101 protein-coding genes and 1 tRNA gene (1 of these 102 cut by a window edge) are annotated in these 115343 nt (G+C 39.2%); 54 read left to right on the forward strand and 48 right to left on the reverse strand.

What is annotated here, in order from left to right; genetic code table 11:
• Positions 1 to 92 precede the first annotated feature (92 nt).
• Positions 93 to 1268, forward strand: coding sequence for a S1C family serine protease (locus tag I2F31_RS04020; protein ID WP_323127557.1), 1176 nt, complete (start codon positions 93 to 95; stop codon positions 1266 to 1268).
• 38 nt (positions 1269 to 1306) lie between these two features.
• Here the strand turns inward: I2F31_RS04020 and I2F31_RS04025 are convergent, their stop codons facing one another.
• Positions 1307 to 2308, reverse strand: a complete 1002-nt coding sequence (locus I2F31_RS04025; RefSeq protein WP_195768247.1) for a Tim44 domain-containing protein — start codon at positions 2306 to 2308, stop codon at positions 1307 to 1309.
• 103 nt (positions 2309 to 2411) lie between these two features.
• Positions 2412 to 3791: a DNA repair protein RadA gene (radA, locus tag I2F31_RS04030; protein WP_195768248.1), complete on the reverse strand. Its 1380-nt coding sequence runs from the start codon at positions 3789 to 3791 to the stop codon at positions 2412 to 2414.
• 139 nt (positions 3792 to 3930) lie between these two features.
• On the opposite strand from radA, the gene I2F31_RS04035 reads away from it, so the two are divergent.
• The 5 genes from I2F31_RS04035 to I2F31_RS04055 all read left to right on the forward strand — a co-directional run bounded on the left by I2F31_RS04035 (position 3931) and on the right by I2F31_RS04055 (position 8951).
• Positions 3931 to 5349 (forward strand): amino acid permease, encoded by a 1419-nt coding sequence (locus tag I2F31_RS04035; protein ID WP_195768249.1) that lies wholly within the window; start codon positions 3931 to 3933, stop codon positions 5347 to 5349.
• 291 nt (positions 5350 to 5640) lie between these two features.
• On the forward strand, positions 5641 to 5826 hold the full coding sequence (gene lptM / locus I2F31_RS04040; protein WP_195768250.1) for an LPS translocon maturation chaperone LptM: 186 nt from the start codon (positions 5641 to 5643) through the stop codon (positions 5824 to 5826).
• Between the two features lie 53 nt (positions 5827 to 5879).
• On the forward strand, positions 5880 to 7130 hold the full coding sequence (gene lysA / locus I2F31_RS04045; RefSeq protein WP_195768251.1) for a diaminopimelate decarboxylase: 1251 nt from the start codon (positions 5880 to 5882) through the stop codon (positions 7128 to 7130).
• A gap of 2 nt (positions 7131 to 7132) precedes the next feature.
• Complete coding sequence (gene dapF / locus I2F31_RS04050; RefSeq protein WP_195768252.1) at positions 7133 to 7978, forward strand: diaminopimelate epimerase; 846 nt, start codon at positions 7133 to 7135, stop codon at positions 7976 to 7978.
• A 58-nt stretch (positions 7979 to 8036) separates the two neighbouring features.
• The gene (locus I2F31_RS04055; RefSeq protein ID WP_195768253.1) at positions 8037 to 8951 is read left to right on the forward strand and encodes a tyrosine recombinase XerC; all 915 of its coding nucleotides are present in this window, start codon (positions 8037 to 8039) and stop codon (positions 8949 to 8951) included.
• On the opposite strand, the gene I2F31_RS04060 is transcribed toward I2F31_RS04055, so the two are convergent.
• From I2F31_RS04060 to I2F31_RS04070, 3 genes are read right to left on the reverse strand one after another with little or no spacing between them, the layout of a single operon-like run.
• The gene (locus tag I2F31_RS04060; RefSeq protein ID WP_195768254.1) at positions 8948 to 9577 is read right to left on the reverse strand and encodes an FMN-binding negative transcriptional regulator; all 630 of its coding nucleotides are present in this window, start codon (positions 9575 to 9577) and stop codon (positions 8948 to 8950) included. The two genes, I2F31_RS04055 and I2F31_RS04060, sit on opposite strands and share 4 nt — an antisense overlap.
• A gap of 54 nt (positions 9578 to 9631) precedes the next feature.
• The gene (locus tag I2F31_RS04065) at positions 9632 to 10225 is read right to left on the reverse strand and encodes a GNAT family N-acetyltransferase (RefSeq protein WP_195768255.1); all 594 of its coding nucleotides are present in this window, start codon (positions 10223 to 10225) and stop codon (positions 9632 to 9634) included.
• 11 nt (positions 10226 to 10236) lie between these two features.
• Positions 10237 to 10722 (reverse strand): Lrp/AsnC family transcriptional regulator, encoded by a 486-nt coding sequence (locus I2F31_RS04070; protein WP_195768256.1) that lies wholly within the window; start codon positions 10720 to 10722, stop codon positions 10237 to 10239.
• Between the two features lie 114 nt (positions 10723 to 10836).
• On the opposite strand from I2F31_RS04070, the gene I2F31_RS04075 reads away from it, so the two are divergent.
• The 4 genes from I2F31_RS04075 to gyrA all read left to right on the forward strand — a co-directional run bounded on the left by I2F31_RS04075 (position 10837) and on the right by gyrA (position 16496).
• On the forward strand, positions 10837 to 11448 hold the full coding sequence (locus I2F31_RS04075) for a LysE family translocator (protein WP_195773493.1): 612 nt from the start codon (positions 10837 to 10839) through the stop codon (positions 11446 to 11448).
• A 354-nt stretch (positions 11449 to 11802) separates the two neighbouring features.
• Positions 11803 to 12552: an electron transfer flavoprotein subunit beta/FixA family protein gene (locus I2F31_RS04080; RefSeq protein WP_195768258.1), complete on the forward strand. Its 750-nt coding sequence runs from the start codon at positions 11803 to 11805 to the stop codon at positions 12550 to 12552.
• 17 nt (positions 12553 to 12569) lie between these two features.
• Positions 12570 to 13502 (forward strand): electron transfer flavoprotein subunit alpha/FixB family protein, encoded by a 933-nt coding sequence (locus I2F31_RS04085; protein ID WP_195768259.1) that lies wholly within the window; start codon positions 12570 to 12572, stop codon positions 13500 to 13502.
• A 303-nt stretch (positions 13503 to 13805) separates the two neighbouring features.
• Complete coding sequence (gyrA, locus tag I2F31_RS04090; protein WP_195773494.1) at positions 13806 to 16496, forward strand: DNA gyrase subunit A; 2691 nt, start codon at positions 13806 to 13808, stop codon at positions 16494 to 16496.
• Positions 16497 to 16543: 47 nt separating this feature from the next.
• Here the strand turns inward: gyrA and oxyR are convergent, their stop codons facing one another.
• The 3 genes from oxyR to I2F31_RS04105 form a co-directional block, all read right to left on the reverse strand.
• Complete coding sequence (gene oxyR / locus I2F31_RS04095) at positions 16544 to 17449, reverse strand: LysR family transcriptional regulator OxyR (protein WP_195768261.1); 906 nt, start codon at positions 17447 to 17449, stop codon at positions 16544 to 16546.
• 15 nt (positions 17450 to 17464) lie between these two features.
• Positions 17465 to 18406 carry an alpha/beta fold hydrolase gene (locus tag I2F31_RS04100; RefSeq protein ID WP_195768262.1) on the reverse strand — a complete coding sequence of 314 codons (942 nt, stop codon included), beginning with the start codon at positions 18404 to 18406 and terminating at the stop codon, positions 17465 to 17467.
• Between the two features lie 130 nt (positions 18407 to 18536).
• Positions 18537 to 18701 carry a rubredoxin gene (locus I2F31_RS04105; protein WP_195768263.1) on the reverse strand — a complete coding sequence of 55 codons (165 nt, stop codon included), beginning with the start codon at positions 18699 to 18701 and terminating at the stop codon, positions 18537 to 18539.
• A 291-nt stretch (positions 18702 to 18992) separates the two neighbouring features.
• On the opposite strand from I2F31_RS04105, the gene I2F31_RS04110 reads away from it, so the two are divergent.
• Positions 18993 to 19586: a nitroreductase family protein gene (locus I2F31_RS04110; RefSeq protein WP_195768264.1), complete on the forward strand. Its 594-nt coding sequence runs from the start codon at positions 18993 to 18995 to the stop codon at positions 19584 to 19586.
• 55 nt (positions 19587 to 19641) lie between these two features.
• Here I2F31_RS04110 and map read toward each other — a convergent pair whose 3' ends face one another.
• Positions 19642 to 20469, reverse strand: coding sequence for a type I methionyl aminopeptidase (gene map / locus I2F31_RS04115; protein WP_195768265.1), 828 nt, complete (start codon positions 20467 to 20469; stop codon positions 19642 to 19644).
• Between the two features lie 218 nt (positions 20470 to 20687).
• On the opposite strand from map, the gene rpsB reads away from it, so the two are divergent.
• Together rpsB and tsf are read left to right on the forward strand one after the other, a co-directional pair.
• Positions 20688 to 21443 carry a 30S ribosomal protein S2 gene (rpsB, locus tag I2F31_RS04120; RefSeq protein WP_195768266.1) on the forward strand — a complete coding sequence of 252 codons (756 nt, stop codon included), beginning with the start codon at positions 20688 to 20690 and terminating at the stop codon, positions 21441 to 21443.
• Positions 21444 to 21582: 139 nt separating this feature from the next.
• Complete coding sequence (gene tsf, locus I2F31_RS04125; protein ID WP_195768267.1) at positions 21583 to 22458, forward strand: translation elongation factor Ts; 876 nt, start codon at positions 21583 to 21585, stop codon at positions 22456 to 22458.
• A 136-nt stretch (positions 22459 to 22594) separates the two neighbouring features.
• Here the strand turns inward: tsf and I2F31_RS04130 are convergent, their stop codons facing one another.
• From I2F31_RS04130 to I2F31_RS04170, 9 genes are all read right to left on the reverse strand, one after another.
• The gene (locus tag I2F31_RS04130; RefSeq protein WP_195768268.1) at positions 22595 to 23206 is read right to left on the reverse strand and encodes a septal ring lytic transglycosylase RlpA family protein; all 612 of its coding nucleotides are present in this window, start codon (positions 23204 to 23206) and stop codon (positions 22595 to 22597) included.
• 228 nt (positions 23207 to 23434) lie between these two features.
• Positions 23435 to 24436 (reverse strand): lytic murein transglycosylase B, encoded by a 1002-nt coding sequence (mltB, locus tag I2F31_RS04135; protein ID WP_195768269.1) that lies wholly within the window; start codon positions 24434 to 24436, stop codon positions 23435 to 23437.
• Positions 24437 to 24450: 14 nt separating this feature from the next.
• Positions 24451 to 25602, reverse strand: coding sequence for a rod shape-determining protein RodA (gene rodA, locus I2F31_RS04140; RefSeq protein WP_195773495.1), 1152 nt, complete (start codon positions 25600 to 25602; stop codon positions 24451 to 24453).
• 102 nt (positions 25603 to 25704) lie between these two features.
• The gene (locus I2F31_RS04145; RefSeq protein WP_195768271.1) at positions 25705 to 26355 is read right to left on the reverse strand and encodes a hypothetical protein; all 651 of its coding nucleotides are present in this window, start codon (positions 26353 to 26355) and stop codon (positions 25705 to 25707) included.
• Between the two features lie 111 nt (positions 26356 to 26466).
• On the reverse strand, positions 26467 to 27285 hold the full coding sequence (gene queF, locus I2F31_RS04150; RefSeq protein ID WP_195768272.1) for an NADPH-dependent 7-cyano-7-deazaguanine reductase QueF: 819 nt from the start codon (positions 27283 to 27285) through the stop codon (positions 26467 to 26469).
• Positions 27282 to 28055, reverse strand: a complete 774-nt coding sequence (locus I2F31_RS04155) for an ABC transporter permease (protein WP_195768273.1) — start codon at positions 28053 to 28055, stop codon at positions 27282 to 27284. Before I2F31_RS04155 ends, queF begins: the two co-directional genes overlap by 4 nt.
• Positions 28052 to 28987, reverse strand: a complete 936-nt coding sequence (locus I2F31_RS04160; protein WP_195768274.1) for an ABC transporter ATP-binding protein — start codon at positions 28985 to 28987, stop codon at positions 28052 to 28054. The genes I2F31_RS04155 and I2F31_RS04160 overlap by 4 nt, the downstream gene beginning before the upstream one ends.
• Before the next feature lie 180 nt (positions 28988 to 29167).
• Positions 29168 to 29243, reverse strand: a tRNA-Arg gene (locus tag I2F31_RS04165).
• A 485-nt stretch (positions 29244 to 29728) separates the two neighbouring features.
• Positions 29729 to 30418, reverse strand: a complete 690-nt coding sequence (locus I2F31_RS04170) for a putative quorum-sensing-regulated virulence factor (protein ID WP_195768275.1) — start codon at positions 30416 to 30418, stop codon at positions 29729 to 29731.
• Positions 30419 to 30636: 218 nt separating this feature from the next.
• On the opposite strand from I2F31_RS04170, the gene glyA reads away from it, so the two are divergent.
• From glyA to I2F31_RS04195, 5 genes are all read left to right on the forward strand, one after another.
• Positions 30637 to 31887 carry a serine hydroxymethyltransferase gene (glyA, locus tag I2F31_RS04175; protein WP_195768276.1) on the forward strand — a complete coding sequence of 417 codons (1251 nt, stop codon included), beginning with the start codon at positions 30637 to 30639 and terminating at the stop codon, positions 31885 to 31887.
• Positions 31888 to 32125: 238 nt separating this feature from the next.
• A complete protein-coding gene (gene prfA / locus I2F31_RS04180; RefSeq protein WP_195768277.1) occupies positions 32126 to 33214 on the forward strand; it encodes a peptide chain release factor 1 in 1089 nt (362 codons plus the stop codon).
• 4 nt (positions 33215 to 33218) lie between these two features.
• Complete coding sequence (gene prmC / locus I2F31_RS04185) at positions 33219 to 34049, forward strand: peptide chain release factor N(5)-glutamine methyltransferase (RefSeq protein ID WP_195773496.1); 831 nt, start codon at positions 33219 to 33221, stop codon at positions 34047 to 34049.
• Positions 34050 to 34398: 349 nt separating this feature from the next.
• Positions 34399 to 35721, forward strand: a complete 1323-nt coding sequence (locus I2F31_RS04190) for an NCS2 family permease (protein ID WP_195768279.1) — start codon at positions 34399 to 34401, stop codon at positions 35719 to 35721.
• 65 nt (positions 35722 to 35786) lie between these two features.
• Positions 35787 to 36791 carry an adenosine deaminase gene (locus I2F31_RS04195; RefSeq protein ID WP_195768280.1) on the forward strand — a complete coding sequence of 335 codons (1005 nt, stop codon included), beginning with the start codon at positions 35787 to 35789 and terminating at the stop codon, positions 36789 to 36791.
• A gap of 68 nt (positions 36792 to 36859) precedes the next feature.
• On the opposite strand, the gene I2F31_RS04200 is transcribed toward I2F31_RS04195, so the two are convergent.
• Positions 36860 to 37408, reverse strand: a complete 549-nt coding sequence (locus I2F31_RS04200) for a cytochrome b (protein WP_195773497.1) — start codon at positions 37406 to 37408, stop codon at positions 36860 to 36862.
• A gap of 206 nt (positions 37409 to 37614) precedes the next feature.
• Here I2F31_RS04200 and I2F31_RS04205 point away from each other — a divergent pair, with 206 nt between their 5' ends.
• Together I2F31_RS04205 and rnhB are read left to right on the forward strand one after the other, a co-directional pair.
• Positions 37615 to 38004 carry a hypothetical protein gene (locus tag I2F31_RS04205; protein ID WP_195773558.1) on the forward strand — a complete coding sequence of 130 codons (390 nt, stop codon included), beginning with the start codon at positions 37615 to 37617 and terminating at the stop codon, positions 38002 to 38004.
• Positions 38001 to 38570, forward strand: a complete 570-nt coding sequence (rnhB, locus tag I2F31_RS04210; protein ID WP_195768540.1) for a ribonuclease HII — start codon at positions 38001 to 38003, stop codon at positions 38568 to 38570. The genes I2F31_RS04205 and rnhB overlap by 4 nt, the downstream gene beginning before the upstream one ends.
• A 70-nt stretch (positions 38571 to 38640) precedes the next feature.
• Here the strand turns inward: rnhB and csrA are convergent, their stop codons facing one another.
• The 3 genes from csrA to alaS form a co-directional block, all read right to left on the reverse strand.
• Complete coding sequence (gene csrA / locus I2F31_RS04215) at positions 38641 to 38883, reverse strand: carbon storage regulator CsrA (RefSeq protein ID WP_195768282.1); 243 nt, start codon at positions 38881 to 38883, stop codon at positions 38641 to 38643.
• Positions 38884 to 39119: 236 nt separating this feature from the next.
• Positions 39120 to 40400, reverse strand: a complete 1281-nt coding sequence (locus I2F31_RS04220) for an aspartate kinase (RefSeq protein WP_195768283.1) — start codon at positions 40398 to 40400, stop codon at positions 39120 to 39122.
• A gap of 67 nt (positions 40401 to 40467) precedes the next feature.
• On the reverse strand, positions 40468 to 43113 hold the full coding sequence (alaS, locus tag I2F31_RS04225) for an alanine--tRNA ligase (protein ID WP_195768284.1): 2646 nt from the start codon (positions 43111 to 43113) through the stop codon (positions 40468 to 40470).
• A gap of 245 nt (positions 43114 to 43358) precedes the next feature.
• Between alaS and I2F31_RS04230 the strand changes: the two genes are divergently transcribed.
• Positions 43359 to 44396 carry a type I glyceraldehyde-3-phosphate dehydrogenase gene (locus I2F31_RS04230; RefSeq protein WP_195773498.1) on the forward strand — a complete coding sequence of 346 codons (1038 nt, stop codon included), beginning with the start codon at positions 43359 to 43361 and terminating at the stop codon, positions 44394 to 44396.
• A 12-nt stretch (positions 44397 to 44408) separates the two neighbouring features.
• Here the strand turns inward: I2F31_RS04230 and I2F31_RS04235 are convergent, their stop codons facing one another.
• Both I2F31_RS04235 and I2F31_RS04240 read right to left on the reverse strand, forming a co-directional pair.
• Positions 44409 to 44714 (reverse strand): AzlD family protein, encoded by a 306-nt coding sequence (locus I2F31_RS04235; protein WP_195773499.1) that lies wholly within the window; start codon positions 44712 to 44714, stop codon positions 44409 to 44411.
• A 13-nt stretch (positions 44715 to 44727) separates the two neighbouring features.
• On the reverse strand, positions 44728 to 45465 hold the full coding sequence (locus I2F31_RS04240) for an AzlC family ABC transporter permease (RefSeq protein ID WP_195773559.1): 738 nt from the start codon (positions 45463 to 45465) through the stop codon (positions 44728 to 44730).
• Positions 45466 to 45614: 149 nt separating this feature from the next.
• On the opposite strand from I2F31_RS04240, the gene I2F31_RS04245 reads away from it, so the two are divergent.
• From I2F31_RS04245 to I2F31_RS04255, 3 genes are all read left to right on the forward strand, one after another.
• Positions 45615 to 46067 carry an Lrp/AsnC family transcriptional regulator gene (locus I2F31_RS04245; RefSeq protein ID WP_195768287.1) on the forward strand — a complete coding sequence of 151 codons (453 nt, stop codon included), beginning with the start codon at positions 45615 to 45617 and terminating at the stop codon, positions 46065 to 46067.
• A gap of 148 nt (positions 46068 to 46215) precedes the next feature.
• Positions 46216 to 47391, forward strand: a complete 1176-nt coding sequence (locus tag I2F31_RS04250; RefSeq protein WP_195773500.1) for an ATP phosphoribosyltransferase regulatory subunit — start codon at positions 46216 to 46218, stop codon at positions 47389 to 47391.
• A gap of 51 nt (positions 47392 to 47442) precedes the next feature.
• The gene (locus I2F31_RS04255) at positions 47443 to 48765 is read left to right on the forward strand and encodes an adenylosuccinate synthase (RefSeq protein ID WP_195768289.1); all 1323 of its coding nucleotides are present in this window, start codon (positions 47443 to 47445) and stop codon (positions 48763 to 48765) included.
• Positions 48766 to 48815: 50 nt separating this feature from the next.
• Here the strand turns inward: I2F31_RS04255 and I2F31_RS04260 are convergent, their stop codons facing one another.
• The 3 genes from I2F31_RS04260 to I2F31_RS04270 form a co-directional block, all read right to left on the reverse strand.
• A complete protein-coding gene (locus tag I2F31_RS04260) occupies positions 48816 to 49529 on the reverse strand; it encodes an MgtC/SapB family protein (protein ID WP_195768290.1) in 714 nt (237 codons plus the stop codon).
• Complete coding sequence (gene mgtA / locus I2F31_RS04265; RefSeq protein ID WP_195773501.1) at positions 49529 to 52279, reverse strand: magnesium-translocating P-type ATPase; 2751 nt, start codon at positions 52277 to 52279, stop codon at positions 49529 to 49531. The genes I2F31_RS04260 and mgtA overlap by 1 nt, the downstream gene beginning before the upstream one ends.
• A gap of 112 nt (positions 52280 to 52391) precedes the next feature.
• On the reverse strand, positions 52392 to 52991 hold the full coding sequence (locus I2F31_RS04270; RefSeq protein WP_195773502.1) for a hypothetical protein: 600 nt from the start codon (positions 52989 to 52991) through the stop codon (positions 52392 to 52394).
• Between the two features lie 790 nt (positions 52992 to 53781).
• On the opposite strand from I2F31_RS04270, the gene mqo reads away from it, so the two are divergent.
• From mqo to I2F31_RS04285, 3 genes are all read left to right on the forward strand, one after another.
• Positions 53782 to 55422 (forward strand): malate dehydrogenase (quinone), encoded by a 1641-nt coding sequence (gene mqo / locus I2F31_RS04275; protein ID WP_195773503.1) that lies wholly within the window; start codon positions 53782 to 53784, stop codon positions 55420 to 55422.
• A gap of 70 nt (positions 55423 to 55492) precedes the next feature.
• Positions 55493 to 55915 carry a hypothetical protein gene (locus I2F31_RS04280; protein ID WP_195768294.1) on the forward strand — a complete coding sequence of 141 codons (423 nt, stop codon included), beginning with the start codon at positions 55493 to 55495 and terminating at the stop codon, positions 55913 to 55915.
• A 192-nt stretch (positions 55916 to 56107) separates the two neighbouring features.
• Positions 56108 to 56887: a M48 family metallopeptidase gene (locus tag I2F31_RS04285; protein WP_195768295.1), complete on the forward strand. Its 780-nt coding sequence runs from the start codon at positions 56108 to 56110 to the stop codon at positions 56885 to 56887.
• A gap of 50 nt (positions 56888 to 56937) precedes the next feature.
• Here I2F31_RS04285 and crp read toward each other — a convergent pair whose 3' ends face one another.
• Positions 56938 to 57621: a cAMP-activated global transcriptional regulator CRP gene (crp, locus tag I2F31_RS04290; protein WP_195768296.1), complete on the reverse strand. Its 684-nt coding sequence runs from the start codon at positions 57619 to 57621 to the stop codon at positions 56938 to 56940.
• A 169-nt stretch (positions 57622 to 57790) separates the two neighbouring features.
• Here crp and I2F31_RS04295 point away from each other — a divergent pair, with 169 nt between their 5' ends.
• Positions 57791 to 58216, forward strand: a complete 426-nt coding sequence (locus I2F31_RS04295) for an OsmC family protein (RefSeq protein ID WP_195768297.1) — start codon at positions 57791 to 57793, stop codon at positions 58214 to 58216.
• Between the two features lie 34 nt (positions 58217 to 58250).
• Here I2F31_RS04295 and I2F31_RS04300 read toward each other — a convergent pair whose 3' ends face one another.
• Positions 58251 to 59054, reverse strand: a complete 804-nt coding sequence (locus I2F31_RS04300; protein WP_195768298.1) for a M23 family metallopeptidase — start codon at positions 59052 to 59054, stop codon at positions 58251 to 58253.
• 119 nt (positions 59055 to 59173) lie between these two features.
• Positions 59174 to 61351 (reverse strand): TonB-dependent receptor, encoded by a 2178-nt coding sequence (locus I2F31_RS04305; RefSeq protein ID WP_228285895.1) that lies wholly within the window; start codon positions 61349 to 61351, stop codon positions 59174 to 59176.
• 290 nt (positions 61352 to 61641) lie between these two features.
• On the opposite strand from I2F31_RS04305, the gene clpB reads away from it, so the two are divergent.
• Entirely contained in the window at positions 61642 to 64221 is a 2580-nt protein-coding gene (gene clpB / locus I2F31_RS04310) for an ATP-dependent chaperone ClpB (RefSeq protein WP_195768300.1), read from the forward strand.
• A 201-nt stretch (positions 64222 to 64422) separates the two neighbouring features.
• On the opposite strand, the gene rlmKL is transcribed toward clpB, so the two are convergent.
• On the reverse strand, positions 64423 to 66627 hold the full coding sequence (rlmKL, locus tag I2F31_RS04315) for a bifunctional 23S rRNA (guanine(2069)-N(7))-methyltransferase RlmK/23S rRNA (guanine(2445)-N(2))-methyltransferase RlmL (protein ID WP_195773505.1): 2205 nt from the start codon (positions 66625 to 66627) through the stop codon (positions 64423 to 64425).
• A 159-nt stretch (positions 66628 to 66786) separates the two neighbouring features.
• Between rlmKL and I2F31_RS04320 the strand changes: the two genes are divergently transcribed.
• The 4 genes from I2F31_RS04320 to I2F31_RS04335 all read left to right on the forward strand — a co-directional run bounded on the left by I2F31_RS04320 (position 66787) and on the right by I2F31_RS04335 (position 70683).
• Positions 66787 to 67806, forward strand: coding sequence for an aspartate carbamoyltransferase catalytic subunit (locus tag I2F31_RS04320; protein ID WP_195768302.1), 1020 nt, complete (start codon positions 66787 to 66789; stop codon positions 67804 to 67806).
• A gap of 11 nt (positions 67807 to 67817) precedes the next feature.
• On the forward strand, positions 67818 to 69056 hold the full coding sequence (locus tag I2F31_RS04325; protein ID WP_195773506.1) for a dihydroorotase: 1239 nt from the start codon (positions 67818 to 67820) through the stop codon (positions 69054 to 69056).
• A 234-nt stretch (positions 69057 to 69290) separates the two neighbouring features.
• Positions 69291 to 70154: a DnaJ domain-containing protein gene (locus I2F31_RS04330; protein ID WP_195768304.1), complete on the forward strand. Its 864-nt coding sequence runs from the start codon at positions 69291 to 69293 to the stop codon at positions 70152 to 70154.
• A gap of 127 nt (positions 70155 to 70281) precedes the next feature.
• Positions 70282 to 70683, forward strand: a complete 402-nt coding sequence (locus tag I2F31_RS04335) for a rhodanese-like domain-containing protein (RefSeq protein WP_195768305.1) — start codon at positions 70282 to 70284, stop codon at positions 70681 to 70683.
• 97 nt (positions 70684 to 70780) lie between these two features.
• Here I2F31_RS04335 and I2F31_RS04340 read toward each other — a convergent pair whose 3' ends face one another.
• Positions 70781 to 71389: a LysE family translocator gene (locus I2F31_RS04340; protein WP_195773507.1), complete on the reverse strand. Its 609-nt coding sequence runs from the start codon at positions 71387 to 71389 to the stop codon at positions 70781 to 70783.
• 63 nt (positions 71390 to 71452) lie between these two features.
• Entirely contained in the window at positions 71453 to 74032 is a 2580-nt protein-coding gene (locus tag I2F31_RS04345; RefSeq protein WP_195768307.1) for a Lon protease family protein, read from the reverse strand.
• A gap of 199 nt (positions 74033 to 74231) precedes the next feature.
• On the opposite strand from I2F31_RS04345, the gene I2F31_RS04350 reads away from it, so the two are divergent.
• The 3 genes from I2F31_RS04350 to rpmE all read left to right on the forward strand — a co-directional run bounded on the left by I2F31_RS04350 (position 74232) and on the right by rpmE (position 77208).
• Positions 74232 to 76349, forward strand: a complete 2118-nt coding sequence (locus tag I2F31_RS04350) for an AmpG family muropeptide MFS transporter (RefSeq protein ID WP_195768308.1) — start codon at positions 74232 to 74234, stop codon at positions 76347 to 76349.
• A 22-nt stretch (positions 76350 to 76371) separates the two neighbouring features.
• Complete coding sequence (gene gloA, locus I2F31_RS04355) at positions 76372 to 76776, forward strand: lactoylglutathione lyase (RefSeq protein WP_195768309.1); 405 nt, start codon at positions 76372 to 76374, stop codon at positions 76774 to 76776.
• A 207-nt stretch (positions 76777 to 76983) separates the two neighbouring features.
• A complete protein-coding gene (gene rpmE / locus I2F31_RS04360) occupies positions 76984 to 77208 on the forward strand; it encodes a 50S ribosomal protein L31 (RefSeq protein WP_195768310.1) in 225 nt (74 codons plus the stop codon).
• A 45-nt stretch (positions 77209 to 77253) separates the two neighbouring features.
• Here the strand turns inward: rpmE and I2F31_RS04365 are convergent, their stop codons facing one another.
• From I2F31_RS04365 to epmB, 3 genes are read right to left on the reverse strand one after another with little or no spacing between them, the layout of a single operon-like run.
• Positions 77254 to 79368, reverse strand: a complete 2115-nt coding sequence (locus tag I2F31_RS04365) for an EAL domain-containing protein (RefSeq protein WP_195768311.1) — start codon at positions 79366 to 79368, stop codon at positions 77254 to 77256.
• A 10-nt stretch (positions 79369 to 79378) separates the two neighbouring features.
• Positions 79379 to 81121 carry a hypothetical protein gene (locus I2F31_RS04370; protein ID WP_195768312.1) on the reverse strand — a complete coding sequence of 581 codons (1743 nt, stop codon included), beginning with the start codon at positions 81119 to 81121 and terminating at the stop codon, positions 79379 to 79381.
• A 5-nt stretch (positions 81122 to 81126) separates the two neighbouring features.
• Entirely contained in the window at positions 81127 to 82149 is a 1023-nt protein-coding gene (gene epmB / locus I2F31_RS04375; RefSeq protein ID WP_195768313.1) for an EF-P beta-lysylation protein EpmB, read from the reverse strand.
• A gap of 70 nt (positions 82150 to 82219) precedes the next feature.
• Between epmB and efp the strand changes: the two genes are divergently transcribed.
• From efp to purL, 4 genes are all read left to right on the forward strand, one after another.
• Positions 82220 to 82789: an elongation factor P gene (gene efp, locus I2F31_RS04380; protein WP_195768314.1), complete on the forward strand. Its 570-nt coding sequence runs from the start codon at positions 82220 to 82222 to the stop codon at positions 82787 to 82789.
• Positions 82790 to 82969: 180 nt separating this feature from the next.
• Positions 82970 to 83671 (forward strand): VIT1/CCC1 transporter family protein, encoded by a 702-nt coding sequence (locus I2F31_RS04385; RefSeq protein ID WP_195768315.1) that lies wholly within the window; start codon positions 82970 to 82972, stop codon positions 83669 to 83671.
• Between the two features lie 271 nt (positions 83672 to 83942).
• Entirely contained in the window at positions 83943 to 85415 is a 1473-nt protein-coding gene (gene proP, locus I2F31_RS04390; RefSeq protein WP_195768316.1) for a glycine betaine/L-proline transporter ProP, read from the forward strand.
• Positions 85416 to 85643: 228 nt separating this feature from the next.
• Positions 85644 to 89477, forward strand: coding sequence for a phosphoribosylformylglycinamidine synthase (purL, locus tag I2F31_RS04395; protein WP_195768317.1), 3834 nt, complete (start codon positions 85644 to 85646; stop codon positions 89475 to 89477).
• 61 nt (positions 89478 to 89538) lie between these two features.
• Here the strand turns inward: purL and I2F31_RS04400 are convergent, their stop codons facing one another.
• Positions 89539 to 90159 carry a rhomboid family intramembrane serine protease gene (locus tag I2F31_RS04400; protein WP_195768318.1) on the reverse strand — a complete coding sequence of 207 codons (621 nt, stop codon included), beginning with the start codon at positions 90157 to 90159 and terminating at the stop codon, positions 89539 to 89541.
• 149 nt (positions 90160 to 90308) lie between these two features.
• Between I2F31_RS04400 and nfuA the strand changes: the two genes are divergently transcribed.
• Entirely contained in the window at positions 90309 to 90953 is a 645-nt protein-coding gene (gene nfuA, locus I2F31_RS04405) for a Fe-S biogenesis protein NfuA (RefSeq protein WP_195768319.1), read from the forward strand.
• A gap of 42 nt (positions 90954 to 90995) precedes the next feature.
• On the opposite strand, the gene I2F31_RS04410 is transcribed toward nfuA, so the two are convergent.
• Positions 90996 to 92009 carry a hypothetical protein gene (locus tag I2F31_RS04410; RefSeq protein ID WP_195773508.1) on the reverse strand — a complete coding sequence of 338 codons (1014 nt, stop codon included), beginning with the start codon at positions 92007 to 92009 and terminating at the stop codon, positions 90996 to 90998.
• Positions 92010 to 92205: 196 nt separating this feature from the next.
• Between I2F31_RS04410 and I2F31_RS04415 the strand changes: the two genes are divergently transcribed.
• Entirely contained in the window at positions 92206 to 92820 is a 615-nt protein-coding gene (locus I2F31_RS04415; protein WP_195768321.1) for a carbonic anhydrase, read from the forward strand.
• 29 nt (positions 92821 to 92849) lie between these two features.
• On the opposite strand, the gene I2F31_RS04420 is transcribed toward I2F31_RS04415, so the two are convergent.
• Complete coding sequence (locus I2F31_RS04420) at positions 92850 to 93482, reverse strand: arylesterase (RefSeq protein WP_407647862.1); 633 nt, start codon at positions 93480 to 93482, stop codon at positions 92850 to 92852.
• Between the two features lie 40 nt (positions 93483 to 93522).
• Between I2F31_RS04420 and I2F31_RS04425 the strand changes: the two genes are divergently transcribed.
• Together I2F31_RS04425 and I2F31_RS04430 are read left to right on the forward strand one after the other, a co-directional pair.
• Positions 93523 to 94224 carry an ABC transporter ATP-binding protein gene (locus I2F31_RS04425; RefSeq protein ID WP_195768323.1) on the forward strand — a complete coding sequence of 234 codons (702 nt, stop codon included), beginning with the start codon at positions 93523 to 93525 and terminating at the stop codon, positions 94222 to 94224.
• Positions 94221 to 96686: an ABC transporter permease gene (locus tag I2F31_RS04430; RefSeq protein WP_195773509.1), complete on the forward strand. Its 2466-nt coding sequence runs from the start codon at positions 94221 to 94223 to the stop codon at positions 96684 to 96686. The genes I2F31_RS04425 and I2F31_RS04430 overlap by 4 nt, the downstream gene beginning before the upstream one ends.
• Positions 96687 to 96793: 107 nt before the next feature.
• On the opposite strand, the gene I2F31_RS04435 is transcribed toward I2F31_RS04430, so the two are convergent.
• Positions 96794 to 97597, reverse strand: coding sequence for a rhomboid family intramembrane serine protease (locus tag I2F31_RS04435; RefSeq protein ID WP_195768325.1), 804 nt, complete (start codon positions 97595 to 97597; stop codon positions 96794 to 96796).
• Between the two features lie 77 nt (positions 97598 to 97674).
• Between I2F31_RS04435 and mtgA the strand changes: the two genes are divergently transcribed.
• The 3 genes from mtgA to serC all read left to right on the forward strand — a co-directional run bounded on the left by mtgA (position 97675) and on the right by serC (position 101800).
• Entirely contained in the window at positions 97675 to 98349 is a 675-nt protein-coding gene (gene mtgA / locus I2F31_RS04440) for a monofunctional biosynthetic peptidoglycan transglycosylase (RefSeq protein WP_195768543.1), read from the forward strand.
• A 106-nt stretch (positions 98350 to 98455) separates the two neighbouring features.
• Positions 98456 to 100558, forward strand: a complete 2103-nt coding sequence (gene ppk1 / locus I2F31_RS04445) for a polyphosphate kinase 1 (protein ID WP_195768326.1) — start codon at positions 98456 to 98458, stop codon at positions 100556 to 100558.
• A 162-nt stretch (positions 100559 to 100720) separates the two neighbouring features.
• Positions 100721 to 101800, forward strand: coding sequence for a 3-phosphoserine/phosphohydroxythreonine transaminase (gene serC / locus I2F31_RS04450; RefSeq protein ID WP_195768327.1), 1080 nt, complete (start codon positions 100721 to 100723; stop codon positions 101798 to 101800).
• Between the two features lie 26 nt (positions 101801 to 101826).
• On the opposite strand, the gene I2F31_RS04455 is transcribed toward serC, so the two are convergent.
• Both I2F31_RS04455 and I2F31_RS04460 read right to left on the reverse strand, forming a co-directional pair.
• Positions 101827 to 101970, reverse strand: coding sequence for a hypothetical protein (locus tag I2F31_RS04455; RefSeq protein ID WP_195768328.1), 144 nt, complete (start codon positions 101968 to 101970; stop codon positions 101827 to 101829).
• Between the two features lie 45 nt (positions 101971 to 102015).
• Positions 102016 to 102942, reverse strand: coding sequence for a hypothetical protein (locus I2F31_RS04460; protein WP_195768329.1), 927 nt, complete (start codon positions 102940 to 102942; stop codon positions 102016 to 102018).
• 166 nt (positions 102943 to 103108) lie between these two features.
• Between I2F31_RS04460 and I2F31_RS04465 the strand changes: the two genes are divergently transcribed.
• From I2F31_RS04465 to I2F31_RS04480, 4 genes are all read left to right on the forward strand, one after another.
• Positions 103109 to 103639, forward strand: a complete 531-nt coding sequence (locus tag I2F31_RS04465) for a YaiI/YqxD family protein (protein ID WP_195768330.1) — start codon at positions 103109 to 103111, stop codon at positions 103637 to 103639.
• A 134-nt stretch (positions 103640 to 103773) separates the two neighbouring features.
• The gene (locus I2F31_RS04470; RefSeq protein WP_195768331.1) at positions 103774 to 105009 is read left to right on the forward strand and encodes a lipoprotein-releasing ABC transporter permease subunit; all 1236 of its coding nucleotides are present in this window, start codon (positions 103774 to 103776) and stop codon (positions 105007 to 105009) included.
• Positions 105002 to 105688 carry a lipoprotein-releasing ABC transporter ATP-binding protein LolD gene (lolD, locus tag I2F31_RS04475; RefSeq protein WP_195773510.1) on the forward strand — a complete coding sequence of 229 codons (687 nt, stop codon included), beginning with the start codon at positions 105002 to 105004 and terminating at the stop codon, positions 105686 to 105688. The genes I2F31_RS04470 and lolD overlap by 8 nt, the downstream gene beginning before the upstream one ends.
• Before the next feature lie 78 nt (positions 105689 to 105766).
• The gene (locus I2F31_RS04480; RefSeq protein ID WP_195773511.1) at positions 105767 to 108184 is read left to right on the forward strand and encodes a DNA internalization-related competence protein ComEC/Rec2; all 2418 of its coding nucleotides are present in this window, start codon (positions 105767 to 105769) and stop codon (positions 108182 to 108184) included.
• Here the strand turns inward: I2F31_RS04480 and I2F31_RS04485 are convergent.
• On the reverse strand, positions 108173 to 109096 hold the full coding sequence (locus tag I2F31_RS04485) for a lysophospholipid acyltransferase family protein (protein ID WP_195773561.1): 924 nt from the start codon (positions 109094 to 109096) through the stop codon (positions 108173 to 108175). The genes I2F31_RS04480 and I2F31_RS04485 overlap by 12 nt on opposite strands.
• A 161-nt stretch (positions 109097 to 109257) precedes the next feature.
• Here I2F31_RS04485 and sppA point away from each other — a divergent pair, with 161 nt between their 5' ends.
• Positions 109258 to 110277: a signal peptide peptidase SppA gene (gene sppA / locus I2F31_RS04490; RefSeq protein ID WP_195773512.1), complete on the forward strand. Its 1020-nt coding sequence runs from the start codon at positions 109258 to 109260 to the stop codon at positions 110275 to 110277.
• 44 nt (positions 110278 to 110321) lie between these two features.
• Here sppA and purN read toward each other — a convergent pair whose 3' ends face one another.
• The gene (purN, locus tag I2F31_RS04495; protein ID WP_195773513.1) at positions 110322 to 110951 is read right to left on the reverse strand and encodes a phosphoribosylglycinamide formyltransferase; all 630 of its coding nucleotides are present in this window, start codon (positions 110949 to 110951) and stop codon (positions 110322 to 110324) included.
• Positions 110951 to 112021 (reverse strand): phosphoribosylformylglycinamidine cyclo-ligase, encoded by a 1071-nt coding sequence (purM, locus tag I2F31_RS04500; protein ID WP_195768337.1) that lies wholly within the window; start codon positions 112019 to 112021, stop codon positions 110951 to 110953. The genes purN and purM overlap by 1 nt, the downstream gene beginning before the upstream one ends.
• A 132-nt stretch (positions 112022 to 112153) precedes the next feature.
• On the opposite strand from purM, the gene cxpE reads away from it, so the two are divergent.
• Entirely contained in the window at positions 112154 to 113344 is a 1191-nt protein-coding gene (gene cxpE / locus I2F31_RS04505) for a chloramphenicol efflux transporter CxpE (protein WP_195773514.1), read from the forward strand.
• A 2-nt stretch (positions 113345 to 113346) separates the two neighbouring features.
• Positions 113347 to 114057 carry a DnaA regulatory inactivator Hda gene (gene hda / locus I2F31_RS04510; protein WP_195768339.1) on the forward strand — a complete coding sequence of 237 codons (711 nt, stop codon included), beginning with the start codon at positions 113347 to 113349 and terminating at the stop codon, positions 114055 to 114057.
• 7 nt (positions 114058 to 114064) lie between these two features.
• On the opposite strand, the gene I2F31_RS04515 is transcribed toward hda, so the two are convergent.
• The 3 genes in view from I2F31_RS04515 to I2F31_RS04525 are tightly spaced (each overlapping or abutting the next) and all read right to left on the reverse strand, a layout consistent with a single transcriptional unit that may run on beyond the window.
• Entirely contained in the window at positions 114065 to 114466 is a 402-nt protein-coding gene (locus I2F31_RS04515) for a DUF3106 domain-containing protein (protein ID WP_195773515.1), read from the reverse strand.
• Positions 114456 to 114788, reverse strand: coding sequence for a hypothetical protein (locus tag I2F31_RS04520; protein WP_195773516.1), 333 nt, complete (start codon positions 114786 to 114788; stop codon positions 114456 to 114458). Before I2F31_RS04520 ends, I2F31_RS04515 begins: the two co-directional genes overlap by 11 nt.
• Positions 114781 to 115343 carry the 3' portion of an RNA polymerase sigma factor gene (locus I2F31_RS04525; protein ID WP_228285896.1) on the reverse strand. Its footprint extends 61 nt past the window's final position, so 563 of the gene's 624 nt are visible here — the last part of the coding sequence; its start codon lies off the right edge, out of view; it ends in the stop codon at positions 114781 to 114783. The genes I2F31_RS04520 and I2F31_RS04525 overlap by 8 nt, the downstream gene beginning before the upstream one ends.

A 115343-nucleotide genomic window follows, 5' to 3' on the forward strand; every position in this document is an offset into this window, starting at 1 on the left:
ATTAGATATTTGGTCTCGTAAAATATAGATTCAAAATAAATGATAAAATAATAGGTATCAATACCTTAAAATCGTTCAATGAGGGTGTTTTTGTGAGTAGAGCATTGAAATGGTTGCCGTGGGCAATATTGGTGATTGTGATTTGCTTCTTTTGGGAGTGGCAAAAGTTGCACACACTGCAGTTGATGAGTCAACCTGTGGCATCTTCTGATCCCGTGGGTAGTGATAATAAGCTAGTATCTAAGCAAGATGAGTCTGCTGGTGTATCGTATCGCTATGCTGTGAAAGTAGCGGCTCCTGCAGTGGTAAATATATTTACCACCCAGAAAGTTAAAAATCAGGGGCGAGTATTATCCAGTGAAAATGGTATTCGAGAGTTTTTGGGAAACCAACTCCCTGATTTAAAAAATAAAAATGAAAATAACTTAGGGTCTGGGGTTGTTGTTAGAGCAGATGGATATATTTTGACGAACAACCATGTGATTACTCAAGCCGATAAGATTATTGTTGCATTAAAAGATGGTCGCCGTGCGGTTGCTCATGTTGTGGGGACAGATCCAGACACCGATTTAGCTGTAATAAAAGTCGATTTAGCGAATTTACCTGTCATGTCTTTTAAGCTACATGGTAATGAGGTTGGTGATGTTGTCCTTGCCATAGGTAACCCATTTGGTGTGGGACAAACAGTAACCCAAGGGATTATTTCAGCATTAGGACGTTCAGATTTAGGTATTAATACATACGAAGATTTTATTCAAACAGATGCGGCTATTAATCCAGGTAACTCAGGTGGTGCTTTGGTTGATGTGAATGGTCAGCTGATTGGTTTAAATACAGCAATATTTTCTCAGTCAGGTGGATCACTTGGTATAGGCTTTGCGATTCCCGCAAAAGTTTGTCAGCATGTATTTGAGTCTATTCTAAAAGACGGTAAGGTAACGCGAGGTTGGTTGGGTTTAAGTTTAGTTCCAACGCAGTATAGTGATGATGTGACGCAAATGAACGATAGTGTGGAAGTGGCAAGCGTGCTGTCATCTGGCCCAAGTGCACAGGCAGGTGTGCGTGCGAAAGATCGTATTTTGCGTGTAAATGGCTTAGGGGTATCTTCGGCATCACATTTGATTAATTATGTTGCTTTACAGCCACCGGGAAGTACGGTGAAATTAGAAATACTCAGAGATATGCAACCGTTAACACTGATGGTTGTCGTTGGCGAAAGGAAAAATAAACGTAGTCAATCTGAATATATACCGTTACCAAACAGATAAAAAAAATAGCCTCATGTGAGGCTATTTTTTATTGGTGATTAACTTTCAACTTGAATACCAGCGACTAACCAATCTTGTTGCGTATTGATTGGCTTAACAAAGTGCCAAACTTCTGTGAATGGTTGTGGTTGACTGTTTAAGTCTTCTGATACCAAACCAGTAAAACGAACACTTGCAATATATTGACCATTTTCAGTCGCTGTATCTGCAAGTTCAGCATTTAGGTTTTGGAACTCAGCAACATCTTGGTCACGGTTTGCCATAATGTCTTGGTACATTGAGTTATAAAGGTCGCTTGTTAAATAGCGACGAATCTCTTCAATGTTACTTGCTGTATTCATAGATTGAATGTGGTTAAAACGCTGACGTGCAATACGTAGGAAAGCACTTTGCTCTGTACCATCTGGCAACGCACCAGTGTTGTTTGTTGCAAATGGTGCAGTATTTGAATTTACAGAACCACCACCAACACTTTGCCCATAAATATTGCTATTTGTGTTTTGTGTGTTGTTTTGTCCAAACGGTGATGTTGCTGTACCACCACTATTTGGAGCATATGGATTACTGTTCTCTAATTTTTTTTTTGCACCCATTTTACGAAAAATGAAAAATGCAGCACCTGCAATTAAAATCAGCCAAATCCAAGAAGGAATGCCAGATTTTTTTTCTTCAGGTTGTTGAGCAGATTCTTTTTTCACTTCAGCAGGTTGAGATGCACTTGCTGTTGCGGTATTTGAATGCGTTGCTGTTTTGTCATCTGCTAGTGCATTGGCTGCAATTGCACCCACTGCAGCACCTGCAACACCTGCCGCAATCATTTTACCTGTGTTAGAACCTGTTTTTTGCTGTGCAGCAATAGGTGCTTGTTGCGGTACACGTTGTTGTTGCAAAGGTGCTTGCTGTCTTGATTGGCTTGGAGCCACAGAACGCTGCATACCTTGGCTTTTACCACTACCAGCACGTTTTGCTTCTACTAACGGTGAAACCACCAAAGTTGCCATTAAAATAGCAGCAACTAAGCCACGTTGGCGTAATTTCATTAATTTTTCCTATGAAAATTAAACAAAGTTAAGACTACATTTATGCAGTTAATATGCAAAAATTCAATAGCTAGGGGTAAAAAATAACAAAATGTAGCGATATTTACTGTTCTAATTGTAGTGCTTCAGCCAAAGCTTCGTGTAAACGAGCAACAGCAATCACTTTAATGCCTTTAATTGGTTTTTGAGGTGCATTGGCTCTTGGTAAAATAATATATTCAAAGCCATGCTTCACAGCCTCTTTAAGTCGCTCTTGCCCGTTAGGTACAGGGCGAATTTCGCCAGAGAGTCCAACTTCTCCAAATACAGCGAGTTGTTGAGGGAAGGCCTTGCCTCTTAAACTAGATGCACATGCCAATAGTACGGCCAAATCAGACCCTGTTTCGGTAATTTTCAAGCCACCGACTATATTTACATAGACATCTTGGCCTGTGGTTTGAATGCCGCCATGCCGATGCATCACTGCCAATAACATATTGAGTCTATTTTGATCTAAGCCAAGAGACACTCTTCGAGCTTGTCCATGTGCATCATCGACCAAGGCTTGTACTTCAACCAAGAGTGGGCGAGTACCTTCACGGCTGACCATGACCACAGAGCCAGCAATCGGTTCATCATAACGACTTAGAAAAATGGCAGATGGGTTTGAAACTTCTTTTAACCCTCTGTCCGTCATGCCAAATACACCAAGTTCATTAACCGCACCAAAGCGGTTTTTGACAGCACGAATCATACGGTATCTAGAGTCAGATTGACCTTCAAAGTACAAAACGCAGTCCACCATATGCTCAAGTACACGAGGGCCTGCTAAAGCCCCTTCTTTAGTGACATGACCTACAATAAATAAAGCTGTACCACTATGTTTTGCAAAACGGGTGAGTAAAGCCGCTGACTCTCGTATTTGAGAAACACCGCCTGGGGCAGATTGAATGGTTTCTGTATATAGTGTTTGTATAGAGTCTAAAATGGCAACTGCAGGGCGTTCTTGTGCTAAGGCCTCACAAATACGTTCTACACATGTTTCGGCCATGACTTTAAGGTGTGAGGCATCGAGTTCTAAACGTTGCGCACGCAAAGCCACTTGAGATAATGACTCTTCTCCTGTGACGTAAAGTGCAGCACGTTGAGGGGTGGCCATATAAGTTGCTGTTTGTAGCAAAATCGTAGATTTACCAATCCCAGGGTCACCGCCAATCAGTACAACTGAACCTGTGACAAGTCCGCCTCCTAACACGCGGTCAAACTCACTAATGCCTGTATTTAGTCTAGACTCATGTGAAATAGAAACTTGGTTTAAAGTGGTGATCTGTGACACTTGACCTGCATAACCACTGACTTTTGGCTTTGCTCGGTGGGTTGTTGAATTATCCAAACGCACTTCAAGCAGTGAGTTCCATTCACCACAGTCTGTACATTGGCCCGCCCATTTTGAATGATCTGCACCACATTGTTCACAGCGATATACGGTTTTGACTTTGCTCATAATTTAAGTATTAACTGGATTGTAAGTGATTATCTCATGCTTTTTATTGAACGAGTAGAAAAAACGCAGTGGCTTCTCTGTTAAATTGGAATAGTTTTTGCTTATAATAATGTATAAATATATTGTGGGAAGACACTGAATGACTGTACAACATGAGCATTCTTCAGATTTACAACGTAATTTAACAAACCGTCACTTACAGTTGATTGCCATTGGTGGTGCAATTGGTACGGGTTTGTTTATGGGGTCGGGGAAAACAATTTCGTTGGCTGGGCCATCGATTTTACTTATTTACATGATCATCGGCACCATGATTTTTTTTCTCATGCGTGCACTTGGTGAATTATTACTTTCAAATTTAAATTATAAATCATTTGTAGATATGGCGTATGATCTACTTGGCCCAGGTGTTGGCTTTTATGTAGGTTGGACGTATTGGATTGGTTGGGTTTTAGTGGGCATGGCAGACTTAACCGCCGTGGTCAGTTATTTATCCTTTTGGTTGCCTGCAGGAGCAACTTTCTCACCTGTAGACCAAGCCATGATTAGTGCAGGTTGTGTGTTGTTCTTGTTTGTACTGAATTTAATGACTGTAAAGCTATTTGGTGAAGTTGAATTTTGGTTTGCAATTATTAAAATTGTTGCCATTATTGCATTAGTACTGATCGGTATTTACATGGTGGCGACAGGCTTCCAGTCACCAAATGGTACAACAGCATCATTAAGTAATATTTGGAACCATGGTGGTATTTTCCCACATGGTATGAGTGGTTTCTTGGCAGGCTTCCAAATCGCAATCTTTGCTTTTATGGGGGTTGAGCTTGTTGGTACAACAGCTGCTGAAACCAAAGATCCAGAGAAAAACTTACCAAAAGCAATTAACTCTATTCCTGTTCGTGTGATTTTGTTCTATGTGCTGTCATTAGTGGTGGTTATGTCTGTAACGCCATGGACAGAAGTTAAAGCAGACCGTAGCCCATTCGTTGAACTATTCTTAATGGCAGGCATTCCAACAGCAGCAATCATCATGAACTTAGTGGTATTGTCTTCTGTCATGTCATCAATGAACAGTGGTGTATTCTCTACAAGCCGTATGATGTTTGGTTTGGCTAAAGATGGTCAAGCACCAAAACTTATGAGTTTCTTAACTAAAAATGGTGTGCCAGCAAATGGTTTGATCTTCTCTTGTGCATGTATTATGGGGGGATCACTCCTACAATACTTCGTACCAAATACCATTGAAGCGTTCACGCTTGCAGGTACATTGTGTACGATTTTATTCATGTCTGTTTGGATTATTATTTTAGTTTGCTACATTCGCTATCGTAAATTACGTCCAGAATTGCATGCAAAATCAAAATTCAAAATGCCTGGTGGCGTAGCAATGTGTTATGCAGTCATTGTGTTCTTCTTATTTACGATTGGTATTTTAAGCCTAGAAGACGACACGCGTAAATCACTGATGGTTAGCCCAATTTGGTTAATTGTATTGGCGATAGGTTATTATGGTTTCTACAAGCCAAAAACTAAAGCTGAGTCAGATAAAAAGCAATTCTAATTAAGAAATTGCGCTTAGATCTTTCAGATATTTAATCTAAGTATGCACTATGTTGGTTCTTTGAGGTTATTCATTGAGCTAATATGGTGCTTTTTTGTGTAAGTATGGTGCAGTTTTGGGATGGTGTTTGATGTAGGTCTCGGTACTATAAAATCTTTTATGAATACAATTTGAACGACTAGAGCAAAGGCTACAGCTTTATTTTAGTACAACATCTTTGATTATTTCATTTCAAAGCCATAGACATCACGCTATACTTCATTTTAACTCACACATTAAGCAGGGCGGGATATGCACAAAGTACACTACATCATTGGGTTGCTTTTACTGAGTGTTTTATCTGGTTGTGGACAATCTGGTGCATTACAACTGACCAATGATCCTGACCTAGACACTCGACCTAAGTATTTGCTTTGGCACCCATCAGACAGTGCAGTGAATAATCAAAAAGATTCAAACGCACCTTCAAAACAGTAAACTTAGACATATTTTATATACAAAAATTGTGTATTGATAAGTAGGAATTATTTATGAGCTTTACCCGTATAGATGGGATTTTACATGCTGAGCAGTGTAATTTAGAACAATTAGCACAACAGTTTGGCACACCTTTATATGTATACTCTAAAGCCACATTTGAAAAACACTACCTTGAATTAGATCAGGCATTTTCTTATATACCGCATCAAGTGTGTTATGCGGTGAAGTCAAATTCGAATTTGGCTGTACTTCGTGTGTTATCTAAAATGGGTGCAGGGTTCGATATTGTCACAGGTGGAGAGCTTGCGCGTGTGTTAGCGGCAGGTGGTAATGCAGAAAAAATTGTGTTTTCAGGTTTAGGTAAGTCAGAAGCTGACATTGAAAAAGCATTACAGGTGGGTATTGCATGCTTTAATGTAGAGTCGTATGCAGAGTTGGACCGTATTGAAAAAGTGGCTGCAAAACTGAATGTAAAAGCGCCGATTTCTTTACGTGTAAACCCAGATGTAGATGCAAATACGCATCCATATATTTCAACAGGGCTAAAAGAAAATAAATTTGGTATTCAAAGTGATGCGGTATTAGAAACCTATCGTTATGCGCATAGTTTGCCACACTTAAATATCATTGGTATTGATTGTCATATTGGTTCACAGCTCACAGAAACACAGCCCTTTGAAGATGCTTTAGCTCGTTTAGAAGTCATGATTTCCCAGTTGAAAGAGATTGGTATTGAGCTAGAGCATATTGATATCGGTGGTGGTTTGGGTGTGGTTTATAAAGATGAAATACCACCAACTGTAGATGAATTTGCACAAGCACTCCGCCCAGCACTTGAGCGTTTAGGGTTGAAAGTGTATATGGAGCCAGGCCGAAGCATTAGTGCCAATGCAGGTATTTTGTTGACTAAAGTAGATTTACTTAAACCAACAAGCCACCGTAATTTTGCCATTGTTGATGCAGCCATGAATGATTTAATCCGCCCATCTTTATATCAAGCGTGGATGGATATTCAGTCTGTAACACCAAGAGCTGAGGGTGAAAGCAAAGTATGGGATATTGTTGGGGCAATCTGTGAAACAGGTGACTTTCTCGCAAAAGACCGTGAGTTGAACTTAAAAGACAATGACACGCTGGCTGTTTTGGGTGCAGGTGCTTACGGTTTTGTAATGAGCTCAAACTACAATACCCGTGCCCGTGCGGCAGAGGTGATGGTGAATGGAAATCAAGCTCACTTAATTCGTGAGCGTGAAACCATTGAGTCACTGTGGGAAAAAGAACAATTTTTACCTGAGGAATAATCATGTTACTTGAATTTAGTAAAATGCATGGCTTGGGTAACGACTTTATGGTGGTTGACCTGATTAGCCAACAAGCCCATTTTGACCCATTGACCATTCAGCGTTTAGCTGACCGTCATTTTGGTATTGGTTTTGATCAACTATTGATTGTTGAGCCACCTGAGTTACCAAATGTTGATTTTAAGTACCGTATTTTTAACGCAGATGGTTCTGAAGTTGAGCAGTGCGGTAATGGTGTACGCTGTTTTGCTCGCTTTGTGCATGATCGTAAGTTGACTCGTAAAACGAAGATTAAAGTACAAACTAAATCTGGTGTGGTAGAGCCTGAGCTTGGTGTAAACGGCTGGGTGCGAGTGAATATGGGGCAACCTAAGTTTTTACCCCATGAAATTCCTTTTACAGCAGATGTAAGTGATGGGTTGTATGACCTAGAGTTAGCAGATCAGTTAACCATTAAAATAGACGTGGTTAATATGGGCAACCCACATGCTGTGACGGTTGTACCTGATATATTACAAGTTGATGTTGCACGTCTAGGTCCACAAATTGAAAAGCACCTTCGTTTTCCAAATCGGGTTAATGCAGGGTTTTTACAAATTCTGAATGAAAAACAAGCCCGTTTGCGTGTGTTTGAGCGTGGTGTTGGTGAAACGTTGGCCTGTGGTACTGGAGCATGTGCAGCTGCGGTGAGTGCGATGCGTCGTGGGTTGTTGTCTGACGATGTGGAAATTGAACTTGCAGGTGGTCGTTTACATATTTCTTGGCAAGAAGGTGGTGTGGTGTATATGACAGGCCCAACGGCAACAGTATACGAAGGCCGTTTGGATTTAAGTTATTTTCAACACTAATGAGCCTATGCCAAGCTTGCTCTGATGTGAGCTTGGCAAAATTTGAGTAATAATCATCATGGATACATGGTATTGGTTAGATAGTTGGTTAAATGTTCGGAAAAGACAAAACCAATCTGAGCATACGCTCGATGCATATCGGCGGGACTTAACCGACTTTATTCATTTTTGTGATAAAAAACACTTAGCATTACAAGATATAGAAGCATCTGATTTAAGAGAGTATTTGACCTTGCGTGTTGAGCATGGTCATTTGAGTTCAAGTAGTTTGCAACGTCAACTCAGTGCCATTCGGCAGTTTATGAAATGGGTGACTGAAAACCATTTAATTGTGCAAAATTTTTCCGCAGACTTTCAGCTTAAACGTCAGGCACGTGCCTTGCCCGGTTTAGTCGATACCGAAACAATTATACAAATATTAGATCAAAAATCCCCTGAGGGTGTAATAGACCAACAATTGTGGTTAAGAGATAAAGCCATTTTAGAGTTACTATATACCAGTGGTATGCGATTGTCTGAAATACAAGGATTATGTTTTAACGATATAGATTTTAATCGAAGGTTACTTCGTGTTGTAGGTAAGGGAAACAAAGAGCGTGTGATTCCATTTGGGGAAAAAGCCAAACAAGCATTGGTTGCATGGCTTGTGGTATACCGTATTTGGAAGGGCAAGTTTGAAGCCATAGATGCAGTCTTTGTTTCTCAAAAAGGCAATGCTTTAAGCAATAGACAAATTGAAAATCGTGTTAAGTTTCAAGCACAACGTGCAGGAGTAAATATTAATCTACACCCGCATTTATTAAGACACTGTTTTGCCAGTCATATGCTATCTGCAAGTGGTGACTTAAGAGCTGTACAAGAAATGTTAGGTCACAGTAATTTATCAACCACGCAAATTTATACCCATTTAGATTTTGAACGATTGGCAGAGGTGTACGATAAAAGTCACCCTCGAGCGATACAAAAACACTAATCTGTGTGTTGTTTAATATGTGCTGACATTTCAGGAGCAGTTGTCTTTAATGCTTCTGCAACCTTTACTTTATCGGTATTTGGGCGGTCTTGACTGGTTTTAAATTGCCCTACAATGCTATCAATTTCAATATAAATAATTGCAATGTCTTTGAGTAATGCATTGATGTAGTCTGCAGGGGCATCTTTCATTTTCCAAGGCGTGTTTTGGCTCGCTTCATGCTGTCGTGTTAAACGTCCAAGCAGTGCAAGTAGCGACTTTTCATCATCAATACAGCGTAAGCGACCTCTTACATGTACCACCATATAATTCCATGTGGGTACAGCACGGTGGTGATCTTGTTTACTTGGATACCAATTGGGACTGATGTACTGCTGATCACCCTGAAAGCTGAGTAGCACAGACTGGTTTTGTTGAATGTTTTTATATAATGGATTGGCTTTTGCAATATGTGCACTGAGTGTGCCGTATGTGCCTTGTTTTGTGTCTAAAAGAAAAGGCAGGTGATCTGCCTCAATTTGCTCATGGGTTGAGTTATAACTCATGAGCGTTGCAAAATTATGCGTGCTAATAAATTGTTGTAATGTCTCTAAATCATGTTCTTGGTATTGTGTTGGCTGAAACATGGCAAAATATCTTTGATATGGCTATGTTTCATCATAACTAAAAAAATGATAGATTCAAGCATGTTGCGATAATAAGTCAATCAAATGGGCTTTAATATTTGGCCATTCACTTGAGCTTATACTGTACATCACGGTGTCTCGAATCGTGTTGTCTCTGCGAAGTGCATTACCACGAATGACGCCATCTTTTTTTGCACCTAAACGTTCAATCGCACGTTGGCTTTTAAAGTTAAAAATATCGGTGCGTAAAGCAACAATATGACAGCCTAATACTTCAAATGCATGCTCTAAAAGGAGTAGTTTACAGGTGGTGTTGACGTGTGTGCGTTGTACATGCTTGGCATACCATGTGTAGCCAATTTCTACTCGCTTTACATTGGCTAAAATATCATGATAACTGGTTGTACCAATCACTTGTCCTGTACTTTGCTCTATGACGGCAAAGGCAAAACGATGCCCGTGTTGTTTTTGTTCAAGTGCTGTATTGATGTACTGTTTGACTTCATCTGGTGCGGGTGCAGAGGTTACACGCACTTTCCATAACTCACCATCTTTACAGGCATTGGTGAGGCCATGTAAGTGTTCGTGTGTGAGTGGTTCAAGTAATACACCGTTTTTTGAAAGTTGTATGGGTTGTACAAAAGACATATTTTTCTCATTTATAGTGGTAGTTGGTAACTTTGTTTAATAATTTGACTCGGTAAATCGGTCTTCACGCTAGTAATACCATTTTTTTTGGTCAAATGGCTAGACTGGAAGTTACGATAACTTTCTAAATCTGCCACCACCACCTTAAGCATTGCATCACACTCTCCTAAAATAATATAGCAGTCCATGACTTGAGGTAGTTCTTTCATCGCCTCTATAAAGGTATTGATGGTTTCAGCATCTTGCCCAATCAGCCAAATTCTGGAAAATAAAATAAGCTGTAAGCCAACTTTATGTGGGTTAACGACCGTGGTGTAACTCTCAATCACGCCCGCATCTTCAAGTATTTTTACTCGCCGTAAACATGAAGATGGAGAAAACCCAATTTCTTTGGCTAAATCGTTATTTTGAATACGCCCATTTTTTTGTAAGTGTCGAATAATATTTCTGTCTATTCTGTCGAGCTTTACTCGAATTTCTGATGCATTAAATTTCATTTATTCACATTAAATTCTAAAAATAAATGAAATTATAGAATATTTGATAGCCTATTTTATAGATAAATTTAGATAATACAAAAATAATTTCAACCTGAACAGAGAGTTCCCCAAGTGTCTGATTTAACACTATTTGCACTGACGATTATTCCACTTATTTTTACACCTGGCCCAGATATGCTATTTATCTTGTCGCAAGTGATGGGGGAAGATGCAAAAGCGGGCATTATGGCAACATCAGGTGTATGTATGGGTTATATGGTGCACTCGGTTTTAGTTGCTTTGGGCATCTCAGCCATTATTGTGGCTTATCCTGTTTTATTTGAAATGATTCGTTATATTGGTGTGGGCTATTTGTTGTTTTTAGCATTTACTTTATTTCGTACAGCATTAACCAAAGGCAGTGACTTAAGCTTTAATAAAAAAGTGGCAAAAAGCCCAGTAAAAAAAGGTTTTTTTACTGCACTTTTAAACCCTAAAGGGATGCTGATTTATTTTGCGATTTTACCGCAATTTATAGATAAGCAAGGCAATACCGTGGTGCAGGGTTTAATGTTATCCTTTATTTTTATTGGTTTGTGCCTTGTGGTGTATAGCTTATTAAGTGTGGTCTTTGCGCATGTGGTGCGTGGTCGAAGTATTCAAGCCAAGCAACAAAAATGGATAGATATTGGCTCAGGAAGTTTAATTATGTTGGCGGCAACATGGATGCTTTCAAATTCATGAGCCTTTTGTAGTGGGTTGGCAAAAAACCAAATGGTCAAAATATGCAAAGTTAGCATATGAGTAGGCTGAATATTTTTTATGTTAGATATCAGTAAATATTATATGTGGCTCATTGGTTTTTTGCTGTTAATGCTATGTTTTTATTGTAATTAATTTTATCTTTTGGTCGTATTTGTCTGAATACCTACAATAAAATTTCAGATGAATGCGATATTTTAATAAAAAAAACAGTACCGATACAGAATTGTTGCTTGACCAAATTGGCTACATCAATGCAAGATAAGCACCGAAAACAAGCTTGAAAAGCATTTTGCTTTTCCTTCTATATTATTTAAACATATAGCCGAGGACCACATGAAGGCTCTTGTTGCAGTCAAACGTGTAGTAGATGCTAATGTGAAGGTTCGCATTAAGCAAGACAATAGTGGTGTTGATTTGACCAATGTCAAAATGTCAATCAATCCATTTTGTGAAATTGCTGTTGAAGAAGCAGTACGTCTAAAAGAAAAAGGCATTGTCTCTGAGATTGTAGTTGTTTCTGTAGGTGCAAAAGAATCTCAAGAGCAACTTCGTTCATCTATGGCATTAGGTGGCGACCGTGCGATTTTAGTTGAAACAAATGATGAAATTGGTGCGCTTGAAGTTGCGAAAGTACTTAAAGGTATTGTAGCTGAAGAGCAGCCTCAACTCATTTTACTGGGTAAACAAGCCATTGATGATGACTCAAACCAAGTGGGTCAAATGCTCAGTGCTTTACTTGGTTCAGGTCAAGCAACGTTTGCTTCAGAAATTCAAGTTGAAGCAGAACAAGTACAGGTTGTACGTGAGGTTGATGGTGGCTTACAAACAGTTGCATTAACATTGCCTGCTGTAGTGACCGCAGATTTACGTTTAAATGAACCTCGTTATGTCAAATTACCTGACATTATGAAAGCACGTAAAAAACCTTTAGTCGTTAAAACTTTGGCAGATTATGGCGTGACCGCAGGTACAAAATTAAAAACAGTGCGTGTGGAAAATCCTGCTGAGCGTAAAGCAGGTGTACGTGTGAATTCTGTTGATGAGCTTGTAGAAAAGCTTAAAAATGAAGCTAAAGTGATCTGATACGAAAAGGATAAGTCATGAGTATTTTGGTTATTGCTGAACATGATAATACAGCATTAAATGGTGCGACTTTACATGTTGTGACAGCAGCTCAGAAAATGGGTGCAGAGATTACTTTGTTGGTTGTCGGTGAGAATGTTACAGCTGTTGCTGAGCAAGCAAAAACTGTTGCAGGTGTTGCTAAAGTTTTAGTTGCAGATCATGCTGTATATGCACACCAATTGGCAGAGAATGTATCTGCATTGGTTGTTGAGCTTGCAAAAGGCTATCGCCATGTATTGGCAGCATCAACGACTTTCGGTAAAAATATTTTACCACGTGTTGCTGCATTGCTTGATGTAAGCATGGTTACAGATGTGATTGCTGTAGAGTCTGAAAATACCTTTAAACGTGCAATTTATGCAGGTAATGCGATTGCCACTGTACAATCAGACGAAACAGTTATTGTTGCAACTGTGCGTACAACTGCGTTTGATGCGGTTGCAAATACAGGCGGTTCTGCGACTGTAGAAGCAGTTAGCATTGTAGAAGATGCTCAAGTCTCTCGTTTTGTGGCAGAGCAAATCATTAAAACAGAGCGTCCAGAGCTTTCAGCTGCCCGTGTTGTGGTTTCTGGTGGGCGTGGTGTGGGTTCTGCTGAAAACTACCATGCGGTACTTGACCCATTGGCAGATAAGCTAGGGGCTGCGCAAGGTGCATCTCGTGCGGCAGTCGATGCGGGCTTTGTACCAAATGATATGCAAGTGGGGCAAACAGGTAAAATTGTTGCACCTGATTTATATATTGCTGCAGGGATCTCGGGTGCGATTCAGCATCTTGCTGGTATGAAAGACTCTAAAGTGATTGTGGCGATTAACAAAGATGAAGAAGCACCAATCAATGCTGTTGCTGATTATTGGTTAGTGGGCGACCTAAATGAGGTTGTACCAGAGCTGACTGCAAAAATTTAAATCATTTTTTATAAAAACGCCTCTAAATTGGGGCGTTTTTTTATGTTTGAAAGTCTATTCATGTGGTCGAATCCCACTTTGCTTTTCTAGATATAGATTCAATATTTTGTAGCAAACAATTATCATAATATTGCATATAAAAATAGCAGTCGTTTAACATCTAGAACATGCGTCATAAGCAAAATGTGATATAATAAAACGTTATTTTTATCTCATTTTAGTTTGATTTTTTTCAACTAATTTATTCTATATATTGTGTCTAAGATTAGTAAAATTGGCTAATCAAAAGAATAAGGAGTATGCATGAGCGTATCGGAAATAAGACCGATTGCCATTGAGGACGAACTCAAGCATTCATATTTAGACTATGCGATGAGTGTCATCGTTTCTCGTGCATTGCCTGATGTGAGAGATGGCCTGAAACCCGTTCACCGCCGTGTATTGTTCGCAATGCACGAACTAGGCAATGACTATAATAAAGCCTATAAAAAATCTGCTCGTGTTGTGGGCGATGTGATTGGTAAATACCACCCACATGGTGACTCTGCGGTCTATGAAACCATTGTACGTATGGCGCAAGATTTTAGCTTACGTTACCAATTGGTTGATGGTCAGGGGAACTTTGGTTCGATTGATGGCGATAGTGCAGCAGCAATGCGTTATACCGAAGTGCGTATGACACGTTTAGCCCATGAATTGTTGGCAGATCTAGAAAAAGATACCGTAGATTGGGAAGACAACTACGACGGTTCTGAGCGTATTCCACAAGTTTTACCTACACGTATTCCCAATTTGTTGATTAATGGTACAGCGGGTATTGCTGTAGGTATGGCAACAAATATGGCACCGCATAACATGACCGAAGTGGTACATGCATGCTTAGCCTATGCAGATAACCCTAATATTTCTATTGAAGGTTTGATGGAACATATTAGTGGGCCTGATTTTCCAACAGGCGGTATTATTTATGGTAAGTCTGGTATTGTAGATGCTTACCGCACAGGTAAGGGGCGCTTGCATATTCGTGGTAAATACCATTTTGAAGAAGATGCAAAAACCAATCGTACCACCATCGTGTTTACCGAAATTCCGTACCAAGTGAATAAAGCCCGTGTGATCGAACGTATTGCAGAGCTGGTCAAAGAGAAAAAACTTGAAGGTATTTCTGAATTACGTGATGAATCTGATAAAGAGGGTATGCGTATTGCGATTGACTTAAAGCGTGGTGAAAATGCTGAAGTCATCGTGAATAACCTGTTTTTAAATACACAGCTTGAAAACTCATTTAGCATTAATATGGTTTGCCTAGACAATGGCCAGCCTAAACTAATGAACTTAAAAGATATTATTGCGGCATTTATTCGTCATCGCCAAGAAGTTGTGACGCGTCGTACCATGTTTGAGTTGCGTAAAGCACGTGAGCGTGGGCATATTTTAGAAGGTTTAACCGTTGCTTTAGCCAATATTGATGCAGTGATTGAAACCATTAAGACTTCACCGAACCCAAGCGAAGCACGTAAGCGTTTGCTTGACAGTGAATGGTCTGGCGGTGGTGTGATTGCATTGCTTGAAAAAGCGGGTTCTGTATCTGTACGTCCTGAAGTGATTGAAGGCGAAGATTTGGCACGCCCATTTGGTTTGTCAGATCAGGTGTATCGCTTGTCACCTGTGCAAGTAAATGCAATTTTAGAGTTAAGACTGCACCGTTTAACAGGTCTAGAGCAAGATAAACTACATGCTGAATATAGTGACATTTTAAGTCAAATTGCTGAACTTACTGCAATACTCAATGACTTTAATTTGCTCATGGCTGTTATTCGAGATGAACTTGCACAAGTATTAAACCAATATGGTGATGGTCGTCGTACCGATATTGTTGAATCACGTATTGACTTTAGCCGTGAAGACTTGATTCCTGAAGAGCAAATTGTACTGACTGTTTCACAAACAGGTTATGCAAAAACCCAACCATTGTCTGATTACCAAGCACAACGCCGTGGTGGTCGTGGTAAGTCTGCAACCTCTATGAAGAGTGATGATATTATTCAACACCTGATTGTGGCATCAAACCATGCAACGGTATTGTGTTTTACCAATGTGGGTAAAGTGTATCGTTTAAAAGCCTATGAAGTACCACAAGCGTCACGTGGTGCAAAAGGCCGACCAATGATTAACTTGTTGCCATTAGAGCAAGATGAAACAATTACCGCAATTCTTCCTGTGAAAGATTTCCCAGAAGACCATTATGTCTTTATGGCAACAGCTTCAGGTACAGTAAAACGTGTTGAGTTATCTCAATTTAGTAATGTTCGTTCAAACGGCTTACGTGCTATTGAGTTAAATGAAGAAGATACGTTGATTGGTGTGTCGATTACCGATGGCCAAAAACAAATTATGCTGTTCTCTAATGAAGGTAAAGCCATTCGTTTTGCTGAAACAGATGTGCGTGCAATGGGTCGTACAGCACGTGGTGTAAGAGGTATGCGAGTTAGTTTTGCATCGTCTGGTGCGACAGACTTAGAAGAAGCTGAACTTGAGCAAGAAGAACAGACTGAAGACAATGATGTGGCTCTAAATATTGTGAGTCGTATTGTTTCTTTAGTGGTTGTACCTGAGCATGGCGAAGTGTTATGTGCATGTGAAAATGGTTATGGTAAACGTACATCGGTGGACGACTTCCCAACCAAAAAACGTGGTGGTAAAGGTATTATTGCCATTAAAACAAGTGAGCGTAATGGTGAGCTTGTGGGTGCGGTCGCGATTGATGAAAGCAAAGAAATGTTACTTATTTCAAATGCTGGCACAATGGTTCGTACTCGTGCATCCGAAGTTGCAACAACAGGACGTAATGCTCAAGGTGTGCGTCTGATTCGCTTAACAGATGAAACTTTAGTGAAAGTTGTTTCGGTAGAAGCTGTTGTTGAAGATGATGCTGATTTAGAGCTAGAGGATGAAGCTGTTCAAAATGAACAAGTCACACCTAATGAAAACTAAATACTGAATAATAAAAAAGGAAGCTTAGGCTTCCTTTTTTATTTGGTTTATGTGGTGGTTTGAGTGATTTTTTTTAGAATCTCACTCAGTACTTCAAACTCTTTGAGTAAAGGGGTACTTTTACGTGTCACTAAAGAGATGGTGCGTGTTGGTGCATTTTTAATACGTTTGGTTTCAAGCTCACGGTTATATTGTAAAACCTGTTTATGTAAAGAAATTTCAGGTAATAACGTATAACCGAGGTTAGAAGACACCATTTCAACTAAGGTAGGTAAAGAGCTTGCTTTAATTCGATTGTCACTCTTGCGATCACCAATAGGGCAGGCACTGAGCACGTGATCACGTAAACAATGGCCTTCCTCTAACAGCATAAGGCGAGCAGTGTCTAAATCATCTAAGCTACTTGCTTCAGCACATTGTTGATCTGCTTTATTGTATGTTAGGACTAACTCTTCTTCAAAAATTTCAGCCACTTTTAGACCACGAATATCAAATGGCAGCGCCAAAATAATCATGTCTAAGCTACCATGTTCTAATTTTTCAACCACTTTTTCAGTTTGTGCTTCATGTAAGTGAAGTTGAATTTTTGGTAGTTGCTTGTGAACTTCTTCTAAGAGCTGCGTTAAGATAAAAGGTGCAATGGTTGGAATAATCCCCAGATGAAGATCACCTGTGAGTGGTTCGCTCATTTCACGGCTTAAACGCATTAAATCTTGTGCATCGGCTAATAGTACACGTGCTCGAGCAACTACCTGCTCACCAAGTGGTGTTAAGCGGACATTTTGTCTGTCGCGCTCAACGAGAACACCGCTGAGTAATCTTTCAAGTTCCATAATCCCACCAGATAAAGTGGATTGGGTCACGAAAGATCTACGAGCTGCCTCGGTAAAGTGCAGTGTTTCGGACAGAGTCACTAAGTAAGAAAGCTGTCTGAGTGAGGGTAGTGCGGCCATAATATAATAGTACTTTTAAGATTTAAAATGTTGTGTAAACAAAGTGCCCAAGTGTGCAATATATTCATCTGGAATATCATGCCCCATACCTGAGATGAGTTTAAACTTTGCGCCTTTTATTGCAGTAGCAACGGCTTTTCCATGCTTTGCAGGAAGAAGTTTGTCACAGTCGCCATGAACTACAAGAGTTGGTTGAGTAATTTTTTTATCCCACTTTCGTAGGGACCCTGTGCATAGTATAGCGAATAATTGCTGTAGTGTGCCACTAGGCATGTAACAACGGTCATATGCAAGCTCTGAAACTGCTTGTACCTGTTTTTTATTTACGCAATGGGGTGAGCCAATAATAGCATTCACTTTTACATTGTGTGCAACGACATCTACTTTTTTTGCGGATTTAGCACGACTAAAAAAGACTTTAAGTTGTTTGGGGTGTGGTGCTGGTAAAAAGGCTTGGTTATTACTGGTAAATAATAAGCCAATTTTTTCGACATGTTGTGGGTGTTTTGCCGCTAAAATTTGTGCAATCATCCCTCCCATAGATGCACCAAGTACTGCATATTTTTTAATACCGAGGTGAGCTAATAGGGCTGCTGTATCTTCAGCCATATCTACTAGTGTGTAGCTTAGCGCTGTATTTTTTAGGCCAAGTTTAAATCTTAGCATGGCAGGAAATAGCTTTTTAGAAGCGACCGCAGAGGTGGTTTTTGATGATAAGCCAATATCTCGATTATCAAAGCGTATTACGTAAAAACCTTGTTCTACCAAATATTCACAGAATTTAAGTGGCCAATGAATCATTTGGCAACCTAAGCCCATAATGAGTACAACACATGGGTGTGTAGGGTTTCCTGCAACTTCTACATGTATATTTAAGCCGTTATTGAGCCGTACAGATGTTTCTTGAAAAATTGGAGCGTAAGGCGAGGGGCGTAAATGATATGTTGTATTGGTCATTGTTTTATTTAGTCACGCAACTTATATCGTCTATGGTACATCTAAACATCAAATCGGCTTTAAGTACAAGCGTTGAGGGTATGATAAATGTTCAATGTATAAAATAAATCAAAAACTACGCAGTGCTGTATCAGATTTCAACCATTTCAAAAGATGACTTTGTCATACCGCAGTCAGGGCAGGTCCAGTCTTCTGGAACATCTTGCCATCTTGTGCCTGCGGCAATTCCATCTTCTGGCCAGCCTTCTGCTTCATTGTAAATAAAATCGCATACAATGCATTGATATGTTTTCATAAAAGCCTCGAATAACAAATGAGATTCTTATAGGTTTCAAAGTGATGGTTATAAAGTCGTAAAGGGTTAATTTTCTCATGTTTTAATTGAGATAAAACAATCGACTTAAATGACATTATAACACTGCTTGAACCGAATTATATATCTAGATAGGATCGTTGCAATAATGAAATGATCTGTTGAGAAAATAACATATATTTATCTGGCTAGTTTTACTTATACTGTTATGGTAAAACTATTTTGCTAGTTAGCTTTTATCATAAAACGATATCTATTACGGAGCGATGTACCATGTCATTTATTCAAGAAATCGAAACACGTCGTAGTATTTATGCCCTTGGCAATACCACCGAGTTATCTAATGCCGAACTAGAAGTGTTAATTAAAAAAGCAATCCGTCTAAGCCCATCTGCATTTAACTCACAATCATCTCGTGCAGTGGTGTTATTTGATGCATCACATGTGAAGTTTTGGGAAATTGTTAAAGAAACTTTACGTAAAATGGTTCCTGAAGATAAGTTTGCATCGACTGAACAGCGTATGGATAGCTTTGCTGCAGGCAAAGGGACAGTTTTATTTTATGAAGACCAAGATGTAGTGAAAGGTTTACAAGAACAGTTTGCATTGTATGCGGAAAACTTTCCAATATGGTCTGAGCACTCGACTGCAATTGCACAATTTGCTGTTTGGACTGCTTTGTCAGAACAAAAAGTAGGTGCATCGTTACAACATTATAATCCCGTAGCAGATGAAGAAGTTGCACAAGTGTTTGATGTGCCTGCATCATGGAAGTTACGCGCACAGTTGGTCTTTGGTTCAATTGAAGGCGAAGCAAAAGAGAAAGACTTTGTTGCAGATGAAGGTCGCTTTAAAGTATTTGCTTAATTTATATTGTAATGATTTAAATAAAGGGGTGTTTAAAACACCCCTTTGTTGTGTTTTATTGCATAAAGCGAGATAGGTCTTCATCTGGTCGAGGGGTTAAAATTTCCACCCCAGTGTCTGTTACGAGCAGTGTATGTTCGTATTGTGCCGATAATTTATGATCTTTTGTCACAACCGTCCACTTGTCGCCTAGTGTTTTGGTTTGCCAAACACCTGCATTGACCATAGGTTCAATGGTGAAAGTCATCCCAGCTTCTAAACGCATGCCAGTGTTTTTTTGTCCATAATGTAGAATTTGTGGTTCATCATGGAACGTTGCGCCAATGCCATGGCCACAATACTCACGTACGACACTAAAACGCTCAGATTCAACATACTTTTGAATTACAGCACCGATATCACCGACGTAAGCCCCCGGTTTTACAACTTCAATACCACGATACAAAGACTCTTGTGCAACTTTACATAGGCGATTGGCTAAAATAGATGTTTCTCCACCAACGACATACATCATATTGGTATCGCCGTGGTAACCGTCTTTAATCACAGTCACATCAATATTTAAAATGTCGCCATGTTTTAAAATTTTGTTTTCTGATGGAATACCGTGACAAACGACATGGTTTACAGAAGTACATGTTGAGTGTTGGAATGCGGCACGGCCAGGTGCTGCACCATAACCTAAGCAGGCAGGAACAGCTTGTTGAACATTAACAATATAGTCGTGGCAAATGGTATCAATTTCTAAAGTACTTACGCCAGGTTGAATGTGTGGCTTAATCATTTCTAGAACTTCTGCTGCGAGGCGTCCAGCAACACGCATTTTTTCAATTTCTTCGGGCGTTTTGATAAGGTGGCTTGGTGCTTGATAAGTACTATTCATGATCTTTAAAAACTTTTGCTAATTTGTATCTGACTATGGTATAAATACGCACCCGTTTTATCAAATGCTTTCGTGAATAAATTTTGTTTTGCGAAACTGCTGTTTAAAACGTGTTCTAAATAAATCCGCACATATATCGACACATTACTCTGGGTGCCTTTTACAAGGTGGAGAATGAGGATATATGGAGGCCTAACCCAAACTTTTAAGGTATTAAAATGGCAGATTACAACGTAAGCATGCGCGACCTTCTTCAAGCAGGCGCTCACTTCGGTCACCAAACACGTTTTTGGAATCCAAAAATGCGTGACTACATCTTTGGTGCGCGTAACAAAATTCACATCATTAACTTGGAGCACACTGTTCCTGCGTTAAACGATGCATTAAATTTTGTAAACCAGCTTGCAAGCAAAAAGAACAAAGTATTGTTCGTAGGTACTAAGCGTGCAGCGTCTAATATCATTCGTGAACAAGCACAACGTGCGGGCCAACCGTATGTAGATCACCGTTGGTTAGGTGGTATGTTGACGAACTGGAAAACACTTCGCCAATCAATCAATCGTTTGAAAGATCTTCAAACTCAATCTCAAGACGGTACTTTTGCTAAGCTGACTAAGCGTGAAGCATTAGAGCGTACACGTGAGATGGAAAAACTTGAGCGTTCTTTAGGTGGTGTAAAGAACATGGGCGGTTTGCCTGATGCTTTATTCATCATTGACGTTGATCACGAAGCGATTGCAATTAAAGAAGCTAAAAACCTTGGTATTCCTGTAATTGGTATCGTAGATACAAACTCTAATCCAGACAATGTTGATTACATCATTCCTGGTAACGACGATGCGATCCGTGCTGTAACACTTTATGCTTCTGCAATGGCGAATGCGATTATTGCTGGTAAAGAATACGCACAAACTCAAGCAAATGCTCAAGCAAAAAGTGACGAAGCTGCAAAAGAAGCAACTTCTGAGGCTTAATGCATAAATGACGTAAGCGTGTCATTTTTGTAACATCTAAGGATGGCAAACTGAGCGTCAAGAAAAGCAAACGGCCCATATCTTTTTTGGGCCGTTTTTCTTCACAGATTTATTTTCTACCTTAAATTAGGAGAATAACATGACTGCAATTACTGCAAGCATGGTAAAAGAGCTACGTGACCGTACTGGCCTAGCGATGATGGAATGTAAAAAAGCTTTAACAGAAGCGAATGGTGATGTCGAAGTTGCAATTGACAACCTACGTAAATCTGGTCAAGCAAAAGCTGCTAAAAAAGCAGGTAACATTGCTGCAGACGGCGCAATTACGATTGCTCAAGACGGTAACAAAGCTGTATTGTTAGAAGTAAACTGTCAAACTGACTTTGTTGCAAAAGATGAAAACTTTGCGGGCTTCTCTAAGAAAGTTGCAGAAATCATTTTAGCAACAGGTACTGTTGATGTTGCTCAAGTGGCTACACTTCAGTTTGATGATTCGCAAACTGTTGAAGAAGCACGTATTGCACTTGTTCAAAAAATTGGTGAAAACATCCAAATCCGTCGTGCAAAAATTGTTGAAGGTGAAAACCTTGCTGTTTACAAACACGGTTTAAAAATTGGTGTTGTTGTATCTTACACAGGTGATGCAGACACTGGTAAAGGTTTGGCAATGCACATTGCTGCATTTAACCCAGTTGCGGTAAATGCAGAAGCTGTTCCTGCTGAGCTTGTTGCAAAAGAAAAAGAAATTGCTGAAGCAAAAGCAATTGAATCTGGTAAGCCTGCAAACATCGTTGAAAAAATGGTAACAGGTTCTGTAGAAAAATACTTAAATGAAGTTGTTCTTGAGCGTCAAATGTACGTTATTGACAATGACAAAAAAGTTGCAGAAATTCTAAAATCAACAGGTACAACTGTTGCTGAATTTGTTCGCTTTGAAGTAGGCGAAGGCATTGAGAAAAAAGCAGAAATGAGCTTCGCTGAAGAAGTTGCTGCTGCTCAAGCTGGCGCTAAATAAGTCTATTTAGATGTATTGCTAAAAAAGCCCTAACATCATGTTAGGGCTTTTTTATGATTTTATAAAAGATATCTAGATATGCTAAAACATAAAAAGCCACTAAACATAGTGGCTTTTCATTAATGATATTTTCTATTTAAGAGTTTGGGCTCTCAACACGCTCGATACTGACTTTAGCTGTACCCGAGTTGGTAATGCCTAATCTTTTTGCCGCGCCATAAGATAAATCTAAGACACGGTTACCATGGAATGGGCCACGGTCGTTGACTTTAACAACAACGCTTTTGCCATTGTCTTTATTGGTTACGCGGATATAACAGTTCAAAGGTAAGCTACGATGTGCAGCAGTGAGAGCATTCATGTCGAATGTATCACCACTGGCTGTTTTTCTACCATGAAACTGACGACCATACCAAGATGCAACACCTGTTTGAGTAAAACGTCTTACTGTGTTTGATGCTACGCTATTTAAGCGGTCAATAACAGAAGGTTCATCCTGAGGGACTTCCACTTTGGAATTTAGTGTTTGGCGACGTACAGCGTCATTAGAGCGTTGTGAAATAGAGAGACTTTCAAGTGACGGTAGGTTTTGATTATTGTAGTTATCACGGTTGAGTACTTTTGCTGCTAAGCTAGGTACATCGTTGTTGTCTGAAGAGGTTGGAGCTTGTACTAAATCTGCATGTGTAATTTGGGTTAGTGATAAACCTAAACTTACGGCCACAAAAAGCTTTAACGGGGAATGCATGTATTGAGTCTCCTAGACCTCTATTTTATTCATGTGACGTCTAAGACAACGAGCTAGAATAAAAACGCACCTGAAGTACAGGGCAAGGGTGAATATCATTAATGTGGGGTAATGATATTAGCCACGACCTTGTTATGTCTAGGAAATGGCTTGATCGGGTTACAAAAACGCTAATCTTTGTGATTTTTTAGGTTGTTTTATGATCGATATTGTAACAAATGGTAAAACCTATTGTGTTCTTGAATCAACAGCAGTACCTAGCTGCCATACGGCTGTTGCATACATACGACTGCGGTTATAGGTAGTAATCGCTTTAAAGTTAGGAAATGTAATGTAGTAAATTGGCCCTGTTTCACCTTGTAGTTGAATGAGAGATACTAATTCTAATGGGTCTATGCTTTGATTAAGCACGCTAACCCCTTGCTGTTGTAATGCACCATATGGTACAGGTAGATTTAAATCTGTGCTCACTACTGCATCAGGTGTGTTGCCCGTGTATTGTGCTGCAACGGCGATTGGTTGGTTGGGGTGCCAGCCGTGTTGCGCCAAATAGTTTGCAATAGAAGCTATAGCGTCTGGTGCTGAGTTTCGTAGGTCTATGTGGCCACTACCATCATAGTCAACACCATATTTTGAAATATTACTTGGCATAAATTGAGGAAAACCAATTGCCCCTGCGTATGACCCGACAATACTGTCCGTTGGGTAGCCTTCTTTATAGCTCCATGCAATCAGTGCTGCTAATTCATCTTTAAAGTATTCACTACGGCGAGGATAGCCAAAAGCCAAGGTTGCCAGGGCATCTCGAGTAATAATATTTCCTTTGTTTTGTCCAAACCCTGTTTCAACACCAAGTATGCCTAGAATAATGGCTTTGGGTACACCAAACTGCTGTTCTGCACGATTTAAAGCATCTGCATATTGGTTTTTAAAACGAACACCACGCCCGATAGTACTATCTACTAAAAACATACTTTGGTATTGATACCATGGCTTACTTTCACCAGGTTTTTCCATGATTTTTAGAATATTCGGACGATTTTGAGCAGTGAACATGGCCTGATCAATTTGCTCATTACTCAGTCCATACTTTTGCATGGTTTGGTATTTAAAATCGTTGTAACTCGGATCATTTAAAAAATCATTGGCAGAGCTTACGCTACTCATGAATAACGCTGTTGTAAGCAATGCGAGGCGTTGACCCCATTCTTTTAAAAAAATAAACATCATGATCTGTGATCCAATTAACGATGTGTGTGTATAGACATAACTATACCAAAGGTTGTCATGAGTGTAATAATGGCGGTACCCCCATAGCTCATAAAGGGAAGTGGTACACCTACAACGGGTAAAATACCGCTGACCATTCCTGCATTAACGAACACATATACAAAAAATGCTAAACCATAGGCACTCGCCACCAAGCGACCATAATTATGAAAAGACTGTATACCTATTTGGAAAGTACGGCAAATAATTGCAAAATACAGGGTGATGAGAATACATACACCAATTAGTCCAAACTCTTCAGAGTAGGCGGCAATCACAAAATCTGTATGACCTTCAGGTAAGAAGTGAAGGTGTGATTGTGTACCATTTAAAAAGCCTTTTCCTGAAAATCCACCTGAACCAATGGCGGTTTTTGATTGAATAATATTCCAGCCTGTGCCCAATGCATCAGCTTCAGGGTTTAGTAGGGTCATTACACGTTGTCGTTGGTAATCGTGTAGTAAAAACTCCCATGCAATTGGAATGATAATGCCTGCTGCTCCACATGCAGCAGCAATTAATTTCCAAGATAAGCCACTTAGAAACAGTACAAAAATACCACTGCCAAGGACTAGTAGTGAGGTGCCTAAGTCGGGTTGTTCTGCAATTAGAATAAAAGGTACAAAAATGAGTACTAAGGTCACGCATACATTTTTAAAGCTAGGTGGTAGAGGATAGCGTGTTAAGAACCAAGCGGCCATCATGGGCATGCCAATTTTCATAAACTCACTGGGTTGAACACTACCAACTCCAGGGATATCTAACCAACGCTGTGCACCCATCCGAATCTCACCAAAGACTTTTACTGCGGCCAAACAAAGTACTGCACAGACATAGAGGTACGGAGAAAAGGCTTGGAAGACTTTAGGAGGAATTTGTGCAATGATGATCATGACCACAAAGCCAATGCCAAAACTCATGGCTTGTTTGGTGACAAGTCCAACATCTTGAGCGGATGCACTATAGAGTACAAATAAGCCAAGGCATGCATTCATGAGTAAAAAGGAAAATAGCCATGGGTCGATATGAATCCGTTGCCAAGCTGAGGGCTTCATGGCTGTACTTAACCCATCACGAGGCGATTGGCGTAAAAATTTATATTGCGTGTTTGGAGATGATGGCGGCATAACGAGTACAATCTACAATAATTTGCAAGACAAATGCTATCACAATAAACCGCAGAGATGTGTGAGTAAACGTATTGTTATGCAGGGTGTCTTAGTATTTATTTAGTGCGTAAAAAAGAGCATATCATGTTGGGTGGCAAGTACTTTTAACTCATCTTTATTTAGCTTTGGAATGATTTTATCGATGGCAACATGTACTGCTTTAGTGGTAGTAATACAGCCAATATCTGCTGTTTTTCGTTTAATCATGCCTAAATCTAATGTTTTGTAAAATTGATGCATAAAATGGCGAATGACTTCATCTGCAAATAGTTTGTAGTCAGCCGTTAAGACTTGCATATTTACTTTTTTTCCCAGTTTTAACGCTGCGAAATGTTGTTTTAAATTGATGACAATGTCTTTGGGTAATTCATGACCAATTCTATAGTCATGATTTGAGGTTTTAAAAAGACTTTGCTTTGAAAAGGCAATAGACTGTTGCAAGCTCGTGGTATTGGCTTTTCCGAGCAATTGTTTCAGTAGTACAGCAACACTTGATTGAATAAACTGTGCAAGTTTGGCCGCAGTTTGTTTTTTCTCGCTGTCGGGGAAGTTTACAATCACCTGTGAAACCAGTGTGTCAATAATTTCTTGATTAATGGTTAACGCAACTTCATTTCTAAGTGTATGTAAGTCAACATTATTTTTTTTAGAGATAAATTGTTGTGTTTGTTGTAAAAGTTGCTCTGATGGAATAAACCCAAAGTATGCCATGTGAATATCTCATTGATATTGGTTGCTTTATTATATCGTGTGTTGTAGTTGCTTTATAGCAGGTTGTAAAAATAAAGGCGGAATCTGAGCTCCACCTTTATTTTTATATCATTATTGTCTTGCTAAACGTAATGGTACGTTAGGTAGCCATTGAGGGTTAGAGCTACGGCAAGGGTTAATGTCTAGTCCGCCACGGCGTGTATAGGCGGCATAGACCATCAGCTGTTTAGGTTGTAAGGTTTGCCAAATTTCTGCAAAAATTTGTTCAACGCACTGCTCATGAAAGCCGTTATGTTCTCTAAATGAAATAATATAGGCCAATAATGATGCATGATCTATTTTTTTGCCTTCATAGCGAATAAACAGGGTGCCCCAATCAGGTTGACCTGTGACAGGACAATTACTGCGTAATAAGTTGCAGTGTAATTGTTCTTCCACAATATGGCTTTCATTTGTATCCAGACGAAGTAAAGATGCATCTGGGTGTTTGGAATGTTTAGATGGTGTTAAATGGTCAATACATTGGCCAGTGGGTTGGCTGACAGTTAAGCCATTCACATCAATCAGTTCTAGTACGATAGGTGCTTGAGCTGCTGTAGACAGGTCTTGCTGTACTGTTTCAATGAGTTGAGCCTGTGAGCTAAACATTGTGAAATTTAAACTATTAAAGTACAGCTTTAATGATTTTGATTCAATTAAGCATGCTGATGTTGCAGGAATACTCAAACGCCCAATGGCAACCTGTGGCACATTGTGTGTGTTTAACCAAGACAGTTCAAATACATGCCACCAATCCGTACCATGTTCGATATATGGAATATCTTGATAGTTTTGGCGTGTTGGTGCACGTGTAATTGGAAACAATATATTCGGTTGATATTGCGTTGGGTAATCGGTGTCTTTACCGAGTAATGATTTTTCAACACTCATTCACGTATTCCTGAACCTCTAGAGAGTAAGTAGTAAGCAATGGCATAAAATACGGCAGAGAATATAGTCATTGCAATTAGTGATATCATTACATTTACATCGCTGTGGCCTAAAATGCCAAAACGAAAAGCATTGACCATATAAACAATTGGATTGATGAGCGATAAGTTTTGCCAAAATGGGCTTAAGCTACTCATTGAGTAGAACACACCACCCAAATAAGTCAGTGGTGTTAAAATGAATGTCGGTACAATTGAAATATCATCAAATGATTTTGCATAGAATGCATTAATAAAACCTGCCAATGAAAACAATAGGCTAGTAATGATGACGGTATAAATGGTCACAAAAATATTATAAATGCCAAGATGGGTAAAAAATAAGCTGACAATGGTGACGATCAAGCCTACACATACACCACGGCATATGCCACCGATGACATAGCCCCACAGCACAAGATACATAGGTGTTGGGCTGGTAATCAGTTCTTCAATACTGTGTTGAAATTTAGCACTAAAAAAACTTGAGCAGACATTAGAATAGCTGTTAGTAATCACAGACATCATGATTAAGCCAGGTACAATAAATTGCATGTAGCTAAAGCCTGCCATTTCACCAATACGTGAGCCAACCAAGTTGCCAAAAATGACAAAGTACAAGCTCATGGTAATGGCTGGTGGGAGCAGTGTTTGTGGCCAAATCCGCATAAAGCGTCTGACTTCTTTATAGACGAGTGTCCACAGTGCAACACGGAGTTGTGAAAAGTTCATGATGTTGCCTCTTGTAGATTTTTTTCTACCATTTTGACAAAGATTTCTTCTAAGCGATTGGTTTTATTACGCATACTGCGTACTTTAATATTGAGAGTGGTAAAAAGCTGAAAAATTTCATTGAGTGAGTGTGCTTTGTTCATGGTCACTTCAAGGGTGAAAGGATCGATAAGATTAAACTCGATGCCAATAAGTTGGACTTGAATGGGCTCTATTTCTTGCTCTAAGTCAAAAATAAAAGATTCTTCATTGAGTTGCCCTAGAAAGTCTTTCATGCTGGTGTCTTCTTTAATCACACCGTGATCTATAATTGCAATACGGCGACACAGCATTTCAGCTTCTTCTAAATAGTGTGTAGTCAAAATAATGGCGGTGCCTCGCTCATTCATCTCTTGTAAGAAGCTCCACATAGAGCGTCTTATCTCAATGTCTACACCCGCAGTAGGTTCATCTAAAATGAGTAACTTTGGCTCATGCATCATGGCACGGGCAATCATTAAACGCCGTTTCATACCACCTGAAAGCATACGTGCTTGAACATTTCTTTTTGACCAGAGCCCAAGTTTTTCTAAATAGTGCTCAGCACGTTGTTCAGCCACTTTTTTAGGAATACCGTAATAGCCTGCTTGAGTGACTAAAATGTCAAAGGTTTTCTCAAAGTGACCAAAGTTGAACTCTTGCGGTACAACGCCGAGGCATTGTTTGGCATCTGAAGGGTGTGTTTCTAGGTTATGACCAAAAATATGAACTTGCCCTGAGGTTTTTTTAGTCAGCGAACTAATAATGCCAATGGTGGTCGATTTTCCTGCACCATTTGGGCCTAAAAGTGCATAAAATTCGCCTTCGGGTACAGTTAAGTTGATGTTTTTAAGTGCTTGGAACCCATTTTTATATGTTTTTGAGAGTTCTTGAAGTACCAAGGCAGAAGTCATAAATGTCTCACAGCTAAATCATAGGTGATGGTGTGGATATTATATAAAATAAACCAACAGTGTATAAAGTAAAGTCTTGCTGAGTTACCGTAAAAATCTTGTGAACTCATTAAAAAAATGAAGAGCATTGACATGGATTATGCCAAAGTATACTTAAATTATTGATTTTATTGTATGTGTTGGTACGCCCAGCGGGACTCGAACCCACTCCACAGGCTTCGGAAACCTGTACTCTATCCAGTTAAGCTATAGGCGCATGGCCGACATCATATCAAAAAAAACATTTAGGTAAAGCATTGATCTCATAAATTACGCCTAACGTACAGCATTTAATCGAATTGACAGGGGGGTTTAGATTTTTTAGCTGATCTAGATTTATGTTGCTATTGGTTAGTTTTGTTGATGATGCACTGGCTTTGCCATTTTGTTGCATTATTCTGGCACTTTTTTGACTAAATTAATGTGGCATTTTTACACTTGATTGGTTACGTGTTATTTGACTATTTTAGTCTGTCCTTATTTTTATTGTTGAATGACTGAGCGGGTAAAGCTACTTCGTTAGTTTGGATTGTGTATTGTTAGGTGTATTTTGATTCAATTTTCTTTCATTATTATTTCTTTGTTTAATAACCGCAGTTGCTCTTCTGTTTGTGATCGGGAGGGTGAAACTACCACGTGATTTGATCTATATTGTTTCGTTGTACGAATATTAAAAAGCCATGTATGTACATGGCTTTTTGTTTAAAATATGGCTTTTTCTAAAGCTTGTTTTAAATAAGGGTCTAACTCATTTTGTTTAAGTAACCATTGTACATAGTCTACGGGTAAATCTTGAATGAGTGTGCCTTTGTGTTTACCAAACGCTAATTTTTTAGGAATACGTGCTTCTTCAGAGGCTAAATAAAGCTCTTGCATATTTTGTACCCCTGTAAGTGCAATAATATGCATTAAAATATTGGCCGTTAAAATAATATCAGCATCTGCACGATGAGCACCTTTGAGTAGTTCTCTTGCTCTTAAACTGCCTTGGCTAATTTGGTAAATGAGGGCTGAAATATTGTGTGCTTCCGCGTCTGGCCATACTTGTCTTGCCAAGGCTAAAGTACAAATGGGTTTGAGTTTTGAGGTGTCTACACCACAACGGGCAATTGCTTGTATATCATAGTCAATATTATGCCCAATAATATATTCGACTGATGATGGCAAACTAAACGTTGTATAGTGGGGTTGATCTGCAATATCTGATTCTAAAATATGGTGTACGGCCATAGATGCAAAAGAGATTGGCTCACCAATACTATACAGTTGGTCAAAAATCTGTTCTTTAAAGAGGCTTAATTTACCGTGTTCTAAGCAAATAGGTGCGTATGCAATTTCGATAGGTAAACCATTTAGGGTATGGGTTTCTGTATCTAAAATAATACTTTGCATAGTGGTGTAAACATATTAAACGAAAAGATGACTTTAACATTTTGTAGGCTTAGTCACAATCAGGATGTTTTGACCTGTACAAGAACAAGCTATGTCTAAGGAGAGTGTGTTTTTATTGAATCTTGCATAAACTTCATACCAAAAATATTTCAACTTCATGTTACAATAACCACTAGTTTTAGCACGGCTTAAAAGCCCTAATAAATAGGACCTCTAAAATGTTTGCCAACATTTCTATCTCTGAGTTTGATCCAGAATTAGCAAAACAAATCACTGCTGAAGATGCACGTCAAGAAGCTCACATCGAGTTAATTGCATCTGAAAACTATTGTTCACCTGCCGTTATGGAAGCTCAAGGCAGTAAACTCACTAATAAATATGCAGAAGGCTATCCTGGTAAGCGTTACTACGGCGGTTGTGAAAATGTTGATGTGATCGAGCAGTTGGCGATTGACCGTGCAAAAGCATTATTTGGTGCAGACTATGCAAACGTACAGCCACATGCAGGCTCGCAAGCAAATGCGGCTGTTTATTTGGCTTTACTCAGTGCAGGTGACACAGTGCTTGGGATGAGTCTTGCACATGGTGGTCACTTAACACATGGTTCAAAAGTGAACTTTTCAGGTAAAACGTATAACGCCGTGCAATATGGTTTAAACCCTGAAACAGGCGAAATTGATTACGAAGAAGTAGAACGTTTAGCAGTAGAACATAAGCCACGTATGATTGTTGCAGGTTTTTCTGCATATAGCCGTGTGGTAGATTGGCAGCGTTTCCGTGATATTGCAGATAAAGTCGGTGCATACTTGTTTGTAGATATGGCACATGTGGCAGGTCTTGTGGCTGCGGGTGTGTATCCGAACCCAGTACAAATTGCAGATGTAACAACAACAACAACGCATAAAACATTGCGTGGCCCTCGTTCAGGTCTGATTTTAGCAAAAGCAAATGAAGAAGTCGAGAAGAAGCTACAGTCAGCAGTGTTCCCGGGTAACCAAGGTGGCCCGTTAATGCATGCGATCGCGGGTAAAGCCGTATGCTTTAAAGAAGCAATGACACCTGAGTTTAAAACCTACCAGCAGCAAGTGGTTAAAAATGCTCAAGCGATGGCGAAAGTACTAATTGAACGTGGTTATGAAATTGTTTCTGGTGGTACCGACAATCACTTGTTCCTATTGTCTTTGATTAAACAAGATGTAACAGGTAAAGAAGCAGATGCATGGTTAGGTGCTGCACATATTACAGTGAATAAAAACTCTGTACCAAATGACCCACGCTCACCATTTGTGACTTCAGGTATTCGTATTGGTACGCCAGCAGTGACTACACGTGGTTTTGGTGAAGCAGAAGTATCTGATTTAGCACACTGGATTGCTGATGTATTAGACAGCAAAGGTGACGAAGCTGTGATTGCGACTGTGAAAGACAAAGTTGCGACTGTATGTGCTAAATTCCCAGTATATGCATAATTTTATGCAATGATGGTTTTTTAAATCATTGTTGTGTTATTCAACCGAGTTAATAAAATTAGCTCGGTTTTTTACTTTAGTGGTCTATGTTTTATAAATATGACACAAAAAATGACGAGGGTTATTTTGATAATTCTAGGATTTTTTTGCAATCATGGTTAGACTATGCCGCATTGTATTTCACCTACTGACATAATTACGTGTTATTTGGGTATTTTTATTTGAGAATAGTGAAAAAATGAAACAGTCATTACGGTTACGTTTAGAGCAATTGGCAGATCGCCACGAAGAACTGACAGCACTGCTTGCAGATGTGGAAGTCATTTCAGATAACAAGCGTTTTCGCAAATTGTCACGTGAACATAATGATTTAACTGAGCTCACTGAGTTTTGGCAAAAATATTGCCAAGCTGAAAGCGACATTTCTACTGCTGAAGACATGTTGACTGACCCAGATTTTAAAGAAATGGCTCTTGATGAAATTCGTGAAAATCAAAACTTGCTCAAAACACTTGAAGAGCAACTCAATATTTTGATGATTCCAAAAGATCCAAATGATGCCAATTCGGCCTACCTTGAAGTACGAGCAGGTACTGGTGGTGACGAGGCTGCAATTTTTTCTGGCGATCTATTTCGCATGTACAGTAAATTTGCGGAAACACAAGGCTGGCGTATTGAAATCTTGTCGGAAAATGAAGGTGAACACGGTGGCTATAAAGAAATTATTTGCCGTATTAATGGTGAAGGGGTGTATGGCCGCTTAAAATTTGAAAGTGGTGCACACCGTGTACAACGTGTTCCTGCAACAGAATCACAAGGGCGTGTACATACATCTGCCTGTACAGTGGCGATTTTACCTGAAGTTGATATAGACACTACGGTAGAGATTAACCCATCTGATTTACGTATAGATACCTATAGAGCATCGGGTGCAGGTGGTCAGCATATTAACAAAACTGACTCTGCGGTACGTATTACTCATATCCCATCTGGTGTGGTGGTTGAGTGTCAAGAAGAACGTTCACAACATAAAAATAAAGCCAAAGCTTTGGCATTGCTTGCATCGCGTTTAGAAAATGCAAAACGCCAAGAGCAAGAAAATGCGACTTCAGAAATGCGCCGTGACTTGGTTGGATCCGGTGATCGTTCAGAACGTATTCGTACTTATAATTATCCGCAAGGTCGTATGACAGATCACCGTATTAACCTGACATTGTATAAATTAGATGCGATTGTTGAAGGTGACTTAACTGAATTGCTCGATAGCTTACATCGTGAATATCAGGCCGATCAGTTGGCCATGATTGCACAACAAAATGGTGGCTAATGTCATGCAAGTGGTTGATGCACTAAACTTACGTGGTGAAGTAGACAGCTATGAACGCCAAGAAGCAATCTGGTTGTTGGCACATCTTTTAGAAATAGATGGCTTGTCATTAAAATTGCGTCTGTCTCAACCCTTAACCGACGAGCAACGCACAGCATATTTAGATGGTCTTGCTCGTTTAGAAAAGAATGAACCTTTGGCGTATATTTTGGGGTCACAGCCATTTTGGACGCTTGACTTAAAAGTGACACCAGATACATTAGTCCCTCGACCAGATACCGAAGTTTTGGTGGAACAGGTATTGGCATTAGATTTACCGAGACAGGCCTCTGTACTTGATTTGGGCACGGGCACGGGGGCAATTGCATTGGCACTGGCCAGTGAAAAGCCAAATTGGGCTGTTTGGGCAACAGATATTTATGCACCGACTTTAGAGGTTGCGCGTGATAATGCACAAAAGCATCATTTGCCACAGGTGCAGTTTTTCAAAAGCCATTGGTATGACAACCTACCTCAAAGTCATTTTGATTTAATTGTATCTAATCCACCCTATATTGCACCGAATGACTTGCATCTGGAGGACTTGCAAAGTGAGCCTTTAAGAGCACTTGCGAGTGCGGACAATGGTCTAGCAGATATTGTGGAAATTATACAAGGGGCAACTGAACGGCTCAAAGCTCAGGGATGGCTAGCCATAGAGCATGGATTTGACCAAAAACAAGCCGTACAAGCATTATTTAATGAAGCAAAATTTAGTCAGATTCAAACAATAAAAGATTATTCAGGCAATGACAGAGTGACATTTGCCCAGTACAAGGTTGGCGTAAATATATAATTTAATTATATTTAAGTGTCTGATATTATTTGACTATATATTGATTTCTTAATCTATTGTGGCGTATTACTCAGTTAAGGACTTATGCTATAATTGCGGGGCAATACATTTGCCGCTGAAGGGGCACAAGGCATTTCGTCATAAAAAAGCTGTATCAAACAACTTTTTCATTGTGTACTTCGCTGTATATGAATTCAGTTATGTGATGATTTCACTCGTTTGCATTGACTATGCCGTAATGGTGGTGAGGCTGTGCTTATGGGTGATACAAATATACACTCTTATCTTTTGTTCTAATACATATGCATGCTATTAGGCAATGGAAAATGAAATTTAACAGGTGCTATTTATGGCGACTCCTCAACCCTCTTCTGGTCTACTAGAACGTCTTTTTAAACTCAATGAAAACAATACTTCTGTAAAAACAGAAGCAGTTGCGGGTTTCACAACGTTTTTAACCATGTGCTACATTATTATTGTTAACCCTCTTATTCTTTCTGCAACAGGTATGGACCATGGTGCAGTGTTTGTTGCAACATGTATTGCAGCAGCAACGGGTTGTTTGGTTATGGGTTTATTGGCGAACTATCCAATCGCCTTAGCACCTGGTATGGGGCTAAATGCTTACTTTGCTTATTCTGTCTGTTTAGGCATGCACATTCCATGGCAAACTGCTTTGGCCGCTGTATTTATGTCAGGTGTGATTTTTATTGTCATTAGTCTTGTACGTGTGCGTGAAATTATTATTAATGCCATTCCATTATCTCTTAAATTTGCGATTGGTGGTGGTATTGGGTTATTTTTAGCATTAGTTGCACTAAAAAATGCTGGCATTATTGTGGCAAACCCTGCAACAATGGTAGGGTTAGGGAATATTAAAGACCCTAAAGCACTATTAGCAATTTTAGGCTTATTTATTACGGTTGCTTTGCATTACTATCGTGTACGTGGTGCAATTATTATTAGTATTTTAATTATTACAATTATTGCAACCTTTATGGGTTTGAATGAGTTTAAAGGAATTGTTGGTGCACCACCTTCAATTGAACCAACGCTTTTACAAATGGACTTTTCTAGCCTATTTAGTGCAACTTTAATTGGTGTTGTATTTGTATTTTTCTTGGTTGACTTATTTGACTCTACAGGTACTTTAGTTGGTGTTGCACACCGTGCAGGTATTATTAAAGATGATGGCAAGATTCCACGTCTAAAAAAAGTATTACTTGCTGACTCTGTCGCAATTGTTGCAGGTGCAGCCGCAGGTACATCATCGACCACACCATATATTGAATCTGCATCTGGTGTTGCTGCTGGTGGTCGTACAGGTTTAACAGCAGTTGTCGTTGCAATATTATTTTTAATCTGTTTATTCTTCTTCCCATTGGCACAGTCTGTACCAGGTTTCGCAACAGCTCCTGCATTATTGTTTGTTGCAGTACTGATGATCCAAGGCATTACCAAAATTGAATGGGATGACATTACAGAAGCAGTCCCGGCATTTTTAACCATTGTATTTATGCCATTTGCTTACTCGATTGCTGATGGTATTGCATTCGGTTTTATTAGCTATGCGGTGGTGAAACTCATTACAGGCAAGGCAAGTAGTGTGCATTGGATGGCATGGGTCATTGCAGGTTTATGGATCTTGAAATTTGCAATTTACGGTGGCTAAACTCGCATTTAGTTGATTGTTTTGGGGTGTAATTATTTACACCCTTTTTTATGATGAGGTATCAAATGAACCCACTCGACCTAATTCAAAAACTTCCTAAAACTGAACTGCATGTGCATATTGAAGGAACGTTTGAGCCAGAACTCATGTTCGAAATTGCACAACGTAATGCAGTAGATATTCCGTTTAAAAGTGTAGATGAAGTTAAGCAGGCATATAATTTTCATAATTTACAATCTTTTTTAGATATTTATTATGCAGGTGCAAATGCACTGATTTACGAACAAGATTTTTATGACCTCACATGGGCTTACTTTGAAAAATGTAAAGTAGATTATGTGGTACATACCGAAATTTTCTTTGATCCACAAACGCATACCGCACGAGGCATTGCTTTTGAAACAGTTCTAAATGGTATATTACGTGCTTGCCAAGATGCTGAGCAAAAGTTACAGATTTCATCACAACTGATTTTATGTTTCTTACGCCATTTAAGTGAAGAAGATGCATTCAAAACACTTGAGCAAGCGTTGCCATTTAAACAGCACATTGCAGGTATTGGTTTAGACTCAAGTGAAATGGGGCACCCACCATCAAAATTTGAACGTGTTTTTGCCAAAGCACGTGAAGAAGGCTTTTTAATTGTTGCCCATGCTGGTGAAGAAGGCCCTGCATCTTATGTATGGGAAGCTTTAGATTTATTAAAAGTAAATCGTATTGACCACGGTGTACGCTCAGAAGAAGATGAGGCTTTGCTAGAGCGTTTGATTAAAGAACGTATGCCATTAACTGTGTGCCCTTTAAGTAATTTAAAACTGTGTGTTGTCGATGACATGAAGCAACATAACATTAAACGCTTACTTGAAAAGGGTGTATGTGTGACAGTGAATTCTGATGATCCAGCATATTTTGGCGGATATATGAATGATAACTTTATTGCAATTACCAAAGCTTTAGACCTGACTACTGAGGATTTAAAAGCACTTGCAATCAACTCTTTTGAGGCATCATTTTTACCAGAAGCACAGAAGAAATATTGGATTGATTTAATTCATTCACAAAGTGTATAAATCTTAAATATAATTGAAAATGACTAGGCATTTTTTATTTATGCCTAGTCATTAAATGATATACGGTCTTATTTAGAAATCATGCTTTTGAGTACATTGTCTTTATCAATAAAATGATGTTTTAGTGCTGCTAAAATATGCCCTACAATGAGTAAACCAGCAAACCAAGATAAATAAATATGAATTGGCTTGATAATTGCCATGAGGTGCTTATTGGGTTCGATTAAAGTAGGTAGGTTAAATAGATAAAGCACAGGTGCAGGGTACCCTGCTGACCAGCTAAATAAACAGCCCGTGATGGGTAACATAACTAAAATAAGATAAAGCACCCAATGTATGACATGTGCAATGGACTTCATAGGTTTAGACATGCTTTGTGGCAGTGATGGTGTGGGGTGAGTGTATCGCCAAAATATTCGAATGACGATAAGAAATAAAATAGGCGTTGCTATATTTTTATGTGCAGTAATCATGGTTGTTTTAAAGCTACCATCTGTGGCATAACTTAGAAAGTTACCACTATAAAAACCAATAAACCATGCTGTAATAAAAATGAAGGCCATAAGCCAATGTAGAAGTTGTGCCGTACGTGTGTAATATTGCGGTCTGGCTGACATTTCAAACGCTCTTAATTATAGGATAAGCACTATAACCATATAAATAGAGTAGGTAGATCACAATATATAAATTTGCAACGCTGTGTACTGAAATGGGCAACGATAGATTTTGGTTAAAATACAGGCCAAATATGTGAGTATCTATGTTTTATTTTTATGAAATACGTCAAAATAGCACTCTTAAATACTAGGAGATCTGCATAATGATGAAAAAAATACTACCACTGATTCCTCTTGTTTTTGCTTTGTCTGCTTGTGCCGTAGATGGGACAGCAACTCCAGGACAAACCAATACAACACAAAATACAGCACAACAAATAGGGATGACAGCCTTAAAAATTGCAATTAATGCGAAATGTACGACTGAGCTAAACAATACTGCGGCTTGGAAGGTAGCCAGTCAAGTCATGACAAGTCAACAACAGCAAAATGCACAAAGTCAGGTCTGTGGTTGTGTGAGTGATAAGGCGATGGATAGTGTGACAGTGGTTGATCTTGCAACAGTGGCATTTGACCCTGCAGCACGTACCAGTATTGCAACAAAAGCCATTAATAACACTGTGCATGCATGTATTGCGGAAAGTTTAAAGAAATGATGATTGCAGGTGTAGATGAAGCGGGTAGAGGGCCTTTAATTGGTTCGGTTGTGGCAGCAGCAGTCATTTTAGATCCAGAAAGACCTATTCAAGGTCTAAATGATTCGAAAAAACTCAGTGAAAAAAAACGTGAGCAACTCTTTGTAGAAATACAAGAAAAAGCATTGGCATGGTCTATTGCAGAAGCAACTCATGAGGAAATAGATGAGCTGAATATTTTACAAGCCACTTTTTTGGCCATGCGTCGAGCGGTAGAGTCTTTGTCTATGGTGCCAAATAAAGTATTGGTTGATGGCAACCAACAAATTAAAGGTTTGGCATTGGATTGTGAGGCAGTGATTGGTGGTGATGCATTACATGCAGAAATTAGTGCGGCCAGTATTTTAGCAAAAGTGTATAGAGATCATCAGATGGTGGCTTTAGATAAAAGTTATCCCATGTATGGATTTGCAAAGCATAAAGGTTATCCAACCAAAGCACATCTTTTAGCCATAGAGCAATATGGTATTTTAGCAGAGCATAGGTTGAGTTATGGGCCGATAAAAAAACGTGTTCAAGCCATTTAATTTATTTTGAGAGATAAACCCAAGGGGAGAGCTTTCTTGGGTATTCACCATAATTGGAGTAGATCAGGTTTTATTTCTCTTGATTTAATTCATCATAAAAAGAAGGTTGATAAGCCTGATCAATTTGTTGTAGATGCTCGTGCATAGCACGCTCATGTTGAATGCGTTGATAAATCTCTTCACGATGAACAGAGACTTCTTTGGGTGCATTTACCCCAATACGTACTTGGTTTCCTTTCACACCAAGCACAGTAACACTGACTTGATCCCCAATCATTAACGTTTCTCCGACACGTCTGGTCAGAATCAGCATGTTTATCTCCTTGCCTAGTACTAAACCTGCAGTTTTTTTTACCTATAAAGCATATGCAAAAATTTAACCACAACTTTGAAAAAAAGAGTTGAATAAAAAAGGCCTACATGAATGTACGCACTCTTATTTTCAAAAATATTAAACTTAATATAACAGAGCCACTTTATATAAAATAGAGTGGCCCTGAAAAAAATATGAATAATCCGATGCTTGGTGTCAGATTATTAAATTACTGGCTAAGCACGAGCACTACTTTCGCCATGTTCACGATCTAAACCAAATGCAGTATGTAAGCAACGCACTGCAAGTTCTAGATAGTTTTCTTCAATGAGTACAGAGACTTTAATTTCAGAGGTTGAAATCATCAAAATATTAATCGCTTCTTCCGCAAGCGCTGTAAACATTTTGCTTGCAACACCTGCATGTGAACGCATACCGACACCAACGATAGATACTTTGACAATATCTTCACGGCCAGCAACTTCACGTGCTTTAATGTTTTGAGCGATTTCATCTAAAATGCTTTTTGCTTTGGCATAATCGCTACGATTTACAGTAAAGGTGAAATCTGTTGTCCCATCTTCTTCAATATTTTGCACAATCATATCGACTTCAATGTTGGCTGCGCTAATTGGCGATAAGATTTTTGAAGCGATACCAGGTTCGTCAGGAACACCTAAAATTGTTAATTTTGCTTCATCACGGTTAAATGCAATACCTGAAATGATTGGCTGTTCCATATTGTCCTCTGCCTCAGTAGTAATAAGTGTACCCACATTTTGTTTAAAGTCTTCATCAAAAGCACCGTCATTGTCATTATCAAAGCTAGATAATACACGTAATGGTACTTGGTATTTTCCTGCAAATTCAACAGAGCGAATTTGTAGTACTTTAGAGCCAAGCGATGCCATTTCTAGCATTTCTTCAAATGAGATACGGTCAACCTTTTTCGCTTTTGGCACAACACGTGGATCGGTAGTGTATACACCGTCTACATCGGTATAAATTTGGCATTCATCTGCTTTTAGTGCAGCAGCGAGTGCAACACCTGTTGTGTCTGAGCCACCACGTCCTAAAGTTGTGGTGTTACCCAATGCATCAACGCCTTGAAAGCCTGCCACCACAATGACTTTACCTTGCTCAAGGTCTTGGGTCATGAGGTGAGTGTCAATCGACTCAATACGTGCTTTGGTATGTGCACTGTCGGTTTTAATGGCGACTTGACGTCCTGTGTAAGATTTTGCATCTACACCAATAGAGTTGAGTGCCATTGCCAACATGGAAATCGTCACTTGCTCACCTGTAGAAACCATTTGATCAAGCTCGCGTGGTTCTGGTGTTGTGGTAATGGCTTTAGCGAGTGCAAGTAAGCGGTTTGTTTCACCACTCATTGCAGATACAACGATCACAACTTTGTGACCGTGATCGTGCCAACGCTTTACACGGCGAGCAACATTTAAAATGCGCTCGGGTGTACCCATTGAAGTTCCACCGTATTTTTGAACGATTAATGCCATAGTTATTCCATATAAGCCATGACCCTAAGAGGCATTTAGGGTCTGTCAGTTACACAAAAGTGAAGTTTTAACGACTTTCAAGCCATGCAGGCAATGCTGCAACCACTTGGTCAAACTTCTCGTTGAGCGGTGCGCCACCTTGTGCGAGGTCTGGCTTGCCACCACCTTTACCACCAAGCTCTGTTGCAAGATGCTTGATAATGTCACCTGCTTTAAGTGAAGCAGTATATTGTTTTGCGACAGAAGCCAATAAGCTGACTTTGTCACCATCAACAGCAATTAAAACAATAACCGCATTATCTAACTTTGATTTTACACTGTCATGTAAATGACGGAGTGATTTTGCATCTGTATTTGCTACAGCTGCGACTAAAGTTGGACGCGCTTGAATGGTTTTAACGTCTTTGATCAACTCTGCAGCATGTAAATGCGCCAGTTTTTGATTGAGTTGGTCTAGTTGCTTCTGTAAAGCATTGGTATGCTCAATTTGGCTATGTACTTTTTCAACGGTTTGGTCTTTTTGTGCTTTAAGTAGAGTATTTACTTGATGAATAGTCGTATCTGCTTTTTGTACAGTATTTAAAGCCTGTAGACCTGTCACAGCTTCTATACGACGTACACCTGCAGCAACACCCCCTTCAGAGGTGATTTTGAATAAACCAATTTCACCTGTGTAGTTCACATGAATACCACCACAGAGTTCTACAGAGAATGCTTTGTCATCTTTAACCGTACCCATTGTAAGTACACGGACAGTTTCGCCATACTTTTCACCAAATAGCATCATTGCGCCTTTGGTTTTGGCAGTTTCAATGTCAAGTACTTCAGTCACGACAGCAGTATTGGCCATAATTTCTTGGTTGACACGGCGTTCAATGTCTTGCAGTTGTGCAAGGTCAATCGCTTGTTCGTGTGAAAAGTCAAAGCGAAGCACATCTGATGCCACTAAAGAACCTTTTTGCGCAACGTGTGTCCCTAAGATTTCACGGAGGGCTGCATGCAATAAGTGGGTTGCAGAGTGGTGTTTTGAAATGGCTTGGCGGAGTTCAGGCTGTACCGTTGCATCTACTTTTTGTGTGGTAGTTAAACGTCCTACCGTTACTACACCTTGGTGTACGAAAGCATTGCCTGATTTTTGTGTATCAATAATTTCAAAAATACCAGTATCATTTTTGAATGTGCCTGTGTCGCCCACTTGACCACCACTTTCTGCATAAAATGGCGTGTGATCAAGTACAATCAGGGCTTCATCACCTTCATTGACTTCATTTACAGATTGACCATCTTTATAAATGGCAATGATTTGCCCCTGACCTTGTGTCGTTGTGTAGCCATCAAATTGGGTTGGGGTATCTACTTTTACAATGCTGTTGTAGTCAACTTTGAATTTACCTGCATCACGAGCACGTTGACGCTGTGCAGCCATTTCAACTTCAAAGCCTGCTTCATCAATGGTGAGTTCACGTTCACGGGCAATATCTGCAGTTAAATCTGCAGGGAAGCCATATGTATCGTAAAGTTTAAATACAACTTCACCTGGAATCACATTGCCTTTAAGTTGTGCAAGTTCTGTTTCAAGGACTTTTAAGCCTTGCTCGAGCGTTTTTGCAAATTGTTCTTCTTCTTTAACCAGCGCCGCTTCTATACGCTCACGGTTTTCAATCAATTGAGGGTAGGCTTCGCCCATCACATCAATGAGTGGTTGTAGCATTTTGTAGAAGAACGTGCCTGTTGCACCGAGTTTGTGACCATGACGAATGGCACGGCGGATAATACGGCGTAGTACATAGCCACGACCTTCATTACTTGGGTTTACACCATCTGCAATCAGGAAACAGCATGAGCGTGCATGGTCTGCAAGCACCCGTAAAGATGGTTGGCCTTGGTCTTCAACACCCACAATGTTTGACGCTGCTTGTAACAGGTGTTGGAACAGGTCAATCTCGTAGTTTGAATTAACGTGCTGAAGTACTGCAGAAATACGTTCTAAGCCCATACCTGTGTCTACAGATGGGGCAGGAAGTGGCTCAAGTGTGCCGTCAGCAGTACGGTTAAACTGCATAAACACGTTGTTCCAAATTTCAATAAAACGGTCGCCGTCTTCTTCTGCCGTACCAGGTAGTCCACCCCAAATGTGGTCGCCGTGGTCATAAAAAATTTCAGAACATGGTCCGCACGGGCCGGTATCACCCATGGTCCAGAAGTTATCTGAAGCGTATTGGCCACCTTTGTTGTCGCCAATGCGAATAATACGGTCGGCTGATAGTCCAACATCTTTGTGCCAAATATCAAAAGCTTCGTCGTCGGTATGGTAGATGGTGACGTACAGTTTGTCTTTGGGTAGTTGCAGTGTTGTGGTTAAGAATTCCCATGCAAATTCAATGGTTTGTTTTTTGAAGTAATCACCAAATGAGAAGTTACCCAACATTTCAAAAAATGTGTGATGGCGAGCAGTATAGCCAACGTTGTCTAAGTCATTGTGTTTACCGCCTGCACGTACACATTTTTGTGACGACGTTGCACGAACATAGCCACGGTCTTCTAGACCCAAAAGGCTGTCTTTGAACTGGTTCATGCCCGCATTGGTAAACAATAAAGTTGGGTCATTGCTCGGAACGAGAGAGCTCGAAGCGACACGTGTATGACCTTTAGTTTCAAAGAAATGTAAGAAGGCTTCGCGAATTTCAGCGGATGTCATAAAGCGTGTACTCACAATCAAGTCACTCCAATTTGGTTTTATCGTGTGGTTGTAATCTTGGGCGAGAGATTGGCTTCGATTACAACATAACTGTTAAATTTTAAAGGCTAAAAGTATAACTAAAAATATGTGTATCACCAATGCTTTTGCAGATAAAGCCGTACAAATGTACCAATAAGAGGCATAGATGTATTCATACTCAAAAACTTTAAGTAAGATAAGCCCCGTTTTTGAAGAAAATGCTAAAAAAAGGATAAATCATGCAGCGTATTGCACTTAATGGTTTTGGTCGTATTGGCCGTAATGTGGTTCGTGCATGGTTTGAGCGAGAAAAGCCGTATGATTTTGTGATTACTGCAGTGAATGATGTGGCTGATCTTGAAACATTGGCACATTTGTTCAAATATGATTCAACACATGGCACATTTAAGGGCACAGTACAGGTAGTACATGAAGATGAAGGTGCATACCTAGACGTTGCTTATTTAAGCCGACATTTAAAAATACAGTTTTTTCAACAAGCTGACCCTGCAACATTGCCTTGGCAACAACTTTATATCGATGTTGCATTAGAATGTACGGGCTTATTTCGCTCTTATGCAGATGCCTCAAAACATTTACAGGCAGGCGCAAAAAGAGTCATTATTGGTGCGGCACCCTTTGATTATGTCGATGCAGCCATTGTGTATGGTGTAAATCATCATGATATTAAAGCCAGTGATCGGGTGATTTCAGGTGTGTCGTGTACCACCCAAGCATTAGTGCCTTTGGTAAAAGTGTTAGATGATGTTTTTGGTGTAGAAAGTGCTCTAATGACTGAAGTGCATGCTGTGACCACAGATCAGGCGGTACTTGACCATGCACACCGTGATTTAAGGCGAGCTCGTGCGTGTGGGCACAATATTATTCCGACCACATCAAGTGCATTGGGTGCTTTAAAACGAGTCATGCCAAAAATGGAACACCGTATACATGGCTATTCTATACGAGTCCCGACCTTAAATGTGGCAGCCATTGATTTAACGTTTGTTGCACAATCAGATATAGATGTTGAACGTTTAAACCAAGCGTTTGAGCAGGCAGCAACACATGACTATAAGGACATTATGGCGTGTACATCAGATTATTTGGTGTCGAGTGATTTTAATCATTTGCCACAATCGTTGATTGTTGATTTAACCCAAACCATGGTGGTGGGTCGTCAAGCCAAAGTATATGCATGGTATGACAACGAATGGGGTTATGCCAACCGCTTGCTTGATTTAAGCCAAGTATTAGCAAGCGTGGCATTGCCTTAGCATAATGTGTGTTTAAGCCCCGACCAGCACCATACGTAAAATGGCGGTCGATGCGATGCTGATGACCACAGTGGGCAGTAAAGCAAACCGCATTGCGACCGCTGCTGTAATGATAATGGCAATAAAATCAGCCAAATGTTGTGTTGCAAAATAGGGTGCAATGACTGAAATCAGTACGCAACCGGGGGTGATTTGTAGCAATTTCTTTTGGCGTATGGATAACTCACGGTTTTTGAGTAGTAAATAACCGACCACACGGGTGGCATAGGTGGTCATGGCAACGCAAAGTATTGCAATAAAAGTGGGTAAGTAAATCATGCGTTGCTCCCTTTTATTTTTTGATGGTAATAAATGCAGTTGCAATACCACAGATGGTACCTACAGGTACATGCCAACCTGAAGGTAAGTAAAGATAAGCAACGATTGCTGTTCCTAAACTCACTAACCATGGTAAAGAGGCTTTAACTGACGGTAACATACTGCGTAAAAGCACTAAAAAAATAGCGGGAAATGCCATGTCGAAGCCCCACTTGCTGATGTCGCCGAGTGTTGAACCAATCGCACCACCGAGTGTGGTAAATAAAACCCACATTAAATATAAGGCAAAACTAATTCCTGCATAAAAAGGTAAGCTAAATGCATCTTTAGGTGGTAGGTAGTTTCTTTTTTGTGCATCTGCAACACTCAGTGCCCATACTTCATCACACATAAAAAATAAAGCAGACAATGCTTTTTTATTCGGTAAGTGTTTTAAATAGGGCACAAGGTTTGCCCCCATTAATAAGTGTCTACTATTAATGAGTAAAGTGACGAACATTAAAAGTAAAACCTGTGGTGGATTTGTCCACACTTCTAAAATGGCAAACTCAGAGCCACCTGCAAAGTTTAATCCAGTTAGTAAAGGAATTTCTAATAAGCTAAAGCCTTTATGTGATGCTTGCGTACCAAGAACCAATGCACAGGGAATAAGGCCGATTAAAACAGGAATAGATACTTTTAAACCTCGTTTAAACTCAATGGCTTCGGTGGTTTCTTGTGGCTGTTGCCGAGTATTTCTAAGCGTAAGCATATTCATCAGAAGGTGTTATTTTTAAGTGCATGTATTTTATGCGTTGTGATGGGCTATTAAACGCTAAAATTAGCTTATTTTTGCTTGATATTGGTATAAAAAACCAATAATAATATAAAAAGTGAATAATAGTGCTAAAGGTTGTGTTGGTGGATCAAATAGATCGCAGAATTTTACGTGAGTTACAACTGCAAGGGCGTTTAGCCAATAATGAGTTGGCACAAAAAGTAGGGCTATCTGCCTCGCCATGTTTACGCCGTGTGAAGCAACTTGAAGACCAAGGCGTGATTCAAAGCTATGTGGCGTTACTTGACCCCATTAAAGTGAATTTAGGCTTGACGGTATTTGCGCGTATTTGGCTTAAAGAGCAAAGCGCACATACAGTGAATCAATTTGTAGATGCCGTCAAAAATTTACCTGAAGTCTTAGAATGTCAGCTGATGTCTGGCGATTGTGACTTTTTTATGCGAATTGTGACGGCGGATTTAGAGGCGTATCGTAAATTTCAAATTCAGCATTTAAATAAGATTGCAGCCATTCAAAATATTAAAACGGAAATTCCATTGCAAAATATCAAGCAAAGTACAGCCTTACCGCTTTAATGTATAAAAGCAGTACGCTATTTGTCTGATTTGCAAAAATCACAGGTGCATGGCTAAAGCGATCATGCTACACTTCATTAAGTCGGGTACGCCCCGATTTTTTTATGTGGATCATTTTTCTACGTTGATCAGATTTTAGGTTCGAAACATGCCGATTTCAGAGACATGGCTGTTACCTGATGGGGTAACAGATGTACTACCAGAACAAGCACAAGTCATTGAGTCGCTACGCCGACAATCACTCGATTTCCTCGCACAACGGGGCTATCATTTGGTCTATACGCCATTTATCGAGTATATAGAATCGTTGTCTTCATTGTCTGAGGCTAACCAAGATTTAGACTTGGTGAGCTTTAAAGTGATTGACCAAATGTCAGGCCGTTTATTGGGTATTCGTGCAGACATGACACCGCAAGTGGCACGTATAGATGCTCACGTACACCCTGTTGAAGGGATTGCACGTTACTGCTACTCAGGTACAGTTTTACACACTAAACCACAAAACTCGAGCCCATCTCGCACACCATTACAATTAGGTGCTGAGTTGTACGGTCACCATAGCATTGCTGCAGATGTCGAAATGATTGATGTGATGCTTGGTTTATTGCATAACACATTTAAATTACAACATACGCATTTAGATTTAGGCCATGTTGGATTATTCAAAAGCTTAGTGAAATATGCACAGCTTGACCAAGATAATGAACGTCTTTTACATGATTTGTATCAGCGTAAAGCATTACCAGAATTAGAAGAAGCAACTAAAACGCTACCATGTGGGCAAGACTTTTACGTGCTTGGGCGTTACTCTGGTGATTTAACTGCACTAGAAGCACATTTAAGCCAAGGCGTGTTGGCAGATGTTGCCTTTAGTGAAGCATTACAGGTGCTTAAAACCACCGTGTTTGAAATTCAGCAACGTTGGCCAAATTTGTCTATTGGTTTAGATGTGGTTGAGCTGCGTAGTTACCACTATCATACAGGTTTAATGTACGCCATATATGTACCTAACCGTGCAGAGCCATTGGCACAAGGTGGCCGTTACGATGGAATTGGCCAACACTTTGGCCGTGCCCGTCCTGCAACAGGATTTAGTTGTGACTTATATGCATTGTGTGCACGCCAGTTTGAAAAAATTGAAACAGTGGTTGCACCAGCAGGTCTAAACACAGATTTAATAGATGCAATTGCACAAGCACGCCAAAGTGGCCATGCTGTGGTGCAATTGTTAGGTAGTGATGATTTAAGCTCTGTTCCTTGTGCAACACACGTGTTGGTGTTGCAAGAAGGTCAATGGGTGATTAGAAAAATTGAATCGGTTTAGTTGGCTAAACTTGATTTGTAATGTTAACAGCATGATGTAATGAGGCAAAATATGGGCAAGAATGTTGTGGTACTGGGTACCCAATGGGGCGACGAAGGTAAAGGTAAAATTGTCGACCTGCTCACGGATCAGGCGGCTGCCGTTGTACGCTATCAAGGCGGTCACAATGCAGGTCATACATTAGTCGTAGGGGGTAAGAAAACTGTATTACACCTCATTCCATCGGGTATTTTACGTGAAAACGTACTTTGCCTTATTGGTAATGGTGTGGTGCTTTCACCTGCAGCACTCATTGAAGAAATGGCAATCTTGGAAAAAGAAGGCGTACCAGTAAAAGACCGTTTACGTATTTCTCCAAACTGTCCTTTAATTTTGCCAAACCATATTGCACTTGATCAAGCACGTGAGCTGAAACGTGGTGATGCAAAAATTGGTACGACAGGCCGTGGTATTGGCCCTGCATACGAAGACAAAGTGGCACGCCGTTCGGTACGTGTTGCAGATGTGATTCGTGGCGGTGAACCACTTGAGCAATTGCTAAAAGAAATGTTGGATTTACATAACTTCCAATTGACACAGTACTACGGTGTAGACGCTGTGAAGTTTGAAGATGTACTTGCACTGTGCAATACTTGGAAAACTGTGCTTGAGCCACTGGTGATTGATGTGACTGAAACACTGCACCAGTACCGCAAAGCGGGCAAGCCAATTATGTTTGAAGGTGCACAAGGGTCATTATTAGATATTGACCACGGTACATACCCATATGTGACCAGCTCAAATACAACTGCAGGTGGCGTGAGCTCAGGTTCAGGCATGGGCCCATTACATTTAGACTATGTTTTAGGTATTACTAAAGCGTATACCACACGTGTGGGTAGTGGTCCATTCCCGACAGAACTTGTGTACGATGCCGCTGCTGACCAAGGTGATGAAATTGGGAAACACTTAGGTGTGGTTGGTCATGAATTTGGTGCGTCTACAGGCCGTCAACGCCGTTGTGGTTGGTTTGATGCTGAAATTTTACGCCGTTCAGTTGACGTAAATTCACTCACAGGTATTTGCTTGACTAAGCTTGACGTATTAGATGGCTTAAAAGAAATTAAAATCTGTGTGGGTTATGAATCAGTTGAAGGCGAGTGTATTGGTTCTTCTGATGCCATTGCATTTGCTCAGCTTAAACCAATTTATGAAACATTGCCTGGTTGGGAAGGTTCTACTGTTGGCTTAACGCAAGTTGATCAGTTACCTGCAAATGCATTGGCTTATGTGAAACGTATTGAAGAATTAGTGGGTTGTCCAATTGATATTATTTCTACAGGTCCAGACCGTGCAGAAACAATTATCTTACGCCACCCATTTGAAATTGCGTAAATATAAAGACTGTATGTAAAAAAGCCGCAACTGATGTTGCGGCTTTTTTGTTAGCTCATGGTGTTTTTGTCCCAATAGGCATAACGTACTTGAGGCATATGATTAAGAACATCTAATATGTTAAACATATCTTGTTGTTCAATTGATGTAGAAATAAGCGTTGTTTCAATTTCAACATCTTGTTCACCAAAAGGCTCGATTTCAATGTCTTTAGCTGGATAATGATACTGTTTAAGAATAATATTGATCTGTTCAATGACCTCTTTACTTTGTAGCCGATCACAAACGACATAAATCACATTCAACAATTCTGTTTCAATATCGAGGGGGCGACGATCCATAAAGTGAACAATTGGTCGAAGTAGCGTATTCGCGGCTAAAATAAATAGGGTGACAATAATTGCTTCAACAATTAAATCAGAGCCTGCCGCCGCACCAATGGCAGCAGAGCACCAGAGTGTTGCAGCAGTATTTAGACCTTGAATATTGCCACCTTCACGCATGATGACACCAGCACCTAAGAAGCCAATACCTGAAACCACATAAGATATTACTCTTACCGCACCAGAGCCATCGTCCAATAGCATGGCCGTATCAACAAAAGCGGCTGCACCAAGACAAACCAGTACATTGGTACGCAAGCCTGCAGTACGTTGGCGGTATTGTCTTTCAAAGCCAATTAACCCACCCAGTATAAAAGCTGTCGTTAAACTAATGACTGTGCTGATGAGGTTTTCAGTGTGAAAATAGCTTGTCATCTGCATTACTGCCACCCATAGCGTTTAACATATATTTTTTTAAGAAGTTGCGTCAGTATCATATATGCCAATAAAATTATTGGTAAATAGATGAAGTAGGTTAAAGGTAAAGATTGTAATGAGAAGTAGCTCGCAAGTGGCCCCATTGGTAAGAAAATACCAATCATGATAATGACAGCGGTCATGACCAGAAGAGGAAGAGCCGCACAACTTTGAATGAAAGGTATTTTCTTTGTACGAATCATATGAACAATGAGGGTTTGAGTGAGTAAGCCTTCAATAAACCAACCTGACTGGAATAGCGTTTGGTGTTCAGGCGTATTTGCTTGGAAAATAAACCACATAAGCAAGAAGGTTGTAATATCAAAAATAGAACTAATTGGTCCAAAGAAGATCATGAAACGACCAATACCACTAGCATCCCAACGTTGTGGTTCTTTGAGGGACTCTTCATCCACATTGTCGAATGGCACAGCAATTTGTGATACATCGTATAGTAAGTTTTGTATTAATAGGTGAATTGGTAACATTGGTAAGAATGGGATAAATGCACTTGCAATCAGAACAGAGAAGACGTTACCAAAGTTAGAGCTTGCTGTAATTTTTATATATTTCAAAATATTAGCAAATGTACGACGGCCTTCAATCACGCCTTGCTCTAAGACCATTAAACTCTTTTCAAGTAAAATCAGGTCAGCAGATTCTTTGGCAATATCTACAGCAGTATCTACTGAAATACCAATATCTGCTGTGCGTAATGCAGCCGCATCATTAATACCATCGCCTAAGAAACCCACCACATGATCGTTTTCTTTAAGTTGCGTGACGATCCGCTCTTTATGCATGGGGTTTAGCTTGGCAAAGATTTGGTATTTTTCAACGGCTTCTTTAAATTCAGTCGCTGACATACGATCTATGTCTTCGCCCAACACAATATGTTCACTGGGTAAGCCAATTTCATGGCAGACTTTTTGCGTAACAAATTCATTGTCACCCGTGAGAACTTTTACGGTAACGCCATGTTCATGAAGTGCTTGTATTGCTTTTACAGAACTATCTTTGGGTGGATCTAAGAAAGTAAGGAAACCTGATAAGATAAGATTTTGTTCATCTTTAACACCATAGGTTTTATCTTGTTCTATATCGCTGTCACGATAACCAATAGCAATCACACGAAGGCCATCTTTATTATGGTTTTGGCTGTTGCTAAGAATTGTTTTTGCAAGTTCCGGTGTTAACGGTACAATTTCATGGTTGATCTCAACATGACTACAGATGTTGAGCATTTCTTCGACCGCACCTTTAGTAATAATACGTGCTTGTTTTCTTGGTGTTTTTACAACGACAGACATCCGACGTCTGTTAAAGTCAAAAGGAATTTCATCCAATTTATTGTAGCTGAGTTTCTCCATTTTAATATCTGAGTTTGCATGTTCTAAAATCGCAAGATCAAGGAGGTTTTTAAGGCCTGTTTGGTGGTAACTATTAATATATCCTAAAAGAAGAACTGGCTCAGAGACTTTCCCCATCACATCCGTATGTTTTGAAAGAATAATTTTATCTTGTGTTAATGTCCCTGTTTTATCTGTACATAGTACATCCATAGCACCAAAATTTTGAATCGCGTCTAATCGTTTTACAATGACTTTTTTACGAGATAAGAACACAGCCCCTTTTGCAAGTGTTGATGTCACAATCATGGGTAGCATTTCTGGTGTTAAGCCAACCGCCACGGCAAGTGCGAAAAGGCAGGCATCTGTCCAGTTGCCTGTTGTATAGCCATTGAGAACAAGAACAATCGGTGACATGATGAGCGTAAAGCGAATGAGTAACCAACTTACACTGTTTACACCTTTTTGAAATGAGGTAGTCACTTGATCATTGTCTGTGACACGTTTTGCTAAAGCACCGAAATAAGTCTGTTTCCCTGTGGTAATGACAATAGCAGTCGCTGTACCAGAAATAACACTCGTACCCATAAAAGCGATATTATCAAGTGCCATTGTATTATTGTTGTTCTCAGATTGGTGTGTTGCAAATTTTTCCACAGGCATAGACTCACCAGTCATGGCCGCTTGTGAAACAAATAAATCTTTTGTCTCAATTAGTCTACAGTCGGCTGGAATCAGATCACCTGCTGATAGCTTGATGATATCACCAGGCACGATATATTTTGTTGGAATATCAAATAAGTCTTTGCTCTGCTGAGAGGCATTAATAGCTTCTGCTTTGGTGAATTTTGAATGGGTATTTCTTCTTAGAACAGAAGCATCATTACTTACCATTGATTTAAGGGTGTCAGCCGCTTTATTTGATTTAGCTTCTTGCCAAAATCTTAAGATGGTAGAGATAATCACCATAGACGAAATAACAATCGTACCTTTCATATCATCTGTGAATGCACAAATAATCGCTAAAATAGTTAATAAAATATTAAATGGATTTTTGTAGCAATACCAAAGATGTTGCCACCATGCTAATGGTTTCTCAGATTGGAGTTCATTTAAGCCATATTGTTTTTGGCGTAGTTCTGCTTCTTTTTCATCAAGACCATCAAGATGAGCCTCTTTTTCACGGACAATATCTGCTACAGATATTTTTGAAGCATGCTTTAAATTTTTTGTGAACTGTTCACTCACTTGCTGTGCATAGCTAGATTGTTGTAACTCATCAAAAGAAGCTGATTTTGAGAAATAGCGTGTTAGGTGATACTTTTTTAAGAATTTTGAAAATAGTTGTTCCCATAGATTACGCATCGTTTGGGTCTCCTAAATTTAGGCAATAGTGAGCCATTTTGGTTAGTTAAGAAAAAACCAAAGTGAGTGTGAAATAATATGTATGAGTAGGATGACACTGTGATTAATCGTGTTAGCTAAAGTTCCAACTCAAGCCGAGACCAACCCATCGGGTAATGGATGATCTAATGTTTTGACCATAAGATAAATAAATACTGGTCTGATCTTTAATGACATCAAGTCCCCAAATAAGTTGTATTTGACTAGGGGCTGATGCAGGTTTGTAGTATTCGAGTGCAATTTTTTGGTCATGGGGGAGTGCATGTGTTGCAGCAATTGCCCATGTAAATGCAGTCGTTTGTTTTGTGTTATACCAACCTAGATTTGTATCAAGTTGAAATTGTGGCGTAATGTAGAAAGAAGCAGGTACGTTGAGTTGCCAATCTGCATCATTTTTATGCTGTTTCGGCGTGTAAGCCGCACTTGCAGCGACACCAAATTGCTCAGATGCATAAAAAGGATGTTTGATTTGCACAGTGGTGTATGTTGTACGGTTACTATAGCTGACTGGTATAGAAAGCTCATAGTTATATACACTACATGCAGGGCTTACATTGAGTTGTTGGTCAGTTTTAGTACGGGTTTGACCAAACTCAATTTGGCAGGTGTTATTGCTTGTAATTTGTGCATCATCTGTATTGTACAAAGGCAGTGCGTATGTATAACGTGACATCAGCACCATAACAAAGAGACATGCGTAAAAAGACAATGTAAAAAAGTAGTGATACATTTCCATTCCCCAAGATTGAGGCGGATGCTACCCACGTAGGTATGATCTAGGTACATTACGTGAACACACAGAAGCTATATCTATCAAATATAGATGCTGTAGATTCTAAAATAATGAGTTTGCGATATGTTTTGCTGTGATATGCCATCTCGTTGCAAGATGGCATGACCCGATGTGTCTGAGTTGCCGTTATGCTTTCAAGATGAATATAACAGTGTAAATTACACTAAACCTCGAACAACTTCCCACAGAGGGTCTCCGCACTTTAAAAATTGGCCACAGTATATACACTATTTCTTAATTGTAAATGAAATTTATAAGGAATGATAAAATAGGTATATTTTTTTAGCTGAAATTTCGCATAGCAATATTGTTTTAATAATTGGTCTATTTTTGAAAAAAATTTACCATAATTTTGTTAAAAGTAACGCTTAGATTTTTATTTAAGATATTGATAATTATTATTATTTTCTCGTTTGCAATATGGTTTTAAGAAATAATTAAGTTTTACCTATGTTCAAATTCAAAGACTGGGTTTATACTAAAGTCTTATTTAAGTTGATCTGTTTTTTGTGAATTAGCCCATCGCAAAATAGGTATAAAAAACAGATTAACTTTAGAAAGTCTGATTTTTATATATGTGATTTTATTTGCGCTGTTAAGGCAATAACAGTTCTTATATTTCAGGCTTTTATCTATGGATAGATATTTTGTTCTTTAAGGATATGTTGTAATGAAGAAAATTGGATTTTATCTAATTGTCGCCCTAGTTATATTGGTAGTCATCGCCATTTTGTTTTTGTTCAGACCTGTTGCTTCTAAGCGTATGCAAACGGATGTGAAAGAAACAACTGTGGATGCTGTACTCATTGGTGGCGGTATTATGAGTGCAACACTTGGTACATATCTTAGCGAATTAGAGCCAAATTGGAAAATTCGTATGTTCGAACGTTTAGACCAAGTTGGGCAAGAAAGCTCTAATGGTTTTAACAACGCAGGTACGGGCCACTCAGGCTTTATGGAAATGAATTATACCGAAGAAAAGAACGGTAAAATGGACATTTCAAAGGCTGTGAATGTTGCAAATCAATTTGAAATTTCTAAGCAGTTCTGGGCATATCAGGTTGAAAACAAGGCTTTGGGTGAACCTAAAAGTTTTATAAACCCCGTTGGACATGATGCATTTGTTTGGGGTGATAATGTCGATTTTCTTAAAAAACGTTATGATGCTATGGTCGCACATCCGTTATTTAAGGGAATGTATTACACAGAGAATCCAAGTGTTATTAAATCTTGGGCACCACTTGTCATGGAAGGTCGCGACCCTAAACAAAAAGTGGCAGCGACGCGTATGGAAATTGGTTCAGATGTGAACTATGGTTCGATTACTACACAGCTCATCAAAAATTTAGAAAAATCGAAGAACTTTACTTTAAGTACGTCTACTGAAGTGACGAATATTAGTCAAAATGATGATCAAACATGGTCTATTGAGTCGAAAAACTTAAAAACAGGTGAGATCAGTCGAATTAAATCGAAGTTTGTTTTTATTGGTGCAGGTGGCGCAGCCATTAAAATGCTACAAAAAACAGGTCTTCCAGAAGCTGAGCAATATGCTGGGTTCCCAGTGGGTGGTGAATTCTTAATTACTGATAATCCTGAAATTACTGCAAAGCATACTGTGAAAGTATATGGTCGTGCTGAGTTGGGTGCACCACCAATGTCAGTTCCTCATATTGATACACGTTACATTGATGGGAAAAAGTATGTTCTATTTGGACCATTTGCGACGTATTCAAATAAATTCCTGAAAAATGGTTCTCAGCTAGACTTGTTGGCTTCAACCAACAAAAACAATGTATTGCCTATGACAAAAATAGGTGTTGAGAACATGGATCTTGTGAAATATTTGGTGAGTCAGGTGATGATGTCTGATGAAGATCGTTTTAATGAGCTGAAGAAGTATTATCCAAATGCGAAACCAGAAGACTGGCATTTAAGTCAAGGTGGTCAACGTGTTCAGATCATCAAAACTGAACCGGGTAAACCTGCTAAGCTCCAATTTGGAACAGAGATTTTTGTATCTAAAGATAAGTCAATGACCGCATTATTAGGTGCTTCACCAGGTGCATCAACATCGCCTTATACTTTATTAACATTGCTAGAGAAGGCATTCCCTGAAAAAACTAAAGCGGAATGGAACCCTAAACTGCATGAGATTATTCGATCTTATCAACAAGATTTACGTGAAGATCCAAAATTGTTAGATCAAACACGTAAATATACAAGTTCGGTATTAGGTTTGAATTACACTACACCTGCGGGTTTGTTAGACAACACTCAGCATACTGCTCCTGTAAAAACACAGAAGTAATTGTTTAGAGAGGCATAAGAATAGGAGATCATTTTGATCTCCTATTTTTTTATAAAGTGGGGTGTTTGTAATGCATTTTTTTCTTAAATTCTTTTCTTTTATTGCACTGTCATTTTTAGTATTTCAGTCGATGTATATTGTGGTTTTAGGTGGAAAAGCACAGTTTTTTTATCTGCTGAGTTATATGCTCCTGACATTAATAATTGCAAAAGTGTGTAATAACTCATATTACAGCCAAATATGTATTTTGATTTTATCTATGATAGGGATTTGTTATTTTTCTATTGAGAAAGAATACTTCTTTTTATGTATTGGTTTGATGTATAGCACTTTATTTTTTAAAGTAAATCAATATAAAAAGATAAAATTAATTTTACTATTCATCTTAATTTGTTTTGTGGCCATTGATCAATACAGTTATATGGTGCAAGTCAAAGCATATAATGCTCAGACAAATAATGGTGAGACTTGGCAAAAATATGGTGCTTTGTGAAGTATGGAATCCTTTGGTCTTTATGAAAAGAAAAACTAGATTAAACAATACGTATTAGAAAAATATATGCGTAAAATATTATGATTTAATTTTAGTTGATGGATAGGAGTTATTTTACATAGTACCTATGTTAAATACATTTTATAGTTGTATATAATAAAAATGAGTCACAAAATAAGATAGGAATGTGTCATGAAAAATAAGGCGTTTATTGCACTTGGCTTTTCTACGTTATTTACAATGTCAGGGTGTACCACAGTTGCAGACATGGCAGGAGCAGACTCAGCCACTTTAAATGCGACCTCTGCACAGAGCTTTGCTAAAATGCAACAAGAGGCGCAACAAAAAGGGGTGCTAGATACATCATCAAGTACATATAAGCGTATTTACACCATCTTACAGCGTATGGAGCCATATGCCAATCAGTTGAATCAGACAGGTCAGGCATTTCAATGGCAACTTGCTGTGATTAAGTCTGATACACTCAATGCTTATGTTGCGCCTGGTGGAAAAGTGGTTTTTTACACAGGAATTGTAAATAAACTTAATTTATCTGATGATGAAATTGCCGCCATTATGGGGCATGAAATGACGCATGCATTAGAAGAGCATGCGAAAAATAAAATTGGTGCAGATGCATTAACCAACCTTGCAATTAATATAGGTAAAAGCTATGCGGGGCAGAGCATTGGTCAATTTGGAAATGCAGCCATTGATTTGGGCAGTCAAGTAGGGGTGGGCTTACCATATTCTAGAAACTTAGAAACACGTGCAGATTATGGTGGTTTGATGCTTATGGCTAAAGCGGGTTATAACCCACAAGCAGCAATTACTTTATGGGAAAAAATGAATAAAGCACAGAGTGATACTGGTATAAGCTTTTTATCCACACATCCATCGAATGCCCAGCGTATTGCTGAAATGAAGAATAACTTGCCTGCTGCAATGGCAATTTATAATCGTACACGTTAGAAAATACATTTGAACTGACGGCTGCATAGAAAGCCGTCAAGTTTAGTTGATTATTGCTCAGATGAGCTTTCTAAAGCAGCATCATAAATTAAAATAGCTTTACCTTCAGTTTCAATCATACCTTGTTCTTCTAAAGATTTTAGTACACGGCCAACCATTTCACGAGAGCAACCCACAATACGTCCAATTTCTTGGCGAGTAATGCGAATTTGACGACCGTTAGATAAAAGCATTGCTGCAGGTTGGTGAGCAAGGTCAATTAAACAGCGTGCAATACGGCCTGTGACATCAATAAATGCAAGGTCTGTCATTTTACGCGTGGTGTTCTTTAAGCGTTTGGTTAATTGAGAGAAGATGGCATAGTTTAAATCTGGGTACTGTACTGCAAGCTCTAAAAAGTTCTCGTAAGATATTTCGGCAATTTCACAGGTTTCACGTGTTCTGACTTCAGCGGTACGGTGTGGCTCAGTTTCAAAAAGGCCCATCTCACCAAAAAATTCACCTGCATTTAGATAAGCAACAACAATTTCACGTTCATCGTCTTCACGTAAAATTACTGATACAGAGCCCTTTAAAATGAGGTATAAAGATTTAGACTCTTTACCTGACTCAATGAGGGTTGTACGTTTTGGATGGCGATTGATATATGCACGTTTTAGTAATGCTTTAACAGACTCAGGAAGTTGATTTGGGGAGAGTATCTCATTCGCAAAAGGGAAAAAATTAGCTGGCATGATTCCTTGTTCCAGAGGCAGTAGTTAAAGGGATGTAAGTAACTTGAATACTTGGTAAAAACGTTCAATGAATTGAGCCCAAAAGGGGTGGGAATAGGCTCATCGAACAAAGTGTGTTAGTGTAACGCATATATAGTCATTAATTTATATTTTTTTTAAGGTAGTTGCAATGCAATCAACAGTTCAATGGCTTGAAAATGTTGCATTTGAAGCCAAGTCGGAAAGTGGTCATACTGTGGTAATGGATGGATCACCTGCTTATGGCGGTGAAAACCGCGGTGCTCGTCCTATGGAGTTGATTTTAATGGGGTTGGGAGGCTGTGCGTCTTTTGATATTGTCACCATTTTAAAGAAATCTCGTCAAGATATCACTGATGTTGTCTGTGAATTGAAAGCAGAACGTGCAGACAGTGTGCCTGCTGTGTTTACAAAAATACACCTTCATTTTGTTGTGAAGGGGCGTGCTGTCAAAGAAAAACAGGTGGCGAAAGCGGTTGAGTTATCTGCTGAAAAATATTGCTCAGCGAGTAAAATGTTGACCGATGGTGGTGTTGAAATTACCCATGACTTTGAGCTGATTGATGTAGATGCATAAGCCAGTCCGTTGTACTGACTTATGTGACTAATCATTACTTTTGTAAAAATAATTGTGGGTCTACACGTGCATCGTTTAGGCTCATGCCCCAATGTAAGTGTGGCCCTGTAACACGCCCTGTTTTCCCCACCAAGGCAATTTTTTCACCTTGGACGACGTGCTGTCCAATTGTGACATCTATTTGGCTTAAATGACAAAACATACTAATTAAGCCTTGTCCGTGATCTATTAAAATGGTTTTTCCATTAAAAAAGTAGTCTCCAACACCCACCACTGTACCGCTTGCAGGTGCAACCACTTTCTGCCCAACAGGTGCGGGAATATCTAAACCTGAATGTGGTGCTCGTGCCTCATTATTAAAAAATCTTTTTCGACCAAATGAGTTACTAAACTTTCCTTGAGTGGGAGCAATAAATACTGGAAAAGTTGCCCATGTACTTTTTGTAAATGACGTATAAATATTATGTTGTTCTTCGGCCTCTTTTTTATACCGTGTAAGTTGTTCAGTTGATGGTTCTACAAAACTTTGATCTTTCAGTTGTATATGTTGTTCTACATAAGGGTAGGGCTTCACTTCAATATCAATAGGTCCTTGATCTGTTTTTACCTGTATTTTTCCAACAGGCGTAGACAGTGGAATACCTACAATTGCATATTTTTGTTGTGCTTCATGGGTTAAGAGTACGGGGTTGTTTTGGTAGCTTACCTGTTGTACTTGTTCTGCAATGGGAAGCACAGCAATACCACCAGCTCTGAGTGAGTTTTGGGGTAAAAAAGCAAAACTTGAGCCAGAGCATAGACATAGTGTGAGCAGGGTAGTGATTTTTTTATAAGTCATATTATATGTATCTAAAACAGCGTGATTTTATTATAGCGGTGCTTTGAGTCATTAGTGTACGTTTTTTATAAACATAAAAGCCATGCATTAAGCATGGCTTTTGAAAAATGTTGTATTGATTAAAACTGGTAGTTTACACGCATGAGTACACTACGTGGTGTACCTGGTAAATCCGCTGAACGCCAGTATTTTTTATTGGTGACATTGCCAATTGCTAAAGTAGCATTCCACGGTGCTTGACTATAGCCAACAGCAGCATCTAAACGACTAAAACCTTTGACTTTATAGTCGTTATTTAGGTTGTTGTAGAACGAACCAACATAAGTCACGCCAGTTTCTAGGTACATGTTTTCAGTTGGTAAGTAACGTAAGAATAAGTTACCTGTATTTTTTGAAGTTAAAGCAAGGCGTTTATTGACGTTCGCAGGTGTTTGTGCGTCTTTTGTCACTTTGGCATCTGTGTAGCCATAGCCACCACGTACAAATACGTTATCAATCAAACGACCAATAAAGCTAAGCTCTAAACCTTTTGATTCGTGTTGCCCTGCAACAGCCCATAGGTCTGGGTTATTTGTTGGGTCTGGGCGGTAGCGAATGTTTTCTTTACGAATATCATAAACTGACATTTGCGTATTTAAGCGGTTATCTAACCAGTCACTTTTAATACCGATTTCGTATTGTACGTTGTACTGTGGTTCAGCGTTAAATACGGCAAGATTTTGGTTGGCACTTACAGCATTCACACCTGCTGAACCACCAAAAGGTGAAAAGCTTTTACTGTATGATGCGTAAATGCTGTGGTGTTCATTTGGTTGATAAATTAAACCTACATTTGGACTAAAGCTTTCACCATCTACAGTACGTTTAAAGTTGGCATTGTTTTCTGCAAGCAGTTTATTACTGGTTGATGACTCGTAGCTGTCGTAACGTGCTCCCAATAACACTTTAAATTGCTCATTAAAGCTAATGAGGCCTTGTAGGAAAATTCCTAAACCTGTAGCTTGGTTGTAGTTATAGGTATTTAGCTTGAGGTCACCAGTTCCACGAGAGCTGAACTTGTCACCTGTGAGTGGATTCACAAAACCGTAAATTAAAGAGTTGTTTTGATTGGTATTGGCAAGCTTTGGTTCACGCTGTTCGTAGGTCCAATCTGCACCAACCATCAGGTTGTGTTTAATTGCACCTGTGTCAAACTCACCAGTAATGTCAAAAGTGTTACTGGTCGTTGCATTTCTCGTTTTTTGCCAGTAATAAATTTGTTTAATATAGTCTTTGTAACAACCTGAATTTGTCGCGGTTGGTTTCACGGTGCTGGTACACATTGAACCTAAGTAAAAATGGTCAAAATTTTGCTCAGCAAGACGATAGCTGAGTGCCCAGTGGAAATTCCAGTTTGGTGCGTATTCGTATTTTAAATCTGTACGTGCTACTTGTAAGGTATCTTCAACAAAGTCACCATCTTGAGCATAGCTTTGTTTGATTGAAGTGCCTTGTGGCAGGTTGTATGCATATGGGCCACGGTCAGGTACGCGGTTTAAGTTATCAAAGGTGTATTGTGTGGTCCATGTCAGGGTTTGTTCATCATTACGGTAGGTTGCACTTGGCGATACCATCATTTGACGACTATGAATGCCTTTACGGAAACTGTCTGCTTCAGCGTATTCACTGTTTAGGCGTACTGCCCAGTTGTCATTGAGGGCATGGTTTAGATCAATGGTTGTACCCAAGTTATTCCAAGACCCAGCATAGACACCAATGGTACTTTTTGATTTAAAATTGGCGAATTTGCTGACCATATTGACCACGCCACCGCCAGCACTACGACCATATAAAACAGAGGCAGGGCCTTTTAAAATTTCGATGCGTTCTACGCTAGAGGTACTACGGCGAACTTGGCCACCTTCACGAATACCGTCACGGTAAATGTCACCCGTATCTGCATTAAAACCACGAATGGTAATGCCATCACCACGCATATCATAGCTGGTTGATACACCAGGTGTACCTTGTAACATCACACTTAAATCATTTGAACCGTAGACTTTATATTTTTGTACATCAATGGTATCTACAGTTTGTGGAATATCTTTTTTAGCAAGACCATTTCGAGTGACATTGGCTTCTTTATAGTCAACGTAGCTTTTGATTGGGTCTAGCTCACTCATGGCTTCAATTTTAATGGTGTCTAGAGTTGCTGTTGCTGTCGGGTCAATTTCTTGAGCAGATGCTTGGTGAATCTGTGAAATAAGCAGCGCAAGTAAACTGACTTTAAAAATGGGGAATGATGTGGTTGCCAATGTAATCACCAATAGTTAAAGATAATGTAAAGTATTATCATTTAAAGTGTAAATTTGTGCTGATTATATTCATATTCTCTACATTTTTCATATTTTTTTTAAGATAAATTTAATCTGAAAAAATAATTGCGTATTTATACTTGAAAATATTTTATAAAGACCCAAATATAATACAGAATTACACCTAAAATTATTAAAAGTAAGTTTATGAATTTTAATAAATTTTTGTTGAAAAAAATGACATCGACCTAATATATAAGTCAATAGATAATAATTTTGAGGAATACATCATGCAATTTGATAAGTTCACAACAGGTTTAACCAACACACTATCAACTGCACAATCTTTAGCCGTTGGTAAAGATCATACCAGTATAGATACTGTACATATTCTTTCTGTATTGCTTGAAGACGCAGCCAATTTAAGTTTGTTGCAACAGGCGGGTGCACAACTCCCTATATTAAAAGCCAGTGTTGCGAAAGCAATAGATGATGCACCAACTATTGCTACGCCGACAGGTGATGTAGGTTTAAGTCCAGATGCAGTAAAAGTACTCAATTTAGCGGATCGTTACGCACAAAAAGCAGGTGATGGTTTTGTATCAACCGATTGGGTATTGTTGGCTCTCGCAGAGTCGGGTCAAAGCCAAAAGCTACTTAAAGAAGCAGGCATTCAAGCCAGTAAGTTACGCCAAGTGATTGAAAATATTCGAGGTGGTGAGAAAGTGACCAGTAATAACTATGAAGACCAACGTGACTCATTGGGTAAATACACTATAGATTTAACTGAGCGTGCTTTAATAGGTAAATTAGACCCTGTGATTGGGCGTGATGAAGAAATTCGTCGTACTGTGCAAGTACTTTCACGCCGTACCAAAAACAACCCTGTGTTGATTGGTGAGCCGGGTGTGGGTAAAACGGCCATTGTAGAAGGTTTGGCACAGCGTATTGTAAATGGTGAAGTGCCTGAAAGCCTAAAAGGCAAACGTGTTTTGTCTTTAGATATTGGAGCATTGCTTGCAGGTGCGAAGTATCGTGGTGAGTTTGAAGAGCGTTTAAAAGCCTTATTGAAAGACCTTGCCAAACAAGATGGTCAGGTAATTCTATTTATAGATGAGCTACATACGCTCGTTGGTGCAGGGAAAACAGACGGGGCTATGGATGCAGGAAACATGCTTAAACCTGCGTTGGCACGTGGTGAGTTACGCTGTGTTGGTGCGACAACTTTAGATGAATATCGCCAATTTATTGAAAAAGATGCGGCTTTAGAACGTCGTTTCCAAAAAGTGTTGGTGGATGAACCCAGTGTTGAAGATACCATCGCTATTTTACGTGGTTTGAAAGAACGCTATGAAGTACACCATGGTGTGAAAATTTTAGATGCGGCTATTATTGCTGCTGCTAAAATGTCACAGCGTTATATTACTGACCGCCAGTTGCCAGACAAGGCCATTGACTTGATTGATGAAGCCGCCTCTCGTATTAAAATGGAAATTGATTCAAAACCAGAATCACTAGACCGTTTAGAGCGCCGTATTATTCAACTTAAAATGCAGTTAGAAGCCGTTAAAAAAGATGAAGATGCGGGTAGTAAAGCTGAGATATCACATTTAAATGAGCAGATCTTATCTTTAGAGAAAGAGTACAACAGTTTAGAGGAAGTTTGGCGTAAAGAAAAAACTTTAGTTGAAGGTACTAAGCAGGCTCAAGTCAAACTAGATCAAGCCCGTATTGCACTTGAAAAGGCCCAACGTGAAGGTGATTTAGCAGAAGCAGGTCGTTTGCAGTATGGACTTATTCCCGAGCTTGAGAAACAACTTGAGCAAGATGATGTGGCCGAAGAAAATGAGTCACTTCAATTGATTCGTACTAAAGTGACCGACAATGAAATTGCAGAAGTCGTGAGTGCGGCAACGGGTATACCTGTGGCTAAAATGTTGCAAGGTGAGCGTGAAAAACTCCTTTCTATGGAAAGTTTCTTGCATCAACGTGTGGTTGGACAAGATGAAGCGGTGGTGGCGGTTTCAAATGCAGTACGCCGTTCAAGAGCAGGTTTATCTGATCCAAACCGTCCAAGTGGTTCATTCTTGTTTTTAGGGCCTACAGGTGTGGGTAAAACAGAATTGACGAAAGCTCTAGCCAACTTCTTATTTGATGACGATGATGCCATGATTCGCATAGATATGAGTGAGTTCATGGAAAAACATTCCGTGAGTCGTTTAGTCGGTGCCCCTCCAGGCTATGTGGGTTACGAAGAGGGTGGTGTATTGACAGAAGCTGTACGCCGTAAACCGTACAGTGTCGTATTGTTTGATGAGGTGGAAAAAGCACATCCAGATGTGTTTAATATCTTGTTGCAAGTGTTAGATGATGGTCGCTTAACAGACTCGCAAGGGCGTATGATTGACTTTAAAAATACGGTGATTGTCATGACATCGAACTTAGGTTCACAAGATGTACGTGAGCTGGGTGATGATGCAACAGATGATGAAGTTCATGCGGTGGTCATGGGTGCAGTTAGTCAGCACTTCCGTCCAGAATTTATTAACCGTATTGATGAATTAGTCATTTTCCATTCATTGAAAAAAGCACAAATTCGTGGCATTGCTGATATCCAGTTAGGTCGTTTACGTGAGCGTTTACAAGAGCGAGATATTGGTTTAACTGTAGAAGATAGTGCGTTTGATGTCTTGGTCGATGCTGGTTTTGACCCAATTTATGGAGCTAGACCACTGAAAAGAGCCATTCAACAACACATTGAAAATACGCTTGCACAGAAAATACTGGCTGCTGAGTTTGAACCAGATGACCAAATTGTAGTACGTGGTGAAGATGGTGAGTTGGTCTTTGATCAGCGTAAATTAAGTTAAATTTCCACATCTTGTTTGAGATTTTAAAAAGCCATTACAAAGTAATGGCTTTTTTTATTAAAATTAATGGCTTTGCAGTTAATACGACAGTTTTATCTTTTTAATATTGGGACTTTATTGCTTTTACATCACCATTAAAAATGCCAGTCAGATTTTTACGGACTGGCATTTTGTACAACATATTTTGCTTTTTTATAAAAATTAAACTGAAAAGTGTCTAATTTTCCAAGCACGGTGGATTTTTTGATTACGTTTGAAGTCAAGGCCAATGGTATCTTGGGTGATTTCTTGGACATCAAACATGGCTTCAATTTCTTCACTCATTTCAAAGCCACGGTAGTTATTTGAAAAGTACAATGTACCATCAGAGCTTAAACGGTTCATGGCACGTTTTAATAAAGACAGATGATCTCGCTGTACATCAAAGGTACCGTAAAACTTTTTCGAGTTAGAGAAGGTTGGTGGGTCGATAAAAATCATGTCGTATTGTTCATGACCTTCTTTGAGCCACTCAAAGCAATCTGCTGCAAAAAACATGTGCTGTTCATCTGCATGGTCTACCGTTAAACCATTGAGTACAAAGTTTTCTTTTGACCAGTTGAGGTAAGTGTTAGATAAGTCAACACTTGTGGTACTGGCCGCGCCACCTAAAGCTGCATGTAGGCTGGCAGTCGATGTATAGCTGTAGAGGTTTAGGAAGTGTTTACCTTTGACTTCATTGGCCATACGCAAACGAATCGGTCTATGGTCTAAGAATAAGCCCGTATCTAAATAGTCGGTTAAATTGACTAAAATATTGGCTTTACCTTCTTTTACAACAAAGCGTTTAGATGCGGTACTTTGTTTTTCATACTGGGTTTTTCCAGACTGGCGAGCACGTGTTTTAATGAAAATGGCTTCACGACCAAGCCCAGTCACTGCACGAATGGCTGCAAGTGCTAAGTTAAAGCGTTTTTTTGCTTTTTCAGGGTCAATGGTTTTTGGTGGCGCATACTCTTGTACGTGTAGGCGATCACCATAAAGGTCGACAGCCACGTTAAAGTCAGGTAAATCTGCATCGTATAAACGTAAGCAATAAACGTCTTCTTTAACGGCCCACTTTTTTAAGGTAGCCATATTTTTTTGTAGACGGTTGGCGAAGTCTTGAGCCTCTTCAATCTCTACAGGTTGGTTTTGCCATCTAGCTAAAAAAGGCGTGTTGTTTAGTAATGGTTTAATTGTGCCAAATCGTACATAGATTGGTAATTTACCATTCATTAAACGTAGTGTTTGAGGCTCGTTAAATGCTAAAACATCTGCTTGTTCAATTTGTGCTGCAATCACTGCTGCATATTGGTTTGGAAAAGTTTTTTGTAATAATGCAGAGATGCCTAAATACACAGCACGGTTAGAGGCTTTATCACCAAGTCGCTCACCATATGGTGGGTTGGTGACAATAAATGCATGCTCATCATCACCGATATTAAAGTCAGGCCAATCTGCAAGAGTACGTTCTTCAACTTGAATTTGGTCGAGTATAGATTCAAAGCCTGCAGCAACAATATTGTTTTTAGTTGCTTTTACTGCATCCCAATCTGCATCGTAAGCATAAAAACGTGGTAATGGTTGCTGTAGTGCAGTGGCATGACGTTCAGTCGCTTCTGCTTTAATGCTCATCCATAATTCATTGTCATGACCATGCCAACCATTAAAACCAAAACGACGGACTAAACCAGGTGCTCGGTCGGTTAAAATCATGAGTGATTCAATAATAAACGTTCCTGAGCCACACATAGGGTCAAGTACAACAGCAGGTTTACGTTCAAGTAATTTTGCTTTGTGTAAAATGGCTGCTGCTAAATTTTCTTTAATTGGAGCGTCAGTCATATAGTGGCGATAACCACGTTTATGTAGTGAGTCACCTGATAAATCTAAACAATAAATATGAGAGGTTTTACCTGCCAATACGTATAGGGTAATTTCAGGTTGTTTAATATCAATACTTGGGCGACGGCCAACAGTTTCCATAAAGCTATCAACCACACCATCTTTAACACGTAAGGTGGCAAATTGACTATTTACTTTGACATCACGTTCGACGTGTAGGCGAATGGCAAATGTACTTTGTGGTGCAAAAATGAGTGACCAATCAAAATTTATGGCACCTTCAAAAAGTTCCTTAGCAACGTCACGTACATCATGATTTTGTTCAATTTCATGCTCATAAATTGGCATGACGACACGTGATGCCAGACGTGACCACATGCAAATACGGTAAGCTGTTTCCAGTGTGCCTTTGAAAATTAAGCGACCAGCTTTACGTTCTACATTGGTTGCACCCAAATGGGCTATTTCTTCTTCGAGTAATGGCTCAAGACCATCGGCACAGGTAACCCAATATGTAGATAAACGTTGCGGTGAATTCATGCAAACTTCCAAAACAAAAACAAGCAAAGAGAGATTTTAACGTATTTTACCCCTATTTGGCTTGTGTTATTTATAGCTTTTTTTATTGCGATGTGACTGCGAATTATTCTTATTTTCCGATACAATATGTCAACTTAGCGTAGGACAAAGGAATCACTGATGCATTTGGCTAAATTGCATGCTCCAAGTCAGATTCAACTGAATGAACATGGGAACTTAAAACATTTTGTAACCATAGAAGGTCTGAGTAAAGACACTTTAAATAAGATTTTAGATACCGCAGAAACTTTTATAAATGATAATAATCAACTGATTACTTCGCCACTACTAGAAGGGCGAACAGTGATGAATCTATTTTTTGAAAACTCAACAAGAACCAGAACCACATTTGAAGCCGCTGCCAAGCGACTGTCTGCCAATGTATTAAATATAGATATTGCACGTTCAAGTACAGCTAAAGGCGAAACGCTGAGAGATACGTTGTGGAATTTGCAAGCAATGGCTGCCGATATTTTTGTGGTACGTCATTCCTCTTCAGGTGCGGCACATTTTATTGCTAAAGATGTGTGTCCAAACGTGGCGATTATTAATGCAGGTGACGGACAACATGCGCATCCAACCCAAGCCATGTTAGATATGCTTACTATTCGCCGTGAAACGAAAAAGCCGTTTGAAGAACTGAGTATCGCGATTATTGGTGATATTAAGCACTCACGTGTAGCCCGTTCAGATGTCGCAGCATTACAAACTTTGGGCTGTAAAGATATTCGTGTGATTGCACCCAATACTTTACTGCCGTATGGCTTCTCCGAGTACGCTGAAGGTGTTCGTTTATTTAACCAAATGGACGAAGGCGTAAAAGACTGTGATGTGATTATTACCTTGCGTATTCAAAATGAACGTATTGAATCTCCTGCACTGGCATCACAACTTGAATTTCATAAAATGTATGGCTTAAATGAAGCACGTTTAGCCTTAGCTAAGCCTGATTGTATTGTTATGCATCCTGGGCCAATGAACCGTGGGGTAGAAATTACTTCTAGTATTGCCGATGGTGCTCAGTCCGTGATTTTAAATCAAGTCACCAATGGTATTGCGGTGCGTATGGCGGTGTTGGCATTGTCTATGAATGGACAATTACAAGCACAAGGTTTACTTGATGCGACTTCAGTGGTTTAAGGGGAATAGACATGACAAACGTTAAAATTGAAAATGTACGTGTTTTAGACCCTGTAAAGAATACAGACCAAGTTGAAACTGTGTATTTAAAACAAGGTCAGCGTGTTGATTCTTTAGAGCAAATTGACCAAGTGATTGATGGACAAGGGCATTGGCTCATGCCAAGTATGGTCGATTTATGTGCTCGATTACGAGAGCCAGGTCAGCAACAGCATGGCACATTAAAGTCAGAAGGCACAGTGGCACGTCAGCAAGGTATTTTGCATGTGATTACACCACCTGACTCTAAACCGATTGTGCAAGACAATGGCTCACTCATACAAGGCCTGATTGAAAAGGCATGGCAAGATGGCAAAATTCATCTCAACATTATTGGTGCACAAACCCAAGGTTTACAGGGTAAACAGCCTGCAAATATGGCAGGGCTAAAAAAAGGCGGTTGTGCATTTGTCTCTAATGCCAATGCATCATTTTTAGACGATGATGTCTTGTTACGTACTTTGGAGTATGCGGCAGGTTTGGACATGACGGTGGTTTTTTATGCAGAAGAGGCCAATATTGCCAAAGATGGTTGTGTGCATGAAAGCTTTGTAGCCTCACGCCAAGGACTACCGATGATTTCACCTTTGGCGGAAACTGTAGCGATTGCAAAATATTTACTGATGGTTGAAGCCACAGGGGTTAAAGCCCATTTTAGTTTATTGTCTTGTGGTGCATCAGTTGAGCTGATTCGTATTGCAAAAGATAAAGGCTTAAATATTACAGCAGACGTTGCAATGCATCAGTTACATTTAACAGATGAGTTGATTGATGGTTTTAATACGCTCGCACATGTTCGCCCGCCACTGCGTAGCCATAAAGACCAGTTGCAGTTACGTGAAGGGGTGAAATCTGGTGTGATTGATGCGATTTGCACCCATCATGAACCCTTAAGTGCTTCTGCAAAACTTGCACCATTTGCAGAGACAGAAGCGGGTATTTCTGCATTTGATAGCTTTGTGGCACTGGGTGTACAGCTTGTCGCAGAGGGTGTGCTTACGCCGTTACAATGGGCTGAAAAGGTGACCTTTGCACCTGCAAAAGTGGCAAATATGGCAAGCCGTTGGCAACAAGAGTCAGGTTGGGTTTTGGTCAATCCAACACAGACATGGCAACTTGATGCTACAACCATGTTGTCGCAAGGAAAAAATACCCCACTTTTTAAACAAACACTCACGGGGCGAGTGGAAGAAACTTTCTATCGTGTTTAGCCTCTAACCTGATCGAGTACCATCAAATAGATTAAGTTTGATGGTACTTTCATTTTAATACATGGTCTGGTGAAGAATGACTATATTTAACATCAACATTGTAAATTTAAAAAAATACATATAGATAAAAATGAGATTAAGACTGGATTCGTGGTTAAATAAGGTTACAGTATGAAATCATTGATGATTCGACTGTAGACATATGGAAGGTTACGTGCAGGGGGCATAAGAAAAATGATTTGGGCAGTGATTATTATTTTTATTGCAGTGTTTTTTTTGAGCCTCTTTTTATCTTTTTGGAAAATTATTGTATTAACTGTGATTGGTTCAGTGATTGGTGGGCCAATTGGTGGTGTGATTGGGTTTATTTTAGGTCTGTGTATTTCACAATCAGGTAAAGAAAAAGCTAGAATCTCAGGTACGCAAAGAAATAGACAAAATCAGCAATACTATGATGGTGATGTAACCATTAAATGGTTAACTCCGATGGTTCATATGGCCAGTTATTATGCAAAATATCAAGGTCAGCCATGGACTTCGCAAAAAGTCAATTTTGTGAAGTCGATGTTTGAGTCGTACTGCAAAACAGAAGAAGACTATATTTATTTACGAGATACACTGAAACAAAATGATCATGCGATTCAAAGACAAATCCATTTAATTTTACAACAACAGCTCGATTATGACTCTAAATTAGAAGTATTTAAATTATGTGCTCAGGCACTGTATTTAAATGATTTAAACGACCAAATCATGCAGGTTGTATTGACTGATTTAGCAGAAAAGTTATGGCTAAGACAGCAAGATTATCAGGCGATTATTAATTTATTTAAAACACATCATCAACAAGACTTTAATGGTTCGTCATATCGCCAACAAGGCTCAAGTAGTGCTTTAAATATAGCTTACACACGTTTAGGTTTAAGTACGACGGCTACTAAAGAGGAAGTGGTCAAAGCATATCGGGTAAAAATAATGAAATGTCACCCAGATAAAAACCCAAATGCGACAGCAGAGGAAAAAGAGAAACTCACACAACAGTCGATTGAATTACAAGAAGCGAAAGATTTAATTGTTCGACATTTAGAACGTGTTTAGTTGTTCAATTCATCTAGGCAAAGTATAGGTGTTACATGCCTGACGGGCTAAAGCCCACTTATGAGAGGATGAGTAAAAATACTGCACATGATAGATGCATTAACACTAAATAAAAGGAGTAATAAAAATGACTGCAAAACAACTGGCTTATTATGAAGAAAAACTGAATTATGAAATAGATTCTTGGGATTTATTTGTGGCTTTAAATGCTGGCGAAAATATTATTGTTGTAGACGGTAGAAGTATAGAGGCCTATACAAAAGAACATATTCCAAATGCGTTGAATTTACCGCATCGAACGATGTCGGAAGATACGCTTGCTCACTTGTCTAAAGAACCTATATATGTGACGTACTGCGATGGCATAGGTTGTAATGCCTCGACAAAATCTGCATATAAAATGTTGGCTTTAGGATTTAAAGTCAAAGAGCTCATTGGTGGCTTAGACTGGTGGAAAAGAGATGGTTACCAAACCGAAGGTGAAAATGCACAGCAGGCAACATCTTCAGTATTAGATTGTGGTTGCTAGGATTAATTTTTATCATGGTATGACCCTATCTTTTGAAAATTATAGGGTTATATGTATTCACTCAGTATAGGTCATTTGCAGATACTATGATTTTCACTTAGCTAAATAATCGAGTGATGGCAATACACGCAATACATATAAAAATAAGCGGTGAAATATAATGGATCCACTGACCATAATTGGTGGTTTTGCTTTTTAAATAATTCGCAGAAAGTGCTGCAAGCGTATTTACAATGAAGCCACTTAAATTAAAAATAAGCCCATAACATAAAAAGTATAGCCATAGTGGTTGAGCTGTTGGTGAAATAAATTGTGGTAATAAACTAAGAAAAAACAAGCCAATTTTAGGGTTAAGTAAATTAATAAATACCCCATAAATAAAGGGTTTACGGTGTTTGTCTTGAGGTGTTGTATTTACACCGTCTATTTTTCTTGGCCAACTTAGAAAAGCCAAATAGAGTAAATATAAAATGCCAAGTATTGTAATGATGTTGTAGAGGATTGGCACATGATTAAAAATAATAATCAGACCAAAAGAGGTCAGTATCACATAAAATAGTACACCAATTTCAACGGCCAAAGCAGATTGAATACCTGACTTTACACCAGAATGTATACTTTGCTGAATGACAAAGAGCATTGCAGGGCCAGGTGTCAGGTTAATGACTAAAACTGTGATGAGAAAAAAGCAAAAATTGAGATCCATATATTTTTTCTCTATTGATTGACTTCAAGGCCTGCTGGATGACAGGCCTTGAAGTTATACCACTTATTTCTTTTTCATCAGTGCCGTTTCCGGTTGTTTATCTTTTGCATCGTCTTCGGTTTTTTTCGTAGACTTGGCTTTTTTCTTCTTTTTCTTTGGCTTTTCTTCCTCAATTGAACCATCTTCAATTGACTGCCAATAGTTGAGCTGATCCATCACAGCAGCATAAATAGAGCCTTTGGTATATTGGCCTTTTTTATTGAGTACGCCTACAGGTCGTGCCATGAGTATTTCAAGCGCTTGATCAATGGTATCAATGGCATGCACATGAAATTGACCTGATGTAACCGCATCAATCACATCTTGGCGCAACATTAAATGCTGCATGTTTTGACGAGGAATAATTACCCCTTGCTGACCTGTTAAGCCTTGCAGTTTACATGCATCATAAAAGCCTTCAATTTTGGCGTTCACGCCACCAATTGGTTGTACTTGGCCTAATTGGTTCATAGAACCTGTAATTGCCCAAGATTGGTCAAGTGGAATTTGGCTAATTGCAGAAATGAGTGCAGAAAGTTCAGCAACAGTGGCACTGTCGCCATCAACTTGACCGTAACTTTGTTCAAAGGCAAGGGCAGCAGAGAAGTGTAAAATTTGTTCACGACCAAAGTGTGCTTTTAAGAAACTCGACATCAGTAGCACACCTTTGGCATGTAATGAGCCACCAAGCTCTACACTCCGTTCAATATCTAAAATATCGCCACCACCTTGATACACAGATGCAGTTAAACGAGAAGGCAGACCAAACTCAACATCTGCATAGTGGATCACAGACAGAGCATTAATCTGGCCTAAACGGTGACCTTGGGTTTCAATCAGTTGCGTGCCACGTGATAAATCTTGCCAGTATAGTTCACGCAAATAGCCTAAGCGATATTGGCGATGTTGTAAGGCGGTATTAATATGATCTTGTGTCACAGTTTTATCACCTGCTTGTAGGGCATGATGATGTGACTCACGAATTAAGTCGCCAAGCGTTGAGGCATGTAGTGACAATGAACTTTGATCTTCGGCTTGACGGCTTGAGTCTGTAAGTAATGCCACAAGAGCAGAGCGGTCAAATGGCAAGAGTTTGTCTACTTGTACATAGTCGGCAATGAGTTGCATGTAGGCTTGCTCATTGCTTGTATTACGTTCTAGTGTATCTGTAAAGTCAGCTCTAATTTTAAAGACACTGCCAAGCTCAGGTTCTAATTCTAAGATTTCGTAATAGACTTCAGGTTCTGCAAGTAGTACAAGTTTTAATTCAAGTGGAATAGAGGCAGGTTCAATTGAAATACTGCCTGTAAGGGTGAGCATATGTTCAAGTGAAGACAGTTTGAGTTGTCCAGACTTAAGTGCACGTTTTAGCCCTTGCCATGCGTAGGGTTGTTCGAGTAAATGCTCGGCTTCTAAAATTAAAAAACCACCATTGGCACGGTGTAATGCGCCTGCACGAATGAGTGTAAAGTCTGTGGTAATTGTGCCATTTTGCGTGAGTTGTTCAACATGCCCAAGTAGGTTGTAATGTGTTGGGAAGTCTTCAAAAATAACAGGTGCACCTTGGTCTTTTTCATGTGTTACGACCACATTGGCTTGGTAGCGAGAAGGTACGCGGCTAAATTGTGCAGGAATAAAGTCATCTTCTGCTTGTTCAAGCACAGATTCAATATTGTTAATAATATCGGCAGCATAACGCTCAAGATAGTTTTGTAAACCTTCAACATCTTGGAAAGACTTTAAAAGTTTTTCAATGCGAGGAATGACCACATCTTGTGCAATTTCTCGGTTTAAATCTGTCACTTGGTCTCGTGCAACATCCTCAATGTCACCAAGTGCTAGGCCTAAACGCTCAAGCTTTTTGTTCATGCTCCGCACATTTTTAGCAACTTCAGCCCGTTCTTCTTTACTGAGTGCATCAATGTCGTCTTGGGTCATTTCTTGAATTTGACCTTCTTTGTGATGCACTGGAACAAAGCAGTTATCTTCATTTTTAGAGACTAACTTTACGCCAATGGTTTCACCTTCTTTGGTCAATTCAATAAGAGCTTCTTGTTGCTCTTGACCTGTCTTATGACGAATTTTTTCTACAGCATCACTGTATTTTTCAGCACTAAAACGACGTTCAAGTTGTTTTAATGTAGCATGCCAATTTTCATGTAGTTGTGTTTGGAATATGGCTGCTTGAGCTGTTGGAAAACGTAGAGCCAGTGGTTTACGGGCATTTTCAAAGTTATTGACATAGACCCAGTCATTTGGTGTCGGCATAGATTTAGCATGCTGTGACAGCAAGCGTTTAATCATGGTGCGTTTGCCTAAACCTGCTGTACCGACTGCAAAAATGTTATAGCCAGAGTATGGCAATGCAATTCCTGCTTCAACAGAGGCACGTGCACGGTCTTGCCCCAAAAAATTGTTGAGCGGTTTAATGCGTCGTGTAGATGCAGGAATATTAGAAAGTTTAGTGACATGGGTCAGTTTTTCTGGTTTGAGTGCCGTTTTTTTCAGTGTTTTTTCTATGGCAGGTTGATCAAAAGCAGAAGTCATTGTTTGTTTTTGGGGTGTCTTTTTTGTTGCTGCATTTACTGGTAATACTGAATTCATCTGCTATGTTCTATAAGGTCATGGTGGTGTCAAAAGTACAATACGGGGTTTAGCTGAAAAAAGGTATATTTTTTTCATTTAAACCACATTTAGAGTATCAGATTTAGATAAAAAATAATAATTTACTCAGTGCTTATTGCAAGATATTGATTAAAGCGTTTGAATAGCATTTTACGGTTTAATTAAAATAGTAATTGAGATGAATATGCCAAACCAAAATTGGGCCAATGCGTTTCGTAGTTTCTTAGATATTCGTGCGCTCATTATGTTGTTTTTAGGGTTTTCGGCAGGTATTCCTATTCTACTCATTTTTTCTAGTTTGTCTTTGTGGCTCGGTGAGGCTGGCATTAACAAGTCGGCAGTGACTTTTTTTAGTTGGGCTGCGCTTGGTTATTCTTTTAAATTTGTTTGGGCGCCATTGGTTGATGAAATTCCGATCCCATGGTTGAGTGCGAAACTCGGTCGCAGACGAGCATGGTTACTTTTGGCCCAACTGAGTATTATTGGTTCAATTTTAATCATGGCCAATGCAGACCCTGCACAGGGACAGCATGACTTAATTCAGATGGCGATTGGTGCAGTATTACTGGGTTTTTCTGCAGCCACACAAGATATTGTTATTGATGCGTATCGGATTGAGCTTGGCGATCCAAAAATTCAAACGGTACTGGCATCTACTTATAACGCAGGTTATCGTGTAGGCATGATTGTGGCAGGTGCAGGTGCATTATTTTTAGCAAGTTGGTTGGGTACATCGAAAGGAAATTATATTTACAGTGCGTGGCACATGACTTATATGGCAATGGCAGGGGTCATGTTGGTTGGTGTGGTGACAACGTGTGTCATTCATGAACCCAATGTACAACGTGTGCCGAAAGATTATCACGGCCGTGATTATCTACGTTTGGTCATGGTGTTCTCTTTAGCTGTAGCAACATTTGTGCTGAGCTATATTGTATTAAGCCCTGTGTTGAATTACTTAGAGCAAGCGTGGCAGATTAAAGATAATTTTTTACTATTTTTATTAGAAACCATCCGCTTTTTATCTGCTGTGGCGGTTGCACTGGGTGTGGGCACAACATTGGTGAAATGGGGTGCAGTGAAAAAGCAAATGGCTTTAGATATTTGGGTGAGTCCAATCCAAGACTTTTTTGTGCGTTATGGTGTGAAACTGGCATTGTTTTTATTGCTACTGATTGGCTTTTACCGTATCTCTGACATTATTGCAGGGGTGATTTCTAATGTGTTCTACCAAGACTTAAATTTTACCAAAGAAGAAATTGCTAAAGCTGTTAAAGTGTACGGTGTGATTTTTTCATTAATTGGTGGTTTCTTAGGTGGGCTCTTAGCACAGCGTTTTAATGTGATGAAGCTGATGTTTATTGGTGCTATTTTGGCAAGTACAACCAATTTAATGTTTATTGGTTTGGTGAAGTCTGGTCAAGGCTTAGATACTGTGCAAGTGCATATCGCAGGGCAAACCCTGAACGCACAGCCTGATGATGTCGGTTACTGGCAAATATCTGTACCAACCGCATGGCTTGGACAACAAAAAGTATTAGAAGTCACCACGCAATATAAAAATGATCCAAGCAGTGAAGTGACTGCACAGATGCCATTTTTAATGAAAGACCAAGCCAACGCACTGAGCTTATTTCCAATTGCGGGTAATAACATCGTTACAGCATCTCAAGGGCAAGAGGTTGTGGTAAAAGGTCAAATATCAGATGTAAACATTCAAAAAGTTGAGCTTAAATTAGATGCTCAAAGTTATACGGCAAAAATAGATAAAGACGGCATTTTTTCTACTGTTATTGCTAGGAGTGAGCTTGAAACAAGCCCATCTCATGAGGTTAAAGCCATAGGCTATGGTGTAAATGATGAGCCTTTAGCACAGCAACAGTTATTGTATAAAGTAAACCCACAGGCCTCTAAGCTGTCTATAGATTTACAACCTTTAGCACCTGTAGATCATTCATCAACGCATGTGCTTCTACAAGGTAAAGTGATTAAGAGCTATAGTTCAACATGGTTGTATTTTGCAATTATCATTGATAACCTAGCATCAGGGCTTGCAGGCGCAGCCTTTATCGCCTTTTTATCGAGTTTGACCAGTGTCTCTTTTACTGCTGTGCAGTACGCAATCTTTAGTTCATTAATGACGTTAACCCCTAAAATTTTAGGTGGTTATTCAGGCACAATTGTCAGTCATGTTGGATATCCTCAATTTTTTCTCATAACCACGTTGATGGGTATTCCAGTGCTCATTTTAGTGTGGTGGGTTGCTCGATTACTTAGAGCTCATCAAACGAATTAACCGTAAAATAAGGACGTTATTTATGCGAATGTTACATACCATGTTGCGTGTAGGCAACTTAGAGCGCTCTTTGGCTTTTTATACTGAAGTACTTGGTATGACTTTACTTCGTCGCCATGATTTTGAAGAAGGCCGTTTTACTTTGGCTTTTGTCGGCTATGGCGATGAGTCTGATCATACGGTATTAGAGCTGACTTATAACTGGGACACCAGTAGCTACGACCTAGGCAATGCTTATGGCCATATTGCACTGGGTGTTGATAATGCGTATGAAGCATGTGAAGACATTCAACGCCGTGGTGGTGAGATGGTGAGACCTGCAGGACCAATGAAAGGTGGTAAAACGGTCATTGCTTTTGTGAAAGACCCAGATGGTTATTTGGTTGAGTTGATTCAGCAAGACCAATATGCCCGTAGCCAAGACTAAGTTGTAAAAATAGTATTAGCCATGTTCAGCGGAATATTATATAATTTCGCCACTTGTTGTGCTTTGCCCTAGCTTTAGAGGCTTCGGTGAGCCAAAAGAATGGTCTGTTGTCGTGTTAGCCTGCCATAGGCTTTCCTTTTTACTGGTGTGAAAAGAGTGGTTAATTGCGAAAACAGCTTAAGCCTTTCTTCCTTAGGAGTATTGAATATGCGTAATGGTATTCACCCAAACTATACTGCACTTGTTGCAACATGTTCTTGCGGTAACGTTATCGAAACTAAATCTGCAAGCAATAAAGATTCTCTTTATTTAGATATTTGCTCAGCTTGCCACCCATTCTACACTGGTAAGCAAAAAAGCGTTGACACTGGCGGTCGTATTGACAAGTTCAAACAACGTTTCTCTGGTATGTCTCGCACAATTAAGCGTTAATATCCAAAGTAAAAAATGGGCTTCATGCCCATTTTTTTATGTCTATTAAATGTTGGTCATGTGGTCAAGTTTGTCTTGGAAGTATTGACCTTGTAAGTAGCGACAGTCTACGTTCCAAGCATCTGCAAACTCATTCATGTCATTAAGTTCAGGAATGACAAAATCTATCTGCTTAAAATGACTGAACTGCTCTTGAATGTACTGGTGCTGGGTTGTGCTAGATAAAATCTGCTCTACATTAAGAGCTAAAAAGCAAATTTTAGGTTGTAGTTGATTCAGTAGTATAATTTTGTTGTTATTAAAGTTGAAATGTCGCAACCCAATGGCAATATTCATTTGTTTCAGTGTTGCCCATGTTGGGTGTGTTTGTAAATTAAGATGAATAATGTCAAAAGCATTAAACTGTAAGATAATTTTATTTTGATTTAAATTTGGTGTTTGTTGCAATATGCTAGACAAATACGCTGCTAAAGGACTGTCAAGACTGCTGTGATGCAAATTAATGACTATACTTGCATCGGGTGGTGTTTGGGTCATACCACAAAAATAAGATAACGTTTCGCATGCTGCTTTAATACTATTTTGATCGATTTGAATGAGTGATGCTGTATTAATCAGTGGTAACTCATGATCATAACTTAAGTTGTAACTGATACCATTTGCATCTGTATACACAGTAGTGACTTCAAAAATGTGCTGGTTACTGTCATTTTTGTCATACACTTGTTGATATTTTACATGGGTTTGATAGTCACTGCTGGTTGTGAAAGTATCATTGTCGAAAGCGGGTCTTTCATTAAGACTTTCTTCTTGCTCAAAAGACATTTGAGGTATTTGAGGAGGAGGTGAGGCTATTATTGCGGGTTCTATATGCTCGGTTGTATCTTGTACCTGTAGCGTGATCGGCTCTTCTTTCTCAACGAGCTTCAACGTTTGTTGCTCTTTTGTTGCAGTTTCTGGTTGAGCTGGAGGCGTATCATGTTGTTGTACTGCGTTGGTTATTTTTATATGGCTTTGAGCATATAACGCATAAAACTCATCTTCAGTGTGTAAGTGACCACTGAAAACACAATAGCTGAGTTTAAATGGTAAAGAAGATGATTCAAATGATTCACATAATTGGGCAGTAATTTGCACTAGAGGTTTGTCTATTTGTAGAACAGCAACCCATTGAAATGGACCTGCTGTAATAAAATCATCTGAAAAAAACATTTTAATCTGTTTAAGCGCATGATTTAAATGTTGACTAATCTCATTTTGATTACTCAAGATATTGCGATCGATCTCATTTAAGTCCAGCGTTAATCGAACGAATAACTTTTCAACATGCGTGCTATTTTGATTGGAAATAATCTGGTTAATTTGCTCATAGTAATTGAGCGGTTTGGGTTCTTGAGTTTGTACAGTTTGTGGTTGGCCAATTGAAATATGTAGGCTTTCTTGTTCTTGGTCTGAAAATATCTTTAGACTCAGATTTTTATTGTGTAGTACAGGGTTTATTGACTCTATTTCAAAGTGGTAGGTTTGTGCTGAGTTAATATTAATTAATTTGAGTTGTTGTTTAAAATGGTCTGCATCTTTAGGTTGTAATACATCTAAAAGAGGTAGGCCAAAAGCATCGTCTATGTGAAACATCTCTTTAAAGTATTGGTTGGTTTCTATCACAATACCTTCTTGAACCATCATAGATGCATCTTGCATATGCTCAGCAACGGTTTTGACTTGATGCTGGATATTTTCTACATCTCTATCGAGTCGTTGCTTTTCTTGCCATAAATAACTTACCTCAATGGCCTTACTAAAAGTAAATAGTAAATGTTTTGGATGGTTTAAATTGACTTGATCGAAAAAATGGCTATTTAGTGCATAGCGGTTTTGAGTGTGATCTTCATGTTCTAAATGTAAACATGGCAAATAGGGTTGCTTCGAATTTTTAATTAAATCAAATAGTTCTTTTTGGTCAAAGTCATATGCTTTGCTGTAAAAAATAATATCCCATGTTTTTTTGATGTGCTTTTGCAGGCTAAACAAGTCATCTAGTAATACTGCATTCACTGTATGACCTTGAGCTTGGAAGACTTCCATAAGGCGATTGTACTTAATTTGATTATCATCAATAACAATCACACGTATACTTTCGATTCGAACAAGATCCATCATGCTACACATCTCATAAATCCACACTTTTTAGTAATTTATCATACCCTGAAATAAGGTAATTAAATTTCTTTTGATCTTCAATGGTTAATAGGTCAAAGTTACAAAGAATAAAACTTGGGTTTTCTAGCTCTTTGTGACCTATATAAACAGAAATGGTTTGGTTGGTGATATAGAGTTGTAATCTCTTTTGAGTTGATAGCGTGTCTAGAATTGGCATGGCCAAAAAAAAGCATGGTTGATCTAAAATGTCTTTTTTTAATAACAGTGCAGGGTTGTAAATATATTTCTCTAGTATTGTATTGTATTGTTGTATATAGCATAAAGTGATGTTTTGAGATAAAACTTCAACTCCAAATTCTAAGTCTTTATTGGGGAGTTGTTTAACCCAACGAATCAACCCGCATCGCCAAGGGCTTTGGCTATTTTCTTGTACTGCTAAGAACTCACCTGCATGTAAGTGTTGAGGAGGGGTGCCTTGCCAGCGTATACGGTAGCCATTTACACTCACATCTAAAATATGACAGGTATAGATATTTTCGTCAAAATCTAAGTTACTACTAGAAAGTACATCTTTGGGGGTAATATAAAGTGGTTTTGTGGTATTTTTGGTATATCTTGCCTGTTTTTTTAAGGTGTTTTGATGTTTTAAGATAGTCTGTGCAAGTCGATAGTGTACAGATTTTAAGCCAAAACAGACTTGAATACTTGAAGTAAAGTTATATCGTTTATAACGCCGTTCAGAGGACTGATTGAGGGTGTTGATGATATGGAAAACGAGAGAGCTATTGAGATATAGCTGCTCTTTCATAGACAGATCACGCTTTGTTGGTGCATTGGCAAGTTGTACCCGTTGCAACAAGTCATTAACATTAATATAAAAACAGCCCTTATCATCGATATTTGTGTGGTGATCTATGATTAATATAGGAGGGAGATCTGTTTGGTGGTCTATGACATAACGTGATAAATGCTCTTTTTTAGTGGTTACGTGCAGTAGATGTGCCCATTCGGAACTACATTGGTATAGTGCGTAGGTTTCGCTAGGTCTGACTTGCTGTGTATTGAGTAAATGTAGTAGTAATATTTGCTTGTATAAAATAGAAATACTATTAATTTCACTTTGGCTACAAATACAGTCTTGTAAGTGATAAACCTCTACATTTTCGTATTGATGCTGATATGCAAGCCAGTAAAGACGATGCGTATGTTGCCATTGTTCTTTAAGTGCACCTCTATAAAGCATGTGTTGGTGGCATGTGAGTAGGCTAAATTGTTCTAATGCAAGGTAGCAGGCATACCATGAAAAGGTATTTTGCTTTTTACGAATAAAATAACTTTTTACTGAGAGTGAGGTGCTTTTAACTTCATCTCGGAGTGCATAAAAAATATCTGAATATAAATACGCCATGTAACAGCGAAAAGATTCAATCAGATCTAATATGCCTTCTTTGTGAAGTGAGTTGTAAATTGATTCATCTTTAATTAAAGTCTTTAGATACTCGATCATTTGATCGATGGGGTGGTGTATGGTTTGTACAAGTGTGAATTTTAAGCAAGGCTGTACTTTAAGCTCAGAAAGTTCTATTAGGGCATTGAGTAAAGATTTTGAGCGATCACCCATTGGATCATCAGAAATAGTATAAATCCATATTTTTAAGCTACTGGTGCTTGTTTCACAGAAGCTAAGCGCAGATCTGTTATAAGATCTACACTGTGTAAAAATATTTACAGGAATAAATTGCTCTGTGGTCATAGAAGTTACCCAATATGATTAAACTGAGTCACGATAGGTGTTTTGTTTTTCTCACCTGCGATTTCTCGTACGAGTTTAGGTACTAGATAGCCTGGTAATTGGGCCAGTAGCTCGTTGTATAGGGTTGTAACATGATCTTGGCTTAAATCAAAATGCTGTGCACCTTTAACTTTATCGAGTACATGTAAATAATAGGGCATGACCCCAGACTCAAATAATCTATAGCTTAAATCTTGTAGTGTTTTTGCAGTGTCATTTACACCTTTAAGCAACACAGATTGATTCAGCAAGGTTACCTGATGTTGTTGTAGTTGTTTTAAATAGTGTTGCGTGGTGTGGTCAATTTCATTGGCATGGTTGGCATGAATCACCAAAATGATTTTTAAACGACTAGTTGCAAGCGTGTGTATTAGCTCTTCATCTAAGCGTTCTGGAATAACAATAGGCACACGAGAGTGTATACGTAAAAATTTAATTTGTGGTAAAGATGCAATCCGTTCAAGCCACGTATGTAGTTTCTGATTAGATAGTGTGAGAGGGTCGCCACCACTTAAAATCACCTCATTGATCTGTGGTTGGCTTTCAATGTATTTCTTTATCTCTAGCCAATCTTTATTTTTGGGTAAATTTTCTTGGTATGGAAAATGTCTGCGGAAGCAATAACGGCAATGTATAGCACATGCCCCTGTGAGGGTTAGTAAAAAACGTGATTCATACTTGTGTAATACCCCTGGTAGTTGGGTGGCTGCTTCTTCGCCTAAGGGGTCTGTGACAAAACCGTCGTGCTCATCTAGTTCTAAATGATGTGGTAAAACTTGTAACAGCAGAGGGTCTAAAGGATTTTCTTGACTCATTTTTTCTACAAAAGAGCGCGGCACACGGAGTTTAAACTGTTGAGATGCCAGTATTGCACCTGATAATAATTCATCTGGTGAGAGTGAAAGTAGGTCTAGGAGCTCATGAGGGTCTGTAATTAAGTCATTCAGTTGACTTTTCCAGTTTTGCTCACGGTACAAATAGTTTATCATGCCATCTGTTAAAAATAATGCTAGTCTAGCATTAATCGATTTAAGTTAGTAAGTTCGGAGCGTGCCAGTCATGGCCAATTATTCTACAAATGAGTTTAAGCAAGGCCTCAAAGTCATGCTTGATGGTAATCCTTGTTCAATTACAGAAAATGAATACGTAAAACCGGGTAAGGGTCAAGCCTTTAACCGTGTGAAGTTACGTAATTTACGTACAGGTAAAATTTTAGAGAAAACATTCAAATCGAATGAATCTTTAGAAGGTGCAGACATTGTTGAAGTAGAAATGGACTACTTATACAACGATGGTGAAATGTGGCACTTTATGGATCCTGCATCATTTGAGCAAATCGCTGCAGATAAAACTGCAATGGGCGATGCTGCGAAATGGTTAAAAGATGATTCAAACGAAAAATGTTCAATCATGTTGTTTAACGGCGTACCATTAAACGTGAGTGCACCAAACTTCGTGATTTTAAAAATCGTTGAAACTGATCCAGGTGTAAAAGGTGATACTGCTGGTACAGGCGGTAAGCCAGCAACACTTGAAACAGGTGCAGTGGTTCGTGTTCCTTTATTTGTGCAACAAGAAGAAAGCATTCGTGTAGATACACGTACAGGCGATTATTTAGAGCGTGCATAATAAAAATGATATGGTATGCACAAGCATATTGTATTTGATTTAAATAAAGGGTCTTATTATTTTAAGACCCTTTATTTATCTATAACTGATTAAAAATATGTATGTTGTCATCAAAAAACTGCATATTTGTATGAAAATAAAGATATATCAAAAGTTGTTTAATATAAAAAAGGGTAGGCTATGTCTCGTCACTCACATCACGAAGAAAATCATTATACAGAACGATCAGGTTGGTTGAGGGCTGCAGTTTTAGGGGCAAATGATGGCATTATTTCTGTGACCAGTTTAGTGGTGGGTATGGCGGCAAGTGGTGCAGCTTCTAATACACTATTGGTGACCTGTGTGGCGGGTGTGATCGCAGGTGCTGTGTCTATGGCTGCAGGTGAGTATATTTCTGTAAAGTCACAACAGGACATTGAAGATGCTGACTTACGTATGGAAGCTGAAAGTTTACATTTAAGCCCAGATTTAGAACTACTTGAATTAACAAAAATTTATATTCATCGCGGTTTAGACCATGAGCTGGCCTTTCAAGTTGCACAGCAGCTGACAGCACATAATGCATTGGCCGCACATGCACGTGATGAAATTGGTATTAATGAGGAAACGGCAGCACAGCCACTTCTTGCAGCCGCTGCGTCGGCCATTTCCTTTATATTGGGGGGGCTTTTCCCACTCCTTGCTATTTTGTTACTGCCACACCATGTTTTAGAGTACGGCATTATTGTTGTTGGGGTACTGTCTTTAGGTTTACTGGGTGCAATTGCAAGTTATGCAGGGGGAAGCCCAATCATTAAAGGTGTGGTTCGTGTCATGCTATGGGGTGTTGTGGCTATGTTATTTACATTTTGGATTGGTAGTTTATTTAATGTGCCAACATGAGAAAAGAATACTTGTGAAATGCATTTTGTATGTTTTGAATATTTAGTCTAAATGACCTATCTAGAGGTTTTTTTAATTTTTGGTAAAATTTATTTCATAACTTATTGTATTGATTTAAATTATGTTTTTAATAATCTAAAGTGCTTTTTTATGCTTTGTTGTATTTTTGTGTTAGAGTCCTTGCCTGCAAAGTTAGCTTAATGTTTATCACAAAGTGATTTAGGCAATGTAAAGAGCTATCGTTCTTTTTAATTTAATACAGGGGTGTTTAGTGCAAACAGCAACTGATAAAAGTAATGAAGTGGGGCTTGATGATATTAATATTGTCGAAAGTGCCAAAACTAAAAAAGCAATTACAGCAGCGGCTTTAGGTAATACTATTGAATGGTTTGACTTTGGCGTATATGGCTATGTCGCATATGTATTAGGAAAAGTTTTTTTTCCTAATACATCTCCAAGCCTTCAGCTTATTGCAACGCTGGCTGCGTTTTCTATTCCTTTCGTATTCCGTCCTCTAGGCGGTATTATCTTTGGTTTCTTGGGTGATAAATACGGTCGTAAACATATCCTTGCAATTACGATTATGATTATGACACTAAGTACCTGTGGTATTGGTCTTATTCCAAGTTATGACAGTATTGGTATCTGGGCACCTATTTTATTGCTTCTTGTAAAAATTGCACAGGGTATATCTGTGGGTGGGGAATATTCTGGTGCTGCGATTTTTGTTGCAGAGTATTCTTCAGACCGTAAGCGTGGTTTTATGGCAAGTTGGTTGGACTTTGGTTCAATTGCAGGGTTTCTGATAGGGGCAGGTACCGTTTCATTGATCAGCTCAATGGTTGGTGAAAGTAGCTTTGCGGAGTGGGGCTGGCGTATTCCATTTTTACTGTCTTTGCCATTGGGTTTAGTCGGCATGTATTTGCGTAATGCATTGGAAGAAACACCTGCATATAAAAAGGCCACTGAAAATGCAGAAAAGAAAATTCCTTTTCGTGAGATTTTAACGACACATAAGCGTAGTCTTTGGGTGTGTGTTGGTATTGTTATGAGCACTGATGTTGTTTATTACATGCTACTGACGTATTTGCCAAGTTACTTTACGCATAACTTACATTATCCAAGTGACCGTGGTGAGATGGTTACCATTAGTGTAATGTTTGGTATGCTATTTTTACAGCTACTTATTGGGTGGTTAAGTGATAAAGTTGGTCGTCGCCCGTTTATCTTTGCAGGTAGTTTTTCATTAATTTTCTTGTCATACCCAGCATTTATGCTGCTGACCTCTGGTGTCGAATCTTTAATGTTTGCAGGGCTCTTTATTTTAGCACTTTCTGTGAATATGTTATTGGGGATTATGGCCGCAACTATTCCTGCATTATTTCCAACGAATATTCGATATTCGGCACTGGCCGCTGCATTTAATATTTCAATTGTATTTGCAGGTCTAACACCAGCAATCACAGCAATGTTGGTTGAATATACGGGTAATTTGATGATTCCTGCCTATTATTTGATTGTTTTTGGTTTTGTTGGTTTGATCACGGCATTTTACTTTAAAGAAACAGCAAATAAACCACTATACGGTACAGCACCGATTGCAGAGAGCAAACAAGAAGCCAAAGAACTCTTGGATGTTTTTCATGAAAATATTGAGGAAAAAGTTCAAAAAATCGATGCAAGAATGGATGAGTTAAGTCAAAAACGTGAAACGTTAGTGGCTCAGCATCCTGAATTAAAATAGTATATTGATGATATAAATATTTTAATCGATCTCATTTACAAATAGATGAGATCGGTTTTTATTTGGTGGTAGGTTAGGATTATCTTTATTAATTTTAAGAATTTTTTACATATCCTTTCGATTATGCTGGTTTGAGCTAGCTCAATAGACGAATAAGCAGTATTATAACGCTCTCTCTAAGTCACATTGCGGTAAGTGCGAAGACTTACCCGTGGAGCCAAAATCAACATGTTTATCGTGGCCGGTGCGAAAGCACATTCTACTTTCAAAAAAACGCAACTATTATCACGCTTATCGTCTTTTAGTGCCGTTCAATCTATAGAAAGCCAGTGGGTTTATCTGTTCGATCAATCGCTCAACGAGCAAGAACTTCATGCAGCACAACGCTTGCTTAACGATGGTGTGAGTTTTACGCTATCACAAGCCGTAAGTGATGAAGTTCAAATTCTCGTTACACCTCGGGTGGGTACAATTTCACCGTGGTCTTCAAAAGCTACCGATATTTTTAAAAACTGTAATACACCAATCCATCGTATAGAACGTGGTGTGCTATATACACTTAAAGGTATTTCATCGGTTAGCCAAGAACTTAAATTGGCATTACATGACCGCATGACCGAAAATGTTTTTGATCAAATTGATGATGCAAAAGCACTTTTCACTGAAACACAACCAAAACCACTCAATACCATTGATATTTTAAACCAAGGTAAATCTGCTTTGGTGGAAGCAAACCAAAGCTTTGGTTTTGCATTGTCAGACGAAGAAATTGACTACTTGGTTGAGGCGTTCACTAAGCTACAACGTAATCCAAATGACATTGAATTGATGATGTTTGCTCAAGCTAACTCTGAGCATTGCCGTCATAAAATCTTTAATGCGGAATGGACGATTGATGGTGAAAAACAACCATTGTCATTGTTCAAAATGATTAAAAATACTTACAAAGAATCACCAGATCATGTTTTGTCTGCATATAAAGACAATGCATCAGTGATTGTAGGACATGACACAGTTCGTTTTTATCCGAAACAAGATGAACAAGGCCACTATAGCTATAAGTATAAAAGCCAAGCTGCTCATATCTTAATGAAAGTGGAAACACATAACCACCCAACGGCCATTTCACCATTTGCAGGTGCTGCGACAGGGTCAGGTGGTGAAATTCGTGATGAAGGTGCAACAGGTCGTGGTGGTAAGCCCAAAGCTGGCTTAACAGGCTTTACGGTATCTAACTTGAATATTCCTGGTTTTGAACAGCCATGGGAAGTGAAGTATGGTAAGCCATCACGTATGGCATCGCCACTACAAATTATGATTGAAGGCCCACTTGGTGGTGCTGCGTTTAATAACGAATTTGGTCGTCCAAACTTAAATGGTTATTTCCGTACTTTTGAGCAAGAAGTACATGGCGACGTTAAAGGTTTCCATAAACCAATTATGCTTGCAGGTGGTTACGGTAATATTCGCCCAGACCATGTAGAAAAAGATCCAATCCAACCGGGTGATTTACTTATTGTGCTCGGTGGCCCTGCCATGTTAATTGGTTTGGGCGGTGGTGCGGCTTCATCTGTAGATAGCGGTACAATGGGTGAAAGCCTAGATTTTGCTTCAGTACAACGTGAAAACCCAGAAATGGAACGCCGTTGCCAAGAAGTGATTGATACCTGCTGGCGTTTAGAAAATGAGAACCCAATTGTATCGATACATGATGTTGGTGCAGGCGGTGTATCAAATGCCATGCCTGAATTAGTCAATGATCATGAGCTTGGTGCAGTACTGAACTTACGTAAAATTCCATCGTTAGAGCCAGGTATGTCTCCGATGGAAATTTGGTCAAATGAGGCACAAGAGCGTTATGTGTTGGCCATTCACCCAGAAAGTCTGGCACAGTTTGAAGCCATTTGTGAGCGTGAGCGTTGTCCGTTTGCTGTATTGGGTGAAGCAACTGAAGCACGTCACTTAACGGTAGAAGATCCATTATTTGAAAATAATGCAGTAGATATGCCAATGCAAGTGTTGCTTGGTGGTACGCCACGTATGCAACGCTCGTATGAGACTAAACCACGTCAGGGTACAACATTTGATACCACAAAAATTGATCTAAAAGATGCTATTTTCCGTGTATTGAAAAATCCAACAGTGGCATCTAAGTCATTCTTAATCACCATTGGTGACCGTTCAATTACGGGGATGGTGGCACGAGATCAAATGGTGGGTCGTTGGCAAGTGCCTGTTGCAGATGCTGCAGTGACCACAACAAGCTTACAAGGTTATGTTGGTGAAGCCATGGCTTTGGGTGAACGTCCACCTGTTGCCTTATTAAACCCTGCAGCATCAGCACGTTTGGCAGTAGCTGAGGCACTGACCAATATTGCATCTGCAGATATTGCAAAACTAGGTGATGTGAAACTTTCTGCTAACTGGATGGCTGCTGCAGGTCAAGCAGGTGAAGATCAGGCCCTGTTTGAAGCGGTAAAAACCATTGGTATGGACATTTGCCCTGCGTTAGGTATTGCAATTCCTGTGGGTAAAGACTCACTGTCTATGCGTACCACGTGGCAAGATGAGGGTGTAGATAAATCTGTCACTTCTCCAATGTCTTTAGTGATTACTGCATTTGCTCCTGTATCTGACGTGCGTAAAACACTAACACCTGAGTTAAAAGCACTTGAAGAAAGTGTGTTGGTTCGTATAGATCTTTCTAAAGGTCAACACCGTATTGGTGCGTCTATTTTGACGCAAGTGTATAAAGCACTCGGTACAACCGCACCAGATGTAGATAGCTTTGACGATGTAAAAGCATTCTTTGCACTTATTCAAGACTGGAACCAACGTGGCTTAATTCATGCTTACCATGATATTGGTGATGGTGGTTTGTTGGCAACGGTGAGTGAAATGATGTTTGCTTCACGCCTTGGGGTGAAGTTAGAGCAGCAAAGCATTGAAAGCTTATTTGCTGAAGAAATTGGTGCTGTGGTGCAATTAACGCAAGCAAATTGGAATATTTTGAGTCACGAACTTGCAGATAGCGTATTGAAAGATGCAGTATCTGTGGTAGGTACAGTGAATAATACCGACCAATTGGTTGTAAATGGCTTAACGCTTACACGTACTGAATTACAACAGGCATGGTCAGAAGTGTCTCACCAAATTCAACGTTTACGTGATAACTCTGAAACAGCAGATCAAGAGTATGCATTAATTGCAGATCAAGCGCATAAAGGTTTAATTGCCGAGCCAACGTTTGATCTAAACGAAGACATTGAAGCACCATATTTAAACTTACGCCGTCCAAATATGGCCATCTTGCGTGAGCAAGGGGTGAATGGTCATGTAGAAATGGCTGCTGCCTTTGATAAAGTTGGCTTCAATAGTATTGATGTTCACATGAGTGATTTACTCGCAGGTCGAGTGAGCCTAGAAGACTTTGAAGGCTTAGTGGCATGTGGTGGCTTCTCGTATGGTGACGTACTTGGTGCAGGTGGCGGTTGGGCAAAATCTGTATTATTTAATGACAAGTTACGTGACCAGTTCGAGCGATTCTTTACTCGTAAAGAAACATTCAGCTTAGGTATTTGTAATGGTTGTCAAATGTTGTCACAACTTGCACCTCTTATTCCGGGTGCTGAGGCATGGCCACGTTTCCACCGTAACACCAGTGAAGTGTTTGAAGCACGTAGTGTGAATGTGGCGATTGAAAAGTCAAACTCTGTATTGCTACAAGATATGCAAGGTTCAATTTTACCAATTGCTGTCGCACATGGTGAAGGGCGTGTAGTAACGACTGATGCACATCTGGCCCAGTTAAATAGCAATGACCAAGTGATTTTACGTTATGTAGACAGTCATGGGCAGGCAACACAGCACTATCCAATGAACCCGAATGGTTCACCGCAAGCGATTGCTGGGGTAACGTCTGAAGATGGTCGTGCAACAATTATGATGCCACACCCTGAGCGTAACTTCCGTGCGATCCAACACTCTTGGTCACCAGAGTCTTGGGATAATGATGGTGCATGGTTACGTATGTTCCGTAATGCACGTAAATTTGTAAACTAAGTTTTGTTGTAAGATAAAAAAAGCACGTTGAATACGTGCTTTTTTTATGGATTATTTTAGCTTACAAAAATGGCACTTGGCTAAGCTGTGCTACAAAGTGTGGCACAATTTGTGGTTCAACTAAAATCGTCACAACAACGCCATAAGCAGCCCCCCAAAGATGGGCACTATGATTGGTATTGCCTCTATTTTTCTTATCTGCCCAAATACTATAGCCGACATACAATAATGCAAAAATAATGGCAGGTACAGGTACAAAAAACACAAAAATTAAGCTCCATGGCTTAAATAAAATATAAGAAAATAACACCGCAGATACTGCACCTGATGCACCAAGAGATGCCCATTGAAAATCATTTTTATGCTTTAAATAGCTTGGTAAAATAGAAAAAATTAACGCTCCCATATAAAATAGGACAAAACCCATATTAAATAAATATTGGCGGTAAAAACTTTCAATCACACTGCCAAAAAAGAATAGGGTAATCATATTAAATAGTAGGTACATACCATCTGCATGCACAAAACCATAGCTGATAAAACGGTCAAATTGCCCTTTTTGTATCGCAGGTGGCCAAAAAATAAGTCGATTCATGGCTTTTTGGTTAGAAAAAGCAATCAATGAAATCACCACAGTGATAATGATGATGGTAATACTATGATTAAAGGGTAAATTTAGCATAATATAATTCATGATTTTGATGGACGTTTATGATGACATAAAATCATCTCGATGGAAAAAGATATAAAACATAAAAAATGACGGCTTGAATTTTATCTATTACACACGATTTAAGTTAAGATAGCGTATTGATGTTGAGGAAAATGGATATGTCTACACAAAATGTCAGCACTGCCGATGCAGAAACTCAAGAACTCCCAAACTTACTCATTACGCCATCGGCACAAGAGTATTTGGCTGAGTTATTGGCAAAACAAGGTACACCGGGTATTGGTGTGAGAGTATTTGTTGAACATGCAGGAACACCACGTGCTGAGTGCTGTATGGCATATAGTGCACCAGATGAAGTGGTTGCATCAGACTATAAACAAGATTATGCCGATTTCCCTGCATATATCGATGCACCATCCATCCCTTATTTAAAAGATGCGGTGATTGATTACAATAAAGACCGTTTTGGTGGTCAGCTGACTTTTAGAGCTCCAAACTCTAAAGTTCCTCGTGTGGGTGCAGATGCATCTATGGAAGAACGTATTACCTATATATTGCAAGCAGAAATCAACCCGGGGCTTGCAAGTCACGGCGGTAACTGTAGTTTAGTCGCAGTTGTAGAGGATGAAACACATGGTCTTACCGCAGTACTTAAATTCGGTGGTGGTTGCCAAGGGTGTTCGGCAATTGATGTGACGCTTAAGCAAGGCGTAGAAACGACATTGCAAGAACATATTCCTGAGCTAAAGCGTGTTATTGATGAAACTGACCACAGCCAATCTGAAGGTGCTTATTATAAATAAGTTTCGAAGGTGATGATGAGCGTGCTTGATGGCACGCTTTTTTTATAGCTTTTGAAGTAGCTCTAATGTACTCGGGCTGTAGTAAAAAGCTTGCAATTGTGGTTGTAAACGTTTCTTTAATTCACCATCAGCAATAAATTTCTCTAAAAGGCTTGATGCATGTTGTTGTAACTGCGTTACCAGTTGATTTTTTGATGTACCTATAGCATCTAATAAGTCTAAAACACCTTGATGTTTTTGCTTGGCGTACCAAATTTCAAGGTTGTATTGCAGTTGCTGTGCAAAAAACTCACTGCGTCTAAAATGATCCCAAAACTGATGCAATAGTGGTATGGTCTGTGTGAGGTCGTTTGGGTCAATATAGTGCTGTACATTGGACAGTGGGGTATTTTTTCGCTCATGCCAAAGCTGTACATGAAGTTGATAGACATTGTCGTCACTGAGTTGTTGATTGAGAAGTTTTTCAGCAAGCACTGCCAATTTAGAGACATTTTTTTCTAAATATTGTTGTATGGCTTGAGATAAGTTGAGATCAGTCACATTTTCTAGCATAGATTTGCCGATTTTCATAAAACGACTGACATGGCCATTTTTTTCTGTGACATGGCTTTGAAAATAATCATTGAGCACGTCTTGAATGAGTTGTGTTGAAATATGGGCAAATGCAGGGTGTTTGGTCATTTGAGCAATGAAATACTGACGCTGTGTGGTTTTACTGGCAGTGTATTGTGCAAGGGCATCGACATGTAGCGGGTTAATCACCTGCGCAATCGTGGTGTTTTGATTGATGGGGTGGGTGAGTGCTTGACTTAAATGCATGCCAACTTGTGTGAGTGTATTGTGTGGTATGTCTCTATGAATGAGTAAATCACCAAAAAATAGCTGTACTTGTTCCAAGCTTACAAAGTCTGCCAGTGATTTATTTTCTAGCCAATCGCACAGTAATGCACTTTCTTGTTGTAGGTATTTTGTATCTAATAACTGCTGTTCTATAAAGGCAATATGTTGTTCTATGAGTTGCTCAATAAGAGGGTGCTTCTGTGTATGACTTGTCATTTTTGCCTTGATTCTAGTCAGTATTTTCACGAAATTATAACGTTCTTTTTGATACTTGCACCAGTTATGATATCGCTTTCATGCTAAAAAATACTGTGTTTGTTTAGGCTTTCATGAGCCTAGATCATTTTTGTCAATGACAAGAGATGTTTTGAATCATAAAATGCCTAGCATACATTATACATAGGGTAGGATTATGTTGACTTCACAAGAAGCTTTAGATCGTTTAAAACAAGGAAATCAACGCTTTGTAAATGGTGAATCATCGATTCCTCATCTTATCTCACAAGAGCAGCGCTCATCACTCACCGCAGACCAAAACCCATTTGCGATTGTACTTGGCTGTTCTGACTCTCGTGTGCCTGCTGAAATTGTATTTGACCAAGGCTTAGGTGATTTATTTGTGATTCGTGTGGCAGGTAATATTGTTGCACCTTCTCAAGTGGGTAGCGTTGAGTTTGCAGCGGCAAGCTATGACTGTGCTGTGGTGGTGGTTTTAGGTCATAGTCACTGTGGTGCTGTGAAAGCCACCATTGAAACATTGCGTAACCCAGATCATGGCACATCAAATAACTTAATGTCGATTGTGAGTCGTGTGCGCCCATCGGTGGAAATTTTAATGCAAACCGAGCTGAAAGATGACCTGAATAAATTATGTGAACATGCTGTACGTTCAAATGTATTTGCATCTGTAAATCAGTTGCGTCATGGTTCTGCTGTACTTGAGCAATTGATTGAACAAGGTAAGCTTAAAATTGTGGGTGCAGAGTATTCATTAGAAACAGGTGAAGTTGAGTTTTTTGATTTCTAAAATCGAATTGAATATTGAACTAAAGGCGCTTATAAAGCGCCTTTAATGTATGGTAATGCGTTATTGAGTAATAGTTTTTGTGCTTTTTCATTGGGGTGAATGAGGTCTGCTTGCATGAGCCCATTATTTCCGGCAACGCCTTGTAAAAAGAAAGGCACAAGAGGTAGATTATATTTTTGGCTCATCACTGTATAATTTTGCTCAAATGCTTTGGTGTATGCACCACCATAATTTGGTGGGATTTTCATGCCAAATAGTACAACTTTACTGCCATTTTGTTGGGCAAGTTGAATCATTTTTTCTAAGTTGCGTTGAATGCTGAGCGGTGGTTGTCCTCTTAAACCGTCGTTACCACCGAGTTCGAGTAGCATAACATTCGGTTTATACTGTTGTAATAGTTTTGGTAGTCGTGCCAAAGCTCCTGCTGTGGTTTCACCACTGACACTGGCATTAATCACTTGATGTTGTTTCGGTGATTTTTGCTCAAGATGTTGTTGCAATAAATTGACCCAACCCTTTTGTACATCAATACCGTAACCTGCACTTAAACTGTCGCCGAGTACTAAAATTTTAGCGGCCATTGCATGTTGTAATGGCAATAAAACAACAAAACTGATGAAACTGCTTGCAGCAAGTTGTTTAATATAGTTTTTTGCCTTCAGCATGTGTAGGTCGTCCTTTTTAGTCAGTCGGTGGTGAATCATGGCACAAGTTATCATTTCAGCGAAGCATCTCTCACATAAAATTAAACGAGATCATCAAGATGTTACATTATTGCAATCTATTCATGTAGATATTTTACAAGGTGAACAAGTTGCGATTACGGGGCGTTCAGGCTCGGGAAAATCAACTTTACTGGGTATTTTAGCAACACTAGATCAGGCCAGTGAAGGAGAGCTTTGGGTGTGTGGAGAGGCAGCACATACATTGAATGAAGAGCAACGTGCTTATTTAAGACAACAGTCAATTGGTTTTGTTTTTCAGTCATTTCAGTTGTTACCACATTTAACAGCCCTTGAAAATGTCATGCTTCCACTGCGTTTAAGTCCAAATTTTAATTATGCAAAGGCAGAAGAAAAAGCGGTGCAATTACTTGAACAAGTAGGCTTGCTTAAACAAAAGGATCAAACCCCTAAAGTACTTTCAGGGGGGGAGCAGCAACGTGTTGCCATTGCTCGTGCCCTGATTACATCACCTAAAATTATTTTTGCAGATGAACCAACAGGTAATTTAGATGAACACACTGCTCAAGATATTGAAAAATTATTATTTGATTTAAATAAAGATCTAGGTGTGACGCTTATTTTAGTGACCCATCATTTAGAGTTAGCAAAACGTTGTCAAACGCATTATGTCTTGCATGAAGGCGTGCTTAAGCCCTTTCAAAGTGAGGTGGCTGAATGAATCATTTGATTAAACCATTATTGCAACAAAGCTTTCGTAGTCAAAGCAGTTGGCTGTTAATGGTGGCATTAAGTTTGGCGATTTGTGCCACCACTGCATTAAACCTTGCTAGCGATCAAGTTAAACGTGCCATTCATTTACAAGCAGCAGACTTATTGGCGGCAGATATTGTCCTGACCAGTAATCAGCCACTCGATAAAAAGTACATTGAACAAGCCACAGCACAAGGATTAATGCAGTCACAAGTGACTGTATTTAGTACCATGGCCAGTACAGATCAGCAGTTTGTTATGGTATTGGTTAAAGCAGTGGCCGAAAACTTTCCTTTGCGAGGGCAATTGGTGGCAAACCCAGCAACACATAAAACCGTGCCACAAGGTGAGGTATGGCTCAGCCCACGAGCAAAAGATTTACTGGGCGTAAAATTAGGTGCCATGGTCAATATTGCCGATGCAAAATTACGTTTTAGCGCAGTGATTGAAAAAGATACCAACCAAGAAACCGGCTTTAGCGCATTTTCACCTTTGGTATTGATTAATCAACACGATATTGCACAGACCAAAGCCATTCAACCAGGTAGCCGAATAGATTACCGCTTGTTACTGTCTTCTGCACAAGCTATGCCCTTAGATCATTATCAACAATGGTTTAATAGTCAGCAAAAAGCAGTCACAGCACTGCGTCCTGATGACATTGGTGCAGTCAAATTAAGAGATGCTAAAAATAGTAATTCACGACTGCTTAAACCCATTGAAAATTTAGAGAAGTTTTTACAACTGAGTAACTTGCTGACAGTGTTACTGTGTGGTCTTGCGATTGCTTTAAGTGCCCAGCGTTATGTACAGCAAAATCAAGATTACATTGCCTTAATGCGTTGCATGGGTGCGAGTAAAAAAAACCTCTTCATGGCTTTTTGTGAATTAATGGGCTTAGTGATGTTTGGCTCGGCATGTATTGGCAGTGCCTTAGGGATAAGTTTAGGCTATGCGTTATTACAGTTGATGCTTCAGTTTATTCCACAAGTCAGTGTAGATATTGCGTGGGGTAGTGTACTAATAGAGGCAATCCCGATCGCTTTTTTAACCAGTGGTCTAGTGCTCATTGGTTTTGTTTTCCCTAAAATTTATCAGCTTTTAACCACACCCCCTATACGGGTATTACGTGCTATACCATCATTGAGTCTGTATTCAGTGGTCACAGCCTGTACGGGTTTTTTAAGTCTTGCTATTTTAGGCATTGTTTTAACACGAGGCATTGCACTGACCTTACAAGTGCTCGTGGCGATAAGTGTACTCGCTGTAGTGATGTATGCTGTGCTATGGCTACTTTTTAAAGGCATTAAACAGCTAAAGAATACGTGGTCAATGTATGTGAGGACAGCTCAGTACAGTGCTTTGCAAGTCACGGCATTGTCTTTGGGGCTGAGTTTGATTGCGGTTTTGATTGTACTACGTGCCGATGTATTGTCTCGTTGGCAGGCGGAGTTACCAGCCAATACACCAAACCAGTTTGTATATGGTTTACCACCTACAGACCAGCCCGATTTTGTACAAGATTTACAGCGTAAAGTCTGGTCACACACGGCTTTATATCCAAACATTCGTGGCCGACTGATTGCAAAAAATGGCCAAGATTTTTCTGAGCAAGACATACGCCGTAATGAAAGCTTACAACGAGAACTGAACCTTACACAGGCACAGCAGTATCCTGCAGATAATAAAATCCTTCAGGGTGATGCGATATTTAAACAAGCCAATGAAGTGTCTGTAGAACAAGATGTTGCCAAAAAGCTAAATATTCAAGTGGGCGATGCACTGACATTTAGTTTACCTGAAGGACAAGTGACAGCTAAAGTGACTAATATTCGTTCAGTGCAATGGCAAAGTTTTAGCCCAAACTTTTATTTCATTTTTTCACCCAAGAGTTTTGATAGCAATGCAGGCAGTTATTTAGGTAGTTTTTTTGTACCCGATGCAGATAAGTCACAGTTGTTATCGCTGATTCAGCACTATAGCACCACGGTTTTTGTAGATATTAGTCTGATTTTAGATCAGGTAAAACAACTCATGAATGTGATGGTAAAAATCATGACAGTTTTGGCATTTTTGGTGGCTTTATCTGGCTTTTTAGTGTTGATGGCATGTATTAATATTTTACTTGAAGAACGTAAAAAAGAGGTGGCACTATGGCGTGCGTTTGGCAGTACGAAGGCCAATATTCGCCGTATGATGACGTTTGAGTTTGCATTGATTGGTTTAAGCTCGGGGGTTACAGCGTGTGTCTTTGCTGAGCTGATTGGTTTTATTGCCAGTCGACAAATGGGTTTAACGCCACAGCTACATATAGCATTATGGCTCACTTTACCGATTGCCATGACGCTATTATGTGCGGTCATTGGGCGTTATCGGTTAAGTTATTTATCAGACATTGCACCACTGCAAAGTTTAAGACATATTGATTAACATTCAGTGGCATGGTGTATATTTCATCATGCCACTAAAATAGCCTAAGTTGTTTTTATTTAATAAAATGATATTCAGTTGGTTCTATTTTTTTCTAAAACTGTAACCTAATGAAAGCCATTGGCAGACAACAACGCTTGCCACAGGTCAATCACAGAGTGACTGTAATATACGCAATAAAAATACAGACTTGTACATACGGCTAAAGCGATGACAAAAGCAAGACATTGTGCAGTAACAAGATTCCATTTTTGTTTGCTCATATACCAAATAACAGTAAGCAATGCTCCCATAGCAAAGCCAGCCATGTGTGCTGTGTTGTTAATATTGGGTGTTAAAATACCTATGGCTAAATTTAAAAGCATGATACTGATTAAAGATTTTTTACTTAAAATAAATGGGTAAGAGGCATGCTGTGGTAAATAAGCCAATACGGTTAGTGCACCGCCTAAACCCATTACCGCACCAGATGCACCTGCACCAACATGCGGTAAAAGTTCACTTGAAAAATGTTGTGTAGCAATGGCAATCCCACTGTCATGAATACTCAGTATATCTGTGAGCAGATTGCCAAAAATGCCAGAAAAAAAATAAATGATGCAAAAATACACACGACCATAAATCTGCTCAGCCACTTGTCCAAAAATATACAGTGACCACATATTTAAAGCCAAGTGTATAAAGCCAAAATGAAAAAACATGGCAGTCACAAGCCTTTGGGGATGTAACAGCACAGTTAAAGGCGGGTAGTCTGCACCCCACTTTATGGCATCAAGTAAGCTTGGGTCTGCACTGTCTACACCGTGACTAATTTGGTACAAATACAGCAATACATTCACAATAATAATGACAGCACTTAGCCACCATAAATGAATATTAAGCTTGCTTTGATAAAATAAAGGCTGTTGCATGTTTAAGTACTGTATTTTGCTAAGACCGAATATGATCAGCTTAGCAGAAGTGGGGGTACTAGGAGAAATTGGGATTGATTAGAGTAATATTTGCACGTTTTGTTTTTATTGTATTGGCTTTATTGTTATTAGTGCAAATATGGGTGATCTCGAGTTTGTATTGGTGGAAAAGCCACCCTGTAGAAACCACCATGTTTATGCGTATTGCATTGTTGCAAGATGATGATTTAGAGATTCAGCATCAGTGGGTGAGCTATGACCACATGGGTACAGCCATTAAAAAAGCAGTGATTGCTTCAGAAGATGGCAAGTTTACTCAACATCATGGTTTTGATTGGAATGGTTTACAAGGTGCTTTGGCTAGAAATGAAAAGAATGGTGAAGTGGTGGCAGGTGGTTCGACCATTACTCAGCAACTGGCAAAGAACTTATTTTTATATAATCAGCGCAGTTATATTCGTAAAGCACAAGAGGCAGTGATTACCGTTGCAATGGAAAGTATGTGGTCTAAACAACGTATTTTAGAAGTGTATTTAAACTCAGTAGAATTTGGTCGAGGCATCTATGGTATTGAAGCAGCATCAAGGCATTATTTTCACTGTAGTAGTCGACATTTAAGCACACAACAAGCGATGTTTTTGGCGGCATTATTACCAAATCCAAAGTACTATCAAACTCATAAAAAAGATGCTAAATTTTTGTTTAGACAACGATTTATTGCAAAATATATGACTTATAGTCAAATCCCATAAAATAAATATAGAGTTTGAATGTCTTTTAAGCATTATTTTATCAAAATGCCATAAATATCATTCATACTGTGGGATAAATTAAAAAAGGCTTAAGATGGAAGGCTGTATGAGTACTGAAGAAAATGTATTAACCACAGGTCAGCAGATTAATTCAATTGCACCCGATTATGCATATAACGCACGTTATATTAATCGTGAGTTGTCTATTTTAGACTTTCATTTACGTGTACTAGAGCAGGCAGTTGACCCATCTCACCCGTTATTAGAACGTTTAAACTTTTTACTTATTTTTTCACGCAACTTAGATGAATTTTTCGAGATTCGTGTTGCAGGGGTCATGGAAGAGCTGACCCTAGGTAATGAAAGCCATACGCCTGATGGTTTAACCCCTAAACAAGTCCTCGAACAAATTTCTAAAACAGCACATGAAGCGGTTGAACGTCAGTACCGTATTTTAAACCAAGAAATCTTACCAAAATTGGCACATGAAGACATTTGCTTTTTACGCCGTGGTGAACTTACCCCTGCACAGTCAGTTTGGATAAAAAAATACTTCCAAGAGCAAGTCGCACCGGTACTCACACCAATCAGCCTAGACCCTGCACATCCATTCCCTCGTTTAGTCAATAAAAGTTTAAACTTTATTGTGACCTTAGATGGTAAAGATGCTTTTGGTCGTCAAATTGACTTAGCCGTTGTACCTGCACCACGTTCACTGCCTCGCGTTGTTCGTCTGCCGGATGAACTTACAGATGGTAAAGAGCATCATGTCATGCTCTCGGCAATTATTCATGAGCATGTGTCTGATTTATTCCCAGGTATGACAGCCACAGGCTCATATCAATTTAGGGTGACACGTAATGCAGATTTAGAGCTCAATGAAGATGTTGAAGATCTTGCGATTGCCTTAAAAGGCGAGTTAAGCTCAAGACGTTTTGGCCGTGCAGTACGTTTAGAAGTCACTCAAGGTTGCCCGAAACATATCTATGAATACTTACTCAATGAGTTTGAGTTATCGGCTGAGCAGTTATATAAAGTAGATGGCCCTGTCAATTTGGCACGTTTAGTTTCTAGCTTTAAACGCCCACATTTGAAATATGATTCATTCACACCTGCGATTCCAAAAGTACTGAAAAAGTCAGAAAGTATTTTTGCAGCTATGAAAAAGCAAGATATTTTACTGCACCACCCATTTGAATCTTTTGCTCCTGTGATTACTTTATTACGTGAAGCGGCAAGAGACCCTCAAGTCCTTGCCATTAAACAAACGCTGTACCGTAGTGGTCCAGACTCAGAAATTGTACAGGTGCTTGCCGAAGCTGCCCGAAATGGTAAAGAAGTCACTGCTGTGATTGAGCTACGTGCACGTTTTGATGAAGAGTCAAATATTGCCGTTGCCAATGTGTTGCAAGAAGCAGGGGCTGTGGTGGTGTATGGTATTGTGGGCTATAAAACGCATGCCAAAATGATTTTGGTGGTACGCCGTGAAAATAATAAATTGGTACGTTACGCCCATTTAGGTACAGGTAACTATCATGCGGGTAACGCCCGTATGTATACAGACTACGGTTTACTCACCACAGGCAAAGAGTTATGTGAAGATGTTCACCGTATTTTCCAAGAGCTTACGGGTATGGGAAAAATGGCGAAACTGAAAAAGCTTTACCATGCACCATTTACTTTGCATAGTCATTTACTCACGTGTATAGATGATGAAATTGCCCATGCTAAGGCAGGAAAAGAAGCACATATTATTATTAAAGTGAATGCTTTAACAGAAGTACAACTTATTAATAAGCTCTATGAAGCATCTACGGCTGGCGTGAAAATTGATTTAATTATCCGTTCTATTTGTTGTTTACGCCCAGGGTTACCAGGCTTGTCTGAAAACATTAAAGTTCGCTCTATTGTTGGGCGTTTCTTAGAACATACTCGTGTCTTTTATTTTAGCAATGATGGTCAATCACGTATTTATTGTTCAAGTGCAGACTGGATGAACCGTAACTTATTTAATCGTGTTGAAGCATGCTTCCCAATAGAAGACTCTGCATTACGTAAAGTGATTTATCAACAAGGTTTTATCAATTACTTAAAAGACAACCAACGTGCTTGGGAGTTGAACAGTGATGGTTCTTGGGTGCGTGTCAAACCACAAGAGGGTGAGGTGATACACAACTCACAAGAAACGTTGCTTGAATATTACCGCTAATTTAGCAGATTTTTGTTGATGTAATAAGCGACCATTGTTCGTTCATTAAGATGATGATGAAACAATGGTTGCTTGTTGATTTTTATTACTGCACGTTGTTTTAATCTATGATTAAATGCAGGCTGTAGTTTTCTCATTGATGCCTAAATTAAAGGAAATATGATGCGCGCATATAATTTCTGTGCAGGACCTGCTGCACTGCCTACTGCTGTATTAGAAAAAGCACAGCGTGAACTTTTAGATTGGCAGGGTACAGGTGTTTCCATTATGGAAATGAGCCATCGTAGTAAAGCATATGTGGCTGTTGCAGACAAAGCAGAAGCAGATTTACGTCAATTATTAAATATTCCTGCAAATTACAAAGTTTTATTTTTACAAGGTGGTGCAACTTTACAGTTTTCAGCCATTCCTTTAAATTTTTTTGGTAAAAATGCCAAAGCAGATTATATAAAAACAGGTATTTGGTCGGACAAAGCCATTAAGGAAGCCAAACGTTATGGCGAAGTGAACGTGATTGATGCCACAGTTCAAGTAGATGGTAAAACAGGTATTTCTTCAAGCCAAGATTGGAATTTTTCAGAAGATGCAAGCTATGTGCATTACTGTGAAAATGAAACCATCGGTGGTTTACAGTTTAAAGATATTCCACAAACCAAAGCACCATTGGTTGCAGATTTATCATCAAGTATTTTATCAGCACCGATTGATGTGTCTAAGTTTGGTTTAATTTATGCGGGAGCACAAAAAAATATTGGCCCTGCAGGTTTAACCATTGTGATTGTTCGTGATGATTTACTCGATCAAGCAAAACCTGAAATACCATCTTTACTTAAATATGCCAATCAAGCAGACAATCAGTCTATGCTCAATACGCCTGCGACGTACTCTTGGTATTTGGCAGGTTTAGTCTTTGAGTGGTTGTTAGAGCAAGGTGGTGTTGCTGCAATTCATGAGAAAAATTTAGCCAAAGCAAAATGCTTGTATGACTATATAGATCAAAGTGACTTTTATGATAACCCAATTGCTAAAGAAAACCGCTCACTCATGAACGTACCGTTTACTTTAGTGAATGACAGTCTAGATAAGCTATTTTTACAACAAGCTGAAGAAAACCATCTGTTAAATTTGGCAGGGCATCGTTCAGTCGGTGGTATGCGTGCAAGTATTTACAATGCTGTGCCTTTAGAGGCAGTAGAAGCACTGGTACAATTTATGGAAAAATTTGCTCAGGCACATCGTTAAGCAATAGAGTATTGCAACACCACATTTTAAACAGTAAAAATGTGGTGTAATGCAAAGGCTGCAATAAATATACCGAGTAAAAAGAAGCAAACCGCCCCAGCATCTATTTTAAGTTTTGTTGGGGTTTGTTGTTCTGTGAGAGTTGTCATTTGTTCGGGCATCATTTTCATTCAGCAGTTCCAAGCCATACAATAATTATTATATGTCCATGATTTTTACTTTATTGTAGAGTAAATATTCGCCATAATCCACACGTTACCACGAATATATTGCCCAATTTGATAGTTTTGGTCATTTAAATGTTGCGTTGCGACACGAATGAGCGTTGCCTCAGCATTATCTTCGAGCAAAATAGTCACATCGTATAGGGTATAGCTTTGTTCTTTAAACGTTGTGGTACTTTTTCCCACAATTTTTCCTTGAAACCATGCTTCATCTTCTTGGCCGAGTGTTTCGCCATGCAAATAGGCCACCATTTTAGAAAAATCGACTTTGAGTGGTGCTTTATCTTCCTCACTTTGAGGTTGCCACGCATCAATTTGCTCTTGCAAGTTATCAGGTGCAACACCATCGTTGGCTGCTAAAATGGCATTTAGTGCTCTGTGGTGTTTAATTGATGCAGGATCATCGACCACAATATGCTCATTTGCATCGACTACTTCTAGCGCATATGCCCATGCAGACAGTGCTACCGCATATTTTTGTTGTGCTTGGTATTGGTTTTTGTTGACACTATATAAGCTATCAAATGCATACAGCGTAGAGTGATTAATATTTAGAGATAAAACAGCTTGGCTACCTGAACGTGAGCAGATGATACGGTCAATCGTTGCTGTCGTTTTGTAGGGGCTAGACAGGGTAGGAAAGGCAGTTTTTACGGCACGGGGCTGATTGTTTTCTACAGCAATCACTTGTGCTGACTGAATCATGCTATTTTTAGGGCCAAGAATCAGCCAGCTTGTAGGATCAATCTCTGACTCTTGTTGGCATAAACCCATAGGCATATCTGGCTGGTCCAGTGCTTGTCCTAGCCACTGTGGTACAGTTTGAGTTGGATTTTCAGTAAGAAGACTCCAGTGTTCGACATGACTACCAAATTGCTGGTCTTCGATGGCAATAATTTCTGGTTTATTGTTTTGCATATTTAAGACTTCATACATTGATTCTATGTTCTTTTATCGTGTAGATCAGGGGCTTTTTCAAGTCTATTTTGCGATTATTTATATGTGGTTGGCATGTTTAGTTGATTGTATGGTGTTTTTTTATACACTTTGTGGGTATTGAAGTCTCAAATATTAAAGCAAAGCCATGAAGTCTAGTGTTGTTTGCTACAATAGATTTTATTTGTACTCAAGATGGTTGTCTGTGCTAAATTTTAAATTGTGGGTTGATGCAGATGCATTACCTAGAATATACCGTGATATTATTTTTAGAGCGTCTGATCGCTATCAACTTGAAGTGATTTTTGTCGCAAATCAACCCTTGGGTATTACACCTTCTGTACGTATAAAATCACTGCAAGTGATGAGTGGTGCAGATCAAGCCGACAAAGAAATTGTGGCTCAAATGACCGCAGATGATATTGTAATTACACAAGATATTCCACTGGCATCAGAAGTGATTGAAAAAGGCGGTGTTGCAATTCACCCACGTGGTGAAATTTATACCATTGCTAATATTAAAGCACGCTTACATTTAAGAGATTACATGGACACTTTACGTGGGGCAGGAGTGCAAACAGGTGGTCCGAAACCACTGAGTGAAAAAGATAAACGTGAGTTTTCAAGTGCCTTAGATCAAACGATTTTACGTCAGAAACGTAAAGTGAGGCCAATCTAGTTTTTTTACTCACTTATGCGATACAGTTGTTTACCATTTGTCTTTGTTTTACGGTTTAAATTGAAGCGAAATCAATATAATATCGCTGCTGCTATACACGTATATCATGTTATAAAAATTGGAATAAAAAGCTTATGTTCAAACCCATCTCATTGTATATCGGTCTAAGATATACCCGTGCTAGACGCAGTAATCATTTTATTTCGTTTATTGCATTGGCTTCTATGATTGGTTTAACGCTTGGCGTTGCGGTGCTAATTACAGTGTTGTCTGTAATGAATGGATTTGACCGTGAGTTGAAAACACGTGTGTTGGGTATGGTGCCACAAGCCACCATTTCATCGGGGCAAATTATTACCGATTGGCCAAAACTGGCTGAAGATATTGCAAAACATGAGCATGTGACAGGCGTTGCACCATTTACACAGTTACAAGGGATGCTTACTGCTCAAGGGCAAGTTTCAGGCCTTATGGTGTCTGGTATTGAGCCTAAATATGAGAAAAATGTATCTATTATTCAAAATCATATGGTTGCAGGGAGCATAGATGCATTACAAAAAGGTGACTTTGGTATTGTGCTTGGTAAGCAACTGACTGATGCCTTAGGGTTGGGTTTAAATGATAGTGTGACCTTGGTTTTACCCGAAGCAACGCCATCACCTGCAGGTGTTGTACCACGTTTTAAGCGATTTAAAATTGTGGGTATTTTTAGTATTGGTGCAGAAGTTGACTCTAGCATGGGCTATATCAATCTATATGATGCATCGACCTTGTTACGTTTGCCTGATGGTGCACAAGGGATTCGTTTAAAGCTAGATAATTTATTTTTAGCACCACAAGTCAGCCAAGATATTTTGCATGATTTACCTGTGGGTTTTTATGCTTCTGATTGGACGTACACACATGGTAATTTATTTAGTGCCATACAAATGGAAAAAGCAATGGTCAGTTTATTGCTGTTTTTAATTGTTTTGGTGGCGGCTTTTAATATTGTGTCTTCATTGGTGATGGTTGTTACGGATAAAAAATCAGACATTGCAATTTTACGTACGCTCGGTGCTTCGCCTGCGACCATTACGCGTATTTTTATGGTACAGGGCACAATTATTGGTGTGGTTGGTACTTTAGCAGGTGCAATTATTGGTGTGATTTTGGCAACCAGTGTCAGTCAAATTGTTGACTTTTTGAATACACGTTTGGGTTGGCATTTATTTGATGCATATTTTATTAATTATTTACCTTCATATTTGAAATGGCAAGATGTAGTGCTTATTGTATCTGTTTCATTTATCTTAAGTTTCCTTGCAACAATTTACCCTGCTTTACGTGCAGCAAAAGTACAGCCTGCGGAGGCATTACGTTATGAGTAGTGTAGTTTTAGAAGCAAAAAATGTCATTAAAACATTTAATGAAGGCAAAAATAGCGTTCAAGTATTAAAAGATTTATCTTTGCAAGTACATGCCGGTGAGTTTGTTGCAATTGTCGGGGCGAGTGGTTCTGGTAAAAGTACATTATTACACGTGTTGGGTGGGTTAGATTTACCGACCTCTGGTGAGGTGGAGTTGAATGGCTCACGTTTTGATGCACTCAATGAAACACAGCGTGGGTACTTACGTAACCAACATTTGGGCTTTGTGTATCAATTTCATCATTTATTGCCTGAGTTTACAGCATTGGAAAATGTAGCAATGCCTTTAATGCTTAGACAGGGTACAAGCTTTGCCCAAGTGAAATCTGATGCAACTTTTTTACTTGAGCGTGTCGGATTGTCACATCGTTTAACCCATAAACCAGGTGAGTTGTCGGGAGGGGAACGTCAGCGTGTGGCATTGGCTCGTGCATTGGTTACAAAGCCTAAAGTGATGCTAGCAGATGAACCGACAGGAAACTTAGATCGTAAAACAGCAACGGGTATTTTTGAGCTACTCAATGCGTTACGTCATGAATTTAATATGGCGATGTTAATTGTGACTCATGATGAGGCATTGGCACAGTCTGCAGATCGTGTGTTGCATATGGAAGATGGCCTTTGGGTAAATCATCCTTAAGTCAGACAGGTTAAGCATCGTGAACATATTCTAAAGACAGTCATGGCATGAGATACTGTATGGGTTAATCATAATAATATGTTCTATGTGGCATTTTTGGCATGGGTTTTAGGGCATGCATGTATTGGTATACATGCGATTGCATTTGTAAGCATAGCATGGCCGATATGTATGTTTGCCATGACATTTTTTTTGTATTGGCTTGGTCTGTATGTTCCTAAGTCACGTGTTTTAAAGCGTTGGCCTACATGGTGTGCTTTATCTATTGCGGTATTTTTGGGAGCAGTGTGGCATGCTCAATCATCTTTAGCAAAGCAGTTGGCTCAACGTGTTTTAGTGCCCCAAGACGTGCATGCTTTGGTTTATATTCAGCAAATAGATGAGTTACAGCCTGAAAGTATACAGCAACGTATTGTTGTTTTTAACCCATCATCACAAGCCACAACAGTATGGCAAGTGTCTTTATCTAAAAAGAAGTTTCCACAAAACCCTTTTCAGCTTGGTCATTATTATTGGGTTACAGGTACAGTTTATCCGATACATGGTTATGCTGTGCCACATGCTTTTGATCAGGAACAGTGGTCATTACAGCAAGGGGTGATGGGGCGGTTGCAGATTCAATCTTTTGAAGCGGTGAGTCCCACGGTATTAGGCTCGCAAATTCAATATCAGCCATTTGTACTCAAACAGCAACATGTATGGCAACGTCTACAGCTATTTTTACAACAAAAGCGTTTAGATTATCGGCAGTTTATTTTACAACAATACTTTTCACAATCGGGCTTAATTTTAGCATTATTAAGTGCTGATGAAAGCTTGATTTCACCAGACATACAGCAGTTGTTTCAAGACTTGGGTATTCGGCATTTATTGGCAATCTCTGGCCCACATGTTTTAGTATTTGCCATGCTTTTGTCTATTCTTTGTCATTACGTTATTGTGTGGTTGTTCCCTCATTTATATTTAAAATATCCTAAAAGATATGTCTTATCTCTGCCCTTATTAAGTGGAGTATTGCTATATAGCGGTTTTGTTGGCTTTGAAATACCTGCTCTTCGTACATTGATCACCGTGATATTAATGACCGTATTTTTATTTTTAAAATACCGTATTTCTGCTGCAAGGCTAATCCTTTTAAGTGCAAGCATATTATTACTTATAGAGCCATTAAGCGTTTTATCGGCTGCTTTTTGGTTGTCTTACGGGGCATGTTTTGTACTTCTTTTGATTTATGAAAAAGTGGGTAATACCGAAACAATATCGATTCTAGAAAAAATAAAACAGACCTTGTATCAGTTTTTATATTCGCAGATTTATATTTTTATTGCATTAACGCCAATCACCTTATGGTTTTTTCATCAGGTGTCGTGGTTAGCACCACTAAGTAATTGGATTGCGATTCCATTGATTGGTATTTTGGTGGTTCCATTAAATATATTTTCAGCCTGTGTGTATGGCTTGAGTCCTACACTTAGCACATGGCTTTTTGGCATCGTTGACCATATTTTATCTGTATTGGTTTTTATGTTGTCTTACTTACAATCATTTGGTTTGCAACCGCAGTATTATGCATTAACAGGTTGGAAGGTTTTAATTCTGGCTGTGATTGCTTTGTTACTTTTATTGCCAAGAGGTGTAATACCACGTTTATATCTAATTCCATGTATTGTGATACTGTTTTTGCCAACGCAGCAAAAGAATGCTTTTTCGTTGAGCGTGTTAGATGTAGGGCAAGGGCAAGCCATTTTTATGCAAACAGCAGATCAGCGTATGTTGATTGATACAGGTGGTCATTTTAATGAAAAGCGTTTTAGTTTAGCAAAAGCATTATTACTGCCATTTTTAATGAAAAAAGGGGTATCAGCATTAGACCAAGTGCTATTAACACATTTAGATATAGATCATAGTGGTGCATTTGAGCAACTACAAAAGAATATTCAAATTCAATCGGTGAGCAGTAATCAACGTCCTGATGTTTTAAATCCAAACATTCCATTTTCTTATTGTCATCGTGGACAACGTTATGTAGTCAATGGTCTAAGTGTAGAGATTTTATGGCCAAATGAACAAGACTTGGCTCAAGTTGAAACGTCATCAAATGAGTATTCTTGTGTGGTGTATGTTACTTATCAGCCTAAGCAAGGTTTGCCACAGCATATTTTAATCATGGGAGATGCAGGAGATTTGGCTGAACGTCAACTCATGGCACTTTACCCAAGTTTAAAGGTTGATGTGTTGGTACTTGGGCATCATGGCAGTAAATATAGTTCCTCTTTAGACTTTTTACAGCATTACCGCCCCAAACTTGCTATTGCCTCAGCAGGTTATATGAACCGTTATGGTCATCCACATAATCAAGTTCAAGAGCGCTTAAAGCAACTCAATATTCCGCTGCTTGTGACCAGTAAAATGGGTACAATTGAGATGACTGTGCAAGATAATGGCGTTGTAAATACTGAATTTTACCGAAACAATCAGCCGTGGTTATTGTGGTGATTGGTTCTCTAAGCGAACTTGTTCTACTTTTGATAAAGCATCATGTGGTGCAATATCATAAATATTATGTAACCTTGGATGTGCTTTAAAGCGTTTATAGCTCCAGTGGTAGTGTTCAGGGTACTTTTGAATGAGGGCTTCAATTTGCTGATGAATAATTTTTGTACCTTGGCTGTCATTACACGCATAGATTTCATCTGGCATGGCTTGAATGTATAAGTCAAACCCTGCATTGCTACTGCGAATGGCATACAAGAAAAGAGCTGTTGCTTTGGTTTTTTGAATCAGTTTTGCTGTTAAATGACTCGATGCCAATGGCACACCAAAGTAATCGACCATTTCACCGCCTGTATGTGGTGTGTGGTCGGGAAAAATCACGGTTGTTCCACCGCCTTTGAGTGCTTTAAAAATTTGCCGAATACCACGTTCATCTGTAGGCACAAGCGTTGCATTTTCACGACTGCGGGCACGACGTACAAAAATATCGGCATCTTTATTTTTAATTGGCTTATACATAATGGTCATATTGGTGTATTGGCTACACCATGCATTCATGATTTCCCAAGTGCCAAAATGAGGCACAATTAAAATCACGCCTTTTTGTGTGGCTAAAGCATCTTTAAATAAATGCTGTCCTTCAATATGATGAATACGCTGTAGATTTTTTTCATTACTTGCCCCCCAAACGTTGAAAAATTCAAAGTATGAGGTCAGTTCATGTTGAATGGCTTTTTTAATAATATCCTGTTTTTCTTGAGCTGTACGTTCTGACAGTGCAATATGAATATTTAAACTCACCACTTGAGCTACTTTGGCAAGTGATGTTCGGTAGGTGATGAGTGCAAGCAGACGTGCAAAAACACGGGTTAATCGTAGCGGTTGTTTACTAATGAAATTTAGCATACGATACATTATAGATTGCGTGTTTAAGCGAAAATTAGGCATGTAATGTTGTGGGCACTATGTTATGTTTTTAAAGTGTTGTGGATTATAGTGGAAAAGATTGAATTTACACAATATTGGTACGCTAAGCGTATATAATAAAATAATTTTTAATGATTTGGATACAATGTATGTCTGATTGGCCACCAAAACCAAATAATTCAGGACCTCAAGAGTCAAACCCAAACAAGAGTAATGAGTGGAAGTTGTTAGAAGAAGTGGTACTTTTTTCGATACAAGAACAACGCCGTGCGAGACGTTGGTCAATCTTTTTTAAATGCCTTTCCTTTGCAGTGACTTTACTGGTGTTGTTTGGTCTATTTAAAGGGTGTTCTGTCAGTAGTAGTCATACTGAAAAAGCATCTAGTGTAAGTCATTTGGCTGTTGTTGATATAAACGGTACGATTAGTGCATCTAGCAAAGATGTAAACAGTCACGATACCATTAAAGCATTAAGACAAGCCTTTGAAGCAAAAAATAGTAAAGCCATTGCACTCAATATTAATTCACCTGGTGGCTCACCTGTAGAGTCAGATAATATTTGGCAAGAAATTAGATACCTAGAACAAAAGTACCCGAATAAGAAAGTATATGCTGTGATTGGTGATATGGGTGCTTCGGGTGCATATTATATTGCATCGGCAGCCAATGAAATTTGGGTTAATCCATCTAGTTTAGTCGGGTCGATTGGTGTGATTATGCCGAATTATGGTGTCAGTGGTTTAGCACAAAAACTGGGTGTTGAAGACCGAACCATGACCTCTGGTGAAAATAAAGATATTTTAAGCATGACTAAACCAATTAATGCATTTCAAAAAGAGCATATTCAGTCGGTGTTAGATAATGTACATGCACACTTTATTGATGCGGTGAAACAAGGTCGAGGCGATCGTTTGAAAAATGCAGATCCAAAGATTTTTTCTGGATTATTTTGGACGGGTGAGCAAGCAATTCATCTTGGTCTAGCAGATCAGGCAGGTAATATGACCACCCTTAGGCGTAAGCTGGATTTAGATAAAGCAGTGAACTACACCGTAGAATATAGCCCATTAGAGTCTGTATTAGGTAAAATGGGTGCTGAGGTTGGGCAAGGCTTTAGCGAATCTGTGCAGCAAAAACTAGCTGCTCAGCAAAACATTGAACTAAAATAAATTTAATAGATCATAAAAAACGCATCTCAAGGATGCGTTTTTTATTACTCTTCAAAAATTTGTACGGGGTCATGTAATTTTTGTTCGTGAAGTAAAACTTCACCATTGGCTTGATAGACCAACGTTTTATTACATAACCATTCTACAACTAAGGGGTAGATCTTGTGTTCAAGCTTGTGTACACGTTGAGCTAAACTGTCTTGGTCATCATCTGTGTGTACTGTTAAAACACCTTGTGCCAAAGACTGGCCTGAGTCAAGTTGCGCTGTCACAAAGTGTACAGTGCAACCGTGTTGCATGTCACCCGCTTCAAGTACTTTAGCGTGGGTGTGCATGCCTTTGTGTTTTGGCAGTAGAGAAGGGTGAATGTTTAACATTCTTCCTTCCCACTGTGCAACAAAAGCTGGGCTTAAAATACGCATAAACCCTGCAAGGACAACTAAGTCAACATGCCAAGCAAGCAGTTGAGCATGAACAGCTTGATCAAATGCATCACGATTTGCATAGTTTTGATGTTCAATGGTTTGAGTTGCAATCCCCGCTACATGTGCTCGTTGTAGTGCATATGCAGTCGGTTTATTTGACAGTACACCTACAATTTGACCTGATAGGTTAGCATCAAGTAGTGCTTGTAGGTTACTGCCATGCCCTGAAACCAGTACAGCAATTCTCATTAGTTGAAAATCACGCGAACTTTTTCGTCTGCACCTTCAACAGATGCTGCATCTTCTTGAATATAACCAAGAGCCCATGCTTTTTCGCCTTGAGCGGTTAAAACTTCAATGGTTTTGTCTGCATCATTTTGGTCAACAACAATCACCATGCCTACGCCACAGTTAAATGTGCGGTACATTTCAAATTGCTCAACGTTCCCTTCTTTTTGTAACAGTTGGAACAGTGCAGGCCATTGCCAAGATGCTTCATTGACTACAGCTTGAGCACCATTTGGTAAAACGCGAGGTAAGTTACCCGGTAAACCACCACCTGTAATGTGAGCCATAGCATGTACTTGCACTTGTTTGCACAGTTCTAGTACTGGCTTAACATAAATGCGAGTAGGTTCCATCACAACATCAGACAGCGTACGGCCATCTATTTCTTGTGTGAGGTCAACATTTTTCACATCTAAAATTTTACGCAGTAGTGAGTAGCCATTTGAATGTGCACCAGATGATGCAACAGCAATAAGGACATCGCCTGATTTTACTTGGCTACCATCAATAATTTTGCTTTCTTCAACTACACCTACTGAAAAACCAGCAAGGTCATAGTCTTCGCCTTCATACATGCCAGGCATTTCAGCAGTTTCACCACCGACCAATGCACAGCCTGCTAACTCACAGCCTTTTCCAATGCCAGTCACTACATCGGCAGCAACATCAACATTTAAGTGACCTGTTGCATAATAGTCTAAGAAAAATAAAGGTTCAGCACCACAGACCAACAAGTCGTTTACACACATTGCGACAAGGTCTTGACCAATGGTGTCGTGTTTATTGAGATTAAGGGCAAGACGTAGTTTTGTGCCTACGCCATCTGTACCTGAAACCAATACAGGTGATTCATAACCTTTTGGAATTTTGCATAGTGCACCAAAACCACCAAGGCCACCCATGACTTCTGGGCGAGTAGTGCGTTTTGCGACTGATTTAATACGGCTGACAAGGGCATCACCTGCCTCAATGTCTACGCCTGCATCTTTGTAACTTAAACTGGTATTTGGATTAGAAGTCGAGTTGCTCATGTATAGAAGTCTCCGCTTTGCCGTGGCGATTATAACCTATATACGAAACTGTTATGTTATTTATCCAACAAAATGTTATCTTTAAATGAATTATCCTTATAAATCGTGAATAATTTTAATAGGCGAAGGGTCATGATAGATCGTACATTAGGTAGAATCTTTATTCTGATTGGTTTAGCACTACTGGCTTGGTTGCTTTTTATACTTAAACCTGTTGTCATTCCTTTTGTTGCTGCATTTTTTATTGCTTACTTTTTTAGTGGTATCGTCAATAAGTTAGCTAGGATTGGCTTGCCTCGTTGGTTATCTACGACGCTGGTTTTTGTGGGCATTGGTATTGGTCTCGTCTTGGCCGTTTGGTACATCATTCCATTGGCATGGAAGCAAATTGTTTATGCTCGAGACAGTATCCCGGGTGTGATTTATTGGGTAAATCATACAGCATTGCCTTGGATTACCCATACATTCAAGCTCGAACCGATGGCCATTAACGCCAATCAAATTTCTGATACTTTAATGCAATATATTCAAACCAATTATAGTGTAGATAGTATTCAGTCACTCTTACTACGTTTAGCACAGTCGGGTTTAAACTTTATTCAGCTTGGTGGCACGGTTGTCCTTATTCCGATTATCTCATTTTACTTTTTATTGGATTGGAATCGTATGCTGAAACAGATGCATCGTTTGATTCCACGGCCATATGAAAAGTTAACATTGCAAATTGTGTCGGAGTGTCATGTGGTACTTCGTGCATTTGTTAAAGGTCAGTTTTTAGTGATGATTTTGTTAGGTACAGTATATGCAGTAGGCCTACAATTGATTGGTTTAGAGGTTGGGCTAATTATTGGTATGGTTGCAGGGTTGGCAAGTATTATTCCGTATCTTGGTTTTGCAGTGGGTATTATTTCTGCAGTGGCCGCAACATTTTTTCAATTTGGTTTAGATTGGATGCAACTACTTTTAGTGGGCGTGGTATTTATGATTGGTCAAGCCATAGAGGGATATATCTTACAGCCCTTTCTATTAGGCGATAAAATAGGCTTATCGCCCGTTGCTGTGGTGTTTGCAGTATTGGCAGGTGCGCAACTTGGTGGTATTTTAGGAATGTTAATTGCATTGCCTGTTGCCGCAGTTATTGTTGTTTTACTCAAACATATTCGTGATTTTTATGAAAATTCTAATCTGTATGGTGAGCAGTATGAATTGAATGAGTCAGACGACAGTCAAACTGTGACAGTACAGTCAGAGCATTTAGATGTAGATATTCATGTTAAAACGTCTGAGAAACCTAAGCAATCTGCTGACCAAGATGAAAAATAGTTATGCGACAATTACAATTACAGATTGAGCCTCAACTTGACGCGTGTATTAGTGACTTTTCTGGCCCAAGTTGGGCTGGTGTGGTTGATGTCATTCGTCAGCTTCATAGTGGTTTGATTGATCGTTTATATGTATATGGCGAGGCAGGTACAGGAAAAAGCCATTTGTTATCTGCGATCTGTGACTTATATTTAGAAACGGGCAGAACCGCAATACAAGTTTCATTGTTAGAACTATTAGATGCACCTATAGAAGCATTGAGTGCTTTAGAGCATTATGACTTGGTGGCTTTAGATGATATTGAAATGATTAGTGGGGTAATTGGTTGGCAAAAAGCAATTTTTCATTTAATTAATCATCATCATCAGTTTAGCGGTCAACTGATTTTTTCTTCAAGAGAAGCCCCAATCTCGCTGAAATTACAGTTACCTGATTTACAGTCACGTTTAACGCAAGCGGTGAGTGTACGATTACCTAATGGTAGTTTGCATGCAGACCGTGTTGCTTTGGTTGACTCAGTACTTTCTCGTCGTGGTGTGGTGCTAGACCCACAAATTATTGACTACTTATTAGAAAGTGGCCCACACCAAACATCGTTATTGCTACAAATGTTAGATCGTTTAGAAAACGTATTGCATGGTGAAAAAACCAAGCTCTCGGCAGCGACATTAAAACAAATATATGCACTGATTGATGAGTATAAGCAAGTATAGTAATGATTTAAGATGTTGCAGGGGTATATTTTTCAATATATTGCTGGCGAATTTGGTCACGTTCTTCTTTGGTCTTGGCCTGTTCAATCTCTTTTCGTAACTGTTTACGTTGCTGTGTATTCATGTGTTGCCATGCCACGCGTAAGCGCTGTTGTTCCTCTTCTGATAGCTGGGTAAACCACTCCATTTTTTGCTGTAAATCTGTGCGTTGTTGTTCAGGAATATCCTTTAAACTCTGATAATGTTGTAGTAAAACTTGTTGTTGGGATGTACTGAGCTCGTTCCAATTGTCATCGTTATTCATGACATTAGATGGCGTGGCATGTAGTGAAAATGGCCATAAACTTGCAAAACTGGTTTGCAAAAAAGCCACACTAATAATGGCAAGCGTAAGTTTTTTAACTTCCATGACGAGGGTTATTCTCTCCAAAAACCATAACCATTTCTAGGTCTTCTACCATTTGTGGGGAAAGCTTTTCTGTGGCTGCCATGGCTGTTTGCGAAGCATCATCATTTTTATTCATAAAATGAAAAATATTGGGTGCAATAGCAATACTGGCGAGTACTGCCGCAAAAGCAAGACTGGTCACTTTCCACATATGCCGTTTATTTGCTTTTTTGTCTTGGATATGTCCAAGTACATGTGTAATGACCTGTGATTTATTGGGGTGTTGCTGTGCTAGAGTATCTAATTTTTTTGTAATATTTTGCTCAAATTGATTTTTATTCATCTGTCATACCTTTGTTTTGATGATATGGATTCAAATGACTTAACATCTGCTGTAAAGCTTGTGTTGCACGGTGATAATGAGTTTTTACACTTCCTTCACTACATTGCATAATCTCTGCAGTTGTCTTCGTACTAAAACCTTCCCATGCACGAAGCATAAACGCCTGTTGTTGTCGTGTTGGGAGTGTTTCAATGGCTTTTTTAATGTCATTTATAGTCGTGTATTGATTAATCATCTCTGCAGGATCGATGTTATATTCATCTGCAAACTGCTCCTCAGGAAAATCATCGTCAAATTCTAAATTTTTCTTTTTAAAAAATGAAAAGGGAATCGCTGAACGTTGTTCTTTTCTTTTCCAGTCATAGAGCTTGTGATTTAAGATGGTATAAAACAGGGCATACCACTCATCTGTTGGTTTGAGTGGGTAAGATTTGTAGAGGGAAATAAAAGCTTCTTGTACTAAATCCATGGCAATATCTGAACTTTTCGTTGCAGATTCCATCATGATTAAAGCCCGACCACTGACTTCTTGCATAAACGCCTGTAAACGTTGTT

The organism is Acinetobacter rathckeae, assembly GCF_015627125.1.
GTDB lineage: Bacteria > Pseudomonadota > Gammaproteobacteria > Pseudomonadales > Moraxellaceae > Acinetobacter > Acinetobacter rathckeae.

What these genes read in the sequence shown, in the direction of transcription:
- I2F31_RS04025 (WP_195768247.1), bottom strand. Translation starts at nt 2,308, where the DNA reads ATGAAATTACGCCAACGTGGCTTAGTTGCTGCTATTTTAATGGCAACT.
- radA (WP_195768248.1), bottom strand. Translation starts at nt 3,791, where the DNA reads ATGAGCAAAGTCAAAACCGTATATCGCTGTGAACAATGTGGTGCAGAT.
- I2F31_RS04035 (WP_195768249.1), top strand. Translation starts at nt 3,931, where the DNA reads ATGACTGTACAACATGAGCATTCTTCAGATTTACAACGTAATTTAACA.
- lptM (WP_195768250.1), top strand. Translation starts at nt 5,641, where the DNA reads ATGCACAAAGTACACTACATCATTGGGTTGCTTTTACTGAGTGTTTTA.
- lysA (WP_195768251.1), top strand. Translation starts at nt 5,880, where the DNA reads ATGAGCTTTACCCGTATAGATGGGATTTTACATGCTGAGCAGTGTAAT.
- dapF (WP_195768252.1), top strand. Translation starts at nt 7,133, where the DNA reads ATGTTACTTGAATTTAGTAAAATGCATGGCTTGGGTAACGACTTTATG.
- I2F31_RS04055 (WP_195768253.1), top strand. Translation starts at nt 8,037, where the DNA reads ATGGATACATGGTATTGGTTAGATAGTTGGTTAAATGTTCGGAAAAGA.
- I2F31_RS04060 (WP_195768254.1), bottom strand. Translation starts at nt 9,577, where the DNA reads ATGTTTCAGCCAACACAATACCAAGAACATGATTTAGAGACATTACAA.
- I2F31_RS04065 (WP_195768255.1), bottom strand. Translation starts at nt 10,225, where the DNA reads ATGTCTTTTGTACAACCCATACAACTTTCAAAAAACGGTGTATTACTT.
- I2F31_RS04070 (WP_195768256.1), bottom strand. Translation starts at nt 10,722, where the DNA reads ATGAAATTTAATGCATCAGAAATTCGAGTAAAGCTCGACAGAATAGAC.
- I2F31_RS04080 (WP_195768258.1), top strand. Translation starts at nt 11,803, where the DNA reads ATGAAGGCTCTTGTTGCAGTCAAACGTGTAGTAGATGCTAATGTGAAG.
- I2F31_RS04085 (WP_195768259.1), top strand. Translation starts at nt 12,570, where the DNA reads ATGAGTATTTTGGTTATTGCTGAACATGATAATACAGCATTAAATGGT.
- gyrA (WP_195773494.1), top strand. Translation starts at nt 13,806, where the DNA reads ATGAGCGTATCGGAAATAAGACCGATTGCCATTGAGGACGAACTCAAG.
- oxyR (WP_195768261.1), bottom strand. Translation starts at nt 17,449, where the DNA reads ATGGCCGCACTACCCTCACTCAGACAGCTTTCTTACTTAGTGACTCTG.
- I2F31_RS04100 (WP_195768262.1), bottom strand. Translation starts at nt 18,406, where the DNA reads ATGACCAATACAACATATCATTTACGCCCCTCGCCTTACGCTCCAATT.
- I2F31_RS04105 (WP_195768263.1), bottom strand. Translation starts at nt 18,701, where the DNA reads ATGAAAACATATCAATGCATTGTATGCGATTTTATTTACAATGAAGCA.
- I2F31_RS04110 (WP_195768264.1), top strand. Translation starts at nt 18,993, where the DNA reads ATGTCATTTATTCAAGAAATCGAAACACGTCGTAGTATTTATGCCCTT.
- map (WP_195768265.1), bottom strand. Translation starts at nt 20,469, where the DNA reads ATGAATAGTACTTATCAAGCACCAAGCCACCTTATCAAAACGCCCGAA.
- rpsB (WP_195768266.1), top strand. Translation starts at nt 20,688, where the DNA reads ATGGCAGATTACAACGTAAGCATGCGCGACCTTCTTCAAGCAGGCGCT.
- tsf (WP_195768267.1), top strand. Translation starts at nt 21,583, where the DNA reads ATGACTGCAATTACTGCAAGCATGGTAAAAGAGCTACGTGACCGTACT.
- I2F31_RS04130 (WP_195768268.1), bottom strand. Translation starts at nt 23,206, where the DNA reads ATGCATTCCCCGTTAAAGCTTTTTGTGGCCGTAAGTTTAGGTTTATCA.
- mltB (WP_195768269.1), bottom strand. Translation starts at nt 24,436, where the DNA reads ATGATGTTTATTTTTTTAAAAGAATGGGGTCAACGCCTCGCATTGCTT.
- rodA (WP_195773495.1), bottom strand. Translation starts at nt 25,602, where the DNA reads ATGCCGCCATCATCTCCAAACACGCAATATAAATTTTTACGCCAATCG.
- I2F31_RS04145 (WP_195768271.1), bottom strand. Translation starts at nt 26,355, where the DNA reads ATGGCATACTTTGGGTTTATTCCATCAGAGCAACTTTTACAACAAACA.
- queF (WP_195768272.1), bottom strand. Translation starts at nt 27,285, where the DNA reads ATGAGTGTTGAAAAATCATTACTCGGTAAAGACACCGATTACCCAACG.
- I2F31_RS04155 (WP_195768273.1), bottom strand. Translation starts at nt 28,055, where the DNA reads ATGAACTTTTCACAACTCCGTGTTGCACTGTGGACACTCGTCTATAAA.
- I2F31_RS04160 (WP_195768274.1), bottom strand. Translation starts at nt 28,987, where the DNA reads ATGACTTCTGCCTTGGTACTTCAAGAACTCTCAAAAACATATAAAAAT.
- I2F31_RS04170 (WP_195768275.1), bottom strand. Translation starts at nt 30,418, where the DNA reads ATGCAAAGTATTATTTTAGATACAGAAACCCATACCCTAAATGGTTTA.
- glyA (WP_195768276.1), top strand. Translation starts at nt 30,637, where the DNA reads ATGTTTGCCAACATTTCTATCTCTGAGTTTGATCCAGAATTAGCAAAA.
- prfA (WP_195768277.1), top strand. Translation starts at nt 32,126, where the DNA reads ATGAAACAGTCATTACGGTTACGTTTAGAGCAATTGGCAGATCGCCAC.
- prmC (WP_195773496.1), top strand. Translation starts at nt 33,219, where the DNA reads ATGCAAGTGGTTGATGCACTAAACTTACGTGGTGAAGTAGACAGCTAT.
- I2F31_RS04190 (WP_195768279.1), top strand. Translation starts at nt 34,399, where the DNA reads ATGGCGACTCCTCAACCCTCTTCTGGTCTACTAGAACGTCTTTTTAAA.
- I2F31_RS04195 (WP_195768280.1), top strand. Translation starts at nt 35,787, where the DNA reads ATGAACCCACTCGACCTAATTCAAAAACTTCCTAAAACTGAACTGCAT.
- I2F31_RS04200 (WP_195773497.1), bottom strand. Translation starts at nt 37,408, where the DNA reads ATGTCAGCCAGACCGCAATATTACACACGTACGGCACAACTTCTACAT.
- I2F31_RS04205 (WP_195773558.1), top strand. Translation starts at nt 37,615, where the DNA reads ATGAAAAAAATACTACCACTGATTCCTCTTGTTTTTGCTTTGTCTGCT.
- rnhB (WP_195768540.1), top strand. Translation starts at nt 38,001, where the DNA reads ATGATGATTGCAGGTGTAGATGAAGCGGGTAGAGGGCCTTTAATTGGT.
- csrA (WP_195768282.1), bottom strand. Translation starts at nt 38,883, where the DNA reads ATGCTGATTCTGACCAGACGTGTCGGAGAAACGTTAATGATTGGGGAT.
- I2F31_RS04220 (WP_195768283.1), bottom strand. Translation starts at nt 40,400, where the DNA reads ATGGCATTAATCGTTCAAAAATACGGTGGAACTTCAATGGGTACACCC.
- I2F31_RS04230 (WP_195773498.1), top strand. Translation starts at nt 43,359, where the DNA reads ATGCAGCGTATTGCACTTAATGGTTTTGGTCGTATTGGCCGTAATGTG.
- I2F31_RS04235 (WP_195773499.1), bottom strand. Translation starts at nt 44,714, where the DNA reads ATGATTTACTTACCCACTTTTATTGCAATACTTTGCGTTGCCATGACC.
- I2F31_RS04240 (WP_195773559.1), bottom strand. Translation starts at nt 45,465, where the DNA reads ATGCTTACGCTTAGAAATACTCGGCAACAGCCACAAGAAACCACCGAA.
- I2F31_RS04250 (WP_195773500.1), top strand. Translation starts at nt 46,216, where the DNA reads ATGCCGATTTCAGAGACATGGCTGTTACCTGATGGGGTAACAGATGTA.
- I2F31_RS04255 (WP_195768289.1), top strand. Translation starts at nt 47,443, where the DNA reads ATGGGCAAGAATGTTGTGGTACTGGGTACCCAATGGGGCGACGAAGGT.
- I2F31_RS04260 (WP_195768290.1), bottom strand. Translation starts at nt 49,529, where the DNA reads ATGCAGATGACAAGCTATTTTCACACTGAAAACCTCATCAGCACAGTC.
- mgtA (WP_195773501.1), bottom strand. Translation starts at nt 52,279, where the DNA reads ATGCGTAATCTATGGGAACAACTATTTTCAAAATTCTTAAAAAAGTAT.
- I2F31_RS04270 (WP_195773502.1), bottom strand. Translation starts at nt 52,991, where the DNA reads ATGTCACGTTATACATACGCACTGCCTTTGTACAATACAGATGATGCA.
- mqo (WP_195773503.1), top strand. Translation starts at nt 53,782, where the DNA reads ATGAAGAAAATTGGATTTTATCTAATTGTCGCCCTAGTTATATTGGTA.
- I2F31_RS04280 (WP_195768294.1), top strand. Translation starts at nt 55,493, where the DNA reads ATGCATTTTTTTCTTAAATTCTTTTCTTTTATTGCACTGTCATTTTTA.
- I2F31_RS04285 (WP_195768295.1), top strand. Translation starts at nt 56,108, where the DNA reads ATGAAAAATAAGGCGTTTATTGCACTTGGCTTTTCTACGTTATTTACA.
- crp (WP_195768296.1), bottom strand. Translation starts at nt 57,621, where the DNA reads ATGCCAGCTAATTTTTTCCCTTTTGCGAATGAGATACTCTCCCCAAAT.
- I2F31_RS04295 (WP_195768297.1), top strand. Translation starts at nt 57,791, where the DNA reads ATGCAATCAACAGTTCAATGGCTTGAAAATGTTGCATTTGAAGCCAAG.
- I2F31_RS04300 (WP_195768298.1), bottom strand. Translation starts at nt 59,054, where the DNA reads ATGACTTATAAAAAAATCACTACCCTGCTCACACTATGTCTATGCTCT.
- clpB (WP_195768300.1), top strand. Translation starts at nt 61,642, where the DNA reads ATGCAATTTGATAAGTTCACAACAGGTTTAACCAACACACTATCAACT.
- rlmKL (WP_195773505.1), bottom strand. Translation starts at nt 66,627, where the DNA reads ATGAATTCACCGCAACGTTTATCTACATATTGGGTTACCTGTGCCGAT.
- I2F31_RS04320 (WP_195768302.1), top strand. Translation starts at nt 66,787, where the DNA reads ATGCATTTGGCTAAATTGCATGCTCCAAGTCAGATTCAACTGAATGAA.
- I2F31_RS04325 (WP_195773506.1), top strand. Translation starts at nt 67,818, where the DNA reads ATGACAAACGTTAAAATTGAAAATGTACGTGTTTTAGACCCTGTAAAG.
- I2F31_RS04330 (WP_195768304.1), top strand. Translation starts at nt 69,291, where the DNA reads ATGATTTGGGCAGTGATTATTATTTTTATTGCAGTGTTTTTTTTGAGC.
- I2F31_RS04335 (WP_195768305.1), top strand. Translation starts at nt 70,282, where the DNA reads ATGACTGCAAAACAACTGGCTTATTATGAAGAAAAACTGAATTATGAA.
- I2F31_RS04340 (WP_195773507.1), bottom strand. Translation starts at nt 71,389, where the DNA reads ATGGATCTCAATTTTTGCTTTTTTCTCATCACAGTTTTAGTCATTAAC.
- I2F31_RS04345 (WP_195768307.1), bottom strand. Translation starts at nt 74,032, where the DNA reads ATGAATTCAGTATTACCAGTAAATGCAGCAACAAAAAAGACACCCCAA.
- I2F31_RS04350 (WP_195768308.1), top strand. Translation starts at nt 74,232, where the DNA reads ATGAATATGCCAAACCAAAATTGGGCCAATGCGTTTCGTAGTTTCTTA.
- gloA (WP_195768309.1), top strand. Translation starts at nt 76,372, where the DNA reads ATGCGAATGTTACATACCATGTTGCGTGTAGGCAACTTAGAGCGCTCT.
- rpmE (WP_195768310.1), top strand. Translation starts at nt 76,984, where the DNA reads ATGCGTAATGGTATTCACCCAAACTATACTGCACTTGTTGCAACATGT.
- I2F31_RS04365 (WP_195768311.1), bottom strand. Translation starts at nt 79,368, where the DNA reads ATGATGGATCTTGTTCGAATCGAAAGTATACGTGTGATTGTTATTGAT.
- I2F31_RS04370 (WP_195768312.1), bottom strand. Translation starts at nt 81,121, where the DNA reads ATGACCACAGAGCAATTTATTCCTGTAAATATTTTTACACAGTGTAGA.
- epmB (WP_195768313.1), bottom strand. Translation starts at nt 82,149, where the DNA reads ATGATAAACTATTTGTACCGTGAGCAAAACTGGAAAAGTCAACTGAAT.
- efp (WP_195768314.1), top strand. Translation starts at nt 82,220, where the DNA reads ATGGCCAATTATTCTACAAATGAGTTTAAGCAAGGCCTCAAAGTCATG.
- I2F31_RS04385 (WP_195768315.1), top strand. Translation starts at nt 82,970, where the DNA reads ATGTCTCGTCACTCACATCACGAAGAAAATCATTATACAGAACGATCA.
- purL (WP_195768317.1), top strand. Translation starts at nt 85,644, where the DNA reads ATGTTTATCGTGGCCGGTGCGAAAGCACATTCTACTTTCAAAAAAACG.
- I2F31_RS04400 (WP_195768318.1), bottom strand. Translation starts at nt 90,159, where the DNA reads ATGCTAAATTTACCCTTTAATCATAGTATTACCATCATCATTATCACT.
- nfuA (WP_195768319.1), top strand. Translation starts at nt 90,309, where the DNA reads ATGTCTACACAAAATGTCAGCACTGCCGATGCAGAAACTCAAGAACTC.
- I2F31_RS04410 (WP_195773508.1), bottom strand. Translation starts at nt 92,009, where the DNA reads ATGACAAGTCATACACAGAAGCACCCTCTTATTGAGCAACTCATAGAA.
- I2F31_RS04415 (WP_195768321.1), top strand. Translation starts at nt 92,206, where the DNA reads ATGTTGACTTCACAAGAAGCTTTAGATCGTTTAAAACAAGGAAATCAA.
- I2F31_RS04425 (WP_195768323.1), top strand. Translation starts at nt 93,523, where the DNA reads ATGGCACAAGTTATCATTTCAGCGAAGCATCTCTCACATAAAATTAAA.
- I2F31_RS04430 (WP_195773509.1), top strand. Translation starts at nt 94,221, where the DNA reads ATGAATCATTTGATTAAACCATTATTGCAACAAAGCTTTCGTAGTCAA.
- I2F31_RS04435 (WP_195768325.1), bottom strand. Translation starts at nt 97,597, where the DNA reads ATGCAACAGCCTTTATTTTATCAAAGCAAGCTTAATATTCATTTATGG.
- ppk1 (WP_195768326.1), top strand. Translation starts at nt 98,456, where the DNA reads ATGAGTACTGAAGAAAATGTATTAACCACAGGTCAGCAGATTAATTCA.
- serC (WP_195768327.1), top strand. Translation starts at nt 100,721, where the DNA reads ATGCGCGCATATAATTTCTGTGCAGGACCTGCTGCACTGCCTACTGCT.
- I2F31_RS04455 (WP_195768328.1), bottom strand. Translation starts at nt 101,970, where the DNA reads ATGAAAATGATGCCCGAACAAATGACAACTCTCACAGAACAACAAACC.
- I2F31_RS04460 (WP_195768329.1), bottom strand. Translation starts at nt 102,942, where the DNA reads ATGCAAAACAATAAACCAGAAATTATTGCCATCGAAGACCAGCAATTT.
- I2F31_RS04465 (WP_195768330.1), top strand. Translation starts at nt 103,109, where the DNA reads ATGAAGTCTAGTGTTGTTTGCTACAATAGATTTTATTTGTACTCAAGA.
- I2F31_RS04470 (WP_195768331.1), top strand. Translation starts at nt 103,774, where the DNA reads ATGTTCAAACCCATCTCATTGTATATCGGTCTAAGATATACCCGTGCT.
- lolD (WP_195773510.1), top strand. Translation starts at nt 105,002, where the DNA reads ATGAGTAGTGTAGTTTTAGAAGCAAAAAATGTCATTAAAACATTTAAT.
- I2F31_RS04480 (WP_195773511.1), top strand. Translation starts at nt 105,767, where the DNA reads ATGTTCTATGTGGCATTTTTGGCATGGGTTTTAGGGCATGCATGTATT.
- I2F31_RS04485 (WP_195773561.1), bottom strand. Translation starts at nt 109,096, where the DNA reads ATGTATCGTATGCTAAATTTCATTAGTAAACAACCGCTACGATTAACC.
- sppA (WP_195773512.1), top strand. Translation starts at nt 109,258, where the DNA reads ATGTCTGATTGGCCACCAAAACCAAATAATTCAGGACCTCAAGAGTCA.
- purN (WP_195773513.1), bottom strand. Translation starts at nt 110,951, where the DNA reads ATGAGAATTGCTGTACTGGTTTCAGGGCATGGCAGTAACCTACAAGCA.
- purM (WP_195768337.1), bottom strand. Translation starts at nt 112,021, where the DNA reads ATGAGCAACTCGACTTCTAATCCAAATACCAGTTTAAGTTACAAAGAT.
- cxpE (WP_195773514.1), top strand. Translation starts at nt 112,154, where the DNA reads ATGATAGATCGTACATTAGGTAGAATCTTTATTCTGATTGGTTTAGCA.
- hda (WP_195768339.1), top strand. Translation starts at nt 113,347, where the DNA reads ATGCGACAATTACAATTACAGATTGAGCCTCAACTTGACGCGTGTATT.
- I2F31_RS04515 (WP_195773515.1), bottom strand. Translation starts at nt 114,466, where the DNA reads ATGGAAGTTAAAAAACTTACGCTTGCCATTATTAGTGTGGCTTTTTTG.
- I2F31_RS04520 (WP_195773516.1), bottom strand. Translation starts at nt 114,788, where the DNA reads ATGAATAAAAATCAATTTGAGCAAAATATTACAAAAAAATTAGATACT.